Annotated in this window: 91 protein-coding genes, 2 pseudogenes and 1 riboswitch (2 of these 94 cut by a window edge); of the genes and pseudogenes, 51 read left to right on the top strand and 42 right to left on the bottom strand. The window is 58.5% G+C overall.

Going from position 1 to position 115,343, the window contains the following annotated elements:
* From ptsP to HMPREF2651_RS09520, 4 genes and pseudogenes are all read right to left on the bottom strand, one after another.
* A protein-coding gene (ptsP, locus tag HMPREF2651_RS09530; protein WP_049181598.1) for a phosphoenolpyruvate--protein phosphotransferase crosses the window boundary here: on the bottom strand, positions 1-25 show its start. 1,667 nt of this gene lie to the left of the window's left edge; the window shows 25 of its 1,692 coding nt (coding positions 1-25); it begins with the start codon at positions 23-25; its stop codon lies beyond the left edge, outside the window.
* An 88-nt stretch (positions 26-113) separates the two neighbouring features.
* Positions 114-380: an HPr family phosphocarrier protein gene (locus HMPREF2651_RS11150; protein WP_224433282.1), complete on the bottom strand. Its 267-nt coding sequence runs from the start codon at positions 378-380 to the stop codon at positions 114-116.
* 177 nt (positions 381-557) lie between these two features.
* A pseudogene (locus tag HMPREF2651_RS11145) lies at positions 558-1,373 on the bottom strand (PRD domain-containing protein); the annotation flags it as partial.
* 65 nt (positions 1,374-1,438) lie between these two features.
* Positions 1,439-3,559 carry a glucose PTS transporter subunit IIA gene (locus tag HMPREF2651_RS09520; protein ID WP_038625924.1) on the bottom strand — a complete coding sequence of 707 codons (2,121 nt, stop codon included), beginning with the start codon at positions 3,557-3,559 and terminating at the stop codon, positions 1,439-1,441.
* A 262-nt stretch (positions 3,560-3,821) separates the two neighbouring features.
* Here HMPREF2651_RS09520 and HMPREF2651_RS09515 point away from each other — a divergent pair, with 262 nt between their 5' ends.
* The gene (locus HMPREF2651_RS09515; protein ID WP_049181623.1) at positions 3,822-4,739 is read left to right on the top strand and encodes a 2-dehydropantoate 2-reductase; all 918 of its coding nucleotides are present in this window, start codon (positions 3,822-3,824) and stop codon (positions 4,737-4,739) included.
* A 52-nt stretch (positions 4,740-4,791) separates the two neighbouring features.
* A complete protein-coding gene (locus HMPREF2651_RS09510) occupies positions 4,792-5,409 on the top strand; it encodes a DNA-3-methyladenine glycosylase I (protein WP_049181595.1) in 618 nt (205 codons plus the stop codon).
* Between the two features lie 97 nt (positions 5,410-5,506).
* Here HMPREF2651_RS09510 and HMPREF2651_RS09505 read toward each other — a convergent pair whose 3' ends face one another.
* From HMPREF2651_RS09505 to glnA (HMPREF2651_RS09475), 6 genes and pseudogenes are all read right to left on the bottom strand, one after another.
* Positions 5,507-6,133 carry a hypothetical protein gene (locus HMPREF2651_RS09505; RefSeq protein ID WP_049181593.1) on the bottom strand — a complete coding sequence of 209 codons (627 nt, stop codon included), beginning with the start codon at positions 6,131-6,133 and terminating at the stop codon, positions 5,507-5,509.
* Positions 6,134-6,442: 309 nt separating this feature from the next.
* Positions 6,443-6,733: a PspC domain-containing protein gene (locus tag HMPREF2651_RS09500; protein WP_049181591.1), complete on the bottom strand. Its 291-nt coding sequence runs from the start codon at positions 6,731-6,733 to the stop codon at positions 6,443-6,445.
* 51 nt (positions 6,734-6,784) lie between these two features.
* Positions 6,785-6,979: a PspC domain-containing protein gene (locus tag HMPREF2651_RS09495; RefSeq protein ID WP_038625912.1), complete on the bottom strand. Its 195-nt coding sequence runs from the start codon at positions 6,977-6,979 to the stop codon at positions 6,785-6,787.
* A 172-nt stretch (positions 6,980-7,151) separates the two neighbouring features.
* The gene (glnA, locus tag HMPREF2651_RS09490) at positions 7,152-8,609 is read right to left on the bottom strand and encodes a type I glutamate--ammonia ligase (protein ID WP_038625910.1); all 1,458 of its coding nucleotides are present in this window, start codon (positions 8,607-8,609) and stop codon (positions 7,152-7,154) included.
* Between the two features lie 161 nt (positions 8,610-8,770).
* Positions 8,771-9,664, bottom strand: a pseudogene (locus tag HMPREF2651_RS09485) (tyramine oxidase subunit B); the annotation flags it as partial.
* A 521-nt stretch (positions 9,665-10,185) separates the two neighbouring features.
* Entirely contained in the window at positions 10,186-11,622 is a 1,437-nt protein-coding gene (glnA, locus tag HMPREF2651_RS09475) for a type I glutamate--ammonia ligase (RefSeq protein ID WP_049181590.1), read from the bottom strand.
* A gap of 407 nt (positions 11,623-12,029) precedes the next feature.
* Between glnA (HMPREF2651_RS09475) and HMPREF2651_RS09470 the strand changes: the two genes are divergently transcribed.
* Positions 12,030-12,548: an RDD family protein gene (locus HMPREF2651_RS09470; RefSeq protein WP_038625896.1), complete on the top strand. Its 519-nt coding sequence runs from the start codon at positions 12,030-12,032 to the stop codon at positions 12,546-12,548.
* 17 nt (positions 12,549-12,565) lie between these two features.
* On the opposite strand, the gene HMPREF2651_RS09465 is transcribed toward HMPREF2651_RS09470, so the two are convergent.
* The 7 genes from HMPREF2651_RS09465 to HMPREF2651_RS09435 form a co-directional block, all read right to left on the bottom strand.
* Complete coding sequence (locus tag HMPREF2651_RS09465; RefSeq protein ID WP_191622166.1) at positions 12,566-14,185, bottom strand: aspartate:alanine exchanger family transporter; 1,620 nt, start codon at positions 14,183-14,185, stop codon at positions 12,566-12,568.
* Positions 14,186-14,449: 264 nt separating this feature from the next.
* A complete protein-coding gene (locus tag HMPREF2651_RS09460) occupies positions 14,450-15,229 on the bottom strand; it encodes a DUF4191 domain-containing protein (protein ID WP_005511046.1) in 780 nt (259 codons plus the stop codon).
* 94 nt (positions 15,230-15,323) lie between these two features.
* On the bottom strand, positions 15,324-16,382 hold the full coding sequence (gene lipA, locus HMPREF2651_RS09455) for a lipoyl synthase (RefSeq protein ID WP_038625894.1): 1,059 nt from the start codon (positions 16,380-16,382) through the stop codon (positions 15,324-15,326).
* 9 nt (positions 16,383-16,391) lie between these two features.
* Positions 16,392-17,195, bottom strand: coding sequence for a lipoyl(octanoyl) transferase LipB (gene lipB, locus HMPREF2651_RS09450; protein WP_038625892.1), 804 nt, complete (start codon positions 17,193-17,195; stop codon positions 16,392-16,394).
* Positions 17,196-17,328: 133 nt separating this feature from the next.
* Positions 17,329-18,954: an inorganic phosphate transporter gene (locus tag HMPREF2651_RS09445; RefSeq protein WP_049181585.1), complete on the bottom strand. Its 1,626-nt coding sequence runs from the start codon at positions 18,952-18,954 to the stop codon at positions 17,329-17,331.
* 565 nt (positions 18,955-19,519) lie between these two features.
* Positions 19,520-21,523 (bottom strand): 2-oxoglutarate dehydrogenase, E2 component, dihydrolipoamide succinyltransferase, encoded by a 2,004-nt coding sequence (gene sucB, locus HMPREF2651_RS09440; RefSeq protein WP_070586036.1) that lies wholly within the window; start codon positions 21,521-21,523, stop codon positions 19,520-19,522.
* A gap of 173 nt (positions 21,524-21,696) precedes the next feature.
* Positions 21,697-23,235 (bottom strand): leucyl aminopeptidase, encoded by a 1,539-nt coding sequence (locus HMPREF2651_RS09435; protein ID WP_049182167.1) that lies wholly within the window; start codon positions 23,233-23,235, stop codon positions 21,697-21,699.
* A gap of 221 nt (positions 23,236-23,456) precedes the next feature.
* On the opposite strand from HMPREF2651_RS09435, the gene HMPREF2651_RS09430 reads away from it, so the two are divergent.
* Positions 23,457-24,572 carry a branched-chain amino acid aminotransferase gene (locus HMPREF2651_RS09430; RefSeq protein ID WP_038625886.1) on the top strand — a complete coding sequence of 372 codons (1,116 nt, stop codon included), beginning with the start codon at positions 23,457-23,459 and terminating at the stop codon, positions 24,570-24,572.
* Between the two features lie 489 nt (positions 24,573-25,061).
* A complete protein-coding gene (locus HMPREF2651_RS09425; protein ID WP_049182166.1) occupies positions 25,062-26,936 on the top strand; it encodes a vWA domain-containing protein in 1,875 nt (624 codons plus the stop codon).
* A gap of 578 nt (positions 26,937-27,514) precedes the next feature.
* Here HMPREF2651_RS09425 and HMPREF2651_RS09420 read toward each other — a convergent pair.
* The 4 genes from HMPREF2651_RS09420 to HMPREF2651_RS09405 all read right to left on the bottom strand — a co-directional run bounded on the left by HMPREF2651_RS09420 (position 27,515) and on the right by HMPREF2651_RS09405 (position 30,903).
* Positions 27,515-28,387, bottom strand: a complete 873-nt coding sequence (locus HMPREF2651_RS09420; protein ID WP_038625884.1) for an adenosylcobinamide-GDP ribazoletransferase — start codon at positions 28,385-28,387, stop codon at positions 27,515-27,517.
* A 5-nt stretch (positions 28,388-28,392) separates the two neighbouring features.
* Positions 28,393-29,430, bottom strand: coding sequence for a nicotinate-nucleotide--dimethylbenzimidazole phosphoribosyltransferase (cobT, locus tag HMPREF2651_RS09415; protein WP_038625882.1), 1,038 nt, complete (start codon positions 29,428-29,430; stop codon positions 28,393-28,395).
* Between the two features lie 102 nt (positions 29,431-29,532).
* The gene (locus tag HMPREF2651_RS09410) at positions 29,533-30,126 is read right to left on the bottom strand and encodes a bifunctional adenosylcobinamide kinase/adenosylcobinamide-phosphate guanylyltransferase (protein ID WP_038625880.1); all 594 of its coding nucleotides are present in this window, start codon (positions 30,124-30,126) and stop codon (positions 29,533-29,535) included.
* A gap of 12 nt (positions 30,127-30,138) precedes the next feature.
* Complete coding sequence (locus HMPREF2651_RS09405; protein WP_038625877.1) at positions 30,139-30,903, bottom strand: DUF3043 domain-containing protein; 765 nt, start codon at positions 30,901-30,903, stop codon at positions 30,139-30,141.
* 314 nt (positions 30,904-31,217) lie between these two features.
* Between HMPREF2651_RS09405 and HMPREF2651_RS09400 the strand changes: the two genes are divergently transcribed.
* On the top strand, positions 31,218-31,559 hold the full coding sequence (locus HMPREF2651_RS09400) for a HesB/IscA family protein (protein WP_005512007.1): 342 nt from the start codon (positions 31,218-31,220) through the stop codon (positions 31,557-31,559).
* A 181-nt stretch (positions 31,560-31,740) separates the two neighbouring features.
* On the opposite strand, the gene asnB is transcribed toward HMPREF2651_RS09400, so the two are convergent.
* A complete protein-coding gene (asnB, locus tag HMPREF2651_RS09395) occupies positions 31,741-33,666 on the bottom strand; it encodes an asparagine synthase (glutamine-hydrolyzing) (RefSeq protein ID WP_038625875.1) in 1,926 nt (641 codons plus the stop codon).
* Between the two features lie 500 nt (positions 33,667-34,166).
* On the opposite strand from asnB, the gene HMPREF2651_RS09390 reads away from it, so the two are divergent.
* Complete coding sequence (locus tag HMPREF2651_RS09390) at positions 34,167-35,342, top strand: aa3-type cytochrome oxidase subunit II (protein WP_038625873.1); 1,176 nt, start codon at positions 34,167-34,169, stop codon at positions 35,340-35,342.
* Between the two features lie 35 nt (positions 35,343-35,377).
* Positions 35,378-35,824 carry an aa3-type cytochrome oxidase subunit IV gene (locus HMPREF2651_RS09385; RefSeq protein ID WP_038625871.1) on the top strand — a complete coding sequence of 149 codons (447 nt, stop codon included), beginning with the start codon at positions 35,378-35,380 and terminating at the stop codon, positions 35,822-35,824.
* A 102-nt stretch (positions 35,825-35,926) separates the two neighbouring features.
* On the opposite strand, the gene HMPREF2651_RS09380 is transcribed toward HMPREF2651_RS09385, so the two are convergent.
* The 5 genes from HMPREF2651_RS09380 to HMPREF2651_RS09360 form a co-directional block, all read right to left on the bottom strand.
* The gene (locus tag HMPREF2651_RS09380) at positions 35,927-37,654 is read right to left on the bottom strand and encodes an ABC-F family ATP-binding cassette domain-containing protein (RefSeq protein WP_038625869.1); all 1,728 of its coding nucleotides are present in this window, start codon (positions 37,652-37,654) and stop codon (positions 35,927-35,929) included.
* 168 nt (positions 37,655-37,822) lie between these two features.
* Positions 37,823-39,451 (bottom strand): cytochrome bc1 complex cytochrome b subunit, encoded by a 1,629-nt coding sequence (locus tag HMPREF2651_RS09375; RefSeq protein ID WP_070586035.1) that lies wholly within the window; start codon positions 39,449-39,451, stop codon positions 37,823-37,825.
* The gene (locus HMPREF2651_RS09370) at positions 39,448-40,659 is read right to left on the bottom strand and encodes a cytochrome bc1 complex Rieske iron-sulfur subunit (RefSeq protein ID WP_070586034.1); all 1,212 of its coding nucleotides are present in this window, start codon (positions 40,657-40,659) and stop codon (positions 39,448-39,450) included. The genes HMPREF2651_RS09375 and HMPREF2651_RS09370 overlap by 4 nt, the downstream gene beginning before the upstream one ends.
* Complete coding sequence (locus HMPREF2651_RS09365; RefSeq protein ID WP_038625863.1) at positions 40,656-41,546, bottom strand: cytochrome bc1 complex diheme cytochrome c subunit; 891 nt, start codon at positions 41,544-41,546, stop codon at positions 40,656-40,658. The genes HMPREF2651_RS09370 and HMPREF2651_RS09365 overlap by 4 nt, the downstream gene beginning before the upstream one ends.
* 75 nt (positions 41,547-41,621) lie before the next feature.
* Positions 41,622-42,236 (bottom strand): aa3-type cytochrome oxidase subunit III, encoded by a 615-nt coding sequence (locus HMPREF2651_RS09360; protein ID WP_141737489.1) that lies wholly within the window; start codon positions 42,234-42,236, stop codon positions 41,622-41,624.
* A gap of 536 nt (positions 42,237-42,772) precedes the next feature.
* Between HMPREF2651_RS09360 and trpD the strand changes: the two genes are divergently transcribed.
* Positions 42,773-43,840, top strand: coding sequence for an anthranilate phosphoribosyltransferase (gene trpD, locus HMPREF2651_RS09355; RefSeq protein WP_049182164.1), 1,068 nt, complete (start codon positions 42,773-42,775; stop codon positions 43,838-43,840).
* Here the strand turns inward: trpD and HMPREF2651_RS09350 are convergent.
* On the bottom strand, positions 43,837-45,426 hold the full coding sequence (locus HMPREF2651_RS09350; protein WP_049182162.1) for a DEDD exonuclease domain-containing protein: 1,590 nt from the start codon (positions 45,424-45,426) through the stop codon (positions 43,837-43,839). The two genes, trpD and HMPREF2651_RS09350, sit on opposite strands and share 4 nt — an antisense overlap.
* Positions 45,427-45,839: 413 nt before the next feature.
* A riboswitch (cyclic di-AMP (ydaO/yuaA leader) is annotated at positions 45,840-45,982 on the top strand.
* A gap of 14 nt (positions 45,983-45,996) precedes the next feature.
* Between HMPREF2651_RS09350 and HMPREF2651_RS09345 the strand changes: the two genes are divergently transcribed.
* The 7 genes from HMPREF2651_RS09345 (at position 45,997) to HMPREF2651_RS09315 (ending at position 53,212) form a co-directional block, all read left to right on the top strand.
* Complete coding sequence (locus HMPREF2651_RS09345; protein ID WP_016423023.1) at positions 45,997-46,575, top strand: C40 family peptidase; 579 nt, start codon at positions 45,997-45,999, stop codon at positions 46,573-46,575.
* Between the two features lie 345 nt (positions 46,576-46,920).
* The gene (locus HMPREF2651_RS09340; protein ID WP_370643284.1) at positions 46,921-47,991 is read left to right on the top strand and encodes an NlpC/P60 family protein; all 1,071 of its coding nucleotides are present in this window, start codon (positions 46,921-46,923) and stop codon (positions 47,989-47,991) included.
* Between the two features lie 53 nt (positions 47,992-48,044).
* On the top strand, positions 48,045-49,199 hold the full coding sequence (locus HMPREF2651_RS09335) for a glycosyltransferase family 4 protein (RefSeq protein WP_049182158.1): 1,155 nt from the start codon (positions 48,045-48,047) through the stop codon (positions 49,197-49,199).
* Between the two features lie 9 nt (positions 49,200-49,208).
* Complete coding sequence (locus tag HMPREF2651_RS09330) at positions 49,209-50,222, top strand: ROK family glucokinase (RefSeq protein ID WP_038625851.1); 1,014 nt, start codon at positions 49,209-49,211, stop codon at positions 50,220-50,222.
* Positions 50,223-50,323: 101 nt separating this feature from the next.
* Positions 50,324-51,115, top strand: a complete 792-nt coding sequence (locus tag HMPREF2651_RS09325) for a lysophospholipid acyltransferase family protein (RefSeq protein ID WP_070586033.1) — start codon at positions 50,324-50,326, stop codon at positions 51,113-51,115.
* A 151-nt stretch (positions 51,116-51,266) separates the two neighbouring features.
* The gene (locus HMPREF2651_RS09320; RefSeq protein ID WP_049182157.1) at positions 51,267-51,758 is read left to right on the top strand and encodes a polyadenylate-specific 3'-exoribonuclease AS; all 492 of its coding nucleotides are present in this window, start codon (positions 51,267-51,269) and stop codon (positions 51,756-51,758) included.
* A gap of 68 nt (positions 51,759-51,826) precedes the next feature.
* Positions 51,827-53,212 (top strand): class II 3-deoxy-7-phosphoheptulonate synthase, encoded by a 1,386-nt coding sequence (locus tag HMPREF2651_RS09315; protein ID WP_049182155.1) that lies wholly within the window; start codon positions 51,827-51,829, stop codon positions 53,210-53,212.
* A 72-nt stretch (positions 53,213-53,284) separates the two neighbouring features.
* Here the strand turns inward: HMPREF2651_RS09315 and HMPREF2651_RS09310 are convergent, their stop codons facing one another.
* Entirely contained in the window at positions 53,285-55,666 is a 2,382-nt protein-coding gene (locus HMPREF2651_RS09310) for a Stk1 family PASTA domain-containing Ser/Thr kinase (protein ID WP_049182154.1), read from the bottom strand.
* Positions 55,667-55,745: 79 nt separating this feature from the next.
* Here HMPREF2651_RS09310 and HMPREF2651_RS09305 point away from each other — a divergent pair, with 79 nt between their 5' ends.
* Entirely contained in the window at positions 55,746-56,120 is a 375-nt protein-coding gene (locus HMPREF2651_RS09305) for an Rv2175c family DNA-binding protein (RefSeq protein ID WP_038625842.1), read from the top strand.
* 28 nt (positions 56,121-56,148) lie between these two features.
* Here HMPREF2651_RS09305 and HMPREF2651_RS09300 read toward each other — a convergent pair whose 3' ends face one another.
* The 4 genes from HMPREF2651_RS09300 to HMPREF2651_RS09285 form a co-directional block, all read right to left on the bottom strand.
* Positions 56,149-57,129, bottom strand: a complete 981-nt coding sequence (locus HMPREF2651_RS09300; RefSeq protein WP_038625840.1) for a phytoene/squalene synthase family protein — start codon at positions 57,127-57,129, stop codon at positions 56,149-56,151.
* A 6-nt stretch (positions 57,130-57,135) separates the two neighbouring features.
* Entirely contained in the window at positions 57,136-58,752 is a 1,617-nt protein-coding gene (locus HMPREF2651_RS09295; RefSeq protein ID WP_038625838.1) for an alpha-(1->6)-mannopyranosyltransferase A, read from the bottom strand.
* 86 nt (positions 58,753-58,838) lie between these two features.
* Positions 58,839-60,539: a phytoene desaturase family protein gene (gene crtI, locus HMPREF2651_RS09290; RefSeq protein WP_070586032.1), complete on the bottom strand. Its 1,701-nt coding sequence runs from the start codon at positions 60,537-60,539 to the stop codon at positions 58,839-58,841.
* Positions 60,540-60,557: 18 nt separating this feature from the next.
* Positions 60,558-61,670: a polyprenyl synthetase family protein gene (locus HMPREF2651_RS09285; RefSeq protein ID WP_049182151.1), complete on the bottom strand. Its 1,113-nt coding sequence runs from the start codon at positions 61,668-61,670 to the stop codon at positions 60,558-60,560.
* Between the two features lie 66 nt (positions 61,671-61,736).
* On the opposite strand from HMPREF2651_RS09285, the gene metF reads away from it, so the two are divergent.
* Positions 61,737-62,723, top strand: coding sequence for a methylenetetrahydrofolate reductase [NAD(P)H] (metF, locus tag HMPREF2651_RS09280; protein ID WP_049182149.1), 987 nt, complete (start codon positions 61,737-61,739; stop codon positions 62,721-62,723).
* Positions 62,724-62,726: 3 nt separating this feature from the next.
* On the opposite strand, the gene HMPREF2651_RS09275 is transcribed toward metF, so the two are convergent.
* Positions 62,727-63,401, bottom strand: coding sequence for an LppM family (lipo)protein (locus tag HMPREF2651_RS09275; protein ID WP_049182148.1), 675 nt, complete (start codon positions 63,399-63,401; stop codon positions 62,727-62,729).
* Complete coding sequence (locus HMPREF2651_RS09270; RefSeq protein WP_049182147.1) at positions 63,382-63,972, bottom strand: GNAT family N-acetyltransferase; 591 nt, start codon at positions 63,970-63,972, stop codon at positions 63,382-63,384. The genes HMPREF2651_RS09275 and HMPREF2651_RS09270 overlap by 20 nt, the downstream gene beginning before the upstream one ends.
* A 206-nt stretch (positions 63,973-64,178) precedes the next feature.
* Between HMPREF2651_RS09270 and HMPREF2651_RS09265 the strand changes: the two genes are divergently transcribed.
* The 22 genes from HMPREF2651_RS09265 (at position 64,179) to HMPREF2651_RS09160 (ending at position 92,797) form a co-directional block, all read left to right on the top strand.
* On the top strand, positions 64,179-64,667 hold the full coding sequence (locus HMPREF2651_RS09265) for an SAV_6107 family HEPN domain-containing protein (RefSeq protein ID WP_049182145.1): 489 nt from the start codon (positions 64,179-64,181) through the stop codon (positions 64,665-64,667).
* A gap of 230 nt (positions 64,668-64,897) precedes the next feature.
* Positions 64,898-65,341, top strand: a complete 444-nt coding sequence (locus tag HMPREF2651_RS09260; RefSeq protein WP_049182176.1) for a DUF3040 domain-containing protein — start codon at positions 64,898-64,900, stop codon at positions 65,339-65,341.
* 708 nt (positions 65,342-66,049) lie between these two features.
* Entirely contained in the window at positions 66,050-66,481 is a 432-nt protein-coding gene (mraZ, locus tag HMPREF2651_RS09255; RefSeq protein WP_005510286.1) for a division/cell wall cluster transcriptional repressor MraZ, read from the top strand.
* Positions 66,482-66,741: 260 nt separating this feature from the next.
* Complete coding sequence (gene rsmH, locus HMPREF2651_RS09250) at positions 66,742-67,782, top strand: 16S rRNA (cytosine(1402)-N(4))-methyltransferase RsmH (protein WP_049182143.1); 1,041 nt, start codon at positions 66,742-66,744, stop codon at positions 67,780-67,782.
* Between the two features lie 65 nt (positions 67,783-67,847).
* A complete protein-coding gene (locus HMPREF2651_RS09245; RefSeq protein WP_049182142.1) occupies positions 67,848-68,684 on the top strand; it encodes a cell division protein FtsL in 837 nt (278 codons plus the stop codon).
* Positions 68,685-68,854: 170 nt separating this feature from the next.
* Positions 68,855-70,936: a peptidoglycan D,D-transpeptidase FtsI family protein gene (locus HMPREF2651_RS09240; RefSeq protein WP_080972917.1), complete on the top strand. Its 2,082-nt coding sequence runs from the start codon at positions 68,855-68,857 to the stop codon at positions 70,934-70,936.
* A gap of 138 nt (positions 70,937-71,074) precedes the next feature.
* Positions 71,075-72,649 (top strand): UDP-N-acetylmuramoyl-L-alanyl-D-glutamate--2,6-diaminopimelate ligase, encoded by a 1,575-nt coding sequence (locus tag HMPREF2651_RS09235; protein ID WP_049182139.1) that lies wholly within the window; start codon positions 71,075-71,077, stop codon positions 72,647-72,649.
* 132 nt (positions 72,650-72,781) lie between these two features.
* Positions 72,782-74,308, top strand: a complete 1,527-nt coding sequence (murF, locus tag HMPREF2651_RS09230) for a UDP-N-acetylmuramoyl-tripeptide--D-alanyl-D-alanine ligase (protein WP_049182137.1) — start codon at positions 72,782-72,784, stop codon at positions 74,306-74,308.
* A complete protein-coding gene (mraY, locus tag HMPREF2651_RS09225; RefSeq protein ID WP_049182136.1) occupies positions 74,309-75,415 on the top strand; it encodes a phospho-N-acetylmuramoyl-pentapeptide-transferase in 1,107 nt (368 codons plus the stop codon). It begins immediately after the preceding gene.
* Complete coding sequence (murD, locus tag HMPREF2651_RS09220; protein WP_049182135.1) at positions 75,412-76,890, top strand: UDP-N-acetylmuramoyl-L-alanine--D-glutamate ligase; 1,479 nt, start codon at positions 75,412-75,414, stop codon at positions 76,888-76,890. The genes mraY and murD overlap by 4 nt, the downstream gene beginning before the upstream one ends.
* Complete coding sequence (ftsW, locus tag HMPREF2651_RS09215; RefSeq protein WP_049182133.1) at positions 76,883-78,691, top strand: putative lipid II flippase FtsW; 1,809 nt, start codon at positions 76,883-76,885, stop codon at positions 78,689-78,691. Before murD ends, ftsW begins: the two co-directional genes overlap by 8 nt.
* Before the next feature lie 4 nt (positions 78,692-78,695).
* A complete protein-coding gene (gene murG / locus HMPREF2651_RS09210) occupies positions 78,696-79,868 on the top strand; it encodes an undecaprenyldiphospho-muramoylpentapeptide beta-N-acetylglucosaminyltransferase (RefSeq protein WP_049182132.1) in 1,173 nt (390 codons plus the stop codon).
* Positions 79,869-79,881: 13 nt separating this feature from the next.
* Complete coding sequence (gene murC, locus HMPREF2651_RS09205; protein ID WP_049182131.1) at positions 79,882-81,375, top strand: UDP-N-acetylmuramate--L-alanine ligase; 1,494 nt, start codon at positions 79,882-79,884, stop codon at positions 81,373-81,375.
* A 4-nt stretch (positions 81,376-81,379) separates the two neighbouring features.
* Complete coding sequence (locus tag HMPREF2651_RS09200) at positions 81,380-82,156, top strand: cell division protein FtsQ/DivIB (protein ID WP_049182129.1); 777 nt, start codon at positions 81,380-81,382, stop codon at positions 82,154-82,156.
* A 268-nt stretch (positions 82,157-82,424) separates the two neighbouring features.
* On the top strand, positions 82,425-83,744 hold the full coding sequence (gene ftsZ, locus HMPREF2651_RS09195) for a cell division protein FtsZ (RefSeq protein WP_038625796.1): 1,320 nt from the start codon (positions 82,425-82,427) through the stop codon (positions 83,742-83,744).
* Between the two features lie 6 nt (positions 83,745-83,750).
* A complete protein-coding gene (gene pgeF, locus HMPREF2651_RS09190; protein WP_049182127.1) occupies positions 83,751-84,473 on the top strand; it encodes a peptidoglycan editing factor PgeF in 723 nt (240 codons plus the stop codon).
* Between the two features lie 122 nt (positions 84,474-84,595).
* Positions 84,596-85,117, top strand: a complete 522-nt coding sequence (gene sepF, locus HMPREF2651_RS09185) for a cell division protein SepF (protein WP_049182126.1) — start codon at positions 84,596-84,598, stop codon at positions 85,115-85,117.
* 63 nt (positions 85,118-85,180) lie between these two features.
* Complete coding sequence (locus HMPREF2651_RS09180) at positions 85,181-85,480, top strand: YggT family protein (protein ID WP_038625790.1); 300 nt, start codon at positions 85,181-85,183, stop codon at positions 85,478-85,480.
* A 398-nt stretch (positions 85,481-85,878) separates the two neighbouring features.
* Positions 85,879-86,892: a DivIVA domain-containing protein gene (locus HMPREF2651_RS09175; RefSeq protein WP_049182125.1), complete on the top strand. Its 1,014-nt coding sequence runs from the start codon at positions 85,879-85,881 to the stop codon at positions 86,890-86,892.
* Positions 86,893-87,312: 420 nt separating this feature from the next.
* On the top strand, positions 87,313-90,573 hold the full coding sequence (gene ileS / locus HMPREF2651_RS09170) for an isoleucine--tRNA ligase (RefSeq protein ID WP_083303371.1): 3,261 nt from the start codon (positions 87,313-87,315) through the stop codon (positions 90,571-90,573).
* Positions 90,574-90,588: 15 nt separating this feature from the next.
* Positions 90,589-92,055, top strand: coding sequence for a DNA polymerase IV (locus tag HMPREF2651_RS09165; protein ID WP_049182123.1), 1,467 nt, complete (start codon positions 90,589-90,591; stop codon positions 92,053-92,055).
* 79 nt (positions 92,056-92,134) lie between these two features.
* Complete coding sequence (locus HMPREF2651_RS09160) at positions 92,135-92,797, top strand: DapH/DapD/GlmU-related protein (protein ID WP_080972915.1); 663 nt, start codon at positions 92,135-92,137, stop codon at positions 92,795-92,797.
* 1 nt (position 92,798) lies between these two features.
* Here HMPREF2651_RS09160 and HMPREF2651_RS09155 read toward each other — a convergent pair whose 3' ends face one another.
* Positions 92,799-93,776, bottom strand: a complete 978-nt coding sequence (locus HMPREF2651_RS09155; RefSeq protein ID WP_065423000.1) for an asparaginase — start codon at positions 93,774-93,776, stop codon at positions 92,799-92,801.
* A 133-nt stretch (positions 93,777-93,909) separates the two neighbouring features.
* Here HMPREF2651_RS09155 and HMPREF2651_RS09150 point away from each other — a divergent pair, with 133 nt between their 5' ends.
* On the top strand, positions 93,910-94,653 hold the full coding sequence (locus HMPREF2651_RS09150) for a WKL family lipoprotein (protein WP_224786585.1): 744 nt from the start codon (positions 93,910-93,912) through the stop codon (positions 94,651-94,653).
* A gap of 169 nt (positions 94,654-94,822) precedes the next feature.
* Here HMPREF2651_RS09150 and HMPREF2651_RS09145 read toward each other — a convergent pair whose 3' ends face one another.
* The gene (locus HMPREF2651_RS09145) at positions 94,823-95,851 is read right to left on the bottom strand and encodes a hypothetical protein (RefSeq protein ID WP_224786584.1); all 1,029 of its coding nucleotides are present in this window, start codon (positions 95,849-95,851) and stop codon (positions 94,823-94,825) included.
* 90 nt (positions 95,852-95,941) lie between these two features.
* On the opposite strand from HMPREF2651_RS09145, the gene lspA reads away from it, so the two are divergent.
* The 4 genes from lspA (at position 95,942) to rarD (ending at position 99,302) form a co-directional block, all read left to right on the top strand.
* Positions 95,942-96,511 carry a signal peptidase II gene (gene lspA, locus HMPREF2651_RS09140; RefSeq protein WP_038625775.1) on the top strand — a complete coding sequence of 190 codons (570 nt, stop codon included), beginning with the start codon at positions 95,942-95,944 and terminating at the stop codon, positions 96,509-96,511.
* A 68-nt stretch (positions 96,512-96,579) separates the two neighbouring features.
* Positions 96,580-97,491, top strand: a complete 912-nt coding sequence (locus HMPREF2651_RS09135) for an RluA family pseudouridine synthase (RefSeq protein WP_038629067.1) — start codon at positions 96,580-96,582, stop codon at positions 97,489-97,491.
* Entirely contained in the window at positions 97,488-98,213 is a 726-nt protein-coding gene (locus HMPREF2651_RS09130) for a hypothetical protein (RefSeq protein ID WP_038625766.1), read from the top strand. The genes HMPREF2651_RS09135 and HMPREF2651_RS09130 overlap by 4 nt, the downstream gene beginning before the upstream one ends.
* Before the next feature lie 120 nt (positions 98,214-98,333).
* Positions 98,334-99,302, top strand: a complete 969-nt coding sequence (rarD, locus tag HMPREF2651_RS09125) for an EamA family transporter RarD (RefSeq protein ID WP_038625764.1) — start codon at positions 98,334-98,336, stop codon at positions 99,300-99,302.
* Here rarD and HMPREF2651_RS09120 read toward each other — a convergent pair.
* The 3 genes from HMPREF2651_RS09120 to HMPREF2651_RS10985 form a co-directional block, all read right to left on the bottom strand.
* Positions 99,299-100,726, bottom strand: a complete 1,428-nt coding sequence (locus HMPREF2651_RS09120) for a D-arabinono-1,4-lactone oxidase (protein ID WP_038625763.1) — start codon at positions 100,724-100,726, stop codon at positions 99,299-99,301. The two genes, rarD and HMPREF2651_RS09120, sit on opposite strands and share 4 nt — an antisense overlap.
* Entirely contained in the window at positions 100,723-102,012 is a 1,290-nt protein-coding gene (locus HMPREF2651_RS09115; RefSeq protein ID WP_038625762.1) for an alanine racemase, read from the bottom strand. Before HMPREF2651_RS09115 ends, HMPREF2651_RS09120 begins: the two co-directional genes overlap by 4 nt.
* 79 nt (positions 102,013-102,091) lie before the next feature.
* Entirely contained in the window at positions 102,092-102,256 is a 165-nt protein-coding gene (locus HMPREF2651_RS10985) for a hypothetical protein (RefSeq protein WP_016422979.1), read from the bottom strand.
* A gap of 245 nt (positions 102,257-102,501) precedes the next feature.
* On the opposite strand from HMPREF2651_RS10985, the gene dnaE reads away from it, so the two are divergent.
* From dnaE to HMPREF2651_RS09100, 3 genes are all read left to right on the top strand, one after another.
* Positions 102,502-106,059 carry a DNA polymerase III subunit alpha gene (gene dnaE, locus HMPREF2651_RS09110; protein ID WP_038625760.1) on the top strand — a complete coding sequence of 1,186 codons (3,558 nt, stop codon included), beginning with the start codon at positions 102,502-102,504 and terminating at the stop codon, positions 106,057-106,059.
* A gap of 56 nt (positions 106,060-106,115) precedes the next feature.
* Positions 106,116-107,411 carry a threonine ammonia-lyase IlvA gene (ilvA, locus tag HMPREF2651_RS09105; RefSeq protein WP_038625758.1) on the top strand — a complete coding sequence of 432 codons (1,296 nt, stop codon included), beginning with the start codon at positions 106,116-106,118 and terminating at the stop codon, positions 107,409-107,411.
* Positions 107,412-107,517: 106 nt separating this feature from the next.
* Positions 107,518-111,231 (top strand): hypothetical protein, encoded by a 3,714-nt coding sequence (locus HMPREF2651_RS09100; protein WP_049182117.1) that lies wholly within the window; start codon positions 107,518-107,520, stop codon positions 111,229-111,231.
* Positions 111,232-111,240: 9 nt separating this feature from the next.
* Here HMPREF2651_RS09100 and treZ read toward each other — a convergent pair whose 3' ends face one another.
* Positions 111,241-113,157 carry a malto-oligosyltrehalose trehalohydrolase gene (treZ, locus tag HMPREF2651_RS09095; protein WP_038625756.1) on the bottom strand — a complete coding sequence of 639 codons (1,917 nt, stop codon included), beginning with the start codon at positions 113,155-113,157 and terminating at the stop codon, positions 111,241-111,243.
* 147 nt (positions 113,158-113,304) lie between these two features.
* Here treZ and HMPREF2651_RS09090 point away from each other — a divergent pair, with 147 nt between their 5' ends.
* Positions 113,305-114,006, top strand: coding sequence for a YigZ family protein (locus tag HMPREF2651_RS09090; RefSeq protein ID WP_187402469.1), 702 nt, complete (start codon positions 113,305-113,307; stop codon positions 114,004-114,006).
* A 6-nt stretch (positions 114,007-114,012) separates the two neighbouring features.
* On the opposite strand, the gene HMPREF2651_RS09085 is transcribed toward HMPREF2651_RS09090, so the two are convergent.
* Positions 114,013-114,759 carry a helix-turn-helix domain-containing protein gene (locus HMPREF2651_RS09085; protein ID WP_038625754.1) on the bottom strand — a complete coding sequence of 249 codons (747 nt, stop codon included), beginning with the start codon at positions 114,757-114,759 and terminating at the stop codon, positions 114,013-114,015.
* 152 nt (positions 114,760-114,911) lie between these two features.
* Here HMPREF2651_RS09085 and HMPREF2651_RS09080 point away from each other — a divergent pair, with 152 nt between their 5' ends.
* Both HMPREF2651_RS09080 and HMPREF2651_RS10840 read left to right on the top strand, forming a co-directional pair.
* Positions 114,912-115,157, top strand: coding sequence for a hypothetical protein (locus tag HMPREF2651_RS09080; protein ID WP_038625752.1), 246 nt, complete (start codon positions 114,912-114,914; stop codon positions 115,155-115,157).
* Positions 115,158-115,343, top strand: partial view of an RNA-binding S4 domain-containing protein gene (locus HMPREF2651_RS10840; RefSeq protein WP_080972914.1) — the start only. It continues 207 nt past the right edge of the window; 186 of the gene's 393 nt are visible here — the first part of the coding sequence; its start codon is at positions 115,158-115,160; its stop codon lies off the right edge, out of view. It abuts the gene before it with no gap.

The following is a 115,343-nucleotide window of genomic DNA, read 5'->3' as shown; positions in this document are numbered from 1 at the left end:
AGATGACAGTGTGCTGCTCGTTCATTGCTTCCGATCTCCTTTTCGGGACCTCTGCGGGGAGACCCGTCGGTCGTGGTGTGCCGTGGTGTTATCCAGGAGTGTTGTAGCTGGGCTTACTCGGCATCCAGGTCGCGCTCGAGCATGGCAGCGAGCTCGTCCAGAGCTGCAGCTGCGGAGTCGTCCTCACAGCTCAGCGTGACTTCATCACCGTGCTTAGCGCCGAGGGTCATGACCTCCAGGATCGAAGCGGCATCGGCCTCTTCGTCATCGAGGGAAATGACAATGTCGTAGTCGTACTCAGCAGCAGCCTGAGTGAACAGGGAAGCCGGGCGAGCGTGCAGGCCTACGGAGGAACCGATGGTAGCGGTACGAGTAATCATGGTTGAATCCTTTCGGGTCGAGTGTGTGGAATTCTCTGACTCAGGCACAGGGCCTGTACACCCCACCGCGGGTGCGCCGCCCGCTGGTGCTTGCTTAGCATCAACGTCGCGCATGCTCCGGGAAACCCCGGAGGCGGTGGGAGATACAGCCGCTGCCTGCACAATGCGTGCAATGTGCAGGGTGAGGTAGGAAATTTCGTCTTCCGTTAGCCCCGACCCCAGACGCAGTTCAATGACTGCGGATATGCGCTGTGCGCAACGATATGCCTCTGGGGAAGAGTCACGGATGGCCTGGCCAATAGCGGAGGAGTGGTCTTTCAACTGCTCATGCTTGGCAATCCGGACGAACAGGTAGCGCAGGTGCGTGATGAAGCGTCCCACATTGACAGTCTCTGGCTCCAGCGTGATGTCAAAATCACTTTCAATGATTGTGAGCAGCTGCTGCAGCACGCCCGTCATGGTGTAGGTGAAGCTCAAATCGCCTGTAGAAAAACCAGCATTGACCAGGTGTAACGTAATTGCCACCGATTCTGAGCGGGGCAATGGCGCTATACGACGGTCATTGAGAGCGCGATTGATATGCGACAAAATGGCCTGCGCCTGCGCGTACTCTTCACTATAAAGTTGGCTGACTTCCGCGAGCAGCGGGTAATCAGCTCGCTGCCCGTTAGCTGCCCTCATGATGGCGAAACCAATGTGATCGGCCAACGCCACAAGAAGGGAAGCGTTCTTTGTCATTGATTCCGGCAGACCGGCCGCGGTTACCGCATCGGTCACAAGAGTGATGTGGGCCAACGGAATCTCTGTGAGCATCGTGGCAATATGGTCCGGATCGCGGCCTTCCGCTGGGACAAAGATTCGAACAACTTTGCTCGAATCAACCGACTGCCCCGGGCGGGCCTTGAAGCCAATGCCGCGGCCGGTGATGATTTTCTCGCCGGCCGCGTCCTTGGCCAGGACCACGTTGTTATTGAATACTCTTAAGATTTCCATGTCGGTAACCGTGAACTCCTCCATAAGTTGAGGGATTTCAGGCCGGTATGCCTTCTAGAAATCAATTATGGCTGAACTTCGATGACCGTGTCGCCGGCGTGGACGGAGATGCCGGCGACCGGGGAAACCTTGGTCAGCTTCTTGGTATTGGTGATGGTCATCAGTGTCGTGGTTGGGTAACCAGCTTCCTTGACCTTGTCGAAATCGACTTCGGCAAGAACATCGCCGGCCTGGACGTGCTGCTTCTTGGAAACCTGGACATCGAAGCCCTCACCGGCCATCTTGACCGTGTCAATACCGACGTGGACGAGTACCTCCACACCGTCATCGGTCTTAATGCCGAAGGCGTGACCGGTCTTGGCCACGGTCATCAACGTGCCCGATACGGGGGCGACCACGGTGGAACTGGTCGGCTTGATTCCGACACCGTCACCGAGAGCACCGGAGGCAAAGACCGCGTCGCCGGCATCGGCAAGGTTGACAACCTCACCGGCAACTGGGGCCTGTACTTGTACAGGCTTGGTAGCAACGGCCGTTGCGGCACCACCGACGCCAGCTGCTGCGGCAGCCGGTGCGACAGCCTCGGTGTTGGTACCAGGGTCACCGGAAGCCTCCGCCGGAGTGGAATCGGAGCCACTGGAGGCAGCGTGTGGGGTGTCGTCGCGGGGCTCGTCGTCAAGCTCTGCAGCGCGTGCGGCCTCGGCCTCTGCCTTCTGCTCTGGTGTGCGGTAGTCGGTGAGGATGATTGCGAACATGGCGACGAAGAATGCCACGGCGATGGAGATGGCGTAGACCCACATCGGCTTGAACACGACGGTGGTCAGCAGCGAGGTGAAGACGAACGCGTTGGTCTGGACGCCCTCGTACGGAGCGGAAAGAATGGCGATGGTCAGACCACCGGCGAAACAGCCGAGCAGCATGCGCGGGTAGATCCGCTTGAAGCGTAGGTGAATACCGTAGAGGGACGGCTCGGAGATACCACCGAAGAGACCAGCGGCGAGTGCACCGGTTGCCGTCTGGCGCATCTGAGTGTCGCGGTCGCGCATGGAAAGAACCAGCACACCGGCGGTTGCGCCGAAGCAGGCGAAGTTCCAGGTGCCCATTGGGCCTTGGATGAAGTCGTAGCCGAGCGTCTGGATATTGACCAGCATCAGCGCATTCAGTGGCCAGTGCAGGCCCAGCGGCACCAGGAACGGGTAGAGCATCGGGATCAGAATTGCGAACACGAACGGTGCGTGCGAGTTCATCCATGCCAGTCCTGCGCCGATACCGTTACCCAGCCAGATGCCCAATGGGCCAATGAGGAAGGCGGTCAGCGGAATCATGATCAGCATGGAGATAAACGGTACGAAGACCATCTGGACGTTTTCCGGGAAGACCTTCTTCAAGTTGTGGTAAACCACAGCCAGGATCGCGACCATAATCAGCGGTACGAAGACCTGTCCACCATAGTCGTTGAGCTGCATCGGCAGACCAAAAATGTTGGCGGTGAAAGCCTCAGTGCCCAGCGATTCGTTGACTTCCCGGACAGTGTCGGGGAAGCGCTCAGTATCGCTCAGGCTCATAAACTCCGGCGTCATCAGTGCAGCCATAATGGCTGCACCTAGCCATGGATCCACCCGTAGTTTCTTCGCCGCATTGTAGGCGACCATGATTGGCAGGAAGTAGAAGACGCTGCGCCACATGGCATCAACAAAGATCCAAGTAGCGGACTTATCATCGGCGCGGAAATCAACGACTCCGAATGCGTCGAGTACAGCCGCAATCGCGATGATTAGCGAGGCTCCCAGAAGCACGCCCAGAATCGGGCGGAAGGAATCGGAGAGATACTCGAAGAAGTTGTCCAGCCACGCGTACTTGCCGCGTGCCTTTGAACGGGCCTCTGCCTTTACATCTGCGTCGGATTTAGTGGCGACCGCGCCGGCGCCCTTCATTTCCGGTAGGTGCTTAATTGCCGTGTACATCGATTCGACGCCACCGCCACAGATGACCTGGTAGCGATTGTCGCCCTGGTGAACGACGCCGAGTACGCCCGGCACGTTGTCAATCTTGTCCTCGTTGATCTTGGAGACATCACCGAGTTCAAAACGCAGACGCGTCGCACAGTGCGTCATGCTTGTGATGTTTCCGGGTCCACCGAGGTTTTCAACTATTGCCCTCGCGCTGGAATCTTTTGACGACCCCATCGTGACCTTCCTTCGCGGTAAACAGGGCCGTTAAACGCAAAAAAGACCCGAGACACCACAAACTGTGGGCCTCAGGTCTTGCCTCAAAAGAGTAACAACCCTGGGTTGATATCTATTGATTTCGACCCTACTCCGTTTTACATAGTTTTGGCAAGGTAGTAATTCAAGCCCAAATTTTACATTTGGGGACAGCCCGGATTTCCTGTGGACAACCGCATGCAACTTCCTTCGCGGTCAACACGGAAGTCGTAAGGTGGCAGCTATGAGGATTGGAGTTTTAGGTGTAGGAGCAGTGGGCGGCTGGTTTGGCGGTCGCCTCGTGCAAGCGGGCTATGATGTTGTCTTTCTCGCCCGCGGTAAGACCCTGACACGTATTCGTGAGGCGGGGCTCACGCTTATCGACGAGCACGGGGAACGCAGCACTATCCCCGTTAAGGCAGCCGACAACTGGGACGAACTCACTGCCGATGGCATCGGCGTCGATGTTGTGTTTGCGGCAACCAAGGCGCTGCCGGGCAATGATCCTTTCCCACAAGTTCCGGCTGGAGCTGCGGTAGTGACCACCCATAACTCGGTGGAAATCCCTTATTTGGCAGCGGGGCGGTTCGGTGAGGACAAGGTGTTCCCGGGTGTTATCCGCGGTTTCTTTATTCACACTGGCCCTGCGGAAGTCACCTTCCGCCCAGGACCGATGAGCCTGAACATCGGCACATTCGATGGCTCCACTAATGACCTGGTCGGGGAAGTTATCGAGGCATTGCACACGGCTGGGCTCGGTGGCGAACAGCTCCCGGATATCTGGGGCGATATCTGGGCAAAGGCGATGTTCGTGGCTAACCTCGGTGCACTAGGTGCCCTGGCTGATAGTCCGATTGGTTACTTGCGTTCGGAAATGCGCGACAGCTTGACGCGGATGTTTGAAGAAACTGAAGCAGTTGGTAGAGCCTGCGGTGTCGCGCTGCCAGAGGACATCGTGTCGCGGACCTTGGCCTTTACTGATGCTCAGGGGTACGACAACACCTCGTCGATGCAGCGTGACTACACCGCGGGGCTTGCCAATGAGCTCGATGCCCAGATTGGCGCAATCCGCAGGATGGGGCAGAAGGTGTCAGTGGAAACACCGACACTCGATCTGGTGTTTGGCGCTCTGGTTGGGCGTCAACAGAACCACGAGGATTAACAGCTGCGACGTGCAGTTAAATCAAACCGGAATTGGGGGATTGGAAAGACTGATGAAAATTGGATCGGACTACACGGAAAACAATGGGCTCATCATCGGTGAGGATGAATTGGCTCGACCGGCGTGGGCGGCTCACAGCGAGCTGCTGAGAGAATATTACGATACCGAGTGGGGGATGCCGGTGCGTGATGAGCAAGGACTATTCGAACGGCTCAGCCTGGAAGTATTTCAGGCAGGACTGTCGTGGGAGACAGTTCTGAAGAAGCGGCCCGCGTTTCAGCAAGCCTTTGCGAACTTTGACCCCGATGCGGTTGCTGATTTCGATGACGAAGATGTCGAAAGATTGATGAATGATGAACGGATCATTCGGAATCGCAGGAAGATAACCGCAGTAATCAATAACGCCGAGGCGACTATTGCTCTGCGTGAGCACGGCGGCTTAGCCGAGCTGATGTGGTCGTTTAAACCGGAGAAGTCTCCGGAGCCACGTTCAATCGAAGAGGTTCCCAGCTTCTCCGAGGAGTCCAAGGCGCTTGCCAAGGCATTGAAGAAAGCCGGTTTTAAGTTCGTAGGCCCCACCACGGTCTTTGCATCAATGGCTGCCGTGGGGATTGTCGATATCAACATTGTTGGCGCACATCGGCGCGGTGCATCTGGCGTTTTTGACTAGGCGAGGGGGAAACTAGGTGAGTGGGGAATGTGACTAGCTAGGGAAAGAAAATGAGCGTGCCACCCGGCACGCTCAAAATCTTTCGGTTCGTGTAGAACTACTTGTTCTCGTAAGAGTCGGAGTAGTTCTGGCCGTCCTCAGAGGTCCACTTCATGGTGTCCTTAGTGAACGGCTGCTCCCAGCCGTTTTCAATCTCGGACTCCGGAGCGGTCGGCAGACCAATCTCGTTTTCCAGTGCACCGTTGGCGACCCAAGTCTCGCGAATCTTACCAATCAGTGGCTGTGCACCGTTGGTCTCCGGGGACTCAACGAAGGTGACATTCTCGTATTCAGCGGCAACTGCGTCGCCGGCCTTCTTAGCGGACTTGAACTCGCCAGCTTCAGTACCGTACGGGGAGGTGAAGGAAGAAGCTGCCTCGGTGATGGACCCAGGCAGGTCAGATTCTGCCACATCCTCGCCAGCAGCGTCGCCCAGACCCAGACCGTTCATAGCCTCGTTAGCCTTGTCCTTAGCGCCGTCAGCAGCGTCGCCGGCCTTGTCCTTAGCGCCGTCCATAGCGTCGCCAGCCTTATCAGTGGCGTCGGTTGCTACCTGGCCAGCCTGATCCTTGGCGTTGTTAGCAGCATCCTGTGCATCATCGGAAGAACATGCAGCCAGGCCGCCGAGAAGAGCGGCGGAGCCGACGATTGCGGTAGCGATACGGGTCATCTTCTTGTTCTGCATTTCAAACCACTTTCTTGAGAGCTAACTAAGTTACCTATTCAATTATTGGCATGTTCCACTATTTGCCCGATATTAAATTCAAAGAGAAAACGACAATTCTTTCGAATATCAGGCATTGGAAGATGGTGTGGCTTCAAAGCCCTACAGAAAGAACACTAGGTAATTCTGAGGCTTGTGCAAGTCAAACTGCGTGAATCTGTGTACTTTATGCACTATTTGTTACCGAATTTACGTGATTGCGAAATTGGAATAGTGCTGGTGAGGGCGTTGCGAGTAACGGAAAGGTATCAATCTTATTAAGCTTGATGTTTATTGCTTATTTTCTTTCCCCGTGGGGTTGGAGCTGCGGGCATCGTCGTCAAGCGTGTACTTGCCATCTGGCAGGACGAACCATGCCAAAAGGTAAAGAGCTAGGAATCCAGCGCCAATCTTCCAGCCAAGCATCGATCCAACGCAGGGGAGGATGATATAGACCATTCGCGTGAAAGTGATATCCCAACCTTGGCTTTCCGCAATTCCTGCGAGGACGCCACCGAGGAGGCGGTCATTACGCGAGCGGTAAATTTTCTTGGTGGATCTTTCGGGAGCGGCGTCGCTCATTAGATAAATACTCCGAGGTATGGATATTTAGGTATTTCCGGTTGATTGCGCTTATACGTAAGTTTCCTTCGGCATGATAATCCATGCTGCAATGTAGAGAAGAAACTGCGGGCCCGGCATCAGGAAAGACGCGACAAATATAACGCGCAGCAAAGTCGCATCCCAGTTGAAATACTCAGCGAACCCACCGAGCACACCGGCAACCATTTTGTTATTGGTGGAACGGGTCAGTGACTTGTTGTTCATACTTATCAAGGGTAGCCCTAATCCGTTTAGTTCGCAGTGGTGCTAGCTCTACTAAAAGTTCACTAAATGTTCCGACTAAAACAGCATGCCCCAGCTAAAAACACCGCTGCCCCAAGACGGTTAGGTGGGGTAGCGGTGTGGGCGTCGTCAAGCGAGTTTTACTGGGCGAGTGCTAGCAGTCGTAGTAGAGCTCGAACTCCTGCGTTGTCGGGCGCAGACGTGCCGGCATAATCTCGTGCTCGAACTTGTAGCGGATGTGCGCGTCGATGAGGTCCTTTGTGAAGACGTCACCGGCGAGCAGGAACTCGTGGTCCTCCTCCAGTGCGTTGAGGGCACCCTCCAGCGAATGCGGGACGGTGGGAACATCCTTGAGTGTCTCTGGCGGCAGCTCGTAGAGGTCCTTGTCAATCGGCTTGCCCGGCTCGATGCGGTTCTTGATGCCGTCGAGACCAGCCATCATTACGGCGGTGAAAGCCAAGTACGGGTTGCCCGACGGGTCCGGAGCGCGGAACTCGATGCGCTTGGCCTTCGGGTTTGCGCCGGTAATCGGGATGCGGATGGCAGCCGAGCGGTTCTCCTGGCTGTAGACCAAGTTGACGGGGGCCTCGAATCCCGGAACCAGACGGTGGTAGCTGTTCATCGTCGGGTTGGTGAAAGCCAGGACTGCGCCGGCGTGCTTCAGGATGCCGCCAATGTAGTAGCGCGCCATGTCCGACAGGCCACCGTAACCGTTTTCATCGTGGAACAGCGGCTTACCATCCTTCCACAGCGACTGGTGGATGTGCATACCAGAGCCGCCATCGCCAGCCAACGGCTTCGGCATGAAGGTAGCGGACTTCTGGTTGAACTTGGCGGTGTTCTTCACCACGTACTTGAAAGTCTGCATGTCATCGGCGGCGTGCAGCAGAGTATTGAAACGGTAGTTAATCTCCTGCTGGCCACCCGAGCCCATCTCGTGGTGAGAGCGCTCAACATGGAAGCCAACATCCTGCAGGTGCTCACCGATTTCGTCACGAAGATCCTGCATATGGTCATACGGAGCAGTAGGGAAGTAGCCACCCTTGGTGCGTACCTTGTGGCCAAGGTTGCGCGATCCGTCCGGGTTTACCTTCACACCGGAGTTCCACCAGCCCTCAACCGAGTCCACCTCGTGGAATGACTTGTTCGAAGTGGCGTCGTATCGGACGGAGTCGAAGATGTAGAACTCTGCCTCAGCGCCGAAATTACAGGTATCGGCGAAGCCCAGTTCGTTCAGGTAGTTCTCGGCCTTACGAGCAATATTGCGCGGGTCGCGGCTAAACGGCTCGCGGGTGTGCGGGTCGTGGACGAAGAACTTCATGTTCAGCGTCTTCGACTTGCGGAACGGGTCGATGAAAGCCGTGTCCAGGTCGGGCAGCAGCATCATGTCGGAGTTATCCACCGAGGTGTAACCCGCAATGGACGATCCGTCGAAGGCGAGGCCCTCATAGGCTGAGTCCTCATCAAACTCGGATACCGGAACGGTCAGGTGCTGTTCGATGCCGGGAACGTCGGTGAACTGGACGTCTACCCAGCGAATGTCATTGTCCCGGATGAATCGTTGGATCCCTTCCGGAGTTGTCTGGTCACTGCTGGGTCTGAACTTACCCATTGGTAAAACTCGCCTACTTCGCGTCTAGCTTGTTGAGCTTGTTGGTCGTCTTGTCGAACTTGCTGGTCACTATGAAATTGTGCGGCTTGTTTGTGCGTGGGGTGGAGCGTTGAGGTGGCGCTCGACCTCATGGTTAATCGAGCCCACACAGTCCGCGTCAGCTACTTCAGCAGTGGAACATCCCACAGGTTCAGCTTGGTGCCGATGCCCTTTGTCAGGGCGTTGTCGTAGACATCGGTGGCCCAGGCGACGTCCTCGACTGGCATGCCTCCGATGGAGTAGCAGAAGATTTCCTCGTCGTTCTGGCGTCCCGGAGCCTTACCGGAGGCGATATCGCCAATGTTGACAAGCTTCTCGGCGGGAAGAGTGCCCTCTTCCTTCATGTCCCACCAGCGGTTACCCGGAATACCGAGCAAGCGCTCATAGGTCACGTCTGGGCCGTTTTCGTTGAACCACTCTTCGTACAGGCCGGTGTAGTCAACGACGAGGTTGCAGTCGTCGGAACGCACGAAGTCGTCGTCGAGGCGTGCAGCGGCCGGCATGAGCAGCAGCGCGCCGGGCTTCAAGCACTCCTTCTTGAAGTACGGGAAACCGGACGGACCATCGGAGGAAGTCGAGGTGCCGGCGATAAGGATGTCGGAGTCGCGGATGGCCTCTTCTTCGGTCTCGACGATACGGACCTCTTCAAGCTGCGGGAACTCGTTCTTGATCCAATCGACAGCCTTCTGAGTCGAAGCCTGGGAACGGCCCTTGACCTTGACCTCCTTAATGCTCGGACGCTGCGACATAGCAGAGCCGAGAATGGTGCGGCTCATAACACCCGGGCCAATGATGCCAACGACCTCGGCATCTTCGACGGCCAGGTGCTTGACTCCGACACCCGGGACAGCGCCAGTGCGGTATGCCGAAAGGAGGTTTGCCGACATGACAGCCTTTGGTGCACCCGTAACTGCATCGTTGAGAATGAACAGGTGGATCGAACGTGGCAGGTCCTTCTGGCGGTTATCGGCATTGGAGCCGTACTACTTCACGCCTGCGCCATTGAAGCGACCACCGAATCCACCCTTGGTAGCCGCCCCCGCATTCGTCCCTCGCGTTCTCCCTAGCGCCACCCTCGCACTTATGGCCAATTTTCTGGCACCTATCGATGATTTTCCTTCACTTGTCGACGATTTTTCGTCACTTCTCGACAACTGTCCGGCTCTTATGCGCACGGTGTTCTCCCCACCCTGTCACTTGTCGATACGCTGTTCACATATGGCCACGCTATAGCGCATCGACAAGTGAATATTGCATCGATAAGACCGGGGAGGAGAGTGCGCGACTCTACTCGTGCAGGAGGTGCGGCCCTTTTGTGGTGGTATATGGTCCTGTTCAGGGAAGTGGCCCGGAATCGCGCACAAATTCGTGCTCACATATGCGCGCGTATGCGGGCCCAGGCACCCGCAGCCAGCATGGCCGCAACGAAAAACCGCCTGGCCACATTAACTGTGGTCAGGCGGCATCTAACAAGCTCATTGGGCGGCCATGAGGAGCAATGGGTGCTGCTCGCTGTGGTCGTCGTGAAGCGAAAACTCTAGCAGTCGTAGTACATTTCGTATTCCTGCGGAGTCGGGCGAAGGCGAACCGGCTCGATCTCGTTTTCGTACTTGTAGTCGATGTAGGTCTGGATGAGGTCCTCGGTGAAGACATCGCCCTCGAGCAGGAACTCGTGGTCGTTGCGCAGAGCCTCGAGCGCGGCCTCGAGAGAGGTTGGAGCCTGCGGGATGTCGGCGGCTTCCTCCGGCGGGAGCTCGTAAAGGTCCTTGTCGACCGGAGCGTGCGGCTCGATGCGGTTCTTCACGCCGTCCAGTCCGGCCATCATCATGGCGGCGAAACCAAGATACGGGTTGCCCGACGGATCCGGGGCGCGGAACTCGATGCGCTTTGCCTTCGGGTTGGAGCCAGTGATCGGAATGCGAACAGCGGCAGAGCGATTGCGCTGCGAGTAGACCAGGTTAATCGGAGCCTCGAAGCCCTTGACCAGGCGGTGGTAGGAGTTCAGGGTCGGGTTGGTGAAGGCCAGTACCGCACCTGCGTGGTGCAGGATGCCGCCGATGTACCAGCGAGCAATGTCCGACAGGCCTGCGTAACCGGCCTCATCGTGGAACAGCGGCTTGCCGTCCTTCCATAGCGACTGGTGAGCGTGCATGCCCGAGCCGTTGTCGCCAGCCAGCGGCTTCGGCATAAAGGTGACGGACTTGCCCTCTTCCCAGGCGGTGTTCTTGATGATGTACTTGAAGGTCTGCAGGTCGTCTGCAGCGTGCAACATCGTGTTGAACTTGTAGTTGATCTCCTGCTGGCCACCAGTGCCGACCTCGTGGTGGGCGCGCTCCAGGTCGAAGCCGGCATCAGCGAGCTTCAGGCACATCTTGTCGCGCAGGTCCTGGTAGTGGTCGTACGGAGCGGTAGGGAAGTAGCCGCCCTTCAGGCGAGTCTTGTAACCCAGGTTTACAGAGCCGTCCAGGTTCTGGTCCTTACCGCGGTTCCACCAACCTTCGATGGAATCAACTTCGTAGAAGCCGCGGTTGGTGTCGGTCTCGAACTTGACGTTGTCGAAGATGTAAAACTCCGCCTCGGCGCCGAAGAAGCAGGTGTCGGCGATGCCGGTGGAGATGAGGTATTCCTCCGCCTTCTTGGCGACGTTACGCGGGTCGCGGGAGAACGGCTCGAGGGTAAACGGATCGTGGACGAAGAATTTGACGTTCAGGGTCTTCGCCTTGCGGAACGGGTCAATGCGCGCCGTGCTCAGGTCGGGCAGCAGAGCCATGTCGGACTCGTCGATGGAAGTGAAACCACGAATCGAGGAACCGTCGAATGCCAGGCCTTCGGCCATCGCGTCCTCGTCAAATGCGGATGCCGGGATGGTGAAGTGCTGCTCGATGCCGGGAACATCCGTGAAGCGGACGTCTACGAACTCGACGCCCTCTTCCTTGATATATGCGACTACTTCCTCGGGAGTTTTGAAGGACATGTGCGGTCTCCTTAGTTGGCCTTGTTTAGTACACAGCAGGGAATTCTTGCACGATGTTTCGTGCACCTGCCGCGCTGTCAAGGACTGGCCGGTTGACGCCTTTAAGCTTAACGAACCACGCATTCATTCTGGAATTAGAACCACGAATTTCTGACATGGCGCGTGAGGAATTCACCAATACGGAATGGGTTACGCAAATAGGGAGCGGGTTATCTGTTTGTGGAAACTCGGCAATACCCTGCGCATTCGCGTCACACATGCTTTACGACGAGCCTTTAGCTCCCATGCTGATAAGAAAATGGAAAAGGCGACGCAACATCGCCCCCCCCGGATTACCCCCGCGTAGGCTGAGTGGCTGTCCCAGCCCGTGATTTGATAGCCGGATTACTGCATTAGACTATGAATCCATGGAAGAAAAGCACAGTTGGCTAGATGGCCCTCAGATTCCGGGAGAGTTCGATAATCCGGACAAACTCTCGGACTATCCCGGCCAGGCGTTGGGTCTTGCCCCCGATGGCCCAGGCTCGCAAGCGACGCTGATGCGTCGCGTCGGCGGCATTCTCATTGACTGGATCATTTCCCTGATGATTGCCGGCGCTTTTTCGATGTTCTTCGGCCCGAGCGAGGAGCAAATTGACCAGTTCGGAGATTCGTTTATCGCCTGGCAGTCATTCCTTGCGACCTATACGCCAGTTGTCTTCCTCATTATTGGCACGGTGTCGGTTTGGCTGTTCGCCCGCACTCCGGGGCAGTGGATGATGAAGATGGGCGTCGCTCGCGTGGACAAGCCCGGCGAGCGAGTCGGCTTTGTTCGTGCCTTCTTCCGCAGCTTGCTTACTCTTTTCTTACTGCCGCCAGCAATCACCGACTCGGATATGCGCGGCATGCACGACCGCGCCACTGGCACGGCAGTTATTTTGGGGTAGCGCTGTTTGGGTTAGCGCTATAGCACCAACACGACCAGGACTTGGGCGAGAATGATCTTCATGATCATGGCCATCGGATACACCGTTGTGTATCCCATTGCCGGCAACTCGTTCTTGGCCTGGTCGTTGACGTATGAGAGCACTGCCGGGTGAGTCTGCAAGCCCGAGAGGATACCCGCAGTTTGACCGAACGGAATCTTCAGCACGCGGTGACCGACAATGAGGGTCAACAGTGCGGAGCTAAAGGCGATGATGGCGGCAAGGCCCAGAACTGTCAGTGATGCCGGGTCAGACAACGCAGCCTGGAATCCCTTACCAGCAGTAGTGCCGATACCAGCCAGGAACAGTGCCAGACCCATGGTGCGGAACGCCAGGTTGGCCGAGTAGGGGATAGGCCAAACCAACGGGCCAGTGCGACCAACAGCACCCAGAATCAGCGCCACAACCAGTGGACCACCAGCGGATCCCAGGGCTAGCGAGCTGCCGCCCGGAAGCGGAATCTTGATGAGACCGACCAATACACCCAGCGTAAGCCCAAGGGTGAGAGGCAAGAGGTTGACGTCGGAAAGCTTCTTGTAAGAGTCGCCGAAGAACTTTGTTGCGTCCTTGATTTTCTCTGGTGGTGCAACCACGCGGACGCGGTCGCCAAGCTCGAGGCGCATGTTTGGTTCCGCGACGATGTCGTGGTCGCCGCGGCGAATACGCGTAATAATCATGCCATCCATACGAGTCTGAAGCTCCGCAATGGGTACGCCCACCACGTCAGATGCGGAGACGAAGATGCGACGGAAGTCCAGGCGACCGTCGTGTGTCGGATCACCTGGCATAAGCTCGCCAATGTACTCGGCGGCACGAGCAATTTCTTCCTCTGTACCGACGACGGAAATAATATCGCCGACGGAGACAGTGTCACCCGGAGATGGAATGTAGAGGTGGCCCTTATACTCGATGCGTGAAACCGTGATGTCCAAACCGAACTTCGACGGAAGGTCAGTGATGGACGGCAGGTCGTCCTTGAGGACCTTGATGTCCCGAGTATGCAGCGGAAGCGCGGCGACACCTGCGTCAATAGCTTCCTGGTCGTGATCGACGCGGAAGACCTTCGACATAATACCGATTGAGGCAATCACTGCCAGCACGCCGATTGGGTAGGCCAGGGAGTAACCAATCACCGGCATATCGTGGGCAGCGGCCAGCTCGCCCTTATCCGAAATGAGGCTAGGAAGAGCATCGACGATTGCTGCCATAGCCGGGGTGTTGGTCAGGGCGCCTGTGAAGGCACCTGCGCCCTCCACCGGGTCGATAGGCAAAAACTTGATTAGCAAGAAAGACTCGATAGTGACAACTGCGAGCACACCAATGCCGAATAAGTTGTGCTTGATACCGCGTGAGCGTAACGAGCTGAAGAATTCGGGGCCCGCCTCCAACCCGATGGTGTAGACGAATAATGCCAGGCCCACGATGTAAATCAGCGGGGAGATTTGAATTTCCGGCTCAATGGTCGCGAGGATAAGGCCGACGAAGAGGACGGCAGCCACGCCAAGCTTGAAGCCGAAGATCTTGATCTGGCCAATTGCCAGGCCAAGAAACAAAATCACTAGAAGCGCTAAGAGTTCATTTTCAGCCAAGAGTTGCACATATCCCATGGTGGCACAACTAGCAGTAATCTTCATTAAGCATTGTTTTCAGCAAGGATATAACCTTTGCTGACGGCGTGATAAGTGAGAGTAATCACTTCAACAAGACATCAATAACTGTGTTTGAAGTCGTGGTTTTGGACTTCGTTTTAAAGCTTTAGAGCAGAAAAAAGGGGCCCGAAAGCCCCTTTTTTCTGCTTCAACCTAGGTTGTCCCTCGTCGGGTTGCCCGAGCAACTGGCTCTGGTGAAACCTAGCTAAGCCTCTAGTGCTTCTTGCCGCGGTTTGCCGCACGGCGCGCACGACGGTTCATACCGGCCTGTGGGTTAGCTCCCTTCGGCATCGGCCCCTTGGGCATGTTCGCGCGCGCATCGCGAATGCGGTCCATCGACTGGATGCGCTCATTCAAAGCATTGGCCTGATCCTTATTCAGGTTGCGCGGCAGACGCATGAGTTCGCGCTGCAGCTTCTTTGGCGGGACCTGCCCCTCGTCGCTGCCAGCAATCATGTCGTAAATCGGAGCTTCGCCCGCAATGCGTGCCAGCGACTTCTTCTCACGAGCAATCATCTGCTTGACGCGGTTCGGGTCACCTTCACCGACCAGCACAACACCGGCGTTACCAATAACACGGTGAACAGCATCCATGTGCTGATTAGCGACAACACCGGTCTTGACGTGCCAGACATAGCCAACGCCCTGACGCATATTGTCCAGCGTCCACGCCGCAGCACCGGCCTGGCCTTCTGCCTCTGTGTAGAAGGAAGCCTCAAGACGCTTGGAGAAGATGTACATCGCGACCATAAAGCCGATCGAAATACCAATAATCGTCAGAACCCAGGGCCAGACTCCACCAATGAGCAGGCCAAGCAATAACAGAAGGATAATCGGACCGAAGAAGCCCAGTGCCATGTACGGCACGAGCTTGTTGTCCCGCGAGCGCTGCAGCTTAAACGCTTGCCACATCTGGCTACGGGTCTGCTTACGCTGAGCGCGCTTGGCGGCGCGGTTCGCCTTCTTCATTTCTTTCGCATCATTGGTCGCCATAATCACCAACTTTAGGGCATGCGATGTAGTTTTAGGCAATAGACCGCGCCGTAGCGCCGTTTCGCTTTACGACGGCGCTGAGGCCGTCAGGCCTCTAGGAAGCCGGAATAGCCGAAGTGACTGGCGTATCCTCCGATGCACCATAGCGGTCGAGTAGGGTTGAGGCCTCCTGCAGGGCGAGGTCGCTGCCGCCGTCGTCGGCAAGCGCGGAGAGATGCTCAGGCAGCTCCTGACCGCGGTGCGCCAGCGCGCGGGCGTAGAGCCGTCCAGCGCGGTAAGAGGAACGGACTAGCGGTCCTGACATGACGCCAGCGAAGCCCATCTCTTCGGCAGCCTTGGAGAGTTTGACGAACTCTTCCGGCTTGACCCAACGGTCAATTGGGTGGTGCAGCGGGGTGGGCCGGAGGTACTGCGTAATTGTCAGGATGTCGCAGCCGGCTCCGTGCAAATCTTCCATAGCGGAGATGATTTCGTCGTAGGTTTCGCCCATGCCCAGGATGAGGTTGGACTTGGTAACCAGCCCAGCTTCGCGAGCACGAGTGATGAGTTCCAAGGAGCGCTCGTAGCGGAATGCTGGACGGATGCGCTTGAAGATGCGCGGCACTGTCTCCAAGTTGTGGGCGAAAACCTCGGGCTTGGCATCGAAGACCTGCTGTGCGGCGGATTCGTCGCCACGGAAATCGTCGACCAGGAGCTCGACCCCCGTATTCGGGTTGAGCTCGTGAATCTGTCGGCATGTCTCTGCGTAGAGCCAGGATGCGCCGTCGGGCAGGTCGTCGCGGGCGACACCGGTGATGGTCGCGTAGCGAAGATCCATCTCGCGGACGGACTCGGCGACACGGCGCGGCTCGTCCTTGTCCAAGGGATCCGGCTTGGCAGAGTTAATCTGGCAGAAGTCGCAGCGGCGGGTGCACTTGTCGCCGCCGATAAGGAAGGTGGCCTCGCGGTCTTCCCAGCATTCGTGAATGTTTGGGCAGCCAGCCTCCTGACAAACTGTGTGCAGGGAGGCGCCCGAGACACGGCTCTTCATGTCTTTATAGCTGGGGCCCGGGCGAACCTGGTTGCGGATCCACCGTGGCTTGTTTTCGATAGGGGTCTCGGCATTTCGTGCCTCGACGCGCAGTAACTTACGTCCTTCTGGCTTAACAGTCACAGTTTCACCCTACTTGTTTGTTGATGAGTACTCGAATATGCCGGTAGTGGAGTTGTGCTTCACCCGGTGTGGCAGGCCCTTCGTGGGGTCGGGCGCGGAGCCAAAGGAATGGTCGGCAACGGTCAGACGGCCTTCCAAAGCATCTTGTAAATCCGCCAGAAGCGACTCTGTCATCTCTGACACGCTAACATCTCGGTCAAGCTCCCGGGATAGGGTGGTCACTCCAGCATCGGAGATGCCACACGGGATGATGTAGTTGTAGAACTCCATAGAGTTGTCGCAGTTCAGACTCAGTCCGTGCATGGTCACATCATGAGTCACGCGGATTCCCAGTGCCGCAATCTTTCGGTCGCTAATTCCGTTTGATGCGGGAATCCATACCCCCGAGCGGCCATCGATGCGGCCAGCAGCTGCGATGCCAGCCCGGCGAACGGTTTGAATGAGGGCTTCTTCCAGTCTGCGGACGTAGTCCACCACATCGACCGGCTGAGCGAGCTTGATGATGGGATACATCACAAGCTGGCCCGGGCCGTGCCAGGTGATGCGGCCCCCGCGGTCGACATCGACGACCGACAACCCATTGGTAGGGCGGTCCTCGGGCTGGGTGCGCTTTCCTGCTGTGTAAAGACTCGGGTGCTCGAGCACGAGAATCTGATCTGGAATCAGGTCTTTCGCACGCTTGGCAGCAAGGTCTGCCTGTAGGTGCCAGGTCTCTTCGTAGTCGACAAGACCCAGGTGCTGAATCTCGATGTCGGAGCTAGAGTCTCGAATGGATTTATCTGCGCGAGTAAAAGGTTTTCTTGGGGCAGTCATGGTGGCCTATAGGATACGCCGAATTTCTGTGGGCCTTAGTTTTCTTGTTACTTGGATAGCACCAGCCACAAAAATACCCCGGTGGTCACTAGAAAGTGACCGCCGGGGCGAAAGTGGCGTGCTCTTGTTGGGTTTAGCCGAAGACGACGCGCAGGATGGAAACGGTAATTGCCGAGATAGCTGCAGCAGCCGGCAGAGTGATAACCCAGGCCAGACCAATCGGCTTCATCAGGTTCCAGTTAGCGGCGCGGTTAACGATACCGACACCGAGAACAGCACCAATCAGAATGTGGGTGGAAGAAACCGGCAGACCCAACAGGGAAGCGATCATAACGACCACAGCAGCAGAGAGCTCTGCGGCGAAGCCCGACGCCGGGTGCATCTTAGTCAAGCCGGAACCGACAGTCTGAATAACGTAGCGACCGATGAACCACAGACCGGAAATCAAAGCGACACCCATTGTGGCCATGACTGCCAGCGGAACACCAGACTCAGAAGAAATTTCGTTGGTACGGAGAACATCCAGAATTGCCACGAACGGGCCAAGTGCGTTAGCGATGTCGTTCGAACCGTGGGAGAAAGCGAACGCAGAAGCGGTGAAGACCTGCATCCAGCTGAACAGCAGGAAGGTCGAGCGGTCGAGGTCCTGGCGCTTCAAAGTGCGGGCGAAGATGTAAACGGCGAGCCACACGGCGGTGGCAATCATGCCCATAATCAGGAAATTGTCCAGGCCGGACAGGCCCAGGTGCAGGTTCTTGAGCCCCTTGAACAGCATCATCGCGGAGATGACGACGGAGCCCAATGCGGCCAGGCCTGGAACCCAGGCTTCTAGCGCGCGGTGAGCGCGGACGTCATCAACCTTGGACTCGATGTCAACGAGCTTGCGGAAGTAGTCAGACTCCAGGTCATTCCGCTCCCAGTCGGCGTCGCGCATCGTCGTCGCGTCGCGAAGCATCGCGTTGGTGTAAGAGATCTGCTCGTGCTCAGGCAGCTTTTCGAACTCTTCACGGTGCTGAGCCTTAAGATCGGCCTTTTCCTGGTGGATGGCCTGCAGCTGCTGAGAAGCCTTGTCGTTATAGACGAGAATCGACTTCTTAATGCCGCCGAACAGGAGAAACGCGACCATACCACCAAGGAGCGGGGAGAGAACCCAGGAAATTGCAATCTGGCCGATCTGATCCCACTGGACCATGCTCCAGCCACCCTTGCCGGTGATGAAACCGACCGTCAGTGCGGCACCAACGATACCGCCGACGATGGAGTGGGTAGTGGAAACTGGCCAACCCATGCGGGTGGCAACGAGGAGCCACACTGCCGCGCCAAGAAGCGCGGACATCATGATGAAGGCGAACTCCATCGGGTCCAAACCGTGGATCGCATTCAGGTCCACAATGCCGGAACGGACGGTGTCAGTAACCTCGCCACCTGCGAGGACGGCGCCCGAAACCTCAAAGACTGAAGCGACAACTAGCGCCTGCTTCATGCTCAGGGTGCCGGCACCGACTGAAGTACCGAAGGAGTTAGCAACGTCGTTACCGCCGATATTGAATGCCATGAAGACGGCGAACGCGATGGTAATCAGAAGAATTGCCGTATTTGCCTGCGGGCCGACGAAGTCATAAGCCCAGAAGGCAAAAATTACGATGTTGATTGCGAGAAGCCCGCCGAAGAAGAGATGCCACCACTTATCTGAGGAGCTCGATTGCTCAGACGATGTGGTCCCGGTCGACGAACTAGTATTCGCTGGAGCCGAGGACATGCTCCACCTTTCTAAGTTACGTACAGAGAGCAAAAATAGGCACGCCAAAGAAGCCTGCTGTCTAATGATTTCTTAGATTGGTAAAGGCTAATTGCTAACTAGATGACGACTAGGTTAACAAATAATGAATTTAATTATCGCTATCTATGGCTCTCGTTGGCGTAGCTGGAAGCGATAGCCGAAACTGAGTGCGTGGGTGTGTGGCGTTTTCGCATTTCGGCAGTACAAGAAGTATGCACATTTGCTACTTGCGGCTTTGCTTTCGGCTAGACCCTCCCGTTGTTCGCTAATGGCTTAATGGCGCAATAACAGCGCGTAAATTCTTTGTGCCGATGGAGTTAGCTATGTGTGGCTACGCGAAATCTGAGTACTAGCCAAGAAGAGGGTGGCTGCGCATTTGAAGGAATCGCTGATTAGGTTCAACTGCGGAACGAATGCGGAAAAAGAAATACCCGCGTCAGTCGCAAAGTGCGACTAACGCGGGCAGGGAAGAGGTGGAACCTCCTGCTAGCAAGCCAGCTAGATATTTCCGCGGCGCTACCACCCCAGGAGGGGAGTAGGCTGCTTAGAGCTGCAGATCCGATTCGAAGTTAGCAACCTCGAGGCGGTCAACAACGGTCGTCATGAAGCGACCTGCATCAGCGCCGTCGATGAGGCGGTGATCGTAGGTAATTGGCAGGAAGACCATGGCACGAATGCCAATGGCATCTGCCTCATTCTCGGTGACGACTACTGCGCGCTTCTTAATCGCGCCGGTGCCGACCATTGCAGCCTGTGGCGGAACCAGAATCGGGGTGTCGGTCAAGGCGCCCTCGGAGCCAATGTTGGTAATGGTGAAGGTGCCGCCGGACAGGTCCTTCGGGGTCAGCTTGTTATTGCGAGCGCGGTCTGCGATGTCCGCGATAGCAGCAGCCAGCTCCGGCAGGGACATATCCTGAGCGTCGTGGATGACCGGGGAGAGCAAACCACGTTCGGTATCGACAGCGATACCCAGGTTGACCTGCTCGTGGTAGGTAATCTCCTTGGTCTCTTCGTTCCAGGAAGCGTTGACGTTCGGGTGGCTGACCAGAGCCTCAACGATTGCCTTTGCAAAGAATGGCAGGAAGGTCAGCTTCGCGCCGTGCTTCTTCTCGAACTCAGCCTTCTTAGTAGCGCGCAGATCCCAGATGGCAGTCATATCTGCCTCGTGGACCTGGGTCAGCTGTGCGGAAGTCTGCAGAGACTCGAGGGTCTTGGCAGCGGTAATCTCGCGGATGCGGTTGACACGCTGGGTGGTGCCGCGCAGCTCAGCGAGCTCAGGGCGAACGCCCTTGGTGGACCAGTTGGAGCCGGACTCAGCAGCAGTCTCCTGGCCTCCCTCGGCAGCGCGCAGAACATCCTGCTTACGAATGCGGCCGCCAATCCCAGAGCCCTGGACCTTAGTCAGGTCAACGCCGTGCTTGTCAGCCAGCTTGCGAACAAGCGGGGTGACGTAAGGAACGTCCTTGTTGGCGGAAGGCTTGGATTCAGCCTTCGGAGCCTCAGCCTTTGGAGCCTCCTTCTTCGGCTCTTCCTTCTTTGGCTCCGGCTTGGACTCTGCCTTTGGAGCTTCCTTCTTTGGTGCGGCCTTCTTTGGCTGGCCACTGCCAACGCGAGCGATGACCTCACCGACGTCAACGGTGTCGTCTTCGTCGTAGAGGACCTCGAGCAGGGTGCCTGCGACCGGGGACGGAATTTCGGTGTCGACCTTGTCGGTGGAAACCTCGAGCAACGGCTCGTCGACCTCGACGGTGTCGCCGACCTTCTTCAGCCAGGGGGTGATGGTGCCTTCGGTGACGGATTCGCCGAGCTCCGGCATCTCAACGTCGGTGGCGTCGCCAGCGTCAACGTCAGTGGAGTTCTCCTCAGTCTCCTCGTTGGCCTTTACTGGCTCCTCGTCCTTCTCGACTGCAGCAGATGTCTCTTCGGCCTCTTCCTCAGCCGATTCGTTGGCGGCCGGAGCGGCGTCTGCATCGCCAACGCGAGCGATGACCTCGCCGACGTCAACGGTGTCGTCTTCGTCGTAGAGGACCTCGAGCAGGGTGCCTGCGACCGGGGACGGAATTTCGGTGTCGACCTTGTCGGTGGAAACCTCGAGCAACGGCTCGTCGACCTCGACGGTGTCGCCGACCTTCTTCAGCCAGGGGGTGATGGTGCCTTCGGTGACGGATTCGCCGAGCTCCGGCATCTCAACGTCAGTAGCGGGACCGGAAGCGGCCTTCGGTGCTTCCTTATTTGGCTCTTCAGCTTCTTCCTTCGGAGCCTCTTCCTCAGTCTCCTCTGCGGAATCGTCAGCGCCTTCCGGCTCTTCGCCCGGCTCGCCGACCTTTGCGATGACCTCGCCAACATCGACGGTGTCGTCTTCTTCAAAGAGAATCTCGGTGAGAACACCGGCGACCGGAGATGGAATTTCGGTGTCGACCTTGTCGGTGGAAACCTCGAGCAACGGCTCGTCGACCTCGACGGTGTCGCCGACCTTCTTCAGCCAGGTGGTAATGGTGCCTTCGGTAACTGATTCACCGAGCTCCGGCATCTCAATAGAGGTCGCCATGTTTGTGCACTCCTCGAAAAGTTAAGAAATCTCGTTTTAAGACGGTTATTACAAATTAGCTTACAGGTTGAAAACTCTGCTTGCCCCGTGGGCTGCGCCCGCTTTCGACTGGTGCGTGGAATAGCTCATTTCAGCCAGGATTCCAGCCGGGTGGGGCGCAGTCGGATGACCGGCTACTTCGTTGCCAAATCCTCAATCACAGAGAACATCGTCCGAACCGGAACGCCAGTGCCCCGCTTCGGGGTATAACCATACTCCCCGGTGGTGTTGAAGGCCGGACCGGCAACGTCGATGTGAACCCATTCAACATCCTCACCAACGAATTCGCGCAGGTATGCAGCTGCAACGCTCATACCGCCAAAGCGAGAGTTCGTGACATTCCGCAGGTCAGCGACCGGAGAATTCAAGGCCTCTGCTAGCTCAACTGGAATCGGCATTGCCCAACCATTTTCACCAATGCTCTGAGACAGCTCTGCAACACGGTCACGGAACTCGTCATTACCCAGGACACCCGGGGTGCGCTCGCCAAGAGCGACCAGCTGCGCACCGGTCAGGGTGGCGGTGTCAATCAGGTGAGTCGGCTTGTCTTCGCAGGCGCGGACAATGGCGTCCGCGAGTACGAGACGGCCCTCTGCGTCGGTGTTCAGAATCTCAATGGTCTTACCGCCGTACTGCGTAATGACATCGCCCGGACGGTACGCCTTACCGCCCGGCATGTTCTCTGCCATCGGAACGGTTGCGGTCACCGGGGTGGAAACACCCAAACGGGCAGCCAGGACGACTGTGGCAATAACTGCCGCAGCGCCGCCCATATCGGAAATCATGTTCTCCATGCTGGCGCCCGGCTTCAGCGAAATACCGCCGGTATCAAAGGTGATGCCCTTACCGACCAGCCCCAGCGATTTCTCTGCCGACTCATCGCCCTTCCAGACCAGACGCACCAGGCGCGGCCCGCGCGAGGATCCGCCACCCACGGCATTGAGGCCTCCGAAACCGCCGGCGCGCAGAGCGTCGTCGTCAAGCACCTCGACCTCGAGCCCTGCGTCACGGCCCAGCGCTGCAGCAGCGTCAGCAAACGTCTCGGGGTAGAGGTGCGACGATGCTGTATTGACGAAGTCACGCGCGGTGGCAACGGCATCCACAATCGCCGCAACGCGCTTTACGACGTCGTCATCAGCGCCCAACACGACCACCTTCTGGGTGTCCTCGTTGCTTTCTTCGGCGCTCTTCTGGCCGGAGTAAGCGTAAGCGCCCAGTGCAAAGCCCTCGGCTGCAGCCTGCGGATCGATGGCGCCGAGAGTGTTAAAGACCACCTTGGCCTTGGACATACGGCGGGCAGCGGCACCGCAGGCACGGCGGATATCCTCTGCATCCAGGTCCTCAGAACCCACGCCAACGCCCGTGACACTGTCGACATCCAGGCCAGCGGGGGCCGGAATGGTGGTCACGGACTCGGCCTTAGCACTGGCGGAGACTGCCTCAAAGGAGGCGAGCAGCTGCTCTGCAACCGAACCGATGGCCTCGGGTGCGACCAGCTCGACGCCATCCTCGCCGTCGATAAGCGCGACGAGAACCGCGTCGGCGTCCGCGGGCAGAGACTTGTCGGCAGCGATGACCACGCGAGTGCCGATAGCCAGCAGGTAATTGGACAAAATTGCGGCGTTGCGAGAGGCGCCGAACTGCGTCGAATCATTGTTAGCGGGGACTGGCATGTAGTTGCATCTCCTTGTAGTCGTACTATGTGGTACACCACCGTATCCCTATTTGCCGGTTCGTGTCCTTCACCCCTGGACAGCGGACCGACGAGACAGCGCCACGACTATTGGAATGTACCCGCGCCTAGTGCCCGCGACGCTGACATTAGCCTGACTAACACGGTCTTTCGGGGCGAGTATTGATACGACTCGATCCTCGACGGTTTAGGATGAAAGACATGTCTGCTTTGGAATTTGCAATCGAACGTAACCCGAATCCACTCTCTGATGTCGAGCGCGAGGAGATTCTGGCCAACCCCGGTTTTGGTAAGCACTTCACCGACCACATGGTCCGAATTGACTGGACTGCAGACAAGGGCTGGCACGACGCCAAGCTGCAGGCATATGGTTCGATTGAAATGCAGCCGTCTTCTTCGGTCCTGCATTACGGGCAGTCGATTTTTGAGGGGCTGAAGGCGTATCGCATGCCGGATGGTTCCATTGTTACTTTCCGCCCGGAGCAGAACGCTCGTCGTTTCCAGCGCTCCGCTGACCGCATTGCGATGCCGCAGCTGCCGGAGGAGACCTTTCTCGAGGCAATCCGTCTGCTGGTTGAGGCCGATGCGGCATGGGTGCCGCCAGCTGGTGGCGAAGAATCCCTGTACCTGCGTCCAATCATGTTCTCCACTGAGAGCACCCTGGGTGTGCACCCGTCGAACTCTTACACCTTCCTGCTCATCGCTTCACCTGCTGGCGCGTACTTCTCCGGTGGTATTAACCCGGTGACCGTGTGGATCTCCCACGAGTACGTGCGTGCCGCGCCGGGAGGCACCGGTGCTGCGAAGTTCGCAGGTAACTACGCAGCTTCGCTGGCGGCTCAGCAGCAGGCAGAGGAAAAGGGCTGCGACCAGGTTGTGTGGCTGGATGCTGTCGAGCGTAGGTACATCGAGGAGATGGGCGGCATGAACCTGGCGTTCATCTACCCGGATAAGACCGCTGACGCTGGTGTTCGCCTGGTGACTCCAGAGCTGTCCGGTTCGCTACTGCCGGGCATTACCCGGGCATCGTTGCTGCAGGCTGCTCAGGATCTGGGCATGAATGTCGAGGAGCGTCGCATTTCCACCGAGGAGTGGAAGAATGATGCCACTTCCGGTGTCATGAGCGAGGCATTCGCCTGTGGTACCGCTGCCGTCATCACCCCGGTCGGTTTTGTGAAGTCCGCTGAGGGTGAGTTTGAGATTAATAACGGCAACACTGGTGAGTGGACTATGAAGCTGCGCGAGCGTCTGACTGGTATTCAGCACGGTGAGGTTGAGGACACCCACGGTTGGATTCACAAGCTCGTTGAGGCTTAAGTTTCGGCGTAAGTCGGAAAAGATAATTTAATAGTTGTTACGAGAATTAGTACTTTCGCAGCCCCTGATTAGTATTTGCTGGTCAGGGGCTGCGTTTTTGCTTCGCTGGTTCCCCAACAGCTGTGCGGTTTTCTCATGGTTCATGAATTGTTCAGAGGGCATTTGTTTAGCCATTAAAAATACCTCTAGCGTGACCGGGGTCACTGTGAAAAACTACCAACACGATTGGTTTTTGTAGTTGGGAAAACAGTTTGAGGTGCTGTGATGGTGGTAGTTCAAGACTTTTTTAAAGATAGTTTTTCGTCAAGTAGTTCAAAGCGCCTAAGGGTAGCCATCGTCGTCACGCTGTTGTTGGCGGCGTGGACGATCGGGTTTAGCGCAATCCCGGCTCCTGTGGCGGCAGCTCAAGATACGCCGCCACCGTCCGGGGTGGAACAGCCCGCTCCTACGGGCGAAGGGGGCACGGGCGAAGCAAAAGCAGAGCTAATCATGGATCTGTCAGGCTCGATGCTTGCCGACGATGCCGGAGGCACCCGCCTCGATGCGGCAAAGCGCGCATCCACGGAGCTGATTGACTCCCTCCCGGATGATGCGCTACTTGGCATGCTGGTTTATGGCCAGCGCGAATCCAGCGATGAATCCAACCGCGAGCGAGGTTGCCAGGACATCGAGGTGCTGTCGCCGGTTCAAAAGGTCGACAAAGAAGGCCTGAAGAGCAGGATTGCCGGGTTGAAAGCTCAGGGCTACACGCCGATTGGCAATGCACTGCGTAAGGCGGCTGATGAGCTTGGTTCAGACGGTGAGCGATCAATCATCTTGGTTTCCGATGGAATTGACACCTGCGCACCGCCACCGGTGTGTGAGGTTGCGAAAGAACTGGCGGGGCAGGGCGTTGGCCTGACCATTCACACCGTGGGCTTCAAGGTTGATGAAGAAGCTCGCGCTGAGCTTGAGTGTGTTGCGCAGGCAACTGGCGGTCAAAGCATGACTGCTGATGATGCCACCCAGCTGGCAGACCACATGAAGTTCTTGGCTCAGCGGTCAGTGCAGGGCTACGAAACCACGGGCACTCCGTTCGAGTTCTCCGAGACTAAAGAAGGCGCGAAGTGGCTCGGCGAGGGCAAGTACCAAACGACGCTGGTGCCAGAGGTCGCCCAGCACGATCGCACCCCGCTCTACTACCGAATCGCAGTGCCGAAGGGGCACAACGCGATTGTTACCTCAAAGGTGTTGGCGAATATCGATGCTGAGGGTAAGGGGCAGCAGGATGTCCGAACTGAAGTTGACGAAATCATCAATGAAACCGGCGGAAAATGCCAGGACGACGGTCGCATGAGGTCGCTGACAGGCGCCGAAGCTAGTGCCGATTCGTGGACTCCAACTTCGGCTGATGCAAGCATTCTTGAATGGGATAGCGACCGCATAGAATCCAGTTGTGATCAAACCAAGTGGCTCGTCGCAAACAACGTGTGGGTCTATGACAGTGAATCAGTAGTAGATTATCGTGATGAACCCGTGAAGGTCGAGGTTAGCGTTCAGTTTGAGCCAGTGCTGAAGAAGCAGGATGCTGACAAGCTAAATGAAGGGCGGTCTTCCTCCGGCGACAAAGCCTACAAGAAGGCCACTTTTGGGGAAGCCAAGCCTGTAAGCGGTGGCAATAACGCAGCTCAAGCCCCGGAAGTCAAGTCTGGGGACACTATCTCCGACACAATCGTTCCCGGTGAGCAGAAGTTCTACAAGATCCCCGTCGAGTGGGGTCAGCGACCAGTGATTGCTGCCCGTACTGGAAATTCGGAGCGCGATAATGCCGATTCCATGGGAGTTGCTCTGTTGAATCCATTCGAGGTTTCCGTGGCGGATGGAACAATGCACTTTTATCAGGATTCCGAGGATCTGAATTTGTCAACAGATCGTCCGGTCGAATACAACAACCGAAGTACCAATGTTGGCGGACAATCTATAGCCAACGCCGGCTATTACTACGCGACTGTCCGAATGGCTAACTATCGCCCGGATGAAGAGGTCAGTGGTATCGATCAGCCGTTCCAGCTCGCATTCCTCCTGGACAACAAGCCAACTAAGGGGCCTGACTGGCGACCGACCGACAAGAACGGCCCGACTTCATCCGATAAGCCGATTCTGGCCAAGGGAGAGTCGGAAAAGGATTCGTCGAAGGAATCTTCGGAAGATGCGTCGAAGGAATCTGACTCCCCGGATACGGATTCTCAGGCATCCGCATCCTCGTCGGACATGGAGGACGAGGGTATGAGCCCGCTGGTCATTGGCACCATTGTGGCAGTGGTCGCCGTGTTTATCGGCATCGCAGGCGCAATCGTCTACCAGAACAAGAAGCGCAAGGAGTAAGACAAACCGTAAGCTCAGGAAGCTCCTGAGCAGGAGGGGCTAACCCGCAAGAATGTGTCCGCTCGGCATATCGCCGGGTGGGCACACTTTTTCTGCTTAACCCCAAAACTGACAGGCCAAGCATGATACTTACAGGCCAAGAACGATGGGCTGCAGATGTGAAGCTGTGCGAGTTTATGACACTTTCAGGCCATTTTTCGGACCATTTTCGCCATAAACGCAGTCAGTAACTCGCATCGGTCCGCCGTCGCTAACATAACCGCAGTCACTAGCCCCCCGCAGAACCCAAACCCCACAGAACCCAAACCTGGGAGTATTACCCCAACATAGAAAAGCACATCCCGTGCATTGCTGCGACGGGACGCGCTTTTTTTAATTAGCTGGGAGGCTAGAAGGTGTGCTCGTTCTTGGCGCCCCGGCAAACGGTCGGCGCAAAATAATTTGGGCGAGCCCCGAAACGAGCCTCCTGTACTCCGCCTTCCCGGCGGTGTGCCCTCAGAATACGTCCGCGTCAAAGTGACCGTCAATAGTTCTTTTTAAAGAAAACCCCAACGGGGGCAATGCGTGCATTTTCCCTGCTAGAACCCTATGGCAAGTACCACGGCACAGACAGCGCATGTTACCTCAATGACCGCACCAAACACGTCGCCGTTGACTCCTCCAAACCTCTTCACGCAGTGCTGTGTCAGCAGCAGTGTAACGCCGAAGCTCAGCACACAAGCGGCTACGCCCACGAGCCCAATCAACCCGCCCGACACAGCTAGCAGCAGTGTCCACCAGCAGGCCACCGTCACGGTGGACTGTGTACCAGCCGTCAGGGAGCCGAAGCCGCTGTTCGAAAAAGGCGGAAAGCCACGCCAGCAGGCAGTCGTTGCCGCCGCGCGAGAGGCCACAAAAGGCAAGCACAGCACAACCACGCTCGGCCACATCTGACCAGCAGACCAATGTGACAGCACACTAGCCACAATCACGGCAAAAGCAGTCGTCGTCGTCAACATCGTCAGCACGATGGAGCCCACGCCCATTGGGCCGGTGCTCGGATCGCGCAGCACCTCGCGCGCCCCCTCCGGCGGTTTATACGAGCCGAGGGCATCTGCCACATCCGCCAGCCCATCCAGGTGCATGGCGCGGGTCAACATCTGTGCCGCCACCATAATCAGGGCGCCGCCGAGGATCGGGGTGACGTCGTAAAGCGTGGGCGTGCGTGACGACGACGTTGCGAACAGCCCCGCCGTGATGAGAACTGCACCCGCGGCAGGAACGAGCCCAGCTACTGGCAGTGCAGCGATGGCGCGGCGGCCGGTAATGCGGTCGAACACGCTCGCGCCTTTGAAAGGCAGGACAGTGAGCCAGGACAGGGCAGTGGTGATGGCCTCAGCGACGGCATTGCCGTGAGCGGAGGGATCACCGTCGAGGTTGTCCTGGTGAGACGGGCCGGCTTTGTCGGACAAGTCGATTAGTCCTTGGTGCTTACGCCTGCGTCGGCGAAGGTAGCCATGTTGCGCAGGACGGATACGCCGGACTTGACCAGCGGTAGGGCAGCGACGGCGCCGGAGCCTTCGCCAAGACGCATCCCGTATTCGAGAAGTGGTTCCTTATCCAGGTGTCGAAGGGCAAGCGCGTGCGCGGGCTCTGCCGACTTGTGGCCGGCGACCCACCAATCGCGCGCGCCCGGCGCGAGCTGGTCAGCTAGCAGAGCTGCGGATGTGACAACCACTCCGTCCAAAATCACAGGAGTGCGACGCACCGCTGCCTGAGCCAAGAATGCGGCCATCACAGTCATATCCGGCGAGGAAATACGACGGAGCACCTCAACCGGGTCATTGCGCAGGCGACGCACGCGGAACATGGCATCGCGCACGGCAGCGACCTTGAGCTTCCAGCCCTCGTCATCAATGCCAGTGCCTCGGCCGACGACGACAACTGGTTCGGAGTTGGTCACGGCACCGATCAGCGCTGCGGCTGGAGTGGTGTTTCCGATGCCCAGGTCGCCGGCAATGAGCAGGTCAGCGCCTTCATCAACGGCGGCGTCGGCAATCGCGATACCCGTGCGGATGGCCTTATCGACCTCCTCCTCGCTCATCGCATCCTCGCGGTCGATAGAACCGCAGCTGCGACGGATACGGTATGGCCCTTCGGCATCGTGGTCGAGGGAAATGTCCACACCGGTAACTGTGGCTCCCGCGATGTCAGCGATAGCGTTCACGCCGGCGCCCTTTGCCTCGATGTTGGCAAGCATCTGGATAGACACCTCGGACGGGTACGCGGACACCCCGCCCTGGGCAACACCGTGGTCACCAGCGAAGACATAAACACGACAATCGTCTAGGTCACGCGGAGGGCATTCTCCCTGGCACGCCGAAATCCAAATGCCGAGTTCTTCCAACCGGCCGAGTGAGCCTGCGGGTTTAGTCAACTGCTCATGGCGCACGCGGGCGGCTTGTTCAGTCTCTTCGTCAGGGCGTGCTACCGGTCCAAAATAATCCGCGTTCATACTCTCAAACGCTACCCGAAAACGATTTGTGTACCGACCATTGGTACACAGTTATTCGCATTGCTAGGAAGACCGTCATAGGAGGAGAGGCGTGGAGTGAATCTAGCTCGCCGCCTTGACTTCCATAGGGCAGCCCGCCACAACTAAGACAACACGATCACAGACAGCTGCGAGCTGCTGGTTGAGAAGGCCAATTTCATCACGGAAAAGCCGCCCTGAGCGGTGCTCGGGAATGACACCGAAGCCCACTTCGGGCGACACAATGAACAGGTCGGAATCTGCGGGGAAGTTGCGCACGGCGTCGACAAGCGAGTGTGTCCACGGCGCGACGCTGCCCCTCGGCGCCTCCCACAGCCCCTGCGCGTCGAGGATGTGCGTCAGCCAGGTGCCGACATCGTCGAGCAACATGCGCCGCTTCGGCGACGCGAGAGCATCCACCGCATCGACGTCATCAACCGTGTACCAGACCACTCCGTGCTCTTGTGCCTGGGCTTGACGACGAATGCGGTGCTCCTTGACCCTGGAGTGAAAGTCACTATCACCGGGCCAGGGCCGTGCAGTTGCGATGTAGTGCAACACCGCTGAGGCTGCGGCATCTGAGGCACAGTCGGTTGAGGCTGCGGCGGTGGCCAGCAGCTCGTGCTCAGCCCATGAGGACTTGCCTGAGCGGGCGCCACCGAGAACCAGAGTGCGCATGGCAGATGGAGGCTACTTGATCTCGTCGCCGATGTTGACCTGCGGACGCGGAGTACGCAGACGACGCGGCTGAGAAGCGCGGGAGTAAGCGTAGAAGCCCAGCCCCCAGGCTCCCTCGGTGGTCTTCGGGAAGCGTTCGCGCGTCAGCTTGATGGCACGGCGGCCGATGTAGATACCTTCGATAATCAGGGCGATGATGAGAACCATCGCGATGAGAGATGCGATGTTGGCCAGCTTTGGCAGGGAAGTGCCAATCATCATAATCAGCAGCAGAATCAGCGCGAACGGGAGGAACACGTTAGCGAGGAAGCGACGGGAATCAACCCAGTCGCGGACAAACTTGCGCTCAGCGCCCTGGTCACGCGGCAGCATGTAGCGCGGATCGCCGGCGGCCATGCGCTCGTCGGCAATGCGGCGCTGCTCACGTCGCTCTGCTCGCTCGCGTGCCTTGGCGGCCTTGAGCTCTTCCTTGGACATGGAGGCCTTGAGCTCCTTGCGGCGCTGGCGAGCTTCCTTAGCGGTTAGCGGTGCCTCGACCGGGCCACGGCGGATGCCGCGTGCGCGCTCAACCTCGTTGCGCTTCGGGGTGGGGCGCCCCTTCTTGGGAGTAAAGGCACCGCTGTGCTTCTTCTCGGGCTGCTGAGACTCCGAAGCGGTGTCCTTGGCTCCGCTGGATGCGGTCGCGTCGGTGGTTACGTCTCCGGCGTTGGTTGCGTCAGCTTTAGTTGCGTCAGCTGCCTTGGACTTTTTGTCATTCTTTTTCCACGGTAGATTCACGACCCCAGATTATAAGGTCTTCAAGGTGCTTCCCTAATTTGGTTGCAGGTTGAGGGCCAGGGGCTGGGCAAGGGGCGTGGTTTTTGGCGTGGCCGCCGCGTGGGGTCGGAGGCGGAGAGAGCGCCGTTGGGGCGTCGGAGGCCGTGGTGCGGTTGCGAGGTGGCGGCAAGAAGAGACTTCAGAAAAAGAGAAAGAAAAAGAGAGCCCAGAATTGGGAATTAAAGACTGGTCGGTATGGTTGTGATAAATAATGACGTAGCCGACCTTGGGGTCGACTCGCATACTTAAACACTTCAACAAGGAGGACACGCGCTATGACTACTGCTCAGAGCACTGGCGTTACCCTGACCGAAGCTGCGGCTGCCAAGGCAAAGGCACTTCTGGATCAAGAAGGTGCCACCGACCTGGCACTGCGTATTTCCGTGGCTCCGGGCGGCTGCGCCGGCCTGCGCTACCAGCTCTACTTCGATGATCGCAGCCTCGACGGCGATGTCGCCGAGGTTTTCGGTGGTGTCAAGCTGGTTGTTGATCGCCAGTCGGTTCCGTACCTGTCCGGCGCCACTATCGACTTCGCGGACACTATTGAGCAGCAGGGCTTCACCATCGATAACCCGAATGCCACCGGCTCCTGTGCTTGCGGTGACTCCTTCAACTAAGTCATTAGCTGAGCAGAGCTGTCAGCAGACGCTGTGAAAAGCGTCGGATAGTACAAGGCTCGGACCTCACTCTTGTTAATTGAGTGAGGTCCGAGCCTTTTCTTTTGGTTGCGCCGGCTATGGTGGCAGCCTGCCGGGGCAGGATGGCAGCGCGGGGACCGTCGTAAAGCGAACTAGCGAACTAGAGCTCGACGGGGTAGTCGCGCTGCTCGATGTCCGGAGTGATGCGGTCTTCGATGAAGATGCCGTGCCAGACCATGAAGGCCAGGATGGTCCAGAGGCGGCGAGAGTGGTCGCGCTCGGTTGGGTGGTGCTCGGCGAGCATCTTGAGCACGGCGTCCTTATTAATGAACTCATCAGTCTGGGACTCGCGGATGATGTCCTCGGCCCAGCCGTGCAGTTCGTCACCCGCCAGCCAGTGGCGAATCGGCACCGGGAAGCCCAGTTTGCGGCGGTTGAGAACGTGCTCCGGAACAATCTGCTCCATGGCGCGACGCAGTGCGTACTTAGTGGTGCCGTGAGAAACCCGCATGTCCACCGGCAGCGTCTGTGCAACGTCGAAGACCACACGGTCGAGGAACGGCACGCGCAGCTCCAGGGAGTTGGCCATGGTGATTTTGTCGGCCTTGACCAGAATGTCGCCACGCAACCAGGTGAACAGATCCAAGTGCTGCATCCGAGTCACCGGGTCCCAGCCTTCAGACTGCGCGTAAATCGGTGCCGTGACATCGCTGTGGTCCCATTCCTTCTTTGCCCATGGCAGGACTTCCTGCAGCTGCTCGAAGTTAAAGGAACGAGCATTGCCGTAGTAGCGCTGCTCCAGCGGAGTAGTGCCTCGCTGCAGCAGTGACTTGCCGCGCATGCCTTCTGGCAGAGCTTCGCCGACCTTAGCCAGGCCGCGCAGCAGGGGAGAGGGAACCTTGTCGAACGGTTTCAGCGACAGCGGCTCCTTATAAATGGTGTAACCACCAAAGAGCTCGTCTGCGCCCTCACCGGACAGTACGACCTTAACGTGCTTACGAGCCTCTGCGGCCACGAAGTACAGCGGTACCAGTGCAGGGTCAGCTACCGGGTCATCGAGGTACCACATAATCTTCGGAATCGCACCGGCGAACTCCTCCGGCGAGACGACCTTCACGATGTGCTCGACACCGATGGCAGCGGCGGACTCCGCAGCCACATCGACCTCGGAGAAGCCCTCGCGCTCGAAGCCGGTGGTAAACGTCAGCAGGTTCGGGTTGTGGCGCTTAGCCAAAGTTGCAATCGCCGTGGAGTCGATACCGCCCGACAGGAACGAGCCCACCGTGACGTCGGCACGCATATGCTTCTCGACGCTGTCCTCCAGTGCGCGGGCAATGCGGTCAAAAACATCCTGCTCAGCGCCCTTAGCTACTGGCTGAATCGGGAAACTCGGCTTGAAGTAGCGGGTCTGCTTAACTTCGCCGCCAGGCGTAACGACGGCTGTGCAGCCCGACTCCAAGCGGACAATTTCGGTGTGCAGCGACTCCGGTTCCGGCACATACTGCAGATCGACGTAGTGCTCCAGTGCGCGCTTATTCAGCTTCTTCGCATCGATGCCCATCTCCGGCGCAGCTTCGAGCAGGGACTTCTTCTCAGAACCGAAAATCGTGCCGCGCTCTGTGGTGGCGTAGTAGAGCGGCTTAATGCCGAACGGATCGCGCGCCAGGAAAAGCTTGCGTTCGACGCTGTCCCAGATAGCAATGCCGAACATGCCGCGCAGGTGCTTTACGACGTCCGCTCCCCAGTGGTGGAACCCAACGACGATGGGTTCACCATCGCCGGAGGTATTAAAGGCATAGCCTTCCTTCTGCAGCTGCTCGCGGAGTTCGACGAAATTGTAGATTTCGCCGTTGAAGGTCATGGAGTAACGATTCGGCTGATTCTCCGGTCCCCACTGCAGCGGTTGGTGGCTGTGGGCAATATCAATAATGGATAGGCGGTTGAAGCCGAAAACTGCGTCCTCATCGTGCCACGTGCCTGCATCGTCAGGGCCGCGGTGCCGCATGCAGGGCAGGGCCCTTTCGACAACGGGAACGAGCTCCGCTGCGTCAGAATTTGCAGTCAGGATTCCGAGAAGACCACACATGCTTCGTGCGCGCACCTTTCGCTTAGTGTCACTTAGTGGATTTTCGACGGCTTCGTAGCTAGGGGCTCAGTGCGACTGGCTGTCGCCTGAACCGGTGGCCGTGAAGGACCGCCGCGTGGCTGAGTAGCTGGGTTGAACCCCAGATTGGCACCACATAGAAATGCTGCACCTACTTTAATGCCTTTTGGGGAAAAGCGAGAATGTCTGAGTTTGCCGTGTCTAGGGCTCGGGGCAAGGTTGTGCGGGACGGTGTGTGCGTCAGCGCGTGGCGCAAACACTAAAAAATTCATAGACTTGGGAGCGTCAACAGGGTGTAACTGGTGAGAATGCCACCCCCGATAGGCGGGTCTTTCTCAGTATTTTATTAGGGCAGATATACTCAAAGGCACCCCACAGCCATATTTATTGTGGAGAAAGCTTAAGAATCGACTACTCTGCTTGGGTAGGACGAAACCTTAATCGGTTATCGAAAATTGTGTGGATCAGGAAGGCAGACACACGTGAATCAGCGTAGAAAGTTCGGAGTCGCCCGTAAGCTCGGCGTCCTCGGCGTTGCCACCGGTAGCGCAGCCTTGCTTGCCGGCTGCGATGTTAATCCTCCGGAGAACGGCTTCTTCAAGCTGCTCCGCTTTGGTTGGCCGGAAGGTGTGACCCCGGAAGCACAGTCCATGGGTAACTTCTGGGTTTGGACCTGGGTTGCAGCTTGGATTATCGGCATCATCGTTTGGGGCGTTACCCTTTACTCGATGACAAACTTCACAGCTAAGAAGGCTGAGAAGAAGGGCAAGGGCGAGTTCCCGCGCCAGACTGCATACAACGTTCCGGTTGAGTTGTCTCTGACCATTCTCCCGATTCTGATTGTGATGACTCTGTTCTTCTTCACGGTTCAGACTCAGGACGAGGTCACTGCTCTGGATAAGGATCCAGAGGTCACCGTCGACGTCACCGGTTTCCAGTGGAACTGGAAGTTCGGTTACGCCAACATCTCCGCTGACCTGATGGGCGGCCAGGAGTACAACGGTCGTATTGAGAAGCCGGCTGATGAGCAGTTCTTCACCGAGGGTGGCCACGAGGTTCCGTCCGACGAAGATCGCGCAAAGCAGAAGGAGTACCCGGTTCACGGTCGCTCCAAGGAGAGCCTCGACTACCTGCACTACGACGAGATTGAGACCCTCGGTACCACCGAAGAGGTTCCGGTCCTCGTTGTTCCGGAAGACACTGCAATTCAGTTCGACCTCGCGTCCGCTGACGTGATTCACTCCTTCTGGGTTCCGGAGTTCCTCTTCAAGCGCGACGTGTTCCCGCACCCGGAGGCTAACAAGTCCAACCGTGTCTTCCAGATCGAAAAGATTGACTCGGACAAGATTGCCAACCGACCAGAGGACAACCCGAGCGACAAGGTCAAGAACGCATTCGTTGGCCGTTGTGCCGAGATGTGTGGTACCTACCACGCAATGATGAACTTCGAGATTCGTGCTGTCCCCCGTGAGGCATTCACCGAGTACATCAAGTTCCGCCAGGAGAACCCAGAAGCTACTAACGCTGATGCTCTGAAGCACATCGGTGAGCCGGCATTCGCAGTCTCCACTTCGCCGTTCAACTCCGGTCGTGTCGACACCCGCGACATGGGTGATCGTGGTGCTAACACCATTGACCTGAACGCGACCGCCAAGTAAACCCAGCAAGATTCTTACCTAAAGGAAGTTCTCAAATGAAGTCTGCAGCAAAGCTCTTCTACGGACTTACCGTGTTCCTGGGGTTCATGGCTGTCGTCTACATCTTCGGCACTCAGTACCTCCAGGACACCGGTAACGTCATCAACGAAAGCCAGGGTCGCCTCGAGTGGGCCGGCGCAACCGGCCTGGTCCTCGCAGCTCTGATGACCCTGATGCTCGGTGGATACTTCCACTTCACTGAGCGCCGTTCCGACATCACCCCGGCCGACTTCGAAGAGGCAGAGGTTGCCGACGGTGCTGGAACCCTCGGTTTCTTCTCCGCTAGCTCGATTTGGCCGTTCGTGATGACCATGGGCATCCTGCTCATGGGCTACGGCATCGCATTCATGGCCTACTGGCTGATTGTTCTTGGCGCGGTAATCCTGATCGTCGCCGGCACCAAGCTCAACACTCAGTACATCACTCCGCCGGAGAAGCACTAGTCCGAGTGCAAGCCGACTGAACCACAGTCGTAGATAACCGAAAAGTCTCTCCCACTAACAAGGGCGTTAGTGGGAGAGACTTTTTTGTTTTGCGATTCGGCATTAAGCGAACTCGACAGGTTTTTGCCCCTTAGGTAACTCGACGACTTCGCCGTCGGTCACCTGCAAATGACGCGCCTCGAGCGAGTTGATCATGCGATGATCGTGGGTAATTACAATAATTGTGCCTTCAGCAGATGCAATAGCGTCCTGGACCTGCTCGATTAGATCCACACTCAGATGGTTAGTAGGTTCGTCGAGAAGCAAAATCTCTGGTGGATTGGCCACAACGAGCGCCAATGCCACTCGACGCTGCTGTCCGATGGACAGGTCACCTACAGGTCGATTGGCGTCCTCGAGGCTAAGCAACCCAAAGTCGTCGAGAGGCACGCGGGCATTGGGAGCAAGGTCGTACAACTCACGGGCGGACTTCTTTGGGGTTTCCCAGTCTTGTTCCTGAGCCAGCATGGCTACTCGACAGTTCTCGCCGATACGCACCTCGCCAGCCTGCGTCTCAACTTGCCCCATGATGGCCTTGAACAAAGTAGATTTTCCGGCCCCATTAGGGCCTGTGATAACGACCTTGTCTCCGGGACGAATAGTCAGTGAACCAACCCGAATTCGATCTGGGACGACCACACCGCGCATCTTGATGTGAAAATCCTCATCGCTTCCCGATGCAGCGCGCTTGGTCGGTAGGGGTGCGGTCAGCGGGGCATCAAAGCCCAGCAGAGCCGGCGGACGCTCCACACCTTCCTCAATGAGCTCATCCAGTCGCTGCTTAGCCGAACGCACGCGGCGCGCGATTTGCCGCTCTACACGACCGCCACGGCGGTCATAAGCCATCTTGTTGTTGTCCGTCATTGCTCGGCCCGGTGAGACCTCACGGGCGCCATTGTCGATGGTGTCTTCCAACCGATTGCGTTCATGCTCCTCGGAGCGCCACTGGTGCTCCCATAGCTCACGCTGGTGGCGACGGTGCTTCGCGTAGTCGGAGTAATTGCCACGGAACAGCCCAATACCAGGGCGCCCCGGCACCAAGTCTCCAATTACAGTACAAACGGCATCCAGGAAGTCGCGGTCATGCGTTGCCACCACAACCACTCCAGGGTGGTTCTGAATGGTGTCAATCACGAGCTGGCGACCGCGTTCATCGAGATGGTTGGTGGGCTCGTCGAGAAGCAAAATCTCTGGCTTTCGAATGAGCGTAATCGCGAGCCCCAGCCGCGCCCGCTGCCCGCCGGAAATCTCCGTGGTTAGTTGCTCTACCAGGGGAGCGCCGTCGGGAGCAGTGCCGGTCAGGCCGAGATGGTCGAGTACAATTTCCGCGTTATGTTCGGCGTTCCAGTCATCGTGAGCCATGACATCCGAGAAGACCTTCGAATACGCTTTCTCTGCCGCCTCAGACTCATCTGGGGTCTCTGCTAAGGACATCGCCTCAGCTGCCTCTTCCAACTCCGCTAGACGACGTTTCGAGGGGCCGAGAGCCTCATCGATAAGCATTTGCACCGTGGAGTCGAAAGGCGCTTCTAACTCCTGAGAGCCGAGCACACGCGTGCCAATATGAGTCACCGTACCGCTCGTGGGTCGACGACGACCCGACAGCAGCCAAAGAAGAGTGGATTTGCCGGCTCCGTTGTCTCCGACCAATCCGAGGACATCGCCGTCGGAAAGCGTGAGCGAGACATCGCGCAGAACAGGCGTGGCCTCGTAGTCGAAGTTGACACCGTTGGCGACAAGCTGTGTGGCGTTGTTCGAAAGGTCGGTGGTGGGGGAGTGACTGGTAGACATATGTCCATTTTAGTACTGGTAAACAGCAGATTTGGTATCTGACATATGTGGGAGTCAAGGCGAGCTCGAAAGAATCTGGGGAACAAAAAACCACCCCGGTCGACATCCGAAGTGGATGCGGACCGGGATGGTCTTATTTGAGCGCAGTAGAAAATCTACCGCGGAGTTTTAGTGCTCGAGCTGGCGACGCTCTTCAGCGTTCTGAGCTTCGAGGTCACGGAACATCTGAGCCTGCTGCTCGTGGTTCTCGTGCTCGATGCGAGCTGCCTCTTCGGCGATCTCCGGGGAGTCCGGGCTGAAGAAGCTACCGCGACCCGGGTTACCAGCGGCGCCCAGTTCGTTCATGGTCTTCGGGACGTAAGCTCCCTGGTACTCGAGCGGAACGGCGTGGCCGTGCTCGTCGACCGGGCCTAGCGGCTGGTGGACCTCGATGAAGGAACCATCAGGCAGCTGGTTGATGATGCCCGTCTCAATGCCGTGCTCCAGGACAGCGCGGTCAGAGCGCTGCAGGCCGATGCAGATTCGGTAAGTGACGAAGTAAGCGATCGGCGGCAGGATAATCAGACCGATACGGCCAACCCAGGTCATCACGTTCAGCGAGATCTGGAAGTGGTATGCAATCAGGTCGTTACCACCGGACAGAGTCAGCAGGGTGTAGAAGACCAGAGCCATGGCACCCAGGCCGGAGCGAACCGGCACGTCGCGCGGACGCTGCAGCAGGTTGTGGTGGGCGTTGTCGCCGGTGATCTTCGCCTCGATGAACGGGTAGGCGAAGAGCAGGACGACCAAAATACCACAGAGCAGGGCGACCCAGAAGACTGCCGGGATCGTGTAGGAGCCCAGGTAGAGCTCCCACGGCGGCATGACACGGGCAGCACCGTCAGTCCACAGCATGTAGATATCCGGCTGGGAACCGGCGGAAACCTGCGCTGGGTTGTACGGTCCAAGGTTCCAAATTGCGTTGATCTGGAAGATACCAGCGAACAGCGCCAGGAAGCCGAAGGTAATCAGACCGAAGGAAACGGACTTGACCGCGAAGATCGGGAGGATACGAACGCCGACGACGTTGTTCTCGGTACGACCTGCGCCGGGGAACTGGGTGTGCTTCTGGTACCAGACCAGAGCCAGGTGAGCGGCGATCAGGCCCAGCAGCAGAGCAGGGAGAATCAGCACGTGTGCAATGTACAGGCGTGGGATGATCATGTCACCCGGGAAGTCGCCGTTGAACATCATCCAGTGCAGCCAGGTGCCGATAATCGGCAGACCGATGATGATTGCGGACATAATACGCAGACCAACACCGGAAAGCAGGTCGTCCGGCAGGGAGTAACCCATGAAGCCCTCTGCCACGGACAGCAGCAGGAGGATGGAACCGATGACCCAGTTAGCTTCACGCGGCTTGCGGAATGCGCCGGTGAAGAAGATGCGGAACATGTGCGCCATGATGGACACGGCGAACAGAAGAGCACCCCAGTGGTGGATCTGGCGAATAAACAGACCACCGCGAACCTCGAAGGAGATCTGCAGGGCGGTCTCGTAGGCGCGAGACATCTCGACACCGTTGAGTGGCGCGTAGGCACCGTCGTAAATGACCTTCGACATCGACGGGTCGAAGAACAGAGTCAGGTAAACACCCGAGAAGAGCAGGACTACGAAGGAGTAGAGTGCAATCTCACCCAGCAGGAAGGACCAGTGGGTAGGGAATACCTTATTGAGCTGCTTACGCATGCCGCCAGACAGGGTGTAGCGGCCATCCATATTCTTAGCAGCGGTTGCTAGTTTCGTTGGATTACTCATGATTGACGCTCCCAGAATGCCGGACCGACGGGCTCAACGAAGTTGCCCTCTGCGTACATGTAGCCTTCTTCATCAACGCTGATCGGCAGCTGCGGAAGAGCGCGAGCAGCTGGACCGAAGACCGGCTTGCCGTAGTGCAGTGCATCGAACTGCGACTGGTGGCATGGGCAGAGAATACGGTTCGTCTGCTGTTCGTACAGAGAAGTCGGGCAACCAATGTGTGTACAAATCTTCGAGTAGGCGAAGTAGTCGCCGTAGTGGAAGTCTTCCTGATCCTTGCGCAGGATTGCCTTTTCAGCGTCCTGGGAACGCAGACGAATCAGCATGACCGAGTTGCGGGAGCCGTGAATCGAGTGCATGTGTGCCTCGTAGACATCGGCATCCTTGGAGTACTTGTCGCCGTCGTTGACGTCCTCTTCCGGAAGCGGGAAGACAGTCTCCATAGAACCTGCGGACAGATCCTCTGGGCGGAGGCGAACCAGGCGGGAAACGCCCTTGGTGGTGTAGCCGTGTGCACCCTCTTCAGCGATAGCACCGGTGTCGCGGCCGAGGTAAACCTTGTGGCCCTGCTCGACAAGAGTCCAACCGGTGGTCCACAGAGTTCCGTCACCAGTGACGTCAACGTCGTGGCGTGGCTTCCACGGGTTCTTAATCATGCCGCCAAGCGGAAGAATCATGCCGATACCAGCCAGGACGGCACCGGTACCAAGGAGACCCTTGATGGCGGAGCGACGGCCCAGGGTGGAGGTCTGCCAAGAATCGTTCAGCAGGGCAACGATGGTCTTCTGGTCGACCTCTTCGGACGGACCATCGTGGCGGCGCTGAACCGAAATCTCTTCCGGGATGAAGCGCTTGGTGAACTTAACTGCACCAATACCCAGGGTGACGATACAGCCACCGATGGTGATACCCAGCAGCGGGGTGTACATGGTGTACAGCCGCAGCCCCTCTTCGCCGTGACCCTTGTAGTGCCACGGGTAGAACAGGTAGATGGCGATGAATGCCAGGCCAAGAATGACCGACAGAGCCAGCCAGATGGCGACGCCACGGGCCGCGCGCTTTTCAGCCGGGTCGTTGGCAATCGGGAAGCGTTCCTTGCGGTAGGCAATGGTCACGTCGTCGAGTTCAGCGCCCAGACGAGCGAGATCCGCATTGCTCATCTTTGACAGCTCTTCGGAGCTGTACTTCTTGTTTTCGTTATTACTCATCGGCGGGATCCAATCCAAAGAGCGGCCGCTACGAGAGCGACGATGCCTACAATCCACATGACAAGGCCTTCAGCAACCGGGCCGATGCCACCAATACCCCAACCACCCTGGGTCGGAGTTTCCTTGGAGTTCTTGATGTAGGCGATGATGTCCTTCTTCTCGTCAGCAGATAGCTGGCGGTCAGAGAACTTCGGCATGTTCTGCGGGCCGGTCAGCATGGCCTGGTAAATTTCCTGCTCATTTGCAGGATCCAGGACTGGTGCGTACTTACCGCTGGACAGTGCACCGCCACGACCGGTGAAGTTGTGGCAGGATGCACAGTTCAGGCGGAACAGTTCGGAACCGCGAGCAACGTCAGCCTGGTCAAGCTCACCGTTCGGGCCGGCGTTCTTACCGCGCAGCGACTCCATAGCAATGGAGCCGTCTTCGTCGCGGACAATGCCTGCGCCGCCACCATTAGCCCGGACGTAGGCTGCGATAGCCAGCGTCTGCTCTTCGGAGTAACGCGGGGTCTTACGTGCTGCCTGAGCCTCATTGCGAAGCATCGGCATACGACCGGAGTGAACCTGGAAGTAAACCGAACCCTCGCCGACGCCAATCAGTGACTTACCGCGGTCCTTAACGCCCTGGAGGTTGGCGCCGTGGCAAGTAATACAAGCAACGTCATAAAGCTCCTTACCCTGCTGAATGATTGCGGCTTCATCCTGCTGAGCAGTAGCCGTCTGTGCATCAGGGGTCAGAGCATTAGCGAGGAAGCCCGCGCCGGTGAGGGCGAGAGCCATAGCCATAATGCCGGAGGCAGTACGGCGCATCTTGCGGCGGCCCTTTGACTTCGGGGCCGCAGCCAAGGACGTGGTGTCCTTGGTTTCGGAGGTAGTGTTTTCCATCTTTTTCCCTTTAAGACTGTTCGTGGAAAGTGGATGGGCTGTAGGCCGTACTAAACAAAGAACGGCCAATACGGCCTACTGGATGAAGTAGATGGTGATGAACAGGCCAATCCACACGACGTCGACGAAGTGCCAGTAGTACGAGACCACAATGGCAGCAGTGGCCTGTGCCGGGGTGAACTTCGCCTTGGAGGTACGGATAAGCACCACAACGAAGGCCAGCACACCCGCGAGAACGTGGGCTGCGTGGAATCCGGTGGTGATGAAGAAGACCGAACCGTAAATGGAGTTCTGAATGGTCAGACCGTGGCTAACCAGGGTGAAGTACTCGTAAGCCTGGCCAACGAGGAAGATTGCACCCAGGGCGGTAGACAGTGCGTACCACTTACGGAGTGCGAAAACGTCGCCACGCTCGGCCGCGAACACGCCCCACTGGGCAGTGAACGAAGACGACACTAGGATCACGGTGATCACTAGTGCGTACGGGACGTTGAGGTGGCCGGTACCCCAATCCCACGAATCGCCCTGGCCGTTCGCGCGTGACACGAAGTACATCGCGAACAGACCGGCGAAGAACATTAATTCCTGAGACAGGAACACAATCGTGCCGACACTGACCATATTCGGTCGGTTCAGTGTCGCAGCACGACGTGGTGCTGTCATACCTTGATTTTCAACTGCGCTCGTCACATCTAACAGTATGTACTGTTCTTAAGGAGTAGTCACGTTGCAACCCCCATTTTTGTATATAAATTCCTAAAATCCCAGGTCGCAAGGAAAGGTTTCTGAGAATTTCACTAATTTTCCCCCTGTTGGGAACTTTCCAGTGTCTTTATCCGACGCGGGTGAATTCGAGGGTTTTGTTGTGCCGCGGTGCGCGGAGTCCATCCCCCTGGACTGCCAGGTTCACCTTCGGCGAACCTGGGTTAGCGATACTGCGGCATCGGCTGTCGGTTAGTCTATCGCAGGTTCGGCTCTATTTAATATCGTATTTTTCCAGTTGCCCCAATGGGGGTGAGATTTTCGGCGAACGCAAAAGGCGGACCTGGTGATGCGCTGGATATATGGGGGAGGTATCTTGTCTTATTACGTACATCACGGTGGGATTTTCCAGAAAGCCCCGTGATGTGGTGCATCTGGTGGGCGGAATAACCAGCAGCACCTAGGTGCATTTGTATTAATAAAGTACGAGTACAGACTTGACTATCTAGTGGAAGGGAGTGGCGATGAGCGAGATCGGCGATAAGAGGGCGGTCGAAAACTGGCGCCATGTTCTTTCCACGATTGGCGCTGGCCGCGAAGTTTCCGGTGAGGGCATTCGATTCGCCATGGATCAGATCATGTCAGGTGCTTCCGGAGACATCCAGACCGCAACGTTTGCTTTCGGTCTCCTCGCCAAGGGGATTACGGCTGCCGAGCTCGATGCTGCGGCTGAGGGCATGCTTTCGTTTGCCCGCCCAGTTCATGATCCACAGCTCGCCGGTGTTATTGAGCGCGGTGCAGTCGATATCGTCGGCACCGGTGGTGATGGCGCAAATACCGTCAACATCTCCACGATGTCCATGATTGTTATCGCGGCCAGTGGTGTGCCGGTGCTCAAGCACGGTAACCGCGCGGCTTCCTCGAAGTCGGGCGGAGCTGACATGCTAGAGGCCTTTGGCATCGACATTGAGAACGGTCTCGTTACTTCTCCGGAACATCCGGACTTCTACGTGCGCTTCCTCTTTGCCGCTCGCTTTCATCCGGCCATGCGCTTCGCTGGACCGGTGCGTAAGGAGCTAGCGGTTCCGACAGTCTTCAACCTGTTGGGGCCGCTGACGAATCCAGCACGCCCGCAGGCAAGCTTGATTGGCTGTGCCTTCGAAGATCAGATGGAGACGATGGCGGACACCTTCGCCCGCCGTGGTCAGCGCGCGTTGGTGGTACGCGGAAGCGATGGTCTCGACGAGATTACTGTTACTGGCCCCACCAAGGTCTTTATTGTGGAAAACGGTGAAGTTGCCGAAGATGTCATCGATCCACATGACTATGGCATGGAGTACTCCGAAATTGACGCGCTGCGTGGCGGTGACCCCTCGTACAACGCTGATGTTGCACGTCGCATTTGGGCTGGCGAACTCGAAGGTCCGATTCGCGATGCAGTCATCCTTAACTCCGCCGCCGCAATCGCCATTTCGCGTGGTCTGGGTGGCTGTCCGCTAAAGGAAGCTATGGCCGACTCCATTGAAGAGGTCAAGGAAACGCTCCAGTCGGGGCTGTGCCTGGACATCGTTACCGCGGCGATGAAGGATTAAGGTTCGCGTCGCGCTTCACGACGTGCTTGCTGCGCGTCAATTGCCCACTGAAGGTATTTTCCTGCGCCCAACCTGGGGTAGGAAAACTCGCCTCCGGTGGGCTTTATTCGTACCTCCGGGCGCTGCAGCCATTTCCAGACAATACTGAGTTCATCAATTGATGCTCCTTTATATAAGGAGTCATCTGGAGTGACTGTTTGGGCTGAACTCTCCATGAGGTCGATGATGTAGCTCATATCCGCGCCACGCGGTGCGGTGCTGGCGCCGGCCAACCTGCCATAGCGAATTTCCGCTAGGTGCCAGCCACCATTGCCATCGGGGAAAGCGGCTTGCAGAGATGGGATGGCGGCAAGCATGCTCAGGCGCTGCTGCTTATCCAAGCTGATAATGAACTCCGCAGTGCGGTCACGCTGCACTGCCGCGCGTTGGAAGCGGTGTGCTTCGGCAAGTGCTGATATCTCAGCAATCATGTCTGCGATCTCGTCTGCGCCGGTGGTGGAGATCTGGGCGGTTGTTATCGCAAAGTCGTCGTTAAGTGCGGAGAACCTGTCGCGGATGGCAGTAGCGGTGTCGCGCGTGCGGAAAGGACCTAGGCTGCGGGCGTCGGTGACTGTTCGGCTAATCTTGGCAGGCCGACCGGGGCTAGCGGGGATGATGTACCAGCCGCGGGTCGGTTCGGTACGTTGTCGGTTGTAGGGCGGACGGAGTGCAGAGATCAGACGAGCCTCGCGGATTTCTGCAGCGAAGCCGTGCGGGCATTCGATGATCTCGACGCGTTCGGCTAGAGAGACCATTTCCGTAATCTTGCGACGAGAATCAGTGCCGTTGAAATACTGCAGAAGTCTACGTCGCAAATCGAGAGCTGTACCTATATATAAGGGGTCGTCATTTCTTGACCGAAAAACATAGACACCAGGGGTGTGCGGAGCTCGATCGGCAAGATGCCGTTTAGCACGAACCTCCGGAGCGACGGTCGGCGAGTAATGCACTAGCTCGGACGCTGTTTGTACTTCATCGCCGGCTAGTCTCTCCATGAGGTAGTGAAGGACGTCGACGGTTGCGATTGCGTCGTCAAGCGCCCGGTGGGTGGGGCGATTCGGAGAACCGACGTACCGTGCGAGCTGTGAGAGCTTGAAACTGCCAACTTGTGAGCGGTCAAGGACGCGACGCGCCAACGTGAGAGTGTCTACGACGCTGGGGCTTGGCCAATCTAGGCCCAAATCTGTGCAAGCCTGGCGGAGGAATCCAATATCGAACTTGGCATTATGCGCAACCCAGACGCTTCCCCGGGCAAATTCGAGGAACTGAGTAATAACTGTGCCGAGCTGTGGGGCAGTTTCAACATCGGCGGTAGTGATGCCGGTGAGAGATGTGATGTGGTCGGGAATCTCCATGCCGGGGTCGATGAAGCTGGAAAAGGTGCCAATTGTCTTGCCGCCACGGGTTTTGGTGGCCCCAATTTCAATGATGTGGTCGTTCTTGGCCTTTAGTCCAGTCGTTTCTAGGTCTACGACGACAAAGGTGGTGTTGAAAAGAGAATCATCGACGGAGCCTTCGAGAGGGAAGTGCTGTTGTCCTGAATTCACGTCAATAATCCTATTCTGAGCGCTCCTAGTAGTGTTAAAACTGTGAAACTTGAGCAAATTGAGCTACTACAAGCTGGAGTGTGACATAAAACACGTTTTGAGTCCGCGATAAAAATGTTCCGACCTTAAGGCGTTAAGTGTAAAGTTCTCGGCGGACTTCAAAATGCCAGGTAGTAACACGTTTATCAAACTGTTATTATTCCGCAATAGGGGGAGTGTCTAGTTGTAACAGCTTGGTAACGGTTTAGTTCTATCGATGGTAACAACCGGGCCTTGAGCGGTTTTCTTGGCAAGTGGCTAGACAAAACTTGATGCCATTTCGTAACCTTATCGAGACATTGAAACGGGGCCACTGAGTTGGTGCCGGTCATTGATAAGAAAACACAGAGCCTTATCGAAGGTCCTGAGGGGCTAAGTAGTGAGAACCTCAGGGGATTCGAGCCGGGGACCCACCTCGAACCATGGGGTGAATCCCAAAGGGAAATCCCGGAGGGTAGGAAGTCTTCCATTCTTCCGAACCCGTCAGCTAACCCGGTCGGCTAAACAGGAAGATTTTGGAGTTTCAAAACAATGGGCAAGCACCACCGCCGTTCTAACTTTGCACGCAACGCAGTCGCATTTGGCGCAACCGTCGCCGGCGTTACCGCTCTCGCAGTTCCGACCGCTAACGCTAACCCGCTGAACGACATCCAGGGCGCACTGAACGGCTTCGATACCCCGCAGGTTGCAGGTCTGCAGGATGTTGTTGGCAAGTTCAATGATGTCGCAGGTGAGGTTACCTCCGGCAGCGTTGCAAACGTTGCAGCACCGTCCACTGGTTCGGCTATCGTCTCCGCCGCACGTTCCAAGATTGGTTCCCCGTACGTGTGGGGTGCCACCGGTCCGAACTCTTTCGACTGCTCCGGTCTGACCTCCTGGGCATACCAGCAGGTCGGTAAGTCGATCCCGCGCACCTCCCAGGCGCAGGCTTCCCAGGGCACCGCGGTCTCCAGCCCGGCACTGGGTGACATCGTTTCCTTCTACTCTGGCGCTACCCACGTCGGCATCTTCTCCGGTAACGGCAATGTGATTCACGCTCCGCAGTCCGGCGATGTCGTCAAGGAAGCTCCGATGAACTACATGCCGGTTCACAACTTCGTCCGCTTCTAATCTGTTTGAACGGATGACAAACTGCGGGGCTTAGATGCCCCGCAGAGCCTTGGCTCTTTTTTAATGAGGGGGCACTGAGGCGAGCGCCCGGGTGCTGACGCTATGTGCGTCGTAAAGCACTATGGGGGGCGCTCGCCTCATTTTTGTTTTTGCCCTGTGGTTACGCAATGCGTGGAGTCGAAGGGCTATCCTGATTACTCCCTTTGGATACCCCTTTGTGCTGGCGGTTTGTCGGTGTGTTGTTCCGCGGCAAGGCTGCTACAATTTGCTCGAATGCGTCAAGCGGTTTGATGTTTTGTTTTTCGGGGAAGAAATTTGAATACACAATTTGAAAAGGGTTTGGATTTGTCGCGTCACCGTGCCTCTCGCCGTCGCCACAACTCTCGTCGCGGTGTAGTCGGGCTGACGGTCGTGGCTGGGCTAACCTTTGGCTCCGTAGGTTTGGCGCCGATTGCGTCTGCGCAGGATGAACAGCCAGCCCCGGATCTGGCTACTGCAGACGGCATTATTGCAGAGCTGGAGAAGATTTCTCGGGATACCGAAGCGATTTCGGAGGAAGTTACCGAGCTGGATTCTCAGGTTCAGGCCAAGGAAGAGGAACTCCGGCACGCCGAGGGGGAGCTGAAGCGCTCTGAGGATCAGGTTCTCCGAGCACAGGATGACCTCAAGGCGCTCTCTGGCGAGATTTCCTACTTCGCGAAGAAGCGGATGCGTGGTGAAATCGTCGACCCGTTGTCGGCCGCACTGGGATCTGCCAGTGCTCAGGACGCTATCGACCGTACCGGTTACATCAATAAGATGTTCCGCGACAACGATGAAGTCGTCAGCCGTGCGGTGCAAGCCCGTAAGGATGCCGAGGAGGGTAAGGCCAATGCGCTGCGTCTGCAGGGAGATATCCGCAAGCAGCTCGATGGTCTGGCTAAGCGTCGCGATGATTTGGACAAGCGCAGCGCTGAATTTGATGAGCGCGCCGAGCATGTCAAGTCCATGGTTGATGCGCTGAGCCCCGAACAGCGGGAAATCTGGATTTCCAAGAACAACCCAATTACCGAAGGGCTGGATAAACTGCTCGGATCTTCCGCCGCAGTTGATGCCGCGATGTCGAAGCTGGGTTCCCCGTACTCGTGGGGAGCTGCTGGTCCCTCCGCATTCGACTGTTCCGGTCTGATGTACTGGGCGTACCAGCAGATTGGTAAGTCCATTCCGCGTACTTCGCAGGCACAGCTCGCCGGTGGCACCCCGGTAAGCCGTGACCAGCTGCAGCCAGGTGACATCATCGGTTACTACCCGGGCATTACCCACGTAGGCATGTACATCGGCAATGGTCAGATTGTCCATGCTTCCGACTACGGCATTCCGGTCCAGGTCGTTTCCATCGACCAGGGCGGCCCGTACCAAGGCGCTGTCCGCTTCTAACTAGCGGCAGGTGACTTCGCGTCTTTTTAGTCAAGGTAGATAAACTCGACTCCATGTCTGCGCGCGTACTGCTCATTACGAATGACTTCCCGCCTCGCGATGGTGGAATCGAGTCCTACCTGCGCGATTTCTGTGCTCGTTTGGATCCAGAGAACCTCGTAGTCCTCGCATCCTCGCGAGCTTCCAAAGAAAAGCTCCGCGCCTACGACGAGTCGCTACCGTACCGTGTTTACCGCATGCGTGATTCCGTGCTGCTGCCACTGCCGCACGTAGCTCGTCGCGCCGCTCAGATCATTCGCGCCGAACGCATTGACACCGTCTGGTTTGGTGCCGCCGCGCCACTTGGTTTGCTTGCCGACGCATGTCGTCGCGCAGGTGCTACCCGCATCGTTGCTACCACTCACGGACATGAAGTGGGCTGGTCGATGCTGCCATTGGCCCGCCAGATGCTGGGGCGAATTGGTAAGAACTCCGATGTTGTGACCTATATTTCCCGCTACACCCGTGGTCGTTTTGCGACAGCCTTTGGCCCGCAAACAGCGTTTGAACACCTGCCTTCTGGTGTCGATATCGAGAGGTTTTCCCCGGACCCCGAGGCGGGACAGAAGATCCGGCAGCACCACGGAATTGGTGAGTCCCAGCCGCTTATCGTCTGTATTTCTCGGCTAGTGCGCCGCAAAGGGCAAGATATGCTGATTCGCAGCATGCCTAAGGTTCTTGAGCAGCACCCAGGTGCCAGATTGCTGATTGTGGGCGTCGGTCCGTTGAATCGAGAGTTGGAAAAGCTGGCAGCAAAGCTTGGGGTCTCCGAGCAGGTCATTTTTGCCGGCAAGGTCTCCTATGATGATCTCCCCGCCTATTACAATGCAGCCAGCGTTTTCGCCATGCCCGCCCGAACCCGAGGCCGTGGCCTCGATGTAGAAGGCCTCGGCATTGTCTACTTGGAAGCACAGGCCTGCGGTGTCCCTGTCATAGCCGGCAAGTCTGGTGGCGCCCCGGAGACAGTTATCGATGGTGAAACTGGCATCGTTGTCGACGGGGTCTCGCAGCGCAGCGTCGCCACCGGACTGGTTGAAATTTTGGATGATCCGGAGCGCGCGGCGGCGATGGGAGCCTGTGGTCGGGAGCATGTTGTGCAGTCGTGGACCTGGGAGGTCATGGCTGCTCGGGCTCGCCGAATTCTCCGAACCTGCGCAATCCCTTTATAATCAACTGTTATGTCCACCGATATTCCGATTCATCCGAGCTCAGACGAGTCCGCCGCCGCTGATTGCCCGGCTATCGGTTTTGATATTGGTGGAACAAACCTGCGCGCTGCAGTTATCAGCGCTGATGGGCAGGTGTTGTATCGAGTTCAGACTAGTTCTGACGGCAGTGTGGATGCCATTGAACGTGGCATTGTTCAGACATCCGAGCGCTTGGTTGAACGTTTTCCAGATGTCAGCGCCATCGGTTTAGCTGTAGCTGGTTTTTTGGATTCTGACCGCCAGACGGTTCGGTTCGCCCCGCATCTGCCGTGGCGCGATGCGAATGTCGTCAAGCGTTTATCCTTGCTTCTCCCGTGCCCTCTGCAGCTTGAGCACGATGCCAACTCGGCCGCCTGGGGCGAGTATCGCTTTGGTGCGGCTCGCGGTGCGGATAATTGGGTGCTGTTTGCGCTGGGTACGGGAATCGGTGGCGCGATGATGCGGGGTGGTGAGATTTACCGGGGCGCGTACGGCACGGCGCCGGAATTCGGCCACCTCACCGTTGTGCCGGAGGGTCGTCCCTGCTCCTGCGGAAAGCGTGGTTGCTTGGAGCGTTACTGCTCGGGTACGGCGCTGGTTACCACAGCTCAGGAGCTCTCTGAATCCGGCCGCTACTTCTCGCGGCTTACCGACGGGCTCGTGGCCGGCTCGGTAACTGGTACCGATGTCGTCTCGGCTGCTAGGCAGGGGGATGAATTGGCTCTGGCCGCGATTGATGACTTTGCTACCTGGCTCGGGCGTGGTCTGTCGATGGTGGGCGATGTCTTTGATCCGGAATTGATTGTCATCGGTGGCGGTGTTGCCTCGGCGTCTGATTTATACCTGGACAAGGCCAAGGCCGAGTTTGCCCGCAATCTCACCGGTGCTGGCTATCGTCCGGTAGCGGATGTGCGGGTCGCTGAACTGGGTGCCGATGCCGGGTTGATTGGTGCAGCGGATATTGCGCGCAGCGTCGTGGCTGCCGAGGGTGCGGCATCGTCGTAAAGCGTCAATTGGGGGATTGTAGGGGAATTCGCCCGCGAAAAGGTGGGGAATGGCTGCGGAGATGGATCGCCGGGCCACGTGAACCTGTATAGTTTTAAACTGTGAATAATCGCTGGTACAAGTTCTTTAAGTACATCCTCATTGGCCCTTGGCTGCGGATTTATAATCGCCCGTATTACATCGGTGGTGAGAAGATTCCTCAGGAAGGTCCAGCGCTGATGGCGTCGAACCACCTTGCTGTGATGGATCACTTTTTCTTCCCACTGGTCTGCCGCCGTCAGCTGACGTTCCTGGCGAAGGCAGAGTACTTCACCACGCCGGGCTTTGTCGGCGGTATTCAGAAGTTCTTCTTCTCCTCGGTGGGGCAGGTGCCGATTGACCGTACCTCTGGTGATGCAGCCCGCGATGCGCTGAATGCAGGCTTGAAGGTGCTGTCACGCGGTGATCTGCTGGGCATTTCTTTGGAGGGCACTCGTAGTCCGGATGGTCGACTGTACCGCGGGAAAACCGGTGCGGCACGTGTAGCACTGGAGGCCGGTGTGCCGGTGTTCCCAATGGCGATGATTGATACGGAGAAGGCCAACCCGATTGGCTCGTGGATTCCTCGTCCGGTGAAGGGGGGCACGATTATCGGCGATCCGATTGATCCGTCGGAGTACAAAGCCAAGTACAGCGATGAGTATGAAGCGGCCAGGGCACTGACGGATGACCTGATTAAGGAAATTCAGAAGCTTTCGGGTCAGGAATATGTCGATGCCTATGCGACTGATGTGAAGAAGTCCTTGGAGGCCGGCAACGGCTATCCAGCGGGAACCGAGCCGGGGGGAGAGCTGACTTTTCCGGCTCCGGGGCCGAAGCCGACCCCTCGTCGCTGGTTCCGACGCGCTCGCTAGAATAATAAGGCGCAGATAGTTTTCGCGACAGTGGGGCTGCACACTTCCTAAGGCGATTCGGTGCATGGGGAAGATTTGCTCGGTAGGGCTCCGCGGTCTTTTGGTCGCGAGGTAGCCGACGCGAGGCCGAGGCTGGAGAGGATTCCACACCGTGCGTTATTTTTATGACACCGAGTTTATTGAAGACGGCAAGACTATTGATCTTGTCTCCATCGGTGTCGTAGCTGAGGACGGCCGCGAGTACTACGCGGTGTCTACCGAGTTCAACGAGAGCAAGGCTGGGCCGTGGGTGCGGGCCAATGTGTTCAATCAGCTGCCCAATCCCTCATCTCCGCTGTGGAAGAACCGGGACACGATCCGCGAGGAACTGCTGGCATTTTTCACCGAACCCGGTACGGGCAGTCCAGAGCTGTGGGCCTGGGTAGGCGCCTACGACCATATTGCGTTGGTGCAGCTTTGGGGCGATATGACCAAGCTGCCGCAGTTCATGCCGCGCTATACCCGTGAACTCAAGCAGTACTGGGAGATGGCGGGCAAGCCACGGTTACCAAAACAGACTGCAGGTAAGCACGATGCGCTGGCAGATGCCCAGCACAATCTGCTGAAGTTTCAAAAGATTGCCCAGAAGTTGCCGCTTGATTAAGCAGCGGAATGCGAATATTTGGTGACCTGACTAACACCCTTCTGGCAGGGGCACTACAATGAACTTCTGTGAGTTGGACTATTGATCTCCCTGTAGATGACCTGCCCGATCTGCCACCGCTTCCCGGCGACATGGCTGAGCGCTTTGCTGATGTCGTATCCCGCCAAGCCCTACAGCAGCCAAGCTGGGATGCCCGCGCCGCTGCTAACGTGCGTCGCATTCTCGAATCGGTGCCGCCAATTGTGGTCGCGCCTGAGGTTCGTAAGCTTCGTCAGGAGCTTGCCGACGTCGCTAACGGTAAGGCCTTCCTGCTGCAGGGCGGTGATTGTGCGGAGACCTTTGAGTCCAATACTGAGCCGCACATTCGCGCCAATGTGAAGACCTTGCTGCAGATGGCCGTTGTGCTGACCTACGGCGCATCCACCCCGGTTGTAAAGATGGCTCGTATCGCTGGTCAGTACGCTAAGCCGCGCTCGAAGGACATCGACGGCGACGGCTTGCTTAGCTACCGCGGCGACATGGTCAACGGCGTTGAGCCGACTGAAGAAGCTCGAGTTCACGACCCAGCTCGAATGGTGCGTGCTTACGCCAATGCTTCTGCGGCGATGAACCTGGTACGTGCACTGACAGGTTCGGGCACCGCTGACCTGCATCGTCTGCACGAGTGGAACCGTGAGTTCGTCAGCAACTCGCCGGCTGGTGCCCGCTACGAGGACCTGGCACGCGAGATTGATCACGCACTGCGGTTCATGGCTGCCTGTGGTGTTGCGGACTCGAACCTGCAGACCGCGCAAATTTACTGCTCGCATGAGGCACTGGTTGTTGACTACGAGCGCGCTATGCTGCGCCTGTCTGAAAACGATGGCAATCAGGAGCTGTTCAACCTCTCCGCGCATCAGCTGTGGATTGGTGAGCGCACCCGTGGTATTGAGGACTTCCACATCAACCTGGCTGCCATGATTGGCAACCCCGTCGGTGTGAAGATTGGCCCGACCACCACGCCGGAGGAGGCTGTCGCTTACGCCGACAAGCTCGACCCGTTCTTCCAGCCTGGTCGCCTGACCCTGACTTCGCGTCTGGGCAATGACAAGGTTCGCTCCGTGCTGCCTCCCATCGTTGAGGCTGTGGAAGCTTCTGGTCATAAGGTCATTTGGCAGTGCGATCCGATGCACGGCAACACTTACTCGGCCTCTAATGGTTACAAGACCCGCCACTTCGACCGCATTGTCGACGAAGTTCAGGGCTTCTTCGAGGTGCACCGCTCGATCGGCTCGCACCCGGGTGGTATCCACGTGGAGCTGACCGGCGAAGATGTCACTGAGTGCCTCGGTGGCGCGCAGGACATTTCCGATGTCGATCTGCCAGGCCGTTACGCATCCGCCTGTGACCCGCGTTTGAACACTCAGCAGTCGCTGGAGCTGGCCTTCCTGGTTGCCGAGATGCTGCGCAACTAGTTGCAACCAGCTCAGCTAGGTACAACTAGCCCAGCTAGTGCAGCACCGCACTCAGTAGAGCGCCGCACTTTTTTACAGAGTGCTGACCGAAATGCTGTCACCCGCCGTGGCCTTAGCGCCCGGTCGGGGTGACTGCAATACGATGCGATCGTCATCGTTCGCAGAGCCGTCGATGTCGAGCTGAAGATGCTGTTTCTCCGCTTCACGACGTGCCTGCGCAACAGTTTTACCCAGCAGCTGCGGAACCTTCACTGCTCTGGACACGGTCAGCGTGACAGTCGCATCATTGGGGTTAACCAGACGACCTGCACTTGGTGAGACTGCGTCAACACGGCCGTAGTCGCGCGAGGAGGAGGACGCGTCCTTTACTTCGCTTACCTCAATGCCCTCGCGCTGCAGAATTTGACGAGCAGTATCCTCCGACTTGCCCACTACATTGGGCACTTCGATGCCGTTGTTAATGGTCAACGTCACAGAACTACCGCGTTCGAGGCCAGTGCCTTCCTCAGGAGACACGGAAAGAACCTCTTCCGGCTCAGCAGAGGAGGAAAACTCCGCCGATACCTCCCGGACTTCCAGCCCGGCCTTGCTCAACAGCTCACGAGCTTCATCCTCTTGAAGCCCCACGATCTTTGGCACCTTCACCGGTGCTGGCCCCTGGGAGTAATGCACAGTCACAACTGAGCCAACTTCGACGGTCTGTCCTGGAGCAGGAACCGCAAAGACCAAGCCGCCCGTGGAGACATCATCGGAAAAGACGGGGTCTCCGACCTCTTCTTTCAACGTCCGCTTAGCTAGGGCAGCGCTGAACACTTCCTTTGAGTGGTTCGCGGGATATGCGGGCACAGTCGGGCGGCCAAGGCTGACCAGTACGCGAACATCATCACCGCGGACAACCCGCGCTCCAGCCAGAGGGTCCGAGCCAATAATCTGGGACACTGCGACATCGTTGTCGTAGCGCTCATCAACCACCGGTTCAAAGCCCGCCTCACTGATTGCGGTCATCGCCTGTGGTTGTGACAGCCCAGTGATAGAAGGCACTTCGCCGTAACGGCCAGAACCCAGCCACCATGCGCCAAGCCCCATGCCCAACGTGGCAACGAGCGCGATAATCAGCCATAGTGCGCACCCGCGTCGAGTCCGCTGTCGGGTGGCGCGACGGCTCTTCGGCGGTACTGTCTGAGCTGATCTGGGCTGCGGATGCTGGGAACCCTGCGTATGCGGTGACTGCGGGTACGCAGGGCCACCCGAAATCTCTGCTGGTACGGGTCCTCCGGTCTGTGGCTCCGGTGTGTCCCAGTCAGCGGCGATGTACCCATCATGGCGGTCAAAAGTGCGTGTCCGCCCCGCATCTGGGTCGTCGAAATCGGCGAAGATGTTCGGTGGTCCCGGTGGTGGAGGAGCTTCTGGGTAGCCGGGGGTGTCCGTCGACAAGCCGTAGCCAGCATAACCATCGTGACCGAAGCGCTCGGGTGTCGTCTCTGCGGTGTCGTGGTGGTCATCCGCCTGGTCGTTGTCCCGGGGGACTGGACGGCGAATGTCCGGGATGGGGTCCTCGATAGCGGCGGCGTTGGCGGCAGCCGAATTCACAGGGGAAGGTACGCGGAACGGCGGCAAGTCCAATTCGTACACAATATCTTCGAGCGCATCGGCGAATTCCTCGGCGCTCTCAAAGCGATTCTCCGGCCTGCGAGCACAGGCTCGGGCGACCAACTCGTCGAACTCCTCTGGAACGCCGTCGATGAGTTCGGAAGGCGGAGGGACATCTTCGTTCAGGCGCTTCATAGCGACACCGAGTGAAGTATCGGCGATAAACGGGGTAGTGCCGGTCAGCAGCTCAAAGAGCAAGATACCGGCGGAGTACACGTCGGAGGCGGGGGAGATGGATTCGCCCGTGACCTGCTCTGGGGCGAGATAAGCCACGGTACCGACGATGACCGAGTTAGAGGTCACCTTGGCATCAGCAGCCGCGCGTACCAGACCGAAGTCCGCCAGCTTCACGCGACCGTAGAAGGAAATTAAAACGTTTTCCGGCTTGATATCGCGGTGCACCATACCACGGGAATGTGCCACCGATAGGGCACGCAGAACTGAGCGCATCACGACGGCAGCTGCATGCGGTGGCATTGGGCCGCGCTCACGGAGCAGCTCGCGCAGTGTGCCGCCGTCGATGAACTCCATAATGAGGAATACGTGTCCAGCCGGGTCTGTGCCCTGGTCGTAGACATTGACCAGTGACTCATCATCGAGGTGCGCGACTGCACGGGCCTCGCGTTCGAAGCGGATACGGAAGGACTCGTCGTTGACAAAGCGCGGATCCATGACCTTCGCGGCCACCCTGCGATCGAGCCGCAAATCGGTGGCGCAGTACACGGTGCTCATCCCACCGTGTGCGATGGTGGCTCCAATACGGTAGCGACCATCGAGAATCTGCCCCTCGACAAGCTGCGACATAAACCAGCCTTCCCTATTCCAATCAGTTGCTTCCAACAAGTATATGGGGACGTACCTACCGCGAAGCCAACGCGCTAAAGTGACCAGTGTGAGAAAGATTCCAACTTGCCACGATGTCCTCAGCACCGACGAACCCACTCTTGCGCTGCCCGATGCCGCCGACCTCATTGGTGTCGCTGTCACCCGTATTCACGCATTGCTGCAGGAGGGGCGCCTTATTGCAGTCAACCGCGATGGCATCCCACAAATTCCCGCTCGCTTCTTCGAGGGCGACGAAGTCGCTCGTTTTGTTCCCGGCGCACTCGCTTTGCTTGCCGACGGAGGCTACTCGCGAGAGGAAGCGCTGGAGTGGCTGTTTTCCGAAGATGATTCTCTGCCTGGGCGTCCGGTGGATGCCCTGCACGGTCACCTCGCTCGCGAAGTGATGCGCCGCGCACAGGCTATGGCGTTGTAAAACCCGGACGGCGTCCCACGCCCGCGTCCTACGTCCCCGATAGCTCCTGTCGTAATCGCCCGGCCACTGCTGTGAAAAGCAGTGGGAGGGCGATTTTTGCTTTTCGAGCGCGTCCTACGTGAGCGCGTTGCGCAAAGACGTTGTAGTTCATGCGCTCAATTTCGCCGAGAATATCAGAGTAGAGAATCTCCGCGGCACGGATAGCCTGACGCCCTGGCACCCCCAACATGTCCACGCCGCTGCTGGCTTCGGCATAGAGCGCGCGGTTGCGAGCGATGAAGTAGGCCAATGCCTGACGTACCGCCGGGGTCGTCTGTCCCGTGGCGGCGCAGTAGCCGATTTCCTCGGTACCCACTCCGAAGGCCTCCCACTCATTCAGCGGTAGGTAAATACGGTCACGGCGAAAATCCTCGGCGATGTCGCGGAGGAAATTTGTCACCTGAAAGGCTTTTCCCAGGCACTCTGCGTAGGGGGTGGCTTCCTCACAGGAGACCCCTGTGCGGGTGCCTAGGATGGGCATCATCTCAAGGCCGATGACTGCTGCGGAGCCCCACATATACGAGTCGAGCTGCTCCCATGTTTCAAAATGTGCAATATGGCAGGATGTGTCGGGCACGTCCATCAGCATGGAGTGAACAAAGTCCGCAGAGAGCTGTGGATCGATGTCGTAGTCGCGAAAAGTCTGTGCGGCCGCCGAGATGACGGCACGGTCGCGGTCGCGGTGGACGTCGTCAAGCGAACCGATGACGACAGCTGAGTGGAAAAGCTCGCTCAAGCGTGTGACCGTGGCTTCGATGTGCGTGGGCGAGCGGTCGGCATCGGCGGGGCAGTCGACGTAGTCATCGACAATGCGCGCCCAGGCGTAGAGAGACCACACCGCACGCTGTTGGCGGGGTGTCAAAAGCCTCGTGGCCAGGGAATACGTGCGGCCGTGGGAGGCCATAATATCGCGGCAGAGCTCGTAGGACTGTGGCAGCGCGATGGTTGAGAGAGGCTGTGGGGTGGGCATGGACAACTATGTGACCTCGGTCGACCGCGGCAGGGGCGCCGCCGTGGAATCCGTGTCTGCGGCGGTTTTATCGTCGCGCCACGGGTACTTCCAGCTGAATTTTCCAGTGGTCAGCCAGCTGACGGCCAACCAGCCGAGAACGGTGATGATAACCATCCAGGGCACGTCGTAGAAGCGGTGATTGCCGCCGCCGGCGAACGACAGTGACAGGATGAATGTGAACAACACGGTGCCTTGAATCACCCATCGTGGCGGGCGAATTGTTCCCATGGGAGTCAACAAGCTGGCGTAGTACCAGGGCAGTGCCACGGCATTAAAGACGCAGGCCACCACATAGGCGGCAATCATGCCAGCGACATTGTTACGAGGGGTGGATCGGAAGTAGAACCAGGAAATCACGAGCCCCACCAGCATGATGACAGAGGAGACCACGCGTGTGTGGCTGACGATGATGTTGAAACCGATGTCGTCGTTGAACCACGCCATGACGCCGGAGGTCACACCAGCGACCGCTGACGGTGCTGCCAGTGGGTTAATCACCTTGGTATTGCCACTGATTTCGGAGATCCAGCCCCAGCTTGAACCGGTCAGCCAGGTCACCACCGCAAGCGTGCCGACGCAGACTGCGACCAACACGATGCCAACACCGGCAATCGCCGGAATCTTCCGCAGCATCTTATGAAGCGTGGTGATGGGCTCGCTCCTAGTCAGCACGATCCACACGACGAAGGGCAGCGCCAAGACAGCGGTGGCTTTCAGAGCGACGCCGATTCCGATGAGGACAGCAGCGATCAGACCACCCGGCAACCGCTCCATGCACAGTGCGGCGACGAGCGCCAAGCTGACCAAGCCGACCATCAGTGCTTCGTTGTGCATACCCGCAATCAGATGCAGTAGCACCAGTGGATTGAGCACTCCGAGCCACTGTGCGAAAGCCGGATTTGCTCCAAGCTCCCGGGCGATTCGCGGGATCGACCAGACAATGGCGGCGAAGCCCAGCAGGCACACCATGCGGTAGAGAATCACACCGACGGTGATGTTGTCGCCGACAATCCGCGTGATGACCTCGCCAATTCCCAGATGCAGCGGGCCATATGGGGTGGTGGTGTTCCGCCAGTCTGCGGATACCTCCAGCAGCATTGGCCCTGGATTGGCTGCAGCTCCCTCGGTGTAGGGATCAAACCCATCGCGGACCATCGCGCCCTGCATGAGATACGAATAGACATCGCGAGAGAACAGCGGTGCGGCCAGCGCGAGGGGGATTGCCCAGGCCAACAGGATTGAATTAAACCGGCGCAACGTGGACTCATCGCCGCCAGTGCTCGCTATCGCCATAGCATCTGCTGTGGCTCCAGAAGGGGCAGAACCAGCCACAATGTCCCGGATAGTCCCCTTCGAGAACAGCAGTTCCCGCCCGATGCGCAGCCACGAGATAAGCAGCAGGGCGATACCTACCCAAATCACAATCTCACAGAAAATCTGACCGTGACCGTAGGTAATCCAGTCAAGTCCCAGAGCGTGGACAAGGCCGCCACGGTAGCGGTTCGCACCGGAACCGTAGGAGCCCAGAGCAATGAGGATGCCACCGTAGACACCCAGCTGAGCACTCCGCGATAAATTCATGTCAACCTAAACAATCGATACATTGCTGATGCATTAATCCTAGTTGGTCAGTGACCACCGGCAGACATCCGGGAGACATTCAGGAGCTAAGGCGTTTCAAACCGCTGTGCCGCAAGTCGTCCAGAAATCATGACCGTCGGCACGCCAACTCCCGGTACCGTCGTCGATCCCGCCAGCGTCAGATTCTTTGGCATCTTCGGAGAGAAGTTGCGGGGACGGAATGGCCCCGTCTGTCGGAACAGATGCGCCAGCCCAAACGGCGAGCCAACGCCCATGTCACGTTCTTGCCACTGTTGAGGGGTATCGATCCGACCGACTCGCCACTTCGTAGAGATCCCGGTCAGTCCGCGCCGCTCCAGCTCAGCGGTTATTTTCGCGACGTAGTCCCCACCGATTCGCGACCAAATCAGATTGGCCGACTGCAAGTTGGGGCACGGCGCGAGCACGCTGACAGGCTCCCACTGCACGCCGTTCGCATCTGTGACGATACGCTCCGGCGCGCTCACCGCAGGCCGGGTGACCAGCAATGACGGGTCCGACATTAGCTTTCCATGACGCGGTGACGAGATTTCTTCAAAGGTCTCGTTCCACTTTTCGCCAAACGAAATCAGGTGATGCCGTTTCGGCCACGTCGTCGTCTCCGAAACCGGAATCAGTCCGTGCGCCACCACCGCCGATGGGGAAAATCGAACCGGGAACAGCCGCCGCGCTCCTGTCCGCTTTACGACGCTCCGAAGGCCTCGCCACTTCGATGAGCTACTGGCGGCAGAGGTAGTCGCGTCGTGAAGCCAGCTCTGCACCACAGGTAAATCGGTAGTTGCGATGACGGCATCGGCGGGACGCTCGCCAGTTGCCGTGGTGACGGCGGAGACAAAGCCTGCCTCGTCGAGCTTCAGCCCAGTGACATCAACGCCGAAGTCGATGGTGCCGCCAGCTCGACGGACGGCCTCGGCGAGCAACTCGCTGACGGCGCCTATACCCGACCCGAATGCGGGGGAGTGCGGATAGTAAACCCCCATCGAGGTATCCATGTGGGAAATACAGCCGTAGACCGCACGGGCCTTAGCAGGAGGTACACCTGCGTAAAGCGCCTGGAAGCTGAAAACGCGAGCGAGATCATTATCTCCGAGGAAGGCACGAATCTTAGGTTCGAGGGCCCCGAAGGCACCGAGTCGGAGGAGCGTAGTGAGGTCGCGAAGCGCGCCGGGCCCGGTGAATAGGTCCGTAACGCGGTCAAAGCTGCGAGACATGAAGTTGTCGAAGCAGGCATTGAAGAGAGTTTGCAGCCATGCGCGGAGTTTGCGGTAGCCGGTGATGGTGGAGTCAGAGGCGCCGAAGTGGGCGAGCTCATCGGCCATCATGTCTTCGTTGGAAAACACGTCGAGCCCGCCGCGGGTGGCAAATTCCGCACGGTAGGTGGGCGTGATTGGGGAGGCCGAAAAACCCGGGTCGATATCGCGCGCGTAGAGGCCGACGGCGGCGAGGGCATCGTCGACAAGCGAGGGCATGGTCCATACAGTTGCGCCAGTGTCGAAGACTGCGATGAGCGATTGCTCGTCGACGTCGACGGTGACGGGTTCACTGGCGCAGCGTCCGCCGACGAAACTTTCCCGCTCGACAACGGTGACATCGTAGCCATCGGCGATGGCGTAGAGCGCGGCGGTAAGTCCGGACAGGCCTGCGCCGATGATGGTCAGTCGTGGTTTGGCGCCCTTATGAGGACGAGTGATCGCACGTCGCAGACGCGGGGAATTACTGAGGGCACGAGTGGGGGAAGCAGCGGGCATGACTACGCAACACCTGGTCTAATGCTGACGAGCGGTGGCGCGAACGCCCATAGCAATGAGGTTCTCGCGCGAGGTTGCAGGCAGGTCTGCATTCTCGATAGTGGAGAAAGCGCGGCTGGTCAGGCGGTCAATTTCACGTTCGACAGCATCGGCAGCTCCGGATTCAGCGATAAGATTGCGTAGCTCATCGATTTCTGCAGCAGACGAGACTGTTCCCAGGCGTTCATCGATAAAGCGGGCCTTTTCAGGTGCGGAATCGCGGTAGAGGCTCAAAGCCTGGCCGACCAGGACGGTTCGCTTGCCCTCGCGGAGGTCATCGCCGGCGGGCTTGCCCGTGACTTCGGGATCACCGAAAACGCCAAGCTGATCGTCGCGGAGCTGGAATGCCACGCCGATATCGCGGCCGAAGCTGCGGTAGGCCTCAACCAATTCCGCTGGCGCGCCGGCAATCGCGGCACCAATGTGGAGAGGCCGCTCGATGGTGTAGGCGGCGGTCTTGAACAGATTGATTTTCTCAGCGGTCTCGACGCGACTGTCCCGGCTGGCTTCGGCCGTGATATCGAGCAGTTGGCCGCCAAGTACTTCAGTGCGCATAGCCCGCCAGGGGACAAGTGCGCGGGTTAGTGCCTCCGAGCTGAGACCTGAAGAGTGCATCATGTCATCAGCCCAGGTCAAAGCGACATCGCCAATGAGAATTGCGGCCGAAATACCGAAGCGGTCGGCGGCTCCATTCCAGCTATTGGCCTCGTGCTTGGCCTCGAATACCTTGTGGATAGTCGGTGCGCCACGGCGCGTATCAGCGTCATCGATGATGTCGTCATGAATGAGTGCGCAGGCTTGAATGAGCTCCAGGGCACTCACCGCGTTCATCACAGCCTGGGAATCCTCTGCTGGGGAGAAACGGCCTTCGAGTCCGCCTGCTCCCAACCACCCCTGCCAGGCGAAGGCTGGACGCACGCGCTTGCCCCCATTGAGGACGAAGGAGTGGAGCGAATCTATGGCCTCGGTGTACACCGCATCGACCGACGCGACATCGTCGCCACGGCTTTTGAGGTAATTCTCCAGCGTTTTGGTAACAGCAGCTGGTACTTCGCGGGGCTGCAGCGCGGCCAAATCCAGTTCTTCGCTCATGTGAGCCTCTCGTCGATGACGGGTAATGCTGACTCAAGAATAGGACACCGCTTAGTATGAGTGACTATGTCCTCAACAATGCCACTGTCGCCAGGCCGCCAAGTGACGATCCGCCAGGCTCTTTCAATGCCGAGCGCGGGCAGTATTCCCTTCTCGGTCGAGTTCATGCCTCCGCGTGACGACGCGGCCGAGGAACGTCTTCTCCGAGCAGCTGAGGCTTTCCATGATCTTGGCGCCTCCTTTGCATCGGTGACATACGGCGCCGGTGGTTCTAGCCGCGACCGCACCCTGCGAATCGCCCAGCGCGTTTCGAAGCAGCCGCTTACAACGCTTGTGCACCTGACATTGGTAGAGCACACCGTCGACGAGCTGCGAGAAATCCTGCGTTCTTACCTCAGCGCGGGGCTGACGAATCTGCTCGTTCTACGTGGTGATCCGCCGGGAGACCCGCTTGGCCCTTGGATGGAGACCGAAGGGGGTCTGCACTACGCCAGCGAATTGATTGAGCTGATTAAGGCCGAATCGGAGTTCGAGAAGTTTGAAATCGGCATTGCGTCGTTTCCGGAGGGACACTACCGCTCGCCGGATTTGGACCATGACACGCAGTACACGCTGGCCAAGCTGCGCGCGGGAGCCGAATACTCGATTACGCAGATGTTCTTCGATATTGAGCACTACTTGCGCCTTCGAGACCGCCTGGCGGAAGCCGACCCAGTGCACGGTGTCAAGCCCATCATTCCGGGGCTGATGCCGATTACGTCGCTGCGCTCAGTGCGCAGGCAGGTTGAGCTCTCAGGGGCTCAGTTGCCATCCGATTTGGAGGAACGCCTGATTAAGGCAGCAGATGGTGACGAGCAGGCCAATAAGGATGAGATTCGCAAGATTGGTATCGAGTTTTCGACCAACATGGCAGAGCGTCTCATCGCCGAAGGCGTGCCGGGGCTGCACTTTATGACTATGAACTTCGCCCGCGCCTCCCAGGAGGTTTTGCACAACCTCGGCATGGCACCCGCATGGGGCACCGGCCAGGATATGCTGCGCGGCGGTTTTTAATTGCTAAAAGTCCTGCATGTCGCGGATTCTTCGCGCCCACAGGACGCCTAGTACTGAAGCCAGGACACCGGCGGCTGTGGTCACACCGGCAAACAAGAGGAATTGATTCCGCTTGGTGGATCCAGCCGGCGACGAAGCCCATACATTATGGTTCTCGCCACTGGCGAGCTGCCACTCCACCTTGTTCGGTTCGGTCTGGCGGCCATTGGAGTCAGTAACCTGCTCCGGGAACGCGACGACGAAATCAACCTTCGCGCCGGGCAGATGAGTCAAATCCATGTGACCGTTCATCGAAATCTTGCCGCCACCGGTACGGTCTAGGTCGATGTCTATGCGATCGTCGGAAAGCTGTCGGAGCGTATCGGTGAGTTCAATGAAGTGCAGCTCGTTGAACGAGACTTCCATCTTTCCCGTGGAGGAGTCGATTTCTCCCTGTGAGACGCGGTCGGAGAGATCTTCCGGCACTTGCCACTGCTCAAATTGGGAACGGACTTCCTCCGTGGGCGTTACGTGAATTGTGCCCGAGACCCTGTCGTCGCCGGAAATGGTAATGCCAGCCTGCGCGTCAAAGCAGCCGCTGAGCGGCAAGATGGCGGCAATCCCTGCCATTGCTGTGGCAATGCGCAGAGGCGAAAGCCGTCGACGTGGTGTGGAAGGTTCACTCGGTGATGATGTCACGGGGAAGATCTACTCCTAGAACTGCAAAGGGACGGGAGTCCCCTGTGAAATAAAAGTTCCTTAAAACATCCTTGAAGCCAAATTGGCGGTAGAGCTGCCATGCCCTATTGGCCTCATTCGGGTATTCCGGCGTTGACAACAGAACTCGCGTCTCTGGGCGGGAATCGACCAACTCGCGGAGCAGCCGTTTACCGAGTCCCCGCCCCTGAAAGCTGGGATGTATGTGAATCTCAGACAGTTCGGCGTAGTTGCCCAAGAGCTTGACGACGTCCGGTAGCGAGCGCCCGTCCATGAGCAGTCCATCTCTTACCTGGCGATACCACCAGTGCGTGTCCAATCCTGTGCGGCAGTAGCCGATGCCAACCAACCTGCAGCGCGGGTCGCGGAGAGCCTGGGCAGGGGAGAGCTCTTCGGGGTGAGCTATGGCTGCAGCAGCCATGAAGCCGGGTTGAGTGGTTTGCTTCTGCCATTCATGGAGACGACCGGGCAAGATCGCGGGGTTGTACTGCATCGCGGTGATGTAGAGAGCCACTGCTTCTTGCAGGCGGAGATTGAAGTCTCCTGCTGTCATCGGAACCACGCTGTATTTCACAGTGACCAGATTAGCGACTTAGACGAACTTAGTTGTGAGATTACTGCAATAACATCGAGTCGAACAGGTGTGCGAAAGTATGTCTGGCGTAGTCCGGGGTTGGGGATAGATTGCAGTCAATCCCGCTAAGGGGAAGCGGAAAATCTGTGCTCATGTGAATGCTGTGTGAAAGGAGAAGCAGGGCGGTGGCAAGGTCGAACGTCGTGGAGTTTAGGGCGATTTCGCAGTCGGGTTCGGTCGCCCCGGTCGGTGTCTCAAAGCAATCGCTGGAGCTGCTGGGGCGGGCAGAGGCTCTGCTAGTGAATGCTCGGAATGCCGGCTCTGATGAGATGCTGGAGCTTTCCTACTGTGCGGCACTGCGCTGCGCAGGCGCGCTGTTGAATCGCGACGATGCATCGGCGGCTGGGGGTTCTGGCTCGGGCTCTCGTTCAGGCTCAGCAGTTAGGCGTCGTCGTTCGGCAACACAGAGTGCCTGGTTGCGTTTAAGGAAAGAGCAGCCCGAATTTGATAGCTGGGTCACCAAATTCGAGCAGTTCACCGCACTGCGTGAGGAAGTCCGGTTGGGTATTTCGCGTCGCATTGACTCGCGGCGGGCACAGGAGTTGTGGGATTTAAGTTGTGCATTCTTGGGGGCTGTCCGGGCCGAGCTGGGTGTTCTGTCCGCGGCTGCGTAAGCCGGTGGGAGCGTGTTAGAGCGTTGCTTTCCTAAATAAATGGGGGATTGTTGGGATTCATGGAACAATAGGGGTGAGTCACCCGTTGAAGGGGTAAGAATGAAGCTAACGGACGCCGCGTTAGCAGCAGGTGGCCTGTGATTAACTTTGCTGTATCGGCACTGTTAGTTGAAGGGTCGAGGCTCGCCAGTATCGCGGTGGGCAATGCTCAAGTAGGCGATGGAGGAATTGTGGGACTATCTGAGCACGAACAGCGGATGCTCGACGAAATCGAGTCTGCACTCTACGCTGAGGATCCTAGATTTAGTTCGACGATGGCCGGAAATGCGTTCAGCTTTCCGGAGGAAAACAGCGCACCCCGTGGGTTTTCGCTCCAGGTTTTTGCGCTCATGCTCCTTGGTCTGCTGATGCTGATTGGCGGCGTCGCTCTTTTCTCTGTAAGCAATTGGTTCATTGTGTTGTCGGTAGCCGGCTTTGGTCTTATGTTCGGTTCCGGCGTTTGGGCTCTGACCGGCGCCGGTAAGCAGGAGAAGTCTAGTTCTGCTTCGGGGCTGAACTTTGGAAAGTCTAAGTCTGGAGCGGCAAAGAGTCGTCGAGGAGCCTCGGGTGGTCGTGGTTCCTCTGGTGATTCCACGTTGGAATCACGTTTCCGTGGCCGCTTCGAGGGGCGTTAGGGGACAGGCCTCAAAGATAAAAAGTGAGGGCAAGCCAGTGGTGGCTTGCCCTCACTTTTTTGTTTTTCTAGACGCGAATCGTCTCCACAGGATCTCACCCACTTTGCCCCACCGCGAGTCCCCACTTTCCCCCACTTAGCCATTGGGGTGGAGGAATTCTTGTCTGCAGTCGTCGCCGGCATTCCTGAGAGTTTGGCTCCGGCGATACAAAGTTGCAGTTCAGCGGGCTAAGTCCGGCGACCAGGTTGAATCTGGATGGTTTTTAGTAGGTAAGTGGTGTGTATTGGGGTGTGGGCCGCCTGTTGTTAACTATGTGGTTGGTGTGGCGTCGTTACCTGTGGGGTTGCGGGTGGGTGACCCACTTTTTGTTCGCACTTTAATTGCCGAGGAGTTTCTTTAAAAGCCCATGTCAAGTGGGTTAAACCAGATGTCGCGGCGGTGGGGTTGCGCTGATATTGCGGCTATTTTTCTCCTTCTTGTGTTGATAGTGGCGGATAGTGGGGTAAAGTGGGGCATGATGTTGATTGAGGTTGGTCAACATTGCAGAAGTGAATATCCGATTTGCGCTTAAAGTTTGGCGAGATTTTGGCACGGCGGGAAAAGCACGGCCCTCCGGCTCTGCTTGAAGGCAATGCCTAAATCCCTGAATTTGGTAAGCGTTTGTGCGTTGACATTGAGGTTGACACGGGGATAGGAGGCCAGTGACGCATGTTTCTGGGCACCTATACTCCGAAGCTTGATGACAAAGGGCGCCTGACGTTGCCGGCGAAGTTCCGCGAGGATCTCGCAGGTGGCCTGATGGTCACTAAAGGGCAGGATCATTCTCTGGCGGTGTATCCGAAAGAGGAGTTCGTCAAACTAGCTCAGCGGGCCACTAAGGCCTCTCGGACGAATGCCAAGGCGCGAGCTTTCATCCGAAATCTTGCGGCGAGTACCGATGAGCAGCGCCCCGATGGTTCCGGGCGAATCACGCTATCGATGGATCACCGTCGGTACGCGAATCTCTCCAAAGAGTGTGTGGTTATCGGTTCTATTGACTTTCTGGAGATCTGGGACAAAGAGTCCTGGGAGGCCTACCAAGCGGAGCATGAAGCTGATTTCTCCGAAGGTGAGGATGACTCGCTGTTCGGCGTTTTATAAACCGCTTGAAATAACCGAAAAGAGGGAATGTCCGCATGGACTCTGCCTGATAGCCCCTGGTGTACTTCCCCGATACCAGGTTCTGTCAGGCGGGGCCCTGTGAACATCCCCGCTTTTTGTTTAAGCACCGATAGCGGCATTCCCAGTAGTGCACATGAGGTGTGGTCTGGTTGCTGGCGCGGCACTCGTCGTCAAGCAAACCGGGAATACACTCGATAGATTCTCTGACCAGTACAAACATACCCGGTGAGGAGGGGGAAATGAACGGATCGGCGCCTGCGGATGATCGCAAGTCCGGCGAGTTTGGTCATGTCCCCGTTTTGCTTCATCGAGTAACTGATTTGTTGCGCCCGGGCATCGAGGCGCTGGGTGACGACGCAGTAGTTGTCGACGGCACTCTTGGTGCCGGTGGGCACACGGAATATCTGTTGGAGCAGTTCCCGAAGCTCTGCGTTGTTGGACTCGATCGCGATGACAATGCATTGCGCGGGGCAGAAGAGCGTCTCGCGTGCTTCGGTGATCGCTTTGTAGGGTTCCGTGTGCGTTTTGATTCGCTCGCCGAGGTGCTCAGTGGTGAAATTCCTGCAGCCGCTGGTGGAAGTGGCGCGGAGAACATTCTTGCCCGCGCCGCTGAGAAGGGCATCGCAGGTGCGCTTTTCGATCTCGGTGTTTCCTCGATGCAGCTTGATCAGGTCAATCGTGGATTCGCCTACCGAGTCGACGCCCCGCTGGACATGCGCATGGATGCAAGCCAGGGGATTACCGCAGCGGATGTGCTCAATACCTATTCGCACGGTGATATCGCGCGCATCCTTTCGACTTACGGCGACGAGCGCTTCGCCGGCAAGATTGCCTCGGCAATCCTGCGTGAGCGGGAAAAGGAACCGTTTACCAGCTCCGGCCGTCTGGTTGAGCTGCTCTACGAAACCATTCCGGCGGCATCTCGCCGTAAGGGCGGACACCCGGCCAAACGTACGTTCCAGGCTCTTCGTATCGAGGTAAATCGTGAGCTTGAAGCTCTAGAAAATGTGCTGCCGCAGGTCTGCGATGCACTCGCAGTCGATGGGCGTGCAGTGTTCATGAGCTACCAGAGTCTGGAAGACCGCATCGTTAAGAAGGACTTTGCGGAGCGTGTGAAGTCGACAACCCCACCGGGGCTCCCGATGGAGCTTCCGGGGCATGAACCGCACTTTTCTCTCATCACGAGAGGTGCGGAGAAGGCGTCGGCAAGCGAGATCGAAGACAACCCCCGAGCCGCGCCGGTACGAGTTCGCTGTATCGAGCGAATTCGAGCCGACTGACCCAACCCTTTCCAACCGCACCAAACGAACCCTTCACAATCTAAGTACTGGGAGAACTTTCGAGCATGGCAACGACAATCACGGAGCACGCCCCCACCCGGCGCACCTCCCGCGGCGCGTCTGCAACCGTCGCCGGTGCCAAAACGAAGACTCGTCAGCGCGGTCGCAGCGCCCGCACGGAAAAGGATCTTTATCAGCGTCGGCGGTTTGGGCGCACAGGTTCTCAGCAGGTTATCTCGGTGCGGGGGCGTCGCGTTACGACGTCCTCGAGGGATAGCCACAAGTTTGCCGGTGCGGCTCTAATGATTTTTCTCGTTGTCGCGGGCATCGTGATGGCGATGTTCCTGTCTGGTATTTCGACCTCGACATCCTTGCAGCTGGATGCTGCGCAGACCAAGGAAAAGGAGCTGCGTAACCAGCTGGAGGTGCTCGAGCGCGACGTGGCGTACATGAAGTCCACTGGAGCTATCGCTCAGCGCGCCGTGGAAGAGGGCATGGTTAATCCGGAGCAGCCTGCCGTTTTAACTACTGACCCGGAAGGCAAGGTCGTGGAAGTGCGACCGGGCGATGAGAAGCAGCAGAAGATTATCGACCTCAACAGTGAGTCGCCGAATAATCCGCATGCGCCGTCGTCGAACCCGAAGGACACCGAGAATGTTCCGGGGATGCAGGCACCGGCTATTGAGGAAGCGCATCCACGTCCGAACGGGTTGCCGGCTACTGCTCCGTATGCGCCGCAGAACCACGCACCCGCACCCGCACCAGCACCTGCGCCGGCTCCGGCTCCGGCACCCGCGCCTGAGGCTGAAGCTCCAGCGCCAGCTCCGGAAGCGCCCGAAGCGCCAGCCTCGGTGCCGGAAGTACCGGAAGCACCGGCACCCGAGCCAGCTCCAGCACCGTAGGAACTTAGAAACTAAACACGGCCAAACTGGCCAACTGTCCGATATTCTGGCGGTTCCACTGTTTCTGGTCAGGCGACTGTAGACTAATTAATTCAGTACTCGCGATGGCAGGGAATACCGCCTAACGTTATCGCGCGCGGGAGAATCGACTTAGTAGAAAGCACTAGCGCATGATTCGATCTGAAGACGACTACCCCAACCGTGGAGGGGGGTATGACTTCGGCGAACGTGCTTACCGAATTACATCCCGTGAGCGCAGAGACCAAAGTCGAGTTCGGGATGGTCAGCGCAGCCGGAGGCTCGATGCTAATACCAACCGAAGCGTGCCCCCGCGCGAAAAAATGCGCATTAGTAATAAGGACTTCATCCGGCGTCGCAACTGGCTGCAGTTTATAGGCGCTATCGCAGTCGTAGTGCTGGTCTCCCGTTTGGCTTGGGTGCAGCTCGTCGCAGGTCCTGACCTTTCTGCGGCGGCACAGAATCAGCGCACGGTGGAAGTTGTTGATGCAGCTCGGCGCGGTGCGATTCTCGACCGTAATGGAGCTCAGCTTGCCTTCACGATGGAGGCACGCAGTATTACCGTGCACCCGAACACTTTGCGCAAGTGGATTGGGGACGCACATAAGCAGCGCCCGGATGATGTCGCTGCCTACGATGAACGCCTCGAGCAGATCGCCAAGGATTTGCCGAAGCTACTCGACGTGGCCGACATCGACGCGGAGAAGTCGGGAAGCAGTCGCCGTCGTCAAGCGGAACCCGAAACCGAGGAGAACTCGGTGATGAGCGCGCCGTCCCGGGTGAGCTCGAAGGACATTCTAGAGAAGCTGCGCAATGAGGACAGCACCTACGAGGTGCTCGTGCGTAATGTCGATCCGGACAAGGCCGCCGCCATCGTGGAAAAGTATCCGGAACTGGTGGCGGAGCGTCAGGATATTCGCCAGTACCCGAATGGGGCGACGGCGGCTAACGTCATCGGCAAGATTGGCATGGATGGCGTCGGCCAGTTCGGCTTTGAAGCCTCTCGTGATGCCACTTTGCAGGGTATTAACGGTGGCAAGACCATTGATATCGCCTCCAACGGCGTGGCAATCCCGGGATCCACGCGCGATGTTCACGCGGCTGTGGACGGTACGACATACGAGCTGACCCTGGACCTAGACATGCAGTACTTTGTCCAGCAGCAGGTCAACCAGGCGAAGGCCAACTCGGGAGCGAAAGATGCGTCGGCAGTTGTGCTCGACGCGAAGACCGGCGAAGTGCTAGCAATGGCGCAGGCGGACACGGCTAACCCGAATAAGGATATGGGGGCCGAGCTCGAAGAGGGTCGCACTATCGGAAACTCCGCGGTATCGAACCCATTTGAGCCCGGCTCTGTAGCAAAGATCATTACCGCCGCGGCCGCTATCGAAGACGGCAAGACCACACCCGATGAGGTTCTGCAGGTCCCGGGCACTATTGATATGGCGGGTGTCACGGTGCGCGATGCATGGGACCACGGAACGGAAGCTTTCACGACGACCGGTGTATTCGGCAAGTCTTCCAACGTCGGCACCCTAATGCTGGCAGAGCGTTTGGGTCAGGACCGCTTCGCTGAGATGCTGCACCTCTTCGGGCTGGGGCAGTCCACGGGTATCGAGTTGCCCAGTGAATCTTCCGGCTTGGTGCCGCAGCGTCCGCAGTGGTCCGGCGGTACGTTTGCGAACCTGCCCATTGGTCAGGGTATGGCCATGACACTGCTGCAGATGACAGGAGTTTTCCAGGCTATCGCCAACGATGGCGAGCGCATCCCGCCGCGTATGATTCGCTCGACAATTTCCCCGGACGGCACGAAGACGGCAACAGAGCGCCCGGAAACAGTGCGTGTGGTTAGCCCGGAGACGGCCCAAACTGTGCGCGCCATGTTTGAAGGCGTTATGCAGTCTGATCCCACGGGGCAGCAGTCGGGTACCGCTGCCGGCAATAGTATTGAGGGATACTCGCTCACAGGCAAGACAGGTACGGCGCAGAAGGTCGACCCCGACACCGGCGCGTACTCGAATTCCAAGTACCACATCACATTTGCAGGTATCGCGCCTGCCGACGATCCCCGTTTTGTCATTGGCATCATGCTTGATGAACCCCAGCGCGGTGTCCATGGCGAAGGTGGCCAGTCGGCAGCCCCACTGTTTAAGGACATTGCCGCCTGGGCGCTCAATCGCTACAACGTACCGCCGTCGCCACCCCGCGAGGGCAAGTTGTTGCTGCAGCCGTAACGAGGTCACCACCACAATGAAGTTACAGCGACAGCACTAATACACAGACTTTTATTACTTTGGTTTCTGCAAAGTGAATCTCTTGAATTTTTCCAACCTGTTGTACACCAACGACTGACTTGAAAGAGGGAACAGCCAATGACCGCCACCCTTGCGAAATTGTGTAACCTCGCGCATGGCCGACTTGACGGCATTACCGAATCCGCGGCGGCAGGAACGGATATCGCCGCAATCGAACTCAACGCTGCCGACGTACCTGAAGGCGGAATGTTTGCTGCCGTCCCAGGTACTCGCACGCACGGTGCGCGTTACGCGCAGCAGTCGGCTGCTACAGCGATTCTGACTGATGAGGAAGGTCTGAAAATCCTGCGGGAAGCCGGGGAGACTCGCCCAGTCCTGGTCGTCGACGATGTCCGGGCTGTCATGGGGCACGTTGCTGCAGAAATCTACGATCACCCCTCGGATTCACTGACCATCATTGGAGTTACCGGCACCTCTGGCAAGACCACCACGACCTACATGCTGGAGGGCGCGCTGCTGGCAGCTGGATGCTCGACAGGCATCATTGGTACTACCGGCACGCGCATCAATGGCCGTGCCGTTCCGTCGAGCCTGACTACCCCAGAGGCTCCGGCCCTCCAGCGCCTGTTCCACCAGATGCTTTCTGAAGGCGTGACGCACGTTGTCATGGAGGTTTCTTCTCACGCACTGTCGTTGGGGCGTGTCGACGGCGTCAGTTTCAACGTCGGATGTTTCCTCAACCTCTCGCAGGATCATCTGGACTTCCACAAGACCTTGGAAGAGTATTTCCAAGCCAAGGCCAAGCTCTTTGATCCTGCAGGTCCGACACATGCACCGAAGGCTGTCGTGTGCATCGACGACGACTGGGGTGTCCGCATGGCGGATATCGCTGCCGGCGACCCGGATGTCCAAGTCACCACTGTCCATACTCAGCATCGCGTAACCGACAAGATGCCAGCTGCCGAGGTCTTTGCAGAATGGCACGCCGCTGCAGCCACTGTCGCCACTAACGGTGTCCAGCATGTGGAGCTAACGCGAAATAACACTCACACAGTTGAGGTGGAAGTTCCTCTGCCGGGTGCTTTCAACGTTGCCAATGCCACAGTTGCCTGGGCTGTGCTCGATGCGGTTAGGCATGCCAATGACGCGGCCAAGAGCGGTCTGGCACAGGTACGTGTGCCGGGTCGGATGGAGCGCATCGATCGCGGACAGGACTTCCTGGCTGTGGTGGACTATGCCCACAAGCCAGCCGCAGTAGCTGAGGTGTTGGCCACATTGCGTGCACAGACCGAAGGTCGCGTGTTGGTTGTCGTCGGCGCCGGTGGCGACCGCGATAGTGCCAAGCGTCCAATTATGGGAGCTGAGGCTGCTTGCGGTGCCGATGTCGTCATCATCACTGATGACAATCCACGCTCTGAGGTGCCCTCTGAAATCCGTGCGGCCGTGGTCGCTGGTGCGAAGGAAGCCGTTGCCAGCGGCAAGGCCAGTTCTGACACGGTTGTTGAGGAAATCGGCGATCGTGGCCAGGCAATTCGCCGTGTCGTCGAGCTTGCCCGCAGCGGCGACAGCATCGTGGTGGCAGGCAAAGGGCACGAAACCGGCCAGGATATCGGTGGCGTGATTCACCCGTTCGATGACCGTGAACAGCTGGCTGAAGCACTCACACAGCGACTGGAAGGATTCGCTGATTGAGATTGCCGAAATCGCTGAGGAAGCACACTACCTGACATGCCTACCGCGAACCACTCGCGGTAAGCGAATAAAATCAAGAAATCATCCTTTACTAGGCGCCTGGAACTCTAACCAACAAGGACTATAGACATCATGATTGCCCTGACCGCCGCGGAAATCGCTCACATCGTGGGAGGTGAACTCGTCCACGTCGATGATGATGCCACAGTGACTCAACCCGCAGAATTCGACTCCCGAAAGATCCGCGAAGGCTCGCTCTTCCTAGCCCTGCCGGGCGCGCGGGTCGACGGTCACGACTTCATCGATCAGGCTATGGCAGCTGGAGCGACGATGGCACTGGCGGCACGAGATGTTGGGCAACCTGCGGTCGTCGTCAAGCCCCTTGGTAAGCAGGACTCCAATGCTGACGCATTTGCACACGATCCGGATGGGTCCGGGGCGGCGGTGCTGGAAGCGCTTGGTAAGTTGGCGCGTTACGTCGTCGACGAGCTGAAGAAGGATCAGCTGCATGTCGTCGGTGTGACGGGTTCGGCGGGAAAGACGTCGACGAAGGACATGATGGCGACGCTGCTTCGTACCGACGGTCCGACGGTGGCTCCGAAGGGGTCGTTTAACAACGAAATTGGGCATCCGTACACGGTGCTGCAGTGCACTCCGGAGACGAAGTACCTAGTTGCGGAGATGAGTGCGCGCGGAATTGGGCATGTGGCCCACCTTGCGCGCATCGCACCACCGACGATCGGTGCGGTGCTCAATGTTGGTACGGCGCACCTTGGTGAGTTTGGCTCGCGCGAGGCAATCGCGCAGGCTAAGGGCGAGCTCGTGGAAGCGCTGCCGGCTGCGGAGCAGGGCGGTGTGGCCGTACTCAATGCCGACGATGACTATGTCACTGGCATGGCTCCACGTACCCAGGCGAAGGTGGTGTTCTTCTCTGCCGATGAGAACTCCGAACGCCACGCAACTGCGGATTACCGCGCCACGAATGTGCAGCTCGACGATTTTGCTCGTGCGTCCTTTGACCTGCATATACCGGATGGGCGTACATTCCCGATCCAACTGCAGGTCTATGGTGCGCACCAAGTGGCCAATGCCCTGGCGGCGATTGCGGTGGCAGTGGAGTCCGGTATTGATGCTGAGCAAGTCGCAAAGGCGATGGCCGCGCATGTGGCAGCGTCGGAGCGGCGCATGGATGTCCAGCAGCTCACTGGCAATATCGTCGTTATTAACGACTCCTACAATGCCAACCCTGATTCGATGCGTGCGGGGATTGATGCTCTGGCTTGTACAGCAGCTGGCCCAACGCACCAGGACGCCTCATCGTGGGCGGTGCTGGGACAGATGGGGGAGCTTGGCGATTCCGCTGAGAATGAGCACTCGTCACTGGGCGAGTACCTTGTGGGCCGCGGCATCAATCGACTAATTGCAGTCGGAGAGAGTTCTAATGTGCATGCCTTGGCCGACAAAGCGGAAGAGTTGGGGTTAAATACTTCTAGGGTGCCGGATACATCCGCCGCCGCGGAATTGGTGGCGGCTGAGGTGCGTCCGAACGATGTTGTGTTAGTCAAGGCCTCCTACGCGGACGGTATGTGGCGGGTCGCGGACTCGCTGGCTGCCAAGGTTGGAACTGCGCCCGAAGGTGAAAGCGGAGAGGAAAAGTAAGTGATTCAACTTATTCTCAGTGGTGCGATTGCATTCCTGGTGAGTGTCTTTTTAACACCAGTGCTTATTCGCAAATTCTCTGCTGAAGGTCTTGGCCAGGAGATTCGTGAAGAAGGGCCAAAGAGCCACCTGCGCAAGCGGGGAACTCCGACCATGGGCGGCATCGCCATCATCGCCGCAATCGTCGCTGGCTATTTCCTCTCTCACCTCGTTACGTATATCCAGACTGGCGTGGGGCCGTCCGCCTCCGGTCTGTTGGTCATGTTCCTGATTCTGGCGATGGGCGCATTGGGTTTTGCCGATGACTTCATCAAACTCTACAAAGGCCGCAACCTGGGGTTGAACAAGACAGCGAAGCTAGTGGGGCAGCTGGCGGCAGCGTTGATTTTCGGCGTGTTGTTGCTGCAGTTCCCGGATGCGTCTGGTTTGACTCCGGGTACGACGAACTTGTCGCTGATTCGAGATATTCCGTTCCTGAATCTGGCACCGGGGCCGGTGTGGTTCGGCATGATTGTCTTCCTGGTTTTTGTCTTCATCGTCATTGCTGCATGGACAAATGCCGTCAATCTCACTGATGGCCTTGACGGCCTGGCCGCTGGTGCCACCGCGCTGTTGTTGGCCACCTACACGCTGATTTCCTTCTGGCAGTTCCGTAACTCCTGCGAGGCTTCGCTGGGTAGCGGCTGCTATGACGTCCGCGATCCACTGGATATCGCCGTTATTTCCGTCGCGGGTCTGGGCGCCTGCTTGGGCTTCCTGTGGTGGAATGCAGCGCCGGCAAAGATCTTCATGGGAGATACCGGTTCGTTGGCTCTTGGCGGTTTGGTAGCGGGTCTGTCATTTGTCACCAAGACTGAGCTGCTGATGGTTATCATTGGCTTCATCTTCGTGATGGAAGTTGCTTCCGTGGCAATCCAGATTGCGGTTTTCCAGACGACTGGCAAGCGCGTATTCCGCATGGCTCCTCTCCATCACCACTTCGAAAACGGAGGTTGGGCGGAGACAACTGTTGTCGTTCGCTTCTGGCTACTCGCAGGCATTTTCAACATGATTGGTGCAGCCATCTTCTACAGTGACTGGCTCTCTCAGGTAGGCGTATTTCAATGATTAACTCACCAGACCCGACCAACCTCACCGATATCCGAAACCTCGACTTAGTCGCTACGGTGCGCTCTGGTCGAGTTCTGGTGGCAGGAGCCGGGGTTTCCGGTCGCGGTGCCATTGCGATGCTCAAGGACATCGGCTGTCCGGAAGTTGTCGTCGTGGACGACTCCGCTCTCGGCGCACTGGTTGCCGCTGACTTTTCGGTTCGGCATGTCACGACCGCAGACGCTCGCGACGAGCTTGCCGACGCGGTTGCGATTGTGACCTCCCCGGGGTGGCGTCCGACCAGTCCGCTGTTCGACGCAGCCGCTAAGGCCGGTGTCCCGGTATTCGGCGATGTGGCGCTGGCTTTCGCTGGTGACTGTGCCCAACTGTGGGGGCCGAAACGTACCTGGTTGGTAGTCACCGGCACTAATGGCAAGACCACAACTACCTCCATGCTGGCCGCCATGCTCGGGGAGCAGGGCGCTGCTGTGGGCAACATTGGCGTGGCTCTGTACGATGCACTGACCGCTGAGCCTCGTATCGAGGTGTTGGCCGCAGAGCTGTCCAGCTTCCAACTGCACTGGGCGCCGAATATTCGCCCAGATGCGGGGGTACTGCTGAACCTGGCGGAAGACCACATCGACTGGCACGGTTCTTACGAAAACTACGGTCTGGACAAGACCCGTGCGCTGCGTGGTGCTGTCGCAATCTACGGCGCGGATGACGCCGATGTCGTCGAGCACGTGGAAAAGATGCTGAAAAACGATGAGCTCGGCAACTCCGTCGTGGGCTTCACCGATGGTCCCCCGGAGGCACACCAGGTCGGAGTTCGCGATGGCATGATTGTCGACCGCGCTTTTGGCGGTGGCGATGCCGCAGATGACGACTCTGAGCCGGGCATTGTCATCGCACCGGTAGCGGGAATTTCTCCTCCCGGCCGGGCAGGTGTTCTCGATGCGGTGGCCGCCACCGCGATGGCGCGCAGTATCGGTACATCACCGGAGCAAATTGCAGCGGCGCTGGAGACTTTCGAAGTCCGCGCACACCGCGGTCAGATCGTCCATAAGACAAATGATGTCGTGTGGATTGATGACTCCAAGGCCACCAATCCCCACGCTGCCGACGCGGCACTGTCCGGCCATGAACGTGTTGTTTGGATTGTCGGTGGCCAGCTCAAGGGCGCGGAAATCTCGCCGCTAGTGGCAAAGCATGCTCATCGCCTGCAGGCCGCCGTGGTTCTGGGCGTCGATAGGCAACTAGTCAGCGATGCGCTCTCCCGCATCGCACCTGCTGTGCCGGTCGTTGTCATCGATGACACCGACAAGGTCGATGCCATGGCGAAGGTCTGTATGGCAGCTAGTGAATATGCCAATCCGGGGGACGTGGTGCTATTGGCACCAGCTGCCGCCAGCTTGGACATGTACTCCGGTATGGCTGAACGCGGCGACTTGTTCGCGCAATGGGCGCAGAAGGTGACATCAACTGATGGATAACTCCCGCAAGGCTCGTAATTTAAGCGCTAGCGCCGCGACAGCACAAAAGGGGACGAAGGCTACCAAGTCACAACAGCCCTCGTCGTCAAGCACTAGTGCTCGAGAGCGGCCGGCGTGGGTGGAGCGTTTTAACGACTGGAAGTCGCGCCCGCTGTTCGACTACCACCTGCTGATGATTATCGTCGCACTGCTGACGTCTATCGGCCTGGTGATGGTGCTGTCGGCATCCATGGCCAGCGCGGGTAACGACTCGGGCAGCGTGTGGTCGGTGTTTATCCGCCAGCTGGTCATGGTGGTGGCGGGTCTCATCTCCATGTGGATCGTGCTGCGAATGCGGGTGGAGCTGATTCGCTCGCTATCGACGGCAGCGCTGATTCTGTCCTTTGTGCTTCTGGTTTTGGTGATTATTCCTGGCATCGGCATTGGCCTGGAGGAAACCGGTGCGCGTTCGTGGCTGAGTATTGGTGGTATCACCATGCAGCCATCAGAAATCGCGAAAATTGCGCTGGCATTGTGGGGCTCGAAGCTACTGGCTGAGAAGGTCCGCACTGCTGTGTCCTACACCGATTTGTTTGGGCTGTTTGGCGCGGTCAGCTTCGTGATATTGGCACTGGTGATGCTACAGCGTGACCTCGGCATGGTTGCTTCCATGGCGTTCGTCGTGGTGGCGTTGGCGTGGTTTGCTGGCTTGCCGCGAGTCTTTATCACCGGGCTTCTTGCTGCAGCGGCTTTTGCCATGGTGATTTTCACCGTCACCGCGGGTTTCCGTTCGGCGCGAATCAGGGTCTACTTGGACTCGCTGCTCGGTAACTTCAACGACGTGCAGGGCGATGCCTACCAGTCCTACCAGGGCTTTCTTTCGCTTGCCGACGGATCTCTCACCGGTGTCGGCCTCGGTCAGTCGAGCGCGAAGTGGGGATACCTACCGGAGGCGAAGAATGACTTCATTTTTGCCATTATCGGTGAGGAGACTGGTTTCCTCGGCGCGCTGATGGTTATTTTGCTCTATGCAGCGCTCGGCTGGGTGGGACTTCGTATCGCCGGTCGCCAGAACGATCCGTTTCTCCGTTTGCTCGCGGGCACGATTACTGCTGCAACCGTGGTGCAGGCTTTCATCAACATTGGCTACGTCGTTGGTGCGTTGCCAGTGACTGGTCTGCAGCTGCCGCTGATTTCCGCCGGTGGTACATCGGCGATGGTGACGTTGTTCTCGATGGGGCTGCTGGCCACATGTGCCCGCCACGAATCGGAAGCAGTCTCTGCAATGCAGACTTCGGGCCGTCCGGCGCTGGATAGGTTCCTGGGTATTCCGGAGCCGATTCCGTATGACGAATCGCGTCGCCACGCGCCGAAGGTGCGTGCCCATCGCGATCCGCAACGCTTCGGCCCTCCCGTGGTGACCAGTGGTGCGCGTACTCCACGCGGCGAGGGGGCGCAGGTGCGGGAAACCTACAGCGGTCGAGCTGACCGATTCAATCGGGCCGGCCGTAGTGGAGGCAGCCGCAGTGGTCGAGGTGCAGCTCCGCAGCGTGGCTCCCGAACCTCCGGCAGCTCCGGAAACTCGGGCAGCGTTCGTGGCCGCGAAGTGGATTATTCCTCTCGTAGTGACAACGGACGGGCTTGGGGATTTACAGCGAGGTCGCCGCGGGCTGGACGGTCACAGGGCTCCTGGTCGTCGTCAAGCTCAGGTCGGGGCAGTAGGATTCGGGGCGAAGGCCGTGGCGGACAGTCGCGTTCGCGCCAGCGCCCGGGCCGAAACAATAGGAATGGCGGTTCAGCACCGCGGAGGAGGAATCGATAACACCATGGCAGACAAGAATCTGGGCGCAGCCGCTGGGGCGAAAGGCGCTTCGGAGTCTGAGCAGTTTCTCAAGGAAGATGGCTCTGCTCCGACCATTGTGGTGGCCGGCGGTGGTACGGCTGGCCATATCGAACCCGCACTGGCAGTGGCGGATGCGATTTTGAACCTGCAGCCGGAGGCCCGCGTCATTGCACTCGGTACGAATCGGGGGTTGGAGTCGACCCTCGTACCGGCGCGAGGCTATGACCTGGAACTGATTCCGCCAGTGCCGGTGCCGCGCAAGCCGACTGCGGATTTGTTCAAGCTGCCTCTCAACGTCGCTCGCGCGGTGCGTGAGACCCGCAAGGTTTTCAAGCGTATTGACGCTGATGCGGTCATCGGTTTTGGCGGCTACGTATCGGCACCTGCCTACATGGCGTGTCGTGCGGGGAAGAAGATTCCGTTCCTGGTTCACGAGGCCAACGCCCGTGCGGGTCTGGCCAATAAGCTCGGTGTCGCACTCGGCGGCGTCGGCCTGGCCGCTGTGACCGGTTCAGGTCTGAAGGCCGAGGTCGTCGGCAATCCCGTGCGTGCCAGCCTCGCGGCGCTGGACCGCGACGCCAAGCGTGCCGAAGCCCGCGAGTTCTTCGGTTTACCGCAGGAGGGACCGGTGCTCTTTGTCACCGGTGGTTCGCAGGGGGCGCGTTCCATCAACGAAGCTGTCAGCGGTGCAGCCGCAGAGCTCGCCCAGGCCGGTGTATCCGTACTGCATGCCTACGGAAAGAAGAATCACGTCGAGGTCGAGTCCATCCGCGAGGACGCCCCCTATGTCGCTGTCCCGTACATCGACCGGATGGATCTGGCGTACTCCGCCGCTGACCTGATTTTGTGCCGTTCCGGTGCGATGACGGTAGCTGAAGTCTCAGCTGTCGGCCTGCCTGCGGTGTATGTACCGCTGCCACACGGAAATGGGGAACAGGCACTCAACGCCACCGATGTCATCGATGCTGGCGGCGGCATTCTCATCGCCGACGAGTCGCTGACTGCGGCATCAGTTTCGGATATCGTAATTCCGCTGGTCACGTCCCCTGAAAAGCTTGCCGACGGGCGCCGCGCCCTGGCCAATATCGGACATGGTAACGCTGCGGAGAACATCGCCCGTCGGGTGCTGTCTGCGGCTGTGAACTCTAAGAAGTAAAGCGAGCATAAACATGAACGTTAATTTCGATGGCTTTCAGCCGGTAACGGGAGAGCTGCCCGCAAGTGTCCACATGATTGGCATTGGCGGTGCCGGCATGTCCGGTATCGCTCGCATCCTGTTGGCGCGTGGCATTCGTGTTACCGGTTCCGATGTCAAGGAGTCCCGCGCGGTGGTGGGACTGCGTGCGATGGGAGCCACCATCGCCATTGGCCATGACCGTGCGAATCTCGAGCTGGCCGGTGAGGGAGAGTTCCCGGAGGCAGTGGTCATTTCCTTCGCAGCTATTCCGAAGACGAATCCGGAGCTGGCCGGTGCACATGGGCTGGACATTCCGGTGCTCAAGCGTTCCGATGTGCTAGCGCTGTTGATGCAGGACTCCAGGGCCCTTCTGATTGCCGGTACTCACGGCAAAACCTCTACTACGTCGATGACCGTCGCCGCTTTGCAGGCAGCTGGTTTGGATCCGTCTTTTGCTGTTGGCGGTCTAATGAGCAAGGCCGGCGTCAATGCTCACCAGGGCAGTGGTGACGTCTTTGTTGCTGAGGCCGATGAGTCGGATGCCTCGTTGTTGACTTACCAGCCGGAAGTGGCCGTAATTACCAACATCGAGCCCGATCACCTTGACTTTTTCGGGGACGACGAGACCTACTACGCCGTCTTTGACGCTTTTGCAGAGCGCATTAAAGACAGCGGTCATCTGGTCGTCTGTGCTGAGGATCCGCATGCGGCCGCATTGGGCGAGCGCGCGGTGGAACGCGGCATTAACGTGCTGGCTTATGGTGGGGAAGAAGCCTTGGCTAAACACCCGACGCTGCCGGTTGGTGCCGTTTTGCACGGCTGGACTCCCGTCGGTGGTGGCGCCCGTGTGGAGGCCACCGTTGGCTCGACATCGGTGAGGTTTGAACTGCATCAGCCCGGCCGTCACATGGCGCTCAACGCGCTGGCCGCAATGGTTGGTGGCGACTGCGTCGGGGCAGATCTGGGGCGTATGGCGCGCGGTCTTGGTGAATTCACCGGTGTCCGTCGTCGCTTCGACTATCACGGCAGTATCGGCGAGGGGCCATTTGTTGGCGCTCGTATCTACGACGACTACGCGCATCACCCGACCGAGGTCTCCGCAGTTCTCGGCGCAGCTCGGGAATTGGTCACCGAGGCCGGTCGTGGCAATGTCATCGCTGTTTTCCAGCCGCACTTGTACTCGCGTACTCGCAACTTTGCCGACGAGTTCGCTGCAGCCCTGTCGCTGGCGGACAAGGCTGTTTTGCTCGATGTCTTCGGTGCCCGCGAGGAGCCACTGCCGGGCGTCGACGGTGCGCTCATCGCCAACAAAATGACCATCCCTGTGACGTATGAGCCGCATTTCACCAGCGTCCCGGCTCGCGTCCGCGAAATCGCCGAACCGCACGATGTCATCTTGACCATCGGTGCTGGCTCTGTGACGATGCTTGCCGACGAAATCGTGCGCGAGCTCAGCGGAGACAACGACGAACAGGTGGAGTCGTAGCACTGTGAAAACCAGCCGAAAGCAATCTCAGCAGACCGACGGTGCAGACCAGGGCACAGCCGTGTCGCGGCGACAGCGTTCAGCGCGCGCCCCGCGACGCGGCTGGCTCATCGGCGGTGGCCTGGTCGCGATTATCGCCATCGTTGCAGCGGTGGTGTGGTTTTCGCCGTGGCTGGTTGTGAAAAACATTGATGTTGAAGGCGTCGTCCACGGTGATAAAGACGCGATTGTCGACGCCAGTGGTATCTCCGAGAATCAAAAGCTCATTCGCTTGGACACGGATGCCTCAGCGCGCTCCGTGGCGGGGCAGCCGTGGGTCGATAGCGTGACCGTCAGTCGTTCATGGCCGCAGGGCGTGACTATTTCGGTACGGGAATTCACCCCAGTGGTGTTTGTCCGTGCCACTGACGGAGAGCATCTGTTTTCCGCAAATGGGCAGGAGTTCGTCACGGCAGCCCCGCCTCCGGGTGTCATCGAAGTTGTTGATGCACCTCGCGTGGATGAGCCAACTGACGGCAAAGTTGACCCCGAACCGCGCGTTATCAAGGCGGTTTTGAACGTCGTCAAGGCGTTGCCGGAGCCCGTCGCACACCGTGTGGAGCGGATTAGCGCGCCTTCCGAGGCAGAAATCAAGCTATTTCTGACCGATGGATACGAGGTGTACTTCGGGTCCTCGGATAATGCGGCAGAAAAAGCGCGTGCGACGGAGATTGTCCTGAACCGTGGCGAGAAGATTTGGAATGTCTCCAACCCCCGACTACCCGCTGCAAAGGGAGAGTAGAGAATGGTGGTGTCTGGAGTGATTTCTGTGGCTAAACACTATCCCTCAAGTGCAGGTTTAAGGTAGCGACACGCGCTAAAAGGTCGCTGAATTATTTGCAGTTTTCGACCACAATGGGGTCAACAGCTTTTCGGCCATGATGCACTTCTTCCGTGCGGTGTCATGGAGAGCTGTACTGCCCGGCGGTGCCAATGCTGTCGTGCGGCCCATGTGCAACGTGGCTAGATGAAATTATTTAGGACCTATAGGAAAGGGCGAGAAACGCGCAATGACCTCCCCGAATAACTACCTCGCCGTTATCAAAGTCGTCGGTGTCGGCGGCGGTGGCGTCAATGCTGTCAACCGCATGATCGAGGAGGGGCTGAAGGGTGTCGAATTTATCGCAGTCAACACCGACTCGCAGGCCCTGATGTTCTCCGACGCTGATGTCAAGCTCGACATCGGACGTGAGGCAACTCGTGGTCTGGGAGCTGGCGCTAACCCCGAGGTTGGCCGCACTTCTGCGGAAGACCACAAGGATGAGATTGAAGAGACCCTCAAGGGCGCCGATATGGTCTTCGTTACCGCAGGTGAGGGCGGTGGCACCGGTACTGGTGCAGCTCCGGTTGTCGCGAGCATCGCCAAGAAGTCCGGCGCCCTGACCGTCGGCGTAGTAACCAAGCCGTTCGACTTCGAGGGCAAGCGCCGTGCGCGCCAGGCCGCTGAGGGCATTGAAACCCTCAAGGAGGTCTGTGACACCCTTATCACCATTCCGAACCAGCGTCTGCTGCAGATTGGTGAGCAGGATTTGTCCATGATGGACGCGTTCCGCTTTGCCGACGAGATTCTGTACAACGGTGTCCAGGGTATTACTGACCTGATTACCATTCCGGGCATGATTAACGTCGACTTCGCCGACGTCCGCTCGGTAATGGCGGAGGCTGGCTCGGCTCTGATGGGCGTTGGCTCCGCACGTGGCGATGACCGTGTGATGAACGCCGCTACTCAGGCCATTAACTCCCCGCTGCTGGAGTCCACCATGGATGGTGCACAGGGTGTGCTTATTTCCGTCGCCGGTGGCTCCGACCTCGGTCTGATGGAGGTCAACGCCGCCGCGTCCATCGTGGAGGAAAAGGCTGACCCGGATGCCAACATCATCTTCGGTACCATCATCGACGACAACCTCGGTGACGAAGTTCGCGTCACTGTGATTGCTACCGGTTTTGAGCAGGGTAACGGCAACCCGCTGGACAAGCCAGCCGCAGGTGCCGCTGCACGACCGGCTGCACAGGATGTCGAGGCGCGTCCGGCCGCTGAGCAGGCGCCGCGCCAGGGCAGCGCACTGCCGGGCGGTGACAACCTCGGCACTCCGGCTCCGCGTGCGGAGGAAGAGCGTCCGGTCGCACAGCCGCGCGAGCGTGAGGACCGCGACCGCTTTGTCCCGCGCACCAATCCGAACAGCGGTGGTCTGTTCACCGACAACCCGACACCGCGTACGCAGGAAAACCGCAACTACCGTGGTGCTCACCGTTACAAGGATCGCGATGACCGCGATGATCGTCGTGGTGGCTACCAGGCCTCCAGTGACCTGCCGGAGTGGGGCTTCTAAGAAATCATGACTGAATCCCGCCGCAGCCGAAAAATTCTGACGAATCGGCGCGGCGGGTTTTCGCTGCCACCATATGATTCTTTCAATCTTGGAGATCATGTCGGCGATGACCCGTCCGCAGTCGAACGCAACCGCCAGCGCTTGGCCGATTCTCTGGGAATCGACCGCGCCCGCTTCGTCTATATGGAGCAGCTTCACACCAACACGGTCACCGTCGTCAACGAACCACAAACTGAGCCTGTCCCGGCTACTGACGCCATCGTCACGACCACGCCGGGTCTCGCGCTGGTAGTGCTCGTTGCCGATTGCGTTCCCGTCTTGCTTTCCGACGATCATGCGGGTGTCGCCGCTGCGGTACACGCGGGGCGGACCGGTGCCCGCAACGGAATCGTTCGTAAATCTGTCGAAAAGATGATTGAGCTCGGTGCCACGCCCGAGAATATCCATGCGCTTCTCGGTGCGGCGGCTTCTGGGCACAATTACGAGGTGCCTGAGTCGATGGCCGATGACGTCGATAAGCACTTGCCCGGAGCGAAGACGCGAACGAAGCAGGGGACTGCCGGTGTCGACGTGCGCGCCGGCCTGTTGCGTCAGCTCTATGACCTCGGCGTGCGGCATCTCAACGTCGAGCCCAGCTGCACTATTGACAATGAGCAGTACTTTTCCTACCGGCGGGAGGGAAAAACTGGCCGTCAGGCGGGCATCGTGATCCTGCCTGAGCAGGACTAAGTTTCAAAGTTGTAATTTTGGCTCGCCAAATTTGCGCGTGTCTATGCGATATTGCTGACCCAGCCGGTAGGTTGTGGGTAGCACAGACTTAAATTCGCACACTAAGAAGGACGTAGCAGAAGATGGCTGATTTCTTCCGTGGGGTTTCAAATTTCTTCGGTCTTACCCCGACTGATGACGCGGCTTACGACGAGCACTACGACGAGTTTGACCGCCGTGACGAGGAGCGTTTTGATGACTCCTATGCCGACTCGCGTCGTGCGGAGCGCCACCGCTACGAGCTGCGCGAAGAGGCTCCAGGTGAGGCTGCAAGTGTGAACTCCCGTGAGGAGGACTACCGCTACGGCAACCTGCACTCCGTTGCTGAGACCAAGGAACCAGAGCAGGTCTTTATCAAGCCGGAAAGTGGTTTCCAGGACAAGTACTCCAAGGCTCCGGACATCGGTTCACACTTCCGCGACGGTGACATCGTCACCTTCGATCTGAGTGAGCTCGACCCATCTGAGGCTAAGCGCTACGTCGACTTCGTTGCTGGACTGGTTTTCGGTCTGCGCGGCCGGATCAAGGCTGACGGCTCCGTGTTTACCCTGTACCCGCACGGCTGCGATGTCAACGAGGGGCAGTTCGACCGGATGTCCGGCTAGTCAGCCGGCTCGCATGACTTGTTAGTATTTCGTATTTCGATTAATTAGCTAGACTGTTTATTCGTGTCTTCACTACTGCTAGTTCTGCTAATCCTGCTGAAGCTTTTCACCTATCTGCTGTTGGCTCGCATCGTGATTGAAATGATTCAGTCATTTTCTCGATCCTGGCGACCGGGCAGGGTGTTTTCGTCGATTGGCGAAATTGTTTTTGTCATCACCGACCCGCCGGTGAAGCTGTTGCGCCGACTCATCCCGCCTATGCCGATGGGCAACGTGATGGTGGACATGTCTGTGCTTGTTTTGTTCTTCATCCTTATGATTCTGCGAATGGTGCTGCAGGTAGCTCTCGGTGCGGTGGCGTAAATATCGCTAACTGTTTGCTTGGGGTCCACAATGTGGATTTCGGTGGAGCTGTGTTGTTTTGACTGTCCCGAATGTGATGTTCTCGGGCATTGAATTGCTGCCGGGGGTGTTAATCGGGGGCAATAATAGGAACCCGTAGGGGAATGTAATCCCCAACGGGTTTTTGTTGTGTCGGGGGTAAAGCTCTGTGGCTAAAGGTGCAGGGTAAGGGCGAGGTTTAACGTTTTACTAGAACTTTGCCACTGGTTAGAACGTGGGAGATAGAGTCCTGCCCAAAATAAATGGGGTGAGGACTGTGACTAGAGCAGGTAGGATTGGCCGGGTAAACAGTACTACTGGAAATAATTCTCTTAAGATTTCTTAAGAACTGTCCGCTCAAAGTGTTAGGGGAACTCACCATGCCGTTGACTCCGGCTGATGTGCATAATGTGGCTTTCAGCAAGCCTCCGATTGGCAAGCGTGGTTACAACGAGGATGAGGTCGACCAGTTCCTCGACCTCGTGGAGGACGCACTGGGTGAGCTCCAGGATGAAAACGCTGAGCTGCGCCAGCGCGTTGAGGACCTTGAAGGTCAGCTAGAGCAGGGTGGCGGCGCAGACTACGCCGCTTCCGGTGCTGCCGCTGCGACGCCGGCTGTCGATGAAGACAAGCTGCGCAAGGAAATTGAGCAGGAGCTGCGCGCTGAGTACAACGAGCGACTGAACGCTCAGCAGCAGGAGATTGAGGCTCGCTACCAGGATCGTCTGGATGCTCTTGAGAAGCGTGCTTCTGAGGCAGAGGCTTCTGCACAGCAGGCTTCCTCCGCATCTGCGGCGCAGCCGCAGACAGTTGCAGCAAGCACCGGCACTGAGTCGCAGGAAGTTAGCCTCCGTGCTGCTCGTATCCTGCAGGCTGCTCAGGACACCGCCGATCGCGTCACCACTGACGCCGACGCTGAGGCGAACAAGCTTGTCACCGAGGCTCGTGAGAACGCTGACCGCACCGTGGCAGAGGCCAATGAAGAGGCCGAGCGCACTGTCACCAACGCTCGCAACGAGGCAGACGCAACTTTGGCTGATGCCAAGGAGCGCAGTGAGCAGTTGCTGGCTGATGCCCGCAACGAGTCTGAGTCGACCCTCACCGACGCTCGCCAGCGCAGCGAGCAAATGATTAGCGACGCAGACGCTCGTTCCAACGCCACCATCACCGCAGCGCAGCAGAAGGCAACCGCGCTGCAGGAGGATGCAGAGCGCAAGCACCACGAGATTATGACCACCGTCAAGGAGCAGCAGACCGCTCTGGAGGGTCGCATCGAGGAACTGCACATCTTCGAGCGCGAGTATCGCACCCGCCTGAAGACCTTCCTGGAGTCTCAGCTGGACGACCTGAACTCTCGCGAGTCGGCTGCCCCGGCCGACGGCTACAACAACTAATTACGTAGCCAATACGTAGAAAACCACCACGCTCGGCTCCCCAGGAAGGGGAGGCAGAGCGCGGTGGTTTTTGTTATCTTTCCCTGCGACCCAAGCGCATTCTTTGTTTCGGTCAGGGTTGTAGTAGTTGCCTGAGACACTGCTATACTGACACCCATACACGCAATGAGCCGGCCATCACCGGGGAGCGTTTCGGAAGAACAGTCCAGCAATAAATGGGCCCAGTAGAACCGAACGGTTTGGCACCGTTACAAAGCCGTATTAAATAAGCGGGCTATCGCGTGAAACCGCATGGTTCTTGTTCGCAAGAACCGTCGTAAAGCGTGATGCCAAGCGGGGTGGTACCGCGCGAGACTCCTTTTCAGTGTCACCAGTAACAACGCTGAAGGGGCTAGGCACGCGTCCCCGTGGTGAGTATTAATGATGTTCGACCACGGAAGTGACGTAAAAACGGTGTCTAATTCGAACGATGTAAATGCCTCTGCTGAGGCCACTCCGGCAGGCGGCGCGTATCCGCGCACTGCTGACTTTGGTAAGTACACGTCGAGCCCGAAGTTCCCGGAGCTGGAGGAAAAGGTTCTGGAGTACTGGGGTAAGGACAGCACTTTCCAGGCCTCTATTGATCAGCGCGATGGGGCGGACGAATACGTCTTTTATGATGGCCCGCCGTTTGCCAACGGTCTACCGCACTACGGTCACCTGCTGACCGGTTACGTCAAGGACATCGTTCCGCGTTACAAGACCATGCGTGGTTACCAGGTTGGCCGTGTCTTTGGCTGGGACTGCCATGGTCTGCCGGCTGAGCTGGAGGCAGAGAAGCAGCTCGGTATTAAGGACAAGGGCCAGATTGAGGAAATGGGTCTGGCTAACTTCAACAAGTACTGCGCCGAGTCGGTGCTACGGTATGCGGGCGAGTGGAAGGAATATGTCACTCGTCAAGCTCGTTGGGTTGACTTTGACGGCGGATACAAGACCATGGACATGAGTTACATGGAGTCCGTGATCTGGGCCTTCAAGGAGCTCTATAACAAGGGCCTGGTCTACCAGGGGTTCCGCGTGCTGCCGTACTCCTGGGCAGAGCACACCCCGCTATCCAACCAGGAGACCCGCCTGGATGACTCCTACAAGATGCGGCAGGACCCGACCCTGACCGTGACCTTCCCGTTCACCGGCGCCAAGGCCGGCTCTGCAGCGGAGAAGACTCTGGCGGACAACCCGGTGTTCGCTGACACTGCGGCTATCGCTTGGACCACCACGCCGTGGACGCTGCCGTCCAACCTTGGCCTGGCCGTGAACCCGAAGGTCACCTATGCCGTAGTTAAGGTCGGAGGGGATTCCTCCGTGCCGGAGTTTGCAGGTAAGACCTTCCTGCTGGCAGAGGCGCTGATTGGTGCCTATGCCAAGGAATTGGGCAAGGAACACGAGGTCGTGGCTACGTTCGCTGGTGCTGACCTGGAAGGTCTGACCTACCAGCCGATCTTCGAGTACTTCGCAGATCACCCGAACGCCTTCCAGATTATGGTGGCCGACTATGTCACCACCGAGGACGGTACTGGTGTGGTCCATCAGGCACCGGCATTCGGTGAAGACGATATGAACACCTGTAATGAATACGGCATCGATGTCATCATTCCGGTGGACATGGACGGTAAGTTCACTTCCCAGGTGCCGGAGTACCAGGGCAAGTTGGTCTTCGACGCTAACAAGGACATCATCCGTGACCTGAAGGCCGCTGGCCGCGTCGTCCAGCACCGCACCATCGAGCACTCCTACCCGCACTCCTGGCGTTCGGGCGAGCCGCTAATCTACATGGCACTGCCAAGCTGGTTCGTGTCCGTTACCAAGATCCGCGAGCGCATGGTGGAGCTCAACCACAACGAGATTGAGTGGATGCCGGAGCACGTGCGCGACGGTCAGTTCGGCAAGTGGCTCGAGGGGGCACGTGACTGGAATATCTCCCGTACCCGCTACTGGGGTTCGCCTATTCCGGTGTGGGTTTCCGACAACGACGAGTACCCGCGTGTCGACGTCTACGGTTCCCTCGATGAGCTGGAGGCGGACTTCGGCGTTCGCCCGACCACACTGCACCGCCCGGAGATTGACGAACTGGTGCGCCCGAACCCGGACGACCCGACCGGCAAGTCCATGATGCGCCGCGTCCCGGACGTCCTGGATGTCTGGTTCGACTCCGGTTCCATGCCGTTTGCGCAGTTCCACTACCCGTTCGAGAACAAGGAGTGGTTCGAGTCCCACGCACCGGCCGACTTCATTGTGGAGTACATCGGCCAGTCCCGCGGCTGGTTCTACCTGCTTCACGTCCTGTCGGTTGCACTGTTTGACCGCCCGGCGTTCAAGAAGGTCGTCGCCCACGGCATCGTGCTGGGTGATGACGGCAACAAGATGAGTAAGTCCAAGCGCAACTACCCGGATGTCAACGAGGTCTTCGACCGCGACGGCTCCGACGCCATGCGCTGGTTTCTCATGTCCAGCCCGATTCTGCGCGGTGGCAATCTGATCGTCACCGAGCAGGGTATTCGCGAGGGCGTGCGCCAGGCGCTTCTGCCAATGTGGAACGCATACTCGTTCCTGCAGCTCTACGCCTCCAAGCCGGCCGAGTGGTCGGTGGACTCCGACAACATCCTGGACAAGTACATCCTGGCCAAGCTTGCAGCAACTGTCCGTGCTGTCACTGAGTGCCTGGACAACACCGACATTGCTGCTGCCACCGATGAGGTCCGTCAGTTCTGTGACGCACTGACCAACTGGTACGTGCGCCGCTCCCGCGACCGCTTCTGGGCCGGCGATGTCAAGCACCCAGAGGCATTCAACACCCTATACACGGTGCTGGAGGTTCTCACCCGCGTGGCTGCTCCGCTGCTGCCGATGGCCACCGAGGTCATCTGGCGCTCGCTCACTGGCGGCCGCTCGGTGCACCTGGAGGATTGGCCGGACGTCGACAAGCTGCCGACCGATGACGAACTCGTTGAGTCCATGGACATTGTCCGCAATGTCTGCTCGGCAACATCGCGCATCCGCAAGGCCAACCAGCTGCGAAACCGCCTGCCGCTGAAGAAGCTAACCCTGGCATTCCCGGATGCCGAACGTCTGCGTGATTACGCCGACATCGTTTCCTCCGAGGTCAACGTCGACAAGGTGGAGTTCACCTCCGACGTGGACTCGGTGGGACGTTTCGAGGTCTCCGTCAACGCTCGCGTGGCCGGTCCACGCCTGGGCAAGGACGTTCAGAAGGTCATTAAGGCTGTGAAGTCCGGCAACTACGAGGTTGTCGACGGCGCCGTTGTCGCCGATGGTATTCCGCTGCAGGAGGGCGAGTACACCCGCAATCTGGTCGCGATCTCGCCGGATTCCACCGCTGAGGTCGACGGCGTCAATGGCCTGGTCGTGCTTGACACCGAGCTCGACGAGGACCTGGAGTCCCGTGGCTGGGCTGCTGACCGTATCCGCGGTCTCCAGGACGCCCGCAAGAACGCTGGCCTCGAGGTCACCGACCGTATCTCGGTGAAGCTGCAGGTCCCGTCCGAGCGTGAAGAGTGGGCAAACCGCCACGCTGACCTCATCGCCCGGGAAGTTCTTGCCACCGCTTTCGAAGTCGTCGCTGGCGGAGAGCCACTGAGCTACGACGTGGCGGACGGCTGCTCGGCGGATATTGCCAAGCAGTAGGGGAGAGTAATCTCAATGCCGACTTCCGGGCGGTGGGTCCTGCACATCGACATGGACGCGTTCTTCGCGTCCGTCGAGCAGCTCACCCGCCCGACTCTGCGCGGGCGGCCAGTTCTCGTCGGCGGACTGGGTGGTCGAGGTGTGGTCGCCGGTGCCTCCTATGAGGCCCGCGCGTACGGCGCGCACTCGGCTATGCCGATGGCCCGCGCACGTCGTCTCATGCCACCGACCGCAGTGACGGTCAGCGCGCGCAAGGGCATCTACGGGCCGGTGTCGCGCCGCGTGTTCTCTGTAATCCGCGAGCGCGTGCCCGTGGTCGAGCAGCTCAGTGTCGACGAGGCTTTCATGGAACCCGAAGAGCTTCAGGGAGCCTCGAAGGAGCAGGTCATTGCCTGGGCGGAGCAACTGCGGGCAGATATTCGGCGGGAGACCGGCTTGGCCTCGTCGATAGGCGCGGGCGCGGGCAAGCAGTTCGCAAAAATTGCGTCAGGCCTGGCGAAACCCGATGGCGTGTACGTGCTGGACCCCGCACGCAATCACGAGCTACTACACCCATTGCCGGTAGAGAAGCTCTGGGGCATTGGCCCTGTCACCGCTGCAAAACTGCACACACTGGGCGTGGAGACTATCGGTGATTTCGCCGCCATGTCCCAGCGCGATGTCGAGGTTTCGCTGACATCCAAAACCGGTGTGATGCTGTGGCAGCTGGCGCAGGGGACAGACGATCGGCCGGTTAAGGAACGCGATGTCGCCAAGTCTGTATCGGCGGAGTACACCTATCCCGAGGATCTGGAGTCGCAGGCCCAACTCCACGCCGCCATCGATCGCGCAGGTGAGTCCGCTTTTCGACGGCTCAAAAAAGATGGCCGTGGTGCCCGCACCATCACTTGCAAGGTGCGTCTGTCCGACTTGAGCATCCATACCCGATCTGAGACGCTCGCCTACGCCACACAGGACTTCGACACCCTCATGGCTGTCGCTCACCGAATCGCGTTCACACCCGCGGAGGTCGGCCCAGTGCGACTGGTGGGCGTCGGTTTCTCCGGGCTGGATTCACACATACAAGAAGTCCTGTTTCCTGAGCTCGACCGTGCTATCACCGTCGAAGATCGAGTGCCGGCACCTACGCTTTCCGACGCTCCCGCCGGCCTGGTCGAGCTATCTGGAACCGGTGCGTTGCCGACCGTTCGGCTTTCCGACTCCAAGTGGGCACCTACCTCGGATGTGCACCACAGTGAGTATGGACATGGTTGGGTACAGGGGTCGGGGCACGGGATTGTGACTGTCCGTTTTGAAAGCCGCACCAGTGGCCCCGGGCGCATGATCACGCTGAAGGAGGACGACCCGGAGCTGCGCCCGTGCTCTGCGGTGTGCAGTTTGGACTGGCCAGAGTGGCTGGCTTCCGACGAAGAAGCAGCTCTTGACTTGCCGCAACCTGAGCGTGAAAGTGAAGATGAGGTTGGCCCCGATGCGGATGCTTGATGCGGCTGCCTGATGTCGCCGTTATCCTCGGTGCCGTTCGCGCCTCCCTGTTTATGCGCTGACCGTAAACTGGGCCACTATGACTACCGAATCCCGCATTGCAGAGCTCGAGGCAGCTCGCCGCGCCTCGTTGCGCAACACCGATCGAGATCCGAATCCGACGACCACACTTCCCGACGACGGTCTGGATAACCGCCAGCGCATGCTGAACAGTCAGTGGTATATCGCCGATCATCCGGAATCGCAGGCTCTGAACGCGCGAATTGGCCAGGTGGCCGCGGAATTTGACGTCGCATTCCGGGAAGACCAGCAGGCAGCACAGCAAGTGCTAGCACCGGCACTGGGGTCTTTCGGAGAGGACAGCACCGTCCGCCCGCCGATCTACCTGGACTACGGCGATAACATCCACATCGGCGACAACGTTTTCATCAACTTTGGGCTCACCGCACTTGACGTGGTGAAGGTGACAATCTGCGACTACGCGCAGCTCGGGCCCAATGTGCAGCTGCTTCCACCAGTACACCCACTGGGAGCTGAGGCCCGCGCCGCTTATCTAGAGTCCGGTGATGAAATCATCATCGGGCGCAATGCTTGGATCGGTGGTGGAGCCATCATCCTGGGCGGTGTTTATGTCGGCGACGATTCCGTGGTCGCCGCGGGTGCGGTGGTGACTAAGGACGTTCCCGCGGGCGTAGTCGTGGCTGGAAATCCGGCGAAAATCATCCGCATCATCGAGGCGTGAATTAGAACAGCGTCTGCGGGTGCACATTCGCAGCCAGCGCGGCAGCGAGAATGATGCGCGCCTGCGGTGCATGCACGCAACCAGCGCTAATCACACCGTGCCGAGCCAGCGTCGCACCGCCACCGGCACCACCGTAGGCGGCGTGGACATCACCACGCGGGACGCGCGTTGCCATCACGACGGTCACATCAGCGGCAATGGCCCGGTCAATGGCGGCGGCAAACTCATCGGAGACATTGCCCGATCCCAGGCCTTCTACGACAATGCCGCGTGCACCGGCGGCGACGGCCGAATTCAGCTGTGATCCATCTGCACCTAAGTAGGCAGGGATAATCTCTACCTTCGAGCCCGCCAAGGCGGTCAGAGGCAGCGGATCTGGACGAACCGGCTCCTCCGGGGCATTAGTGGCAAAAGCTAAAGGATCGGTCGTGTGCCACTTTGTCGCACCTCGCACCGGCAAGACTGCGTGGCCAAAGACAATAAGAACGCCAATTCCCTGCGCAGAGGCATCGGAAGCAATGGTCACGGCCTCAAAGAGGTTCCCCGGTCCGTCGGTTTCGGGATGATCATAGGGAAGCTGTGCACCAGTAAAGACAACCGGACGCGAGTCAGCATGGAAAATATCGGCAGCCATGGCCGTTTCTTCCATCGTGTCCGTGCCATGAGTTACGACGACACCGTCCACGGAGTCGTCGTCAAGCACTTCGTGAATAGCGGCGAGAATACGGTCAACATCGGTGAACGCGAGATTCGACGAGTCCAGCATCCCGAGCTCACGAACCTCCAGCTCTAACATGCCCTCTGGATAACGCTGCGCGACCGCCGCAACGAGCTCCGCGCCCGAGATGGTCGGGGTTAGCGCACCGCTGCGATCCGTGGTGCAGGCGATGGTGCCGCCGGTGGTGATGACAACGATTCGGCGAGGGGAGGCCGGGATAGACGAGGCCGAGCTAGCCGGGGAATGATCCTGAGTCGACATGTCCACCATCTTACCCAGGCGGTGTTTTGGCCTTGTGTAGGATTATGGAAGGCGTGAAGCCAGCGAATCTTCATGCAGATTTTATTGGAGTAGTGCACATATGAAAGTCCCCTGCAACCAGCGCGTTAGCGGAATGCGTTGGCGCACAGCGCGAGGTGTGACAGTAGCGGCGATGGTCTCGGTCAGCGCACTTGGGCTCGCTGCCTGCGGTGGTGGCAATACTGCAGCGCCGACGACTGAATCGAAGACATCCAGCTCGGCGGAACCCGTCATCATGCTGCCGACGCGTGCAGAGCTTAACGACGTTCTCGCACGCCTCATCAACCCCGATCTACCTATCGAGGAAAAGGCTCTGACCATCGAGGACGGCGATACTGCCGGCGATTTCTTCGACATTGTCACCCACAGTGCCAATGAGCAGGAAATCAGCTTTGATGTCATTGACCCGGTCACGCCTGGATTTACTACTAAGCAGGCCGTAGCCGGTGTCAATATCCTCCGTCCGGAGGAAGATCCGATGCTCGTGGAGCAGGTGGACTTTATCCACCGGGATGGTCGTTGGATGCTGAGCAAGGAATGGGCCTGCAACCTGGCATCGACACTTGATCCGGAGCACAAGCCTGGGTTCTGCCTCGCGCCCGGCGAGACTCCTCCGCCGCCACCTGAGCCAGAAGAGGAAGAAACCCCGGTTGAAGAGGCTCCGGTTGAGGAGGCCCCAGCTCCGGTCGAGGAGCCAGCTCCGGCTGCGGAGCCCGAAGCGCCGGTCGAGGAAGTGCCGCCTCCGCCGCCTCCCGCGCCTGAACCACCGGCTGAAGAGGCTCCGCCTCCGCCACCGCCGCCGGCTGAGGATGCACCGCCTCCACCGCCTCCGGCTTAGGTGCCGTCGGGCCAGGCGTTACGGCCTAGTCCGGTCGGGTGCACTGGCCACACAAAAGAAAGTGTCTAGGTTTATGACAGTTCCGCCCATTTTTTGGGCAGAAAAGTGACATAAACCTAGACACTTTCTCGTCTTCTAACCTTGCGGTGGTACGAGCTAATCTTCTGGGCTACTTCCTCGAGCCGTCGCCGTCCTTAAACTCCAGCCCGCGATGCGTCTGCTGAGTGATGCGCACATCGGAGTTGCCGTCGCCGTAGGTCACGGAGGTAACAAAATCGATGTTGCCCTTCACCGGAAGGGGCTTGGTCAGGTCGATGGTGACGCGGTCGGCAAGCATGTCAGTCGTGGCCTCGACAACCTTCAGTGCACCCTCGCCGCCAGTGTCCAACTCCGTAACGGTCGGCACCTGCTTGACATCGACCTTCAAATTAACAATGTCTCCCGCACGGCTGAGCAGGGTATAGGTCACCTTCTGCGTCATCTTGGTCTGGCCTTCGACCTCGCTTTCGACCGTCCAGGTCGCATCCTTTCCGATGTCCTCGGAGGGGAAGACGATAGGTACGGAATGCAGCTGCTGCAGCGCCATCTCCACACCAGCGCGAGCGGTGTCGGTGGCCTTCTCCGGCGCTCCCAGCTTGAGTTCCTTGACCTCACCTGTGGCCGTTGTTGACGAATCAGAGATAAATCCCTGCGCGGTAGCGATATCCTCATTCAGCTCATCGTTGGAGCCGTGGGGTTTACCCACCTCTGACGTCACCGCACGAGTATCGTTATCACTGGTAACAGTGCTGGTCAGGGGGATTTCCAGGCGGGTGTCTGGGAAAGTCTGGTCGCTATCGGCGTTTCCGCCACGCTGTGCGAAGCCCTGTGTCACCGCCGCGGTCGACTCCTGCTCTGCACCGTCGTCCTTCCAGCGCACACTCGCCAGCTCACCGCTGCCAGCACTGGTCAATTCGATCTTGGGTTGTGCAACGTCCACGGGTTGTGTTTCCACCGAGCTTTCCGACGAGCACGCGGCCAGTGACACCACAGTAGTAGCGGCAACAACTGCGGTGCCGACCCTTGCCAGCAGGCCACGCTTGGTGTGACCAGCTCGGTCGCTGTGGCTAGGTCGACGGAACCACGAGGGGGTTGTGTCTCCTGTGCGTCGTAAAGCGGAGGAGGCCGGAACAAACTGAGATTGGAAACGTCGAGTCACACCGGTTAGCGTACCGGTTTCTTGGCGGATAGGAACCACCCGGGCGGTGTCAGTTGGCTGAATATGGGTTTGTTAGGCCATTATGGGACAGTGACTAAGAAGGAAACGAGGACATATTTCCCGCGGCGGGGGATTCTCGCCGCGGTTATTGTGTCAGTTGCGATTATTGATCAGCTGACCAAGATTATCGCTTTGAAGACTCTCGATGGCCGTCCTGCGGTGCAGGTGCTTGGCGATCTCTTCGAGTTGCGGCTCGTTTTTAACCCCGGTGCAGCCTTCTCCTTTGGCACGAACGCCACCTGGGTTTTTACCACGTTGCAGCTGGTTTACATCCTGGCTGTGATGTGCTGTTCCCATTGGCTGCGCAGTCCTATATCGGCGACTGCGGCGGGGCTTATTGCTGGTGGCGCGCTGGGCAACCTCATCGATAGGCTATTTCGGGAGCCCGGTTTCTATGTCGGCCACGTTGTCGATTTCCTGTCGGTGAAGGGTTTTGCCGTATTTAATATCGCGGACTCCGCGATTACTGTGGGCGTTATTATCCTCGTTATCTGGATGGTTTTTTCCAAGGAGCCGGATCTCTTCGCTGATCAGATTGCAGCGGAGAAGAAATCTGCTCAGAAGAATCAGAAGCAGTTGGCGGAGGGAGGACAGCAGTGAACGACAATGCACTAAATAGCGGTGCAGCACTCGGGGGAGCGCACCAGCCCGACCGAGAAACCCGGCAGATGCCCGTTCCACCGGGCTTAGCCGGAATGCGGGTAGATGCCGGTGTGGCTAAGTTGCTGGGGCTCTCGCGCACAGCGGTGGCTGATTTGGCAGCGGCTGGGGACATCACGGTTGATGGTGTGAGCGTTGGCAAGTCTGACCGCTTGGAAGAAAACGCTTTCCTCTCCGTGTTGTTACCGCCGGTGGAAAAGCCATTGGTTCCCAAAGAGGAACTCGTCGAGGGCATGGACGTGCTCTACCACGACTCCGATTTGGTAGCTGTTCACAAGCCTGTTGGCGTGGCTGCGCATCCGTCGGTCGGTTGGGAAGGTCCAACGGTTATCGGCGGGCTGGCGGCTGCTGGTTTCCGCATTTCTACCTCCGGTCCGCCCGAGCGAAAAGGTATCGTGCATCGCTTGGATGTTGGCACCTCTGGCGTGATGGTTGTCGCCTGCTCAGAGCGGGGCTACTCCGTGCTCAAGCGGGCGTTCAAAAACCGTGAGGTGTCGAAGACCTATCACGCTCTGGTTCAGGGGCATCCGGATCCGCTGTCGGGGACAATTGATGCTCCGATTGGCCGTCATCCTTCGGCGGGGTGGCGCTTTGCCGTCCGTCAGGATGGCAAAAATGCTGTGACGCACTACGAAACGCTTGAGGCCTTCGCCCCAGCAACGCTGTTGAAGGTGAATCTAGAAACTGGGCGCACGCACCAGATTCGTGTGCACTTCTCTGCGCTGAATCACCCATGTTGTGGCGATCCCATGTACGGTTCCGATCCGGCATTGGCCCAGCGGCTTGGGCTCAACCGCCAGTGGCTTCATGCTGTTTCGCTTGGTTTCCACCATCCGGCAGATGGTCGCTGGATGGAAATCGAATGTCCATACCCAGATGATTTGAACCACGCATTGGAAGTTTTGAGGCAGGGCGCATGACGCAGACTCCATTGGGATCCAAGAATCGAGCGCGCCCCGAAACTCGTGCGAAAAGCACCGGTGACGGCAGTATTTCGCCAGTGATGGCACTAATCTCAGGTTTCTGTGTTGTCGTATTGGTGATTGTTTTAGCAGTCGCTTCGACATCCGATCGCGTGAGCAAGCCGCAGAATATCAACGGCGATGCGCTCGGTCCAGACCCGTGGGAAGCAACCGAGCAGTACGTAGAGCGTGCCGACGAGTCCCTCGAGAATATGAAGAAGGAAGACTACCAGCTAAAGAACGGCCAGCCAGTCGTGGAGGACCCGAAGTTCTGGGCGATGGTGACTTTTGACCGGCTGCTCGATGCGCAAGAAGCGGCACAGGTCTATGAAAAAGAGCCCTCTCTGCGAGTATCGACTGCAATCATCGGTGGCGTGAGTACCCGGTATTTGCCGCAGCCGAGCAAAACGGCGAGTGAAGAAAAGCTGCTGCAAGATCAACTGGAGTTAGCGGCTGCCTACGCAGACGTCGCGATTGACGACGAACGGCTCGGCTTCAACGGTTTACTGGTCTATGGAGACGCTGAGGCGTTGATGAATGTCAAGAAACTGCCTGCTGTTAAAGCAGTCGAGGCGCTGCCATCAGATGCGGCACGCGGCCGTTTTGGTATCCGACCGGTGCTGAGTTCCGGTTTCACGGATAAAGATCCGCTTTTTGCGCCGGGGCTGAGCCAGAACTAATAGAAGCCAGAACTAAGTGCCCAAATCCAAAAGACTAGGGTGAAGCGGCTAGAACTCTGCCGTCAGTACGCCGCCAGTACGCAGTCAGTTTCAACGAGAACGAAAAGGAGTCAGTCAACAGTGATTCAGGCATTCGGTGCGTACCTTTTGTGGGCGCTGTTTCCGCTCTACTTTCCGCTGCTGGAGCCGGCGGGGGCCGTGGAGATTTTGGCGCATCGATTCGTCTGGACGCTTGTCTTTATGGCCATTGCCCTCAGCTTCATGCGCGCATGGCCAGAGCTGAAGGCCGCGAGCGCCAAGACGTGGGGCACTATTTTTATTGCCGCACTGTTGATCTCCGTCAACTGGGGCGTGTACGTCTACCTGGTCAACAATGGGCAGGTGGCGGAGGCCGCACTCGGCTACTTCATTAACCCGCTGGTCAGCGTTTTGTTGGCGATGATTTTCTTCCGTGAAAGCATCTCGCGGTTGCAGCTCGGCAGTGTCATCTTGGCAACCATTGCGGTCATTGTTCTCACTATCGGTGTGGGACATCCGCCGTTGGGTGCGCTGGCGCTGGCGTTCAGTTTCGGTTTTTACGGACTAATGAAGAAGCGGGTATCGCTTTCCTCGGCAGCGTCGCTGACGGCCGAGTCCGCTGTAATCACACCGATCGCGCTGGCCTACATCTTCTGGTTGAGCTCCAACGGGCAGAGCACCTTTACCTCCGAAGGAACCGGCCACACGCTGCTCATGATGAGCGCCGGTGTTGCTACCGCCATTCCGTTGCTGCTCTTCGGCGAAGGTGCCAAGCGCCTGCCACTAGCCACCTTGGGCCTGATGCAGTACATCACGCCGGTTCTCCAGATCACTTTGGCAGTCACCGTGCTCGGCGAGGAGCTCGAGCCGGAGCGCTGGATTGGCTTCTTCATCATCTGGGGTGCCGTCGCGCTGTTCATCTGCGACCTCATCCTGAAGATGCGCCGTCAGCGTCGGGTACGCCGGGAACTCCGCAAGGCTGGCATTGAACCGGCCACGGTTCCCGACGATGCCGCCGACCAGACGGATGGGGCGGTTACCCGGGACGTCGTAAAGCCTGGAGATAACTAGCAGAAAAGGTCGCGTAGGTGCTCGTTGAGGAAGATTCCCTGCGGGTCGACCTTTTCGCGTAACGCCTGGACCTCGCCGAACAGCGGGTAGCGCTGCGAAAAATCCTCCGCGCGGAGCGTGTGCAATTTGCCCCAGTGCGGGCGACCTTCGTGGGCCTTGAAAATCGGCTCAATGAGGTTGAAGTACTCTCGGTAGTTTTCCTTCCAGTAGCGGTGGATGGCGATGTAGGCACTGTCGCGGCCGTACGCAGTTGACAGGGCCACATCATCGGCTTTTGCGGAGCGCACCTCGATGGGGAAGGAGATTTTCATCCTCTTGCGGGCAATCGCGTCGCGGATTTCTCCGAGGACATCGGAAGCGGCCTCGAGCGGGACGGAGTACTCCATCTCGGAGAAACGAACGCGGCGCGGCGAGACAAAGACCTTGTGCGCCTCGTTGGAGTAGCGGCGCTCGGGCACTGTGTTGGTGGCAATCCGGTTGATGGTATCGGTCGTAGCGGGAATGGCTTTGGCAATCTCGCAGCACGCCAAGAGTCCCATGTTGTTGACGACTTCGTCGTTAAGATACGTGCGCGCGCTGCCCAGGCGCTGCTTCAGGCTATTGCGGCTCGGGCGGCGGTGGCGCTGCGGTTCGATGCGAGTATTGTGCTTGACCAGCGTCTCGCGCTGTCCCGGGAACCAGAAAAACTCCAGGTGGTCAGCTTCTTTGCAACGCTCGGCGAAGCTCTTGCGCAGGGAATCAAACTCTTCGCGGTGTTCGTCGGCGTGCAGATCAAACGCCGGTACGACGGACATCGTGACCTCCGTAAGCACGCCGAAGACACCCAGCCCCAGCCGTCCGAGGCGGTAGAGCTCGCCGTCGATTCCCTCAGCGTCCGGATGGCAGTGCCTGACGACGCCATCCGCGGTGACAATCTTGAATCCCTTAACGGTGCCTGCGAAGCCGGTGAACCCAAGCCCGGTGCCGTGCGTGCCAGTAGAGATAGCGCCGGCCAGCGACTGCGGATCGACATCGCCCTGGTTGGGAAGGGCCCAACCGAGTGGGCGCAGAATACCTGGAGTATCGCGCAGACGAGTGCCGGCACGCAGGGTGGCGGTCTGGTTGGCGGCGTCGAGTTCGACCAGACCAGAGCAGCGGTCGAGTTGAACGCGGTGCCCATCGGTGGTGGCCACGGAAGTAAAAGAATGACCGGCCCCCAGCGGGCGCACCGTAGTTCCTTCGGTCTTCGCTGCCTTAATTACCGAGATGACGCCCTCGTCATCGTGCGGCTGATGCATATAGGACGGGGTGCACGATTGCGTGTGAGCCCAATTGTTCCAATGAGACTTGGCAGCAGCTTTCGCCTGCGCACGCCGACGTACGCGTGGTACGCGGGACTCAACTGTAGAGACTGTGAAGCGGGCGTTGTTGCGTGAATTGCTCATGTGAAGATCAATCCCTTTCCTCGGTACGTGGGCCAGTGGGCGATGATGGCGCCATCTCGAACTGCAATGGCTTCTTGTGTGTGTTCGGCTATTTCGCCGGCCTTGGCGTGGCGGAACCACACGGGATCTCCCAGCGAAATTGCATCGGCGGTCTTGCCGAGCAACGGAGTCTGCACCTCACCGGGGCCTTCCTCTGCCGCGTAGCGCAGGCCAGTGGGGTACCAGGGGGTTGGCAACCGATCATCTCCCGCCGGCCCAGAGGCAATTCGGCCACCGCCGGACACCGTGATCACGCCTTTCTTAGGGCGTCGCGTCGCCGGCAACACAAACCAGGACGCCGGGCGCAGATTGAATGCGCGATAGTTATCGAACAGTGTTGGTGCCAGGAATCCCGACCCCGCCGCTGCCTCGGTTACTGCGGCTTCGGCGCACGTCGACTCCAACGACCCCGTACCACCGCCGTTGACAAACTCCAGGGGTCCCGCCACTTTCTCGACTGCAGCGACAACCTTCGCGCGGCGCTTTGCCAACTCCTTCTTTGAGACGGCCTGCATCATTCGAATTGCTCGTGCACGCAGGGAGTTTCCGGCATCGCCCACTCCGGCAATGTGCCCCTCATACATCATGATTCCCGCCAGCTGTAGCTCCGGACGGGCAATGATCTGCTTGGCAAACGCCGCTGCCTGCTTCGGCGAGAACAAGCTGGAGCGCAGTGTACCGATATGCACGCCGGGCAGAGGGCGAAAGGACGCATCGACGTCCATGCACACGCGGATTGGCGCATTTTCGCTTGCCGACGGCGCCAGCACCTCCAGATGTTCGGGACGGTCAACCATTACGCAGATGGCGGCGCGCGCTGCATCATCGTCGGCAAGCTCTGAGATAGCGCGGGCGTCAAGTGTTGGGTAGGCGACGACGATGTCGTCGCTAATTCCTTCTCGGAATAGGTACAGCGCCTCTGCCAGCGAATATGCCAGCACGCCCTGGAAACCGGGGAAGGCCAGGACGTGCGAAATAAGCTGTGGAATGCGAATCGATTTCGAGGCCACGCGGATAGGCATACCGTTTGCGCGGCGGAGCATATCGCGGGCATTGGCTTCGACCGCCGCGAGGTCGACGACGACTGCAGGAAAGGAAGTGCAGTTAAGCAGCGTGTCGGTAGCTAGCGGCGGGCGGGCTGTCTGGGGCATCTGCGGCGGCAGCGCCTCAGGCAGGTGAGACATCGATGTCGGAGCCGGGCGGGATGTGCCCGAGGACTCCGGGGCAGAAGCTCGAGAAAGTTTCATGCCCTAAAACGTAATCATTGGAAACCTGTACTGTCTTTGATTTTGAAAAGAAAGTCAGAATTTCCCAGGCCTGTGCTTTTTAGACCAGCCAGCTGTAGCGGGCTGCATCCATGTTGGAGGTGATGACATCGCCATCGATGAGGTAGCCGGCGGCGACGGGGCGGCGGTCGATGGTGGCAAGAACCTCGTCAAGCTCGGGCTTGGGGAAGTAGGTGAAGTGGCCATCGGAAAGTGGTGCGAACACTGTGTTGCTCCTTCGATTCTTGGCTTTGGATTAACGGGAAAGGCTAACGGACGAGAGGAAATATGAGGACGTCCTCAAAAACCGTGATGTCGAGTATTGTCGACTGGTTTTGGAAAGTAAAGGATAGGAAGGGGTGATGTTGCACACGTCTGTAGCTATAACTGTGCAGACATAAGGGGGCTGCTTCATTTTGAGTGTTCGAAGGAATCGTGTTCAATCCGGGGGATTGTCTACAATCTGGACTCATGGCTAACTCCTCCTTCGTGCACCTCCACAATCACACCGAGTATTCCATGCTCGACGGTATGGCGAAGATTGATTTGCTTGCCGACGAGGTTGCGCGACAGGGAATGCCTGCGGTCGGTGTCACCGACCACGGCAATATGTTTGGCTCAAATGCTTTCTATCGGCAGATGAAGTCCAAGGGCGTCAAGCCGATCATCGGCATTGAGGCCTATATGGCGCCGGAGAGTCGCTTCAACAAAAAGCGCATTCAGTGGGGTGAGCCGCATCAGCGTCGAGATGACGTCTCGGGTCGCGGTTCCTACTTGCACCAGACCATGTTGGCAGCGAATGCGCAGGGTCTGCGGAACCTGTTCTACCTGTCGTCGATGGCGTCGTATGAGGGACAAATTAGTAAGTACCCGCGAATGGATGCGGAGTTGGTGGCGGAACGCGCCGAGGGCATTATCGCAACCACTGGGTGTCCGTCGGGTGATGTGCAGACGCGTCTGCGCCTGGGGCAGTTCGACGAGGCTCTGCAGGCTGCCGGTATGTGGCAGGACATCTACGGTAAGGAAAACTACTTCCTTGAACTGATGGATCACGGGCTGGATATTGAGACCCGTGTGCGCAGTGAGCTACTGGAGATTGGCCGGAAGCTGAACTTGCCGCCACTGGTTACGAATGACTGCCACTACGTTACCCGTGACCAGGCCAAGGCTCACGAGGCCATGCTCTGTGTGCAGACGGGCAAGACGCTCAATGACCCGGACCGGTTTAAGTTCGACGGTGATGGCTACTTTATTAAGTCCGCCGAAGAAATGCGCGCGACCTGGGATCATCTAGTTCCGGGTGCCTGCGATAACACGCTGCTCATCGCGGAACGCGTCGAGGACTACGACGAGCTGTGGGAAGAGCACCCGCACGACCGCATGCCGAAGGCGGACGTTCCGGAAGGGGAAACGCCGACGACATGGCTGCACCACAACGTGATGGAGGGGCTGCGCAAGCGCTTTGAGGGCCGCGAGGTACCGGAGGAGTACATCCGGCGCGCGGAGTACGAAATTGAGGTTATTGACGGTAAGGGCTACCCGTCGTACTTCCTTATCGTCGCGGAGCTGATTCGGCATGCCCGTGAGGTAGGAATCAAGGTTGGTCCGGGGCGTGGTTCCGCTGCCGGTTCTCTGGTTGCATACGCGACGTGGATCACCAATATCGACCCGATTGAGCACGGCCTTCTCTTCGAGCGATTCCTGAACCCAGAGCGTCCGTCCGCGCCGGATATCGATATCGACTTCGATGACCGCCGCCGCGATGAAATGATTCGCTACGCGGCCGATCGCTGGGGCGAAGACAAGGTAGCGCAGGTGGTCACCTTCGGTACGGTGAAGACCAAGCAGGCTCTGAAGGACTCGGCGCGTGTGCAGTTCGGTCAGCCGGGTTACCAGATTGCAGACCGCATTACTAAGGCGCTGCCACCTGCGATTATGGCTAAGGACATTCCGCTGAGCGGTATTGTCGACCCGGAGCACCCACGCTACGGCGAGGCCGCCGAGGTCCGACAGCTTATTGAAACCGATCCGGATGTGGCTCGAATTTACGAGACGGCTCGTGGTCTCGAAGGCGTCGTTAGGCAGACCGGCGTGCACGCCTGTGCCGTGGTGATGGCGTCGGTGCCACTTTTGGATCACATCCCCATGTGGAAGCGACAGGCTGACGGCGCGATCATCACTGGCTGGGACTATCCGGCGTGTGAGGCTATCGGTCTGTTGAAGATGGACTTCCTAGGTCTTCGAAACCTGACGGTTATCGGTGACTGTATTGAGCACATCAAGTCCAACCGAGGCGAGACAGTTCTGCTCGATGACCTTCAGACCGATGATCCGAAGGTCTATGAGCTGCTGTCGCGCGGCGACACCCTCGGTGTGTTCCAGCTCGATGGTGGCGGCATGCGTGAGCTGCTCAAGCGCATGCAGCCAACGGGCTTTGACGACATCGTGGCTTCGCTGGCGCTGTACCGTCCGGGACCGATGGGTGTGAACGCGCACTTTGACTACGCGGATATTAAGAATGGTCGCAAGCCTTATAACGCCATCCACGCGGAACTGGATGAGCAGCTGAAGGAAATCCTGGAAGAAACACACGGCCTGATCGTGTACCAGGAGCAGATCATGAAAATCTCGCAAAAGCTGGCGAATTACACCGCGGGCCAAGCAGATGGTTTCCGTAAGGCCATGGGTAAGAAGAAGCCCGAGGTGCTGGCCAAGGAGTTCGTGAACTTCGAAGGCGGCATGTTGGAAAATGGTTTTTCCAAGGATGCTGTCCAGAAGCTGTGGGATATTATTCTGCCCTTCGCCTCGTACGCGTTTAACAAGTCTCACGCGGCGGGCTACGGCCTGGTGTCCTATTGGACCGCGTACTTGAAGGCCAACTACACCGCTGAGTACATGGCGGCGCTGTTGACCTCGGTGGCGGATGATAAGAACAAGCTGGCTATTTATCTGTCGGACTGTCGCCACCTTGGCATTAAGGTGCTGCCGCCGGATGTCAATGAGTCGGGTATGGATTTCGAGCCGGTCGGTGAAGATATTCGCTTCGGCCTCGGCGCTATCCGCAACGTTGGCCATGATGTGGTCGCGTCGATTGTGAAGACGCGCGAGGAGAAGGGCAAGTTCACGTCCTTCTCGGACTACCTGGACAAGATTGAAACGCTGCCATGTAACAAGCGCATCACCGAGTCGCTGATTAAGGCTGGCGCTTTCGACTCGCTTGGGCACCCACGAAAGGGCCTTGCGCTCATTCACGAAGAAGCCATTGACTCGGTGCTGTCGACCAAGAAGGCTGCAGACAAGGGACAGTTCGACCTGTTTGCTGGCTTTGGTGGCGAAGAGGACACCGGTTCGGAGAGCATCTTTGAAATCCGTGTGCCGGATGAAAAGTGGGATCGCAAGCACGAGCTGACCCTGGAACGAGAAATGCTGGGCCTCTATGTCTCCGGTCATCCACTCGATGGGTTCGAAGAATCGCTGGCCGCACAGACCGATACCGCTTTGACCACGGTCGTCGGTGGGGAGGTCGCTAACAACACCGAAATCACTATTGGTGGCATTGTCTCCAGCGTTGACCGCCGCGTGAATAAGAACGGTCAGCCCTGGGCGATTATCGGTATTGAGGACCACAACGGCGCGCGCGTGGAAGTCATGGCTTTTGCTCGTACATACGCGATGATTGCCACCAGCATTGCTGAAGACGCCATCGTGCTTATTCGTGCTCGTGTTCAGTACCGCGATGACCGCATGAGTGTGGTCTGTGATGACCTGAAGCTGCCGGATCTCGGCCGCAATGGCTCCACGTCGGCGCCGCTGCGTCTGACCATGCGCACTGATCAGTGCACACCGGAGATGATTGCCAAGCTGAAGTCAGTCCTGTTGGACAATCCCGGCGACTCGGACGTCTACCTCAAGCTTGTCGACGGTGATTCCCACACCACTTTGGTTCTCGGCGAGCACTTGCGGGTCGACCGGGACGCCAGCTTGATTGGTGATCTGAAGGCGACGATTGGGGCCAGCATTTTGGGGTAGCTCATCGCGGCCCTGATTGTCGCAACCGATTGTATGACCGAGTAGAGTCATAGCTCATGAGTGAGAATTCTGTGCCTGCTTCCCAGACCGAACGCCGACTTGTCCACGCGGCCGATATTCAGATTGCGCAGGCACGAATTTCTTCGGTTATTGCGGCCACTCCGCTGCAGTTCAGCCCACGTCTTTCCGAAATCACCGGCGCTAAGGTATTCCTCAAGCGGGAAGACCTCCAGGACGTGCGCTCGTACAAGATTCGCGGTGCCTACAACGCCATGGTTCAGGTCACCGACGAAGAGCGGGCAGCAGGCGTCGTTGCGGCATCTGCAGGAAACCACGCTCAAGGCGTGGCATATGCCTGCCGTCAGCTGGGTATTAAGGGGCGCATCTATGTGCCCAATGCCACGCCGAAGCAGAAGCGCGACCGTATCGCTTACCACGGCCGCGATGCCGTTGAAATTGTCGTTGTCGGAGACTCCTTCGATGAGGCCGCCGCTGCTGCTCGTGCCGACGCACAGCGCACTGGTGCCACCATGGTGGAGCCATTCGACTCTTTCAACACCATCGTCGGACAAGGCACTGTCGCAGCTGAAATCATTGCGCAGCTCTCCGGTCAGGGGTTGACTCTGGATACCATCTGCGTACCGGTCGGCGGCGGTGGCCTGCTCAGCGGTGTCACCTCTTACCTGTCGGATATGTCGCCGAACACCCAGGTCATGGGCGTGGAACCTGCGGGCGCGGCCTGCATGCGCGCAGCCCTGGAGAACAACGGCCCGATTACGTTGGGGCACACCGATCCGTTCGTCGACGGCGCCGCGGTGGCCCGCTTTGGTGACCTACCCTGGCACATCCTGGAGGCCAACCGCAACCGCGTTCATCCGATGATTGCGCCGGAAGGTGCCGTCTGTGAGGCCCAGTTGGATCTCTACCAGAACGAAGGGATTATCGCGGAGCCCGCCGGTGCGCTGTCTGTGGCAGCTCTGGAGCAGATGCAGTTTGAGCCGGACGAGGTTGTTGTCTGCATCATCTCGGGTGGCAACAACGACGTGCTGCGCTATGCCGAGATCATGGAGCGCTCGCTGGTCTACCGCGGCCTCAAGCACTACTTCCTGGTGAACTTCCCGCAGAAGCCCGGCCAGCTGCGTATGTTCCTCAGCGATGTTCTCGGACCGGATGACGACATCTCGCAGTTCGAGTATCTCAAGCGCAACAACCGCGAAACTGGTGCGGCCCTCGTCGGTATTGAGCTACGTCATGCCTCTGACCTCGATGAATTGCTCGCACGCATGGATGCCTCGCCGCTGAAGTGTCGCCGACTAGTGCCCGGCACACCAGAGTATGACTTTTTGACCTAGACTTGCTGGGTCCAGCTGGGAAACTTCCGAGGGAGTCCTCCCAGGTCCATTAATTAAATGAATCTTTTCGAGCAAGCTTTGTAGCGAAAGGGAGCGTCCACCCACAATGACTGGGGCAAGCAGTGTCGACCAGGGTGTCCGAGTGGAAAATACCGTGATTGTCGAAATGTGGCTGGCTGCCGCAGAGCAGGATCTGGCCACCCGGATTCCAGGGCTGCTGGAATCTGCCACACAGGCCAAAGTTGAGCCATTGTTTGTCTGGTCAGGGCTGTCGATGGACGAGGTTGAGCGTATCGACCGCTTCTTGGGAACGCTCCTGGCCCATCATCTGGCTGGTGGTACCGCTGCCGATATTGATGCTGCGAAGAGCGTCGTTGACAATCACCCGCTGGTCACCCTTGCCTCGCTGGTAGGGCGCGCCGCGCGTGTTGCGTCGGCAAGCGAAATGTGGCTGGACTGGCCGGCGGCTCTGCAGCTGGATCCAGACGCTGACACTACCGGCGCGCTCATCTCGCACCTCGCCGCCGCTGTGCCGACGATGCTGACAAATGCCGGTTTGCCTAACGACGTCGACAGCGACCAGGCCGATTCGGATGAGCTGCAGCAAGCGGCACAGGTGCTTCTGCTGCACGCGGGTGTGCAGCTATCGGTGATGCCACTGATTATCGAGCGCTGCGAGGAACTTGCCGGGGTAGCGGAGCTGACCAATCCTTCGGCCAATGACCTGGTACAGGCGTTGTCGAAGGTACATCCGCTGCTCGAAGGGCTGCTGACCGAAATAGCAGAGGCCGAAGATGGTGTCTATCCGCTGGCGCTGCGTCAGTTGGCCAGGACGGCACCTCGTCAGGCGCACAAGTTGTTTAAGGCAACCCTCGGCTACGCCATTGCCACCGCCGCTGATCCGGCCAACTGGGAGGCTCGGGAAGAACTCGGTCAGCTCGATGCGGGCCTTCCGCCCATGCTGGTGGCCGCTGCACGTGAAGAGCTGCGTATGCGCCCGGCGGGTACTGCGAATCGTCGTGAAGCCGTGGGCGTGGTGGCAACGACCGGACGCCCGCAGCTGTACTTCGATGAGCTGACGCAGACCGTTGGCGTACAGCTACCGACGCCGCTGGATCCGGCGGGGCGGACCTGGCGTGTCACCTTCGGCGGCACGGTAGCAACGACCCCGGTGGTGGGCCTGCAGGATTCGCTGCCGCGTCCAGTGGTGACCATCGATGAGCCGGTGCGCGATGTGCTGGTGGAAATCGGCGATGAGAAGCACTGGCGAGTTCCGGCGATTAGCACTGAGGACCCGATTCTCATTTTCGGTGCCGACGGTCAGTCGGTCACAGACAAGGTCTCGCTACACTCGACGTCCGCTACGGTGGTCTACCCGGTTGATGCCACACTCGTTGACCCCGTCACGGGTGCTGAGGTGCCATTGCTATCGGACCCGCGCCCATTTAACTGGAAGCTGTGGCAAGTCGCTGAGATCGATCTTCGCGATGTTCATGCAGTTCAGGTTCGTCGGTCCGGGGCGGCGGGCGAGGTTCGGTCAGCGTCACCGCAGCGTCAACCGCGAATGACCATGCCCCACGCGCGTCTCGACGGCACCGTGTCTGCCTACGGCACCCCGGTTTACGCCGGTGGTCCGGTCGCTGTGTTCCCGCCGACGCTGTCCGGTAAGGACGAGTCCTGGCGCGCCATCGTCACCGATTTTGGCGGCTATGGTGCGTTTACCACGGATTCCGTCATGGTCTATGACCTTGACGTACCCGCCGCGGGTGGCGAGGTTGAGATCCTTACCGATGACGATTATCCGTGGGTCGGCGAGTTCGTGGTTCGCCTGGTCAATCCGCGTGGCCGCAGCTTCCAGAAGCACTTCGCCATTGCGGAGCAGGCAGACCTTACGATCACTTACAGCGGTGGTGGTGACGGCTTCCGCATCCCAACCGTCGACGGTCTGAGCCCCGCTGACATCCGCGTTGTCTCCGGCGAAAAGCCGCTTAATGCCGAGCCCGCTATCGTGCGCCTCGGGGCGGACGAAGTCACCGGTGCCGTCGAGCTTTCCACCGACGAGGGCGCATGGCTGCAGTTGCAGGTCACGCCAGGCACGCTGCAGTTTGAGGTTCCGCTTGCCGACGAATCCGTCGCCCGCCGCACCACTACATTGGTCACTCGTCCCAAGCGTGTCGATGCCTTCGGCAAGATTGTCGTCAATGCTCCGGGTGAGTTGCGCCATGCGCATGTTGCAGTTTCCAGCGGTGAGCGCGACATCTGCCGCGTCCCCATCAAGCGATTCGGCGATACTGGCTACGCGGAGTTCGGCAAGTTCGCTGACCGTATCTCCCTGCTGAAGGCTCTGCGCATCAGTTTGGACTGGACACGTGTGACGGGACGTAAGCGCCTGTCTGTACCGCTGGTGGAGGCTTCCTCCCGCAATGCCATCCGCCAGATTGCCTTCAATGATGAAGCCACTGACATCATCGAGGTTGATGTCGCGGACGATGTTTCGCACTTGCCGATGACTCTGTGGCTCTGGGCTGCCGGTCAGCCGTGGCGTGAACCCGTCGCTCTGGAAGTCGTGGAGGCTGAATGCGAGCTTCCCGACGAGCTCCGCGGCCTTGGCCCATTTGTCGCGCAGGTGACTCTCGGTGTGGAGAAGGAACGCCACCCGCAGTGGCCGGCGGCCGGGTCGACCATTCTGCATCACGTCGATGATGCCGAGGCTGTTGACCTCGATGGCGAGGACACCGATCCCGTTGCTCGCGCGCAGGAACTGTGGGGCGAGCTAAATCAGGATCAGCTCGCACGTTTGTGGACGCTGCTGGCGACCTTGCGCGCTGGTCGTGCAACCGACATGGCGCAGGCGAATCCGCTGCTGGCCGCACCTAGGTTGGGTGCAATCCTGTGTGCTGAACCCCGCGCAGGTCTGGCTGCGTTGAACCGTTCAGTCATTGCGCTCGACGATCAGCCGGGTATGTTTATCGCCTCCGGACTCGTGCTGGGAGACTTCAGTGCCACCAAGCCGGTGCCGGGGCGTCGCCGTGTGCCGTGGCTCGGTGCATTGGCAGCATTGGCGGATCTCACTGATGAGAGCGTGGACCGTTCTCGTCAGCTGGATTACCTGCGCACAACTGGTGGCCAGGGACTGCTGGACATTGCTGCCAGCGGCCAGGACACCACTCTGGAGTCCGCCACTATCGACCAGAGCTCGGTGCAGATTACCTCGCTGCCGGAAGCACAGGCCAGTGCTATTTTGTCGCAGGTCTTTGATCCATACCGCATGGTCCCGGGTCCGCTGACCGACGATGACGCTCGCTTCACAGCAATCTACGAAGTGGTACGCAATCGTGCTGAGATTGTGGAATCCGGTGTGATGACCCAGCTTGCCGCCGCCTCTCGGGTGTTGTTCAAGACGGTGTCGAAGGCATCACCGCGACTGCGCAAGGCGGTCAATGTGCGCTTCCACAAGCTCGACGGCATCGATGCGGATGACCCTTCGCTGCACTGGACTCTGGTGCCAGGCACTTCGCTACTTATTGCAGTGGCTGCTCGCGTATTGGCTCGTACTCAGGCTGAGAACTCTGATGCCAGTGTCGCCGCTGTCCGTGAGCTGATTCCGATGTGGGCTCAGCTGGCGGACCTGGTTCCGACTTTGGTGATGAGCGATATTCTCATCGCCGATGCGTTGGTGGCTCACGTCCTCCACGGTGATGTCACCGAGCTGCCGTGGCCAGCACCCGAGACGGGTGCTGATGTCGAAGCTGATGCTGACGCTGCGGCCGACGCTGCGGCCGACGCGGATCCTGAAGGCACGGCTGACGCGGAGGACTAGCCTGTCTGACTAGCTGAGCGAGACGACAGCGTAGCCCCACGCTGGAAGCGAGATTTCGGGACCAGCAGCTTCGTCATTGACGATGCTGGCTGCTGCGTCTTCAAAAGTGTGCAGCAGGTGGGCGGAGCCGAACTCGGAATCCAGGCTGACGCTGGTTTCGGCGTCGGAGAAATTCGCAACCAAAGCGACAGTTTCAAAGGCATCCGAGTTTCGGGCCCCCATTTCGCGCTCATCCTGGCTGCGCACAACGACAAGGCAACGATTGTCCTCGTCATACTCGGTCACCACAGATGCCGACCACGGCGTGCGAAGCGACGGGTGGGACTTCCGCAGCGCGAAGAGATCGCGGTAGGCCGCCAGAATAGTGGCGTGCGAGTCCTCCGAAACCTCCTGCCAATTGAGCTTCGAGCGGTGGAAGGTCTCTGGATCCGATGGATCGGATACCTCCTTCGGATCCCACCCGGCACGGGCAAACTCACGTAGTCGTCCTTCGCGCGTGAGCCGCTGCAGCTCCGGATCTTCATGGGAACAGAAGAAAGCAAACGGGGTAGAGGCGCCCCATTCCTCACCTTGGAAGAGCATCGGGGTGAAAGGACTGCAGGCGATAACTGCTGCCTTTAAAACCTGCTGCGCCGGGGTGAGGTTCATCGACGGACGGTCGCCGACAGCGCGGTTACCCGTTTGATCATGCGTGGTCGTGTACGTTACAAAAGCATGCATGGGCTGGACAGACAGGTCAAAGGGGCGGCCGTGAGTACGACCGCGGAATGTCGACATTGTGCCCGTATGCCAGAAGCCGGTTTCCAAAGCGCTAGCCAGCGCTTCCACCGAACCAAAGTCCGAGTAGTAGGCGTGGTCTTCACCAGAGATCAACGTGTGCAGCGCATGGTGGACGTCATCATCCCACTGAGCGTTGAGGCCAAAGCCACCGGCAGCCCGCGGGCGGACCAAGCGCGGATCATTTTGATCGGACTCTGCAATCAAGGAACGCGGAATACCAGTCTCAGCTGCGACAGTGTCTGCGACAACCTGCATCTGCTCCAGAATGTGGAATGCGCCCTCGTCATGCAGGGCATGGACCGCATCCAGGCGCAGACCGTCGACGTGGTAGTCCACCAACCATTGGCGTACCGCATCCAAAATGTACGCACGCACCTCATCAGAGTTGTCGCCGGTGAGATTGACAACCTCACCCCAACCCGTCGAACCACCAGCGGTGTAGGGCCCGAAAAATCCCACATAGTTGCCGTCCGGACCGAAGTGGTTATAGACCACATCAAGAATGACGGCCAAACCCTTGCGGTGGCAGGCATCAATCAGCTTCTGTAGTCCCTGCGGGCCACCGTAGCCCTCGTGCACACTGTGCCAGGACACACCGTCATAGCCCCAATTACGGTCACCGCCGAAAGGCTGCACTGGCATCAGCTCAATGTGTGTTACCCCCAGCTCAATCAGGTGGTCTAGATGTTCCAGCAAACCTTCGAAATCACCAGAATCGCTGAAGGTGCCCACATGCAGCTCATAAATCAGACCTCCTGGCAGAATCCGTCCTGACCAGGTCGAGTCCTTCCACTTATAGGCACCTAGGTCGACAACCTGGGAGAAACCATGCGGGCCATCTGGCTGGGACTGGGAACGCGGATCGGGCAGCGGTATTGTCCAGTCGCCGACAGCGGGGGAGGAGCCGTCCCCCGACTCGCCGTCAGGCGCGCCGTATCCCGCATGTGCCCGCAGCGAAAATGCGTAGCGATCCCCCGGTGTGCGAGCCACATCAGCTTCGAACCAACCAGAGTTGGCGCCGTAGCCATGGGTGGCATCAGCGATTGGATGCATATCAAAAATCGCAGGAGCGTCAGGATTACCCAACAACAGACGGACTTCGGAAGCGTACGGGGCCCAGACTCGGTAGTTGCTCATGAGCACCATGGTAGGTCAGTCAGCGGATTGGCACAGTGAAACTTTTTCGAACACTGCGGATTTGAGGTGAGCCCAAGGTGAGGTCGAGATAGTAGGGTGAGGTCGAGATAGTAGCGACCGACGGTGATTGGGCGTGCCCGAAGCCCATACGCAACAATGGACACTATGACCACCGAGCCATCCACTTCGACCGAAGCGACGCAGAATCAGCGTGACATCGAGCTGATTGTCCCCGCCGACGGTGACATCGTCACGCATGAAATCGAGATTAAGAAATCGCGCTTCATTACGTGGATCGCGCGTGGCGACGACGAAGGCAGCGCCCGAGAGGTCATCAATTTGGCCAAGGCGGAGTACCCGGATGCTCGCCACCACTGCAGCGCATACATTCATGAGGTCGTCGGGGGAAATCGCGTGGAGCGATCCTCAGATGACGGTGAACCCGGTGGTACGGCAGGTCGCCCGATGCTCGATGTGCTGCAGGGCTCTGGAATGACGAATGTCACCGCAGTAGTGATTCGCTATTTTGGCGGCATCAAGTTGGGCACGGGTGGGCTTGTGAGGGCCTATTCGGATTCGGTCTCAGAGTGTCTAGAGAAAGTCACCCGCATGCGGCGTGTGCAAAGAGCCTTGAGAGTAGTGAGTGTTTCCGCTGCAGATGCGGGACGCATCGAGGCAGAATTGCGTGCTCGTGGCTACGAGATTGTGGAAACCCGGTGGGGCCAGAACGTGGAGTTTTCCATCGCGGTGACTGCCGAGGGGATTGCCCAGCTTGACGGAGAAATGCAGGCGCTAACTAAGGGAGCTAGCGAGCCCTCTACGGACGGTGGCGAAATCTGGTGGGAGCTGCGCGCCTAACAGCCACTACCCCTGGTTCGGGGATTCCTCGCCGTTGTGTGCACCGCGATGGCGCTTGAGAATTTCCACCAGTTCGTCCTTGTTTTCCGCAATCTTTTCCGGCCGACCGAAGACGCAGACCGCCGCGACAGTAGCACCGTCTTCCTCCACTGCGATAGAGACACCGTCAACGCCACCGCCCTCAGCAATACCCGGGGCAGCACAAACTCCGGTCTCTGCGATTTCCCCGGCCTGGCGGAGGAAATCATCCACATAAACCTGGTCTTCGGGCCGCGCGGAGTTCAGGTAGGACCACAGTTCGCGCTTTTCAAACCGACTCATCAAAACCCAACCTGCAGAGGTGCGCAGCAGTGAGCGCGGCAGGAAGTTCTCCGTCAGGTACTGGTAGCGCATGGATTCGCCGACGGTTTTAAGGTAGAAAAGTTTGCCACCAACTGGCAGCGCCAGCACGGTAATCAGTCCAGTTTCGTTGTGAATCGCTTCTAGCTCGGCCGTTGGAACGTTGACCATGCGACGACCGGCCATGACATTGAGCAGAAACGGTGCCATGCCGAGCGTGTATCGCTTGTTGGACTCGTCAAGGTAACCAGTAACGGTCAGACCGTTGACAAGGCCCTGCGTGGTACTGAGCGGATAGTTCAGCGTGTGGGCGATGTCAGTGAGAGTTAGGCCTTCGTTAGAGCGTGCAACGAGTTCGAGGATCGCCGCAACGCGGTCGACCATGCGGTGGCGGGGGCGGACAGTTTCTGACATAGGGCTAACTTTAGCAACCTAGCTACGCCATTGTGTTATTTACCTACCCAAATAGGAATATTTAGCAAGTTTGCCTTCTCTGGTGGGATTTATCCCGAATTGTATGGCCCATCGACTTAGGCGATGCGTCAGTGCGACCAGAACACTCTAATATGTACCCCATGAGCTATCTTCAGCCCCAATCTCAGAATCCCATTGAGCTCCGCAAGAACGCGGTGCGAAAGTACTCCCGCAATGCCGTTGTGTGGGCAGGCAGCGGTGTCGTCGGCGGTGCAGTGCTCGGACTTCTTGCCGGAAGCATGTCTCTATTCCTCATCCTGGCAGTGGTCGGCCTGGTCGGTGGTTTTCTCAATTGGCAAAAGGTTCAGCGGATTGTGAACTACAAGGATCCGCAGTAAATGCCTGCTCAGCAGCAATTGTCTACCGAACCAGTGCGTATCGATGCCTGGATTTGGGCGGTCAGGTTGCTGAAAACGCGCTCATTGGCCGCAGATGCGTGCCGTGGCGGCCACGTCAAAGTCAACGGCGAAGCCGTGAAACCCTCAGTTCTAGTCGTCCCAGGGGACAGAGTGCGATTGTGGGCA

Source organism: Corynebacterium sp. HMSC063A05 (assembly GCF_001809695.1).
In the GTDB taxonomy this organism is placed as follows: Bacteria; Actinomycetota; Actinomycetes; order Mycobacteriales; family Mycobacteriaceae; genus Corynebacterium; species Corynebacterium amycolatum.
This window is presented reverse-complemented; position numbering and strand designations above follow the sequence as displayed.

Coding starts and splice junctions, on each gene's coding strand:
- lipB (WP_038625892.1), bottom strand. CDS start 17,195: ATGACTGCCCCAAGAAAACCTTTTACTCGCGCAGATAAATCCATTCGA.
- murC (WP_049182131.1), top strand. CDS start 79,882: ATGAACGTTAATTTCGATGGCTTTCAGCCGGTAACGGGAGAGCTGCCC.
- HMPREF2651_RS09090 (WP_187402469.1), top strand. CDS start 113,305: ATGGACACTATGACCACCGAGCCATCCACTTCGACCGAAGCGACGCAG.
- glnA (WP_038625910.1), bottom strand. CDS start 8,609: ATGGGTAAGTTCAGACCCAGCAGTGACCAGACAACTCCGGAAGGGATC.
- pgeF (WP_049182127.1), top strand. CDS start 83,751: ATGACTGAATCCCGCCGCAGCCGAAAAATTCTGACGAATCGGCGCGGC.
- HMPREF2651_RS09375 (WP_070586035.1), bottom strand. CDS start 39,451: ATGAGTAATCCAACGAAACTAGCAACCGCTGCTAAGAATATGGATGGC.
- cobT (WP_038625882.1), bottom strand. CDS start 29,430: ATGAACGCGGATTATTTTGGACCGGTAGCACGCCCTGACGAAGAGACT.
- HMPREF2651_RS09385 (WP_038625871.1), top strand. CDS start 35,378: ATGAAGTCTGCAGCAAAGCTCTTCTACGGACTTACCGTGTTCCTGGGG.
- HMPREF2651_RS09445 (WP_049181585.1), bottom strand. CDS start 18,954: ATGTCCTCGGCTCCAGCGAATACTAGTTCGTCGACCGGGACCACATCG.
- HMPREF2651_RS09520 (WP_038625924.1), bottom strand. CDS start 3,559: ATGGGGTCGTCAAAAGATTCCAGCGCGAGGGCAATAGTTGAAAACCTC.
- HMPREF2651_RS09335 (WP_049182158.1), top strand. CDS start 48,045: ATGTCTGCGCGCGTACTGCTCATTACGAATGACTTCCCGCCTCGCGAT.
- dnaE (WP_038625760.1), top strand. CDS start 102,502: ATGGCTAACTCCTCCTTCGTGCACCTCCACAATCACACCGAGTATTCC.
- HMPREF2651_RS09410 (WP_038625880.1), bottom strand. CDS start 30,126: ATGCGCACTCTGGTTCTCGGTGGCGCCCGCTCAGGCAAGTCCTCATGG.
- HMPREF2651_RS09365 (WP_038625863.1), bottom strand. CDS start 41,546: ATGGAAAACACTACCTCCGAAACCAAGGACACCACGTCCTTGGCTGCG.
- HMPREF2651_RS09135 (WP_038629067.1), top strand. CDS start 96,580: ATGCCCGTTCCACCGGGCTTAGCCGGAATGCGGGTAGATGCCGGTGTG.
- HMPREF2651_RS09345 (WP_016423023.1), top strand. CDS start 45,997: ATGGGCAAGCACCACCGCCGTTCTAACTTTGCACGCAACGCAGTCGCA.
- HMPREF2651_RS09160 (WP_080972915.1), top strand. CDS start 92,135: ATGACTACCGAATCCCGCATTGCAGAGCTCGAGGCAGCTCGCCGCGCC.
- HMPREF2651_RS09080 (WP_038625752.1), top strand. CDS start 114,912: ATGTACCCCATGAGCTATCTTCAGCCCCAATCTCAGAATCCCATTGAG.
- ilvA (WP_038625758.1), top strand. CDS start 106,116: ATGAGTGAGAATTCTGTGCCTGCTTCCCAGACCGAACGCCGACTTGTC.
- rsmH (WP_049182143.1), top strand. CDS start 66,742: ATGAACGGATCGGCGCCTGCGGATGATCGCAAGTCCGGCGAGTTTGGT.
- glnA (WP_049181590.1), bottom strand. CDS start 11,622: ATGTCCTTCAAAACTCCCGAGGAAGTAGTCGCATATATCAAGGAAGAG.
- HMPREF2651_RS09380 (WP_038625869.1), bottom strand. CDS start 37,654: ATGTCTACCAGTCACTCCCCCACCACCGACCTTTCGAACAACGCCACA.
- HMPREF2651_RS09310 (WP_049182154.1), bottom strand. CDS start 55,666: ATGTCGCAGCTTGTCGAGGGGCAGATTCTCGATGGTCGCTACCGTATT.
- HMPREF2651_RS09300 (WP_038625840.1), bottom strand. CDS start 57,129: ATGCCCACCCCACAGCCTCTCTCAACCATCGCGCTGCCACAGTCCTAC.
- HMPREF2651_RS09510 (WP_049181595.1), top strand. CDS start 4,792: ATGAAAATTGGATCGGACTACACGGAAAACAATGGGCTCATCATCGGT.
- HMPREF2651_RS09430 (WP_038625886.1), top strand. CDS start 23,457: ATGTCTGCTTTGGAATTTGCAATCGAACGTAACCCGAATCCACTCTCT.
- HMPREF2651_RS09295 (WP_038625838.1), bottom strand. CDS start 58,752: ATGAATTTATCGCGGAGTGCTCAGCTGGGTGTCTACGGTGGCATCCTC.
- trpD (WP_049182164.1), top strand. CDS start 42,773: ATGAGCGAGATCGGCGATAAGAGGGCGGTCGAAAACTGGCGCCATGTT.
- HMPREF2651_RS09460 (WP_005511046.1), bottom strand. CDS start 15,229: ATGGCGACCAATGATGCGAAAGAAATGAAGAAGGCGAACCGCGCCGCC.
- HMPREF2651_RS09235 (WP_049182139.1), top strand. CDS start 71,075: ATGACCGCCACCCTTGCGAAATTGTGTAACCTCGCGCATGGCCGACTT.
- HMPREF2651_RS09500 (WP_049181591.1), bottom strand. CDS start 6,733: ATGAGCGACGCCGCTCCCGAAAGATCCACCAAGAAAATTTACCGCTCG.
- murD (WP_049182135.1), top strand. CDS start 75,412: ATGATTAACTCACCAGACCCGACCAACCTCACCGATATCCGAAACCTC.
- HMPREF2651_RS09085 (WP_038625754.1), bottom strand. CDS start 114,759: ATGTCAGAAACTGTCCGCCCCCGCCACCGCATGGTCGACCGCGTTGCG.
- treZ (WP_038625756.1), bottom strand. CDS start 113,157: ATGGTGCTCATGAGCAACTACCGAGTCTGGGCCCCGTACGCTTCCGAA.
- HMPREF2651_RS11150 (WP_224433282.1), bottom strand. CDS start 380: ATGATTACTCGTACCGCTACCATCGGTTCCTCCGTAGGCCTGCACGCT.
- ileS (WP_083303371.1), top strand. CDS start 87,313: ATGATGTTCGACCACGGAAGTGACGTAAAAACGGTGTCTAATTCGAAC.
- HMPREF2651_RS09150 (WP_224786585.1), top strand. CDS start 93,910: ATGCGTTGGCGCACAGCGCGAGGTGTGACAGTAGCGGCGATGGTCTCG.
- HMPREF2651_RS09165 (WP_049182123.1), top strand. CDS start 90,589: ATGCCGACTTCCGGGCGGTGGGTCCTGCACATCGACATGGACGCGTTC.
- murG (WP_049182132.1), top strand. CDS start 78,696: ATGGCAGACAAGAATCTGGGCGCAGCCGCTGGGGCGAAAGGCGCTTCG.
- HMPREF2651_RS09240 (WP_080972917.1), top strand. CDS start 68,855: ATGATTCGATCTGAAGACGACTACCCCAACCGTGGAGGGGGGTATGAC.
- sucB (WP_070586036.1), bottom strand. CDS start 21,523: ATGGCGACCTCTATTGAGATGCCGGAGCTCGGTGAATCAGTTACCGAA.
- HMPREF2651_RS09285 (WP_049182151.1), bottom strand. CDS start 61,670: ATGAGCGAAGAACTGGATTTGGCCGCGCTGCAGCCCCGCGAAGTACCA.
- HMPREF2651_RS09130 (WP_038625766.1), top strand. CDS start 97,488: ATGACGCAGACTCCATTGGGATCCAAGAATCGAGCGCGCCCCGAAACT.
- HMPREF2651_RS09100 (WP_049182117.1), top strand. CDS start 107,518: ATGACTGGGGCAAGCAGTGTCGACCAGGGTGTCCGAGTGGAAAATACC.
- ftsZ (WP_038625796.1), top strand. CDS start 82,425: ATGACCTCCCCGAATAACTACCTCGCCGTTATCAAAGTCGTCGGTGTC.
- HMPREF2651_RS09470 (WP_038625896.1), top strand. CDS start 12,030: ATGGAAGAAAAGCACAGTTGGCTAGATGGCCCTCAGATTCCGGGAGAG.
- HMPREF2651_RS09505 (WP_049181593.1), bottom strand. CDS start 6,133: ATGCAGAACAAGAAGATGACCCGTATCGCTACCGCAATCGTCGGCTCC.
- mraZ (WP_005510286.1), top strand. CDS start 66,050: ATGTTTCTGGGCACCTATACTCCGAAGCTTGATGACAAAGGGCGCCTG.
- HMPREF2651_RS09175 (WP_049182125.1), top strand. CDS start 85,879: ATGCCGTTGACTCCGGCTGATGTGCATAATGTGGCTTTCAGCAAGCCT.
- HMPREF2651_RS09155 (WP_065423000.1), bottom strand. CDS start 93,776: ATGTCGACTCAGGATCATTCCCCGGCTAGCTCGGCCTCGTCTATCCCG.
- sepF (WP_049182126.1), top strand. CDS start 84,596: ATGGCTGATTTCTTCCGTGGGGTTTCAAATTTCTTCGGTCTTACCCCG.
- HMPREF2651_RS09115 (WP_038625762.1), bottom strand. CDS start 102,012: ATGAAACTTTCTCGAGCTTCTGCCCCGGAGTCCTCGGGCACATCCCGC.
- crtI (WP_070586032.1), bottom strand. CDS start 60,539: ATGCCCGCTGCTTCCCCCACTCGTGCCCTCAGTAATTCCCCGCGTCTG.
- metF (WP_049182149.1), top strand. CDS start 61,737: ATGTCCTCAACAATGCCACTGTCGCCAGGCCGCCAAGTGACGATCCGC.
- HMPREF2651_RS09495 (WP_038625912.1), bottom strand. CDS start 6,979: ATGAACAACAAGTCACTGACCCGTTCCACCAATAACAAAATGGTTGCC.
- HMPREF2651_RS09425 (WP_049182166.1), top strand. CDS start 25,062: ATGGATCTGTCAGGCTCGATGCTTGCCGACGATGCCGGAGGCACCCGC.
- HMPREF2651_RS09245 (WP_049182142.1), top strand. CDS start 67,848: ATGGCAACGACAATCACGGAGCACGCCCCCACCCGGCGCACCTCCCGC.
- murF (WP_049182137.1), top strand. CDS start 72,782: ATGATTGCCCTGACCGCCGCGGAAATCGCTCACATCGTGGGAGGTGAA.
- HMPREF2651_RS09400 (WP_005512007.1), top strand. CDS start 31,218: ATGACTACTGCTCAGAGCACTGGCGTTACCCTGACCGAAGCTGCGGCT.
- HMPREF2651_RS09330 (WP_038625851.1), top strand. CDS start 49,209: ATGTCCACCGATATTCCGATTCATCCGAGCTCAGACGAGTCCGCCGCC.
- HMPREF2651_RS09370 (WP_070586034.1), bottom strand. CDS start 40,659: ATGAGTAATAACGAAAACAAGAAGTACAGCTCCGAAGAGCTGTCAAAG.
- HMPREF2651_RS09515 (WP_049181623.1), top strand. CDS start 3,822: ATGAGGATTGGAGTTTTAGGTGTAGGAGCAGTGGGCGGCTGGTTTGGC.
- HMPREF2651_RS09120 (WP_038625763.1), bottom strand. CDS start 100,726: ATGAGCAATTCACGCAACAACGCCCGCTTCACAGTCTCTACAGTTGAG.
- HMPREF2651_RS09270 (WP_049182147.1), bottom strand. CDS start 63,972: ATGACAGCAGGAGACTTCAATCTCCGCCTGCAAGAAGCAGTGGCTCTC.
- ftsW (WP_049182133.1), top strand. CDS start 76,883: ATGGATAACTCCCGCAAGGCTCGTAATTTAAGCGCTAGCGCCGCGACA.
- HMPREF2651_RS09435 (WP_049182167.1), bottom strand. CDS start 23,235: ATGCCAGTCCCCGCTAACAATGATTCGACGCAGTTCGGCGCCTCTCGC.
- asnB (WP_038625875.1), bottom strand. CDS start 33,666: ATGTGTGGTCTTCTCGGAATCCTGACTGCAAATTCTGACGCAGCGGAG.